This window comes from Thermodiscus maritimus (assembly GCF_055382595.1).
The window spans coordinates 1,261,009-1,372,579 of record NZ_AP042434.1 but is presented as its reverse complement, the minus strand read 5'-3'; the positions used below and the strand labels follow the sequence as shown (position 1 = coordinate 1,372,579).

Genomic DNA, 111,571 nt, shown 5'->3' with positions numbered 1-111,571 from the left:
ATGACGCTCGCAGGGAAGGTAGAGCCCATCGAGGGAGCCGTTGTTCTTGGAGGAGACTTCCGGGTCAGCTATAAGCCCCAGTACATAAGCCCCGAATTATTCCCCAAGGATGCCACAGTGGGAGACCTCCTAAGGGAGGCGAACCCAGAGGCTGTAGTCCCAGGCTCATGGCTCTACTTGGAGCTAGTGCAGTCTCTCAGGTTGAACAAGCTGTGGGACCGCGAGGCTAGAAAGCTTAGTGGGGGAGAGATGCAGAAGCTCGCCGTTGCGATAAGCCTAGCCAGAGAGGCTGACATCTACCTCCTGGACGAGCCAAGCGCATACCTTGACGTTGAGGAGAGGCTGGCAGTAGCAAGAGCTATAAGGAGGGTCACCGAGACAAGGGGGGCCGCTGCCTTCGTCGTGGAGCACGACATATTGATAATAGACTTCATAAGCGACAAGCTCATACCAATCCTGGGAGAGCCAGGTTATAGGGGCCACGTCCACGCCCCCACAAGCCTCTACCGGGGGATGAACATATTCCTCAAAGACCTCGGCGTAACATTCCGGAGAGACACGACTAGTGGGAGGCCACGGGCCAACAAGCCCGGGAGCTTCCTCGACAGAATGCAGAAGGCTAAAGGAGAATACTATTACGGTGGAGCATAGTATCATTACGGTAACCTTTAAACTCTCCCTAACACTTTATATTAATGGTGAACCAGAGTGCCCGGAGAGAAAGTTACGCTTAGCGTTATCAAGGCCGATATAGGCAGCCTCGCAGGACACCACAAGGTGCACCCCGATACCATGCTGGCGGCCTCAAGGGTTCTCGCAGAGGCGAAGAAGAAGGGCATAATAAAGAGCTTCTACGTAACCCATGTCGGGGACGATCTCCAGCTCATAATGACCCACTATAAGGGAGTAGATAATCCCGAGATACACGAGCTAGCCTGGAACGCCTTCAAGGAGGCGACAAAGGTTGCCAAGGAACTAGGCCTCTACGCAGCAGGCCAGGACCTGTTAAGCGACGCATTCAGCGGCAACGTCAGGGGTCTAGGCCCAGGAGTCGCTGAGATGGAGTTCGTCGAGAGGCCCTCGGAGCCAGTAATAGTTTTCATGGCAGACAAGACTGAGCCCGGCGCCTTCAACCTACCCCTATACAAGATCTTCGCCGACCCCTTCAACACTGCAGGGCTAGTGATCGACCCGAGGATGCACGACGGCTTCATATTCGAGATACTAGACGTGTTCGAGGGCAAGGTGGTGCAACTCAAAGCCCCCGAGGAACTCTACGATATACTAGCCCTCATAGGGACCCCCAGCAGGTATGTTATCAAGAGGGTCTACAGGAAGAATGACAACGAGATAGCAGCTGTAGTGAGCAGTGAGAGGCTCAACCTCATAGCCGGAAAGTATGTTGGAAAAGACGACCCAGTAGCCGTAGTGAGAGCCCAGAGCGGGTTCCCCGCGGTCGGCGAGGTTCTCGAGGCCTTCAGCTTCCCCCACCTCGTAGCGGGGTGGATGAGGGGCAGCCACCACGGCCCACTAATGCCGGTCGGGCTAAAGGATGCCAAGATGACCAGGTTCGACGGACCTCCCAGGGTAGTAGGCCTAGGATTCCAAATCCACAACGGCGAGCTAGTCGGACCAGCAGACCTATTCGACGACCCCGCATTCGACGAGACAAGAAGGCTCGCGCAGATCATAACCGACTACATGAGGAGGCACGGGCCCTTCATGCCCCACAGGCTGGGCCCGGAGGAGATGGAGTACACCACTCTACCACAGGTGTTGAAGAGGCTCCACGACAGATTCAAGCCCTACGAGATGGGCTACAAGCCCGTCATAAAGCACAGCGAGGAGCTCAGCGGGGAAGTACACGACTAGACAATCCTAGACCTCCACGAGGAACACACCCACCAGTATTTTATCCACACAACCACTCCCCATCTATTCTACTGGTGGATTGGTTTGGGAGAGAGGATCCTCATAGTGAACTACAAGGCATACGAGCAAGCGTTCACAGAAAACGCCACCAGAATAGCTGAGGCAGCCAAGAAGCTGGAGCCGGATCTCTCAAACACGAGGATCATTCTCGCGGTCCCCGCACCCCTCACATACAAGATCATAGAAATCTACGACGACATATACCTCCAACACGTCGACCCGGTACCCATGGGGGCCCACACAGGCTTCCTCCCCGCTAAAGCGATAAACCACCTACCAGTCAAGGGGACCCTGGTAAACCACAGCGAGCATAAACTACCGTACAGGAGCATAGCAACGGTGGTAGAAGACGTGAAGGCTGCAGGGAAAGAAGTAGTGGCATGCGCCGACACTCCTGGAGAGGCGGCTGGCCTAGCCTACCTCAAACCCACAATGATCGCTGTAGAGCCACCGGAGCTGATAGGCACCGGCATACCCGTGAGCAAGGCGAAGCCGGAAGTAATAACAGCGGGCGTCCACGCAGTCCACAGGATCGACCCCTCGATACCCGTGCTGGCGGGGGCTGGGATAACTAGTGGAGAGGACGCGTCCCGAGCCATAGAGCTGGGGGCGGGAGGCGTTCTGGTGGCGAGCGCCATAGTTAAGGCGGGGGATCCCGTCGAGAAGCTTAGGGAGATAGCTATAGCTCTAGACAATAGCTAGGAGCGGTTAAAGAAGAGTATCCGGGATACCTGATATGCTGGATAGGGTGGCGTTCGCAATACATTGGAGCGCGTTGGCGTCTACTGTAGATTTGTGAGTGGCTCCAGGTATTCGATGCACTCCTTAGCAAGCTTTGTTATGCCATCCTTAGAGACCCTGGCCAGCTTCCTAGCCCTACCCCTACCCTTTACCACCTTGACCCTGTCAGTCTCTACTACTCCCAGGGATTCTAGCTCGCTCACGATGCGTAGGGCCATCGCGTAGCTTACTCCGAGCTCGTCCTTTATGTCGCTGACTGTTAGTCCTTTCTCATTCTCCATCAGCAATAGTACTATCTTAGAGCTTACCTCTGGGTTCGCAGCCTTAAAGCAGTGGAGCAGGTGCCTTAGGGACCGCTCCAATTCTGCCTTATCTAATCCGACTTGTTTTGCCATTATTCCTAACACCTCCTAATCCTCTAACCCATTCACCAATCTGCTTCCATGTTCCATATTAAGAATTCAAAGATTTTATTTGTTGTTGAGTCCATACATGTACATACTGCAATAAATTATCTTCAATAACCTATATACACATAAGTATCCGATACCCATCGATCGAGTCATGGGTGGGATGAAGAGCCAACACCTAGCTGAAGATGCCCATGATGAGTTCTCTGCGGCTAGACCACCATAATAACCAGCACCCCACAACCACCTGCTCCAGGGGTAATAGAGGGATGAATGCCGCTCCAACTCCCCGCCTTAAGGAGAGAGAGTGTATTGGAGAAGATTACCCCCCGATATTCTATGCTAGGAGACCCGATGGAGTAGCCCTAGACCTCATCGGCAGCATAGTTGAATCGCCCCGTGGCAGATGCATAGTTGTTGAGGCCGAGGCGTACTTCGGCGACTGCGACCCCGGGAGTAGAGCGAGCAAGTATAAGGGAGGCCGTATACGCAGGAGGCTCTTCGGTCCACCCGGCAGGTACCTAGTGTATGGAATGCACGGGTGGCTCCTAACAAACATCGTCGCCCATGAGGAGGGCCGGGGAGGAGCTGTTCTGTTAAGGTCATGTGTTGCAGAGGATGGTATACTGGTTGAGGGGCCTGGTAGGGTATCCCGTTATCTCGGAGTGGTATTGGATCATGACGGGGTAATCGTAGGCGCCAATGAGAGTCCCCGCATCAAGTGCGGCTACCAGCCGGGCGGCATCACAGGACTTCATAGGGTGAATGTCCGGGTGGATTTCGACAAGCCGCTGAGGTATGCATGGGTAGATCTCTTTAAGCCTAAAAGGTATGTGCCGGAGAAGATTATCGGGTTTACCCCCTGTTGACTAGCCCGTACTTTACCAATATGAGTAGTGACACCTCGACGTACAGTAGTATCAGTGCCAGTTTGACCCTTCTAGGCCTACCCTCCCCAAAGACTGCTAGGGCTAACAGCGTGTATGGTAGGGCTACCACGAGTAAGGCGATGGAGTCGCAGATATAGGCTGTACCGTATATTGAGGAGAGGAGGGCTATGATTGGGATGTACCTTGTTATCGCCTGTGAGAGCCTCCTCGTATACCTACCCATAACTCTACCCCCTTACCACTACCAGCACTGACATCGCTAGGAGGAATATTGAGAAGAGGAAGGCTATCGTCCTCCCAGATAGCCTCGCACCCGTCTTGCTACCTATCAGTCCACCCGTTATTGAGCCTGCTAGTAGGGATAGGGCTAGGCACGAGTTAAGGTAGCCCCCGATAAAGTATCCTAGGGCTCCAGCAGCGCCCGTTATGCCAACCATAAGCTTGCTTGTCGCTACAGCCTCCTTCACATCCATACCCAAGAGCTTCGTGAGTATAGGAACCTTCAACACTCCCCCTCCTATACCGGCCAGCACCGATATCAGGCCCGCGAAGTACATCGATGTATAGCCGAGGAGGGGCCGTGCTTTCCTTGCCTGCTCAGCCTTACTCCCGCTTGAACTGTCTCCTAGATAAGTGCGCATCATCTCTATACTTATCAGGGCGAGTATTACTGCGAGCGTCAGCTTCATAACCTGCTTGAAGCCGGCCGAAGCTATCATCACGCCAGTTATGGTCCCAGGGATCGTGAATCCTTCAGCATATACTGCTAGGTCGTAGCGGATTAGGTTCTTCTCATCATAAACGTATAGGCCGCCCATGCTCGTCCCTACAATAGCCAGTAGGCTGGCTGGGACCGCGACTAGTATATCGTAGCCGGCGAGCAGGAGGAAGGGGGTCATCAGCACCCCTCCACCTATACCCAGGATCGAGCCGAGGATTCCACCAAGTATCCCTACCGATAAGAATACTGTCGCGTCTACTATTGCAGTCACTCCCTAGACACCCTTCAGTGGCTCTCCAACCATCGCCTATCTAGTGCCTTGTTGGAGGAGTGGATTTTTAACCTTGGGCTTCATCGGGTAGGAGGCCCGATGGCATTGTCAGGGAGTCCTCGTCAACTATCCTTGCACCGTTCTCCTCAACCCTGTAGCCTTTCAGCTTAAGATACCTTTGGATCACGCTCTCTTTACTCCTCCTACCACTCCTCCTCCAAGCCGTGGGTTCATCGAGTGCTAGTGCGGAGTAGATCCTCTCAACCGTGACGTCTGCGAGGGGGCAGTTGTCTAGGCAGAGCTTACAGTGTATACACTTCCCAGCATCCACCTTTGGCCTATAGGCTCCTCCTTCAACAACAACCCTGATCGCCCCGGTTGGACAGCTAGACTCGCAAGCCCGGCATCCTGCGCAATTAGCCCAGCGGAAGGCTAGCTTTACTGCGTCGATGGCGAGCTCCCTTGCAAGAACCCCTCTAGCCCCCTCAACCCTCACCGAGTCACCTGTGAATACAACCCTGGTATTGGAGGGTCCCTCTAGGAGGAGCCTTCCATCCTCTCCACGTGGCTGGAATACGCCGAGAACAGTATACTGGTCTATGAGGCTCTCTAGCGGGAAGGAGCCTTCAAACCTGGCCTCAGCCCCCTCACCGTAGTGGAACTCTTTGAGGGAGGGGTAGAGCCACCTCTCATAGATCTTCCTCCACTCCTTAACCGCGACCCTAACCCTGTTGGCGAGCCTCTTCTTCTGCACTGCTGGCGTGAGCCACCTCCACAGCCCCTTCTTAACCCAGGCCTCAGCCTCCTCGCCCTCGAGGCCCAGCCTTTTAGCCCACCTCCACAGCACGTTCTCCCACTTCCTCCACAGGTCGGGGTGGGTCTCCTCAACGTGCTTGTATTCTGCCATGAATGCAGCGGGGCACATGAAGCAGCCTATCCGGTCGAATCCCTTCTCGTATAGAGGGTTGTAGGGGAGCCCCCGGTCCCATATGTAGAGCCATACAAGGAGCTGGGTCCACTCCTGTATGGGGGATATGTCGAGTATCTGGGGGAGCCACCTGTTCCTCCACACCCTCGGGCTCCTAGCCCTGTCGAGGCTCTCATAGGCCCGCTGGCCCACAATGTTGAGAGCCCCATCCGGGAACCTCTCCTGGAGCAGCCTCGAGAGGGGGGCTAGCTTTGTTACCTTGCAGCACCACCTGTAATCCTTCCCGGGCGGCCCGACCCTCTCAACAGCCCTCCAGAAGGCGTCTCCTGCATCAGCTACCAGGAGCTCGAGCCCCTTCTCCTCAACTATCCTCCTGACCGACTCCCTCGTCTCGGGTAGCTCTATGCCCGTGTCGTTGAAGAGCACGTATGGCTTTATCCCAGCCTCTAGGGTTAGGTTTAGGGCGGCTAGGCTATCCTTCCCCCCGCTATAGGATACTATTACTGGCTTCCCAACCTTCTCCGCCATGACGTGGATGAATTTGACTGCCCGCGAGCTGTGGTAGTAGAGGTAGTACTCGTTCGCCTTAACAGTATCACTCCACGTACTCCTCCTTTTCGAGGCATAGGGCTCCAGGCTCTTCCAGAATATCGTGTGGACCTTTATCCTCTCACCATCCGGGTGGACATAGCCTACTCCTAGAGGCTCCCCCTCCTTATTCTTGAAGGCCACCTGGGTCCCTGGCGGGAGTCCTAGGGTGTTCGGGTGGGTCCACCTCTTCTTGAGAGCCTTGGGGCCGCCCTCAACTGTGATCGTGTGGAGTGGCTCCTTATCCCATACTCTAGCCAGTCCCGGCTGGGAGAACCTGAACCTCCAGTGGCTTACGAGGGGGTCCCAGTAGAGCCTGCCTATAACCCTACCGTCGACTATAACCTCGTACATGAGGTCCATGAATGGAACCTTGTTCAACAGGACCACACTGTAGCCGCGGAGATCCTCGAAGCCGGCGGTTGAGCCCACCTCATACCTATAACCTTCAAGGAGCCTCTTCTCATCATGATCGAAGCCAGGCCTTACATCACCGGGCTCTGTAACGTTAAGCATATACCCCCGGCTCCCGTCGGGGCACTCTCTCCCCACAATCGGCAAGTTCAGCGTTGGGCACCAGTACGTCTCCCCCCTAACAGGCCAGGCTTTCGGCCCCCTACCCCTCTGCACCCTCGGAGCACCGCTCATGGTGGAGGCCGTCAAGGGTTATTACCTCGATCAAACATACCCGCCTCTACCATGGATGCATCGAAAGGGTGCCTGCAGTGAAGGTAACAGTCATAAGAGCGGAGTACGGGAAGATCGTAGAGTCCGACGTGGTGGAAGGCGACCTCTACCAGATCGCTAAGGAGGAGGCAAGGAGAGCCCTCGACGAATGGAAGCCAGAGTCAAGCGACTTCGTAGTAGCGAGGGACTACAGGGAGATCGAGATCAAGCTCCCCATGCCACCGGAGCTATACGATATGCTTAGAGATATTGGAGCGGGGATCTCGAAGGTGGGAGACAAGGCTTTGACGAGCATACCAATAATACTGATAAGCTATGACAGCGAGATGATCAGCGAGGAGGAATACCAGGAGAACAAGATCATACTGATAGCCCCCTACCTTGGAGAGCAGGTTAAGCTCGACCTTGAAAACGAGGCGGCAAGCATTACAGCGCCGAGCGAGAAGCCACAAGGGATAGAGGAGGAGTAGGAGATCCCAGCTCCTAGGCTAGCGTGACCTCCTCATCCCACACGACTCCCCTCTCCAAGATCCTAGCTATGCTCTCTGGGACCCTCGGCTTGCCATCGGCTCCGCAGGGGTAGGAGAATGGCAGCCTGATCTCGGCCTCGAATAAGCCTCCTCCCATACGTATTACAGCGTTTTCACAGAGTGGGAGATCCTCGACCCGGGCACCGTGGATTACCTGGGCTACGGCCCAAGCCGCTGTGTGGATGCTCATCTGCCTCTCTCCCAGCCTCCTCCTACTAGACCAGTCGAACATTGACGTAAGGAGGACTCCCCTCATCCGCGGGGGGTAATCACCCATGATGCCTCCGATGACGAACGCCTCGGCAACCTCCGCCTCTAACGGGTCGAGGTCGCGGTCAGCCCAGAGGTCTAACACTATGGTCCCGGGCCTGTCATATACCTGCCAGCTGTGCTCCCAGCTCCAAGGGACCCCCATCCTGGATAGTAGTGATTGTAGGCGAGGGTCCCTCACACCAGTCACCATGAACTCCAGCCCCGCCCTCTCCGCCTCCCTCCAGGCTTCAACGTATTCTGCCACCAGCCACCTGGTTGGATACTCCTCCATATGCTCGACCAACACCACCTGCATAGGGAGACACCTATGACAAGGCAATGCATCGGCGGGGGATACATTTTTATATGAGGCACTCATCCACCTTCATAACAGCCCAAAAAGCATAGGCTAGGGCAAGCGCAGAGAGGTGAACAGATATGGCATGTGAGGGAGCACCCGAGGTCAGGATCGGTAGGAAGCCCGTAATGAACTACGTGCTCGCAATACTCACGACCCTCATGGAGCAGGGCGTGGACAGGGTAGTCGTCAAGGCCAGGGGCCGCAACATCAACAAGGCCGTTGACGCAGTCGAGATAGTGAGGAACAGGTTCGCCAAGAACGTGAAGATCGAGAGCGTCGAGATCGGCAGCCACGAGATCACCGTAACCGACCCCAACACCGGCCAGCAGAGGACCAGGAGGGTCAGCAGCATAGACATCTGCCTCGCCAAGGAGGCATAACCCAACCCATAACTTCCCAAAAAAGAGCAACGGGAGAAGGGCTTTTTCCAATAACGTGGAAACCCCTTATAGATAATCCTCAAATGAACAGAACCACAATCACAGATCAAAAGCCTATACTCGACTAGACTCCTCAAACCATACACTGCCTTCCATTAAGGGATAGGGATTCTCACCGTGGACCATAAAGGCCGGGAGAGGCCCGGTCACAGCAGCCCCCATACGCTGGGAGCCTCCCGGGCCCACCCAATCCACTAGACAAGTAATCCCTCTCAGAGGATATTAATCAAGCACCTCTATAGAGGCCGGAGAGGGGTATAAAGCGGTCGATTGGAAGGGTTAATCCTTCTATCGGGGATGTGCTAAAGGTGAGAGTCCTAATAGTAGATGGTTACAATGACGAGCCTGGAGGGCTAGGGGTCCCTCCCTACATAGATGTTTACCCCCGCCTTATAGCAGGAAGCTTCTGGCTAGCAGACAAGACTACGAGGGTGGACTACGTCACAGTTGACCAGTTCCGTGCGAGCGAATCATACTGGTTGAGGCGGGCGAGCCAGTACGATATCCTAGTGTTCATTGCGGGTGTGGTTGTTCCGGGAAAGTATATTGGAGGGGACCCTGCAAGGCCCGAGGAGCTTGTGAAGTGGGCTGGCCTCATAGAGGGTCCCCTCAAGATCCTCGCCGGCCCCGCTGCTAGGTGGGGGATGGGGCTTGAAGGTGGAAAGCCCGCCTACCCGCCCAGCGCATTCGAGAGGGCGGGGTTCGACGTGCTGATTAGGGGTGATGTGGAGGAGTACTTCACAGACCTGGCAAGGTATGGGGTGGAGAAGGCCTCACCGGTGAGGCTTCGAAGGGACTACAGGCTCTACGATAAGGTGGCTAGGCTCGGAGCCCGCATAGTTAGAAAACACCCCCGGCTCGGCCACGGGCTTATAGCGGAGATCGAGACGTATCGGGGCTGTGCGAGGTGGGTTAGCGGAGGCTGTAGCTTCTGCGTTGAGCCATTAAGGGGGAGGCCCCTGCAGAGGGACCCTCAAGGGATAATTGCCGAGGTTGAGGCACTCTACAATAACGGTGTGAGGGCATTCCGCCTCGGGAGGCAAGCAGACATACTAGTCTACGGATCAAGTGGCCTCTCCCGCGAGGAGTGGCCCAAGCCGAACCCCCAAGCCCTCGAGAGGCTACTCCACGGGATAAGATCGGTGGCTCCAGGCCTCGAAGTCCTCCATATTGATAACGTGAACCCGGGCACCATCGCTAGGCATCCATCAGAGAGCGAAGAGGCGCTCAAAACCATCATTAAATACCACACGGACGGAGACGTCGCGGCTATGGGGGTTGAGACAGCGGACCCGAGGGTGGCTAGGATCAATAATCTAAACACCACGCCCGAAGAGGCCCTCTACGCAATAACGCTGGTGAACAGGCTAGGCAGGGAAAGGGGGCCATCGGGGCTACCACACCTCCTCCCAGGCCTAAACTTCATACTAGGACTCCCCGGCGAGACGAGTGAAACATATAGGCTCAACAGGAGCTTCCTCGAGGAGATACTCTCAAGACGCCTCCTTGTGAGGAGAGTGAATGTGAGGAGGCTCCTCCCATTACCACCAACAAGAGCCTACAGGATGAAGCACGGCGTGAGGGGGAGGCTGGAGAAGCACGCCCGCTCCTTCACATGGTGGGTTAGGAGAGAGTTCGAGGCTAGAATGCTGTCAATGATAGCCCCAAAGGGCACGATACTATCAAGGCTGTATGTTGAAGAATGCACGCATGGAGTATGCTACGCAAGGCAAACCGGGAGCTACCCGTTAATAGTGGCGATACCCTGCAACACCCTACACCCTACCCTATACCTGGACAAAGTAATAGTCACAGGAATACACAGCCCTAGAAGCCTCCAGGGACTCCCAATACCAATAAGAAGAGACAGCAGAGTCCACCACAGGGAAGCCATGGAAAAACTAGGATACAGAAACATGGTAGTAGAGGATCCAGCAGCACCCAAATGCTAGCCCCCACTAATATGGGGGAGAACGCTCACAACATCCCCATCCTCCAACAAGTCATCGGGGGAAGCAGGCCTCCCATTCTTCAACACAACAACATCCTCAATACTCAGGTCAGGGGGGAGTACGATCACATCCCTAACCCTGGCACCCTTACCAACCTCAACACCCCTCTCACGACCACCCGCATAATCCGATAAGTACCCAAAATACCTTACAACCACCCGCAACCCTCAACCCCCAAAACACAAACCCGGAACCAATCAATATCTACATTAACATATACCCTCAGCAACAAACCATCACCGAGTAACATGCACTAAACGGCCTGCGCGACTTTAGGGCTGGAGTGGCTTGTCTAGGTTATATTTGCATGCTTTTAGCCGATCAGCCTCCATGGATAGTTTCGAAGTCCATGCCCATCCTACCACACAGGATACAAACTCAAAACTATTGGTAAAAGGTGCTTGAAAACAAGCAGTATCAAAGTTGACGGCATAACATGTTCATACCTATTCGATGAGCTTAAAATAATCATATAAAATTAAAATATAGTTATGGTAGTCGCTTTGAGCTTTCTGTAGTCAGAGTTAAAGCCTGCACCGTCCTTAGAGTGGTTTGAATGTCCGCCCTTGTTGTTTTTATGTTGATTATATTGGCTTATTTGCTTGAGGTGTGTTCGTTGATGGCTGCGCCTAGGGAGTATGTTGAGTTGTATTTCATGGAGAGGAGGAGGGTTGTTGAGGCTCTATTAATTGCTAGGAGTATGGATGAGATTAGAGATCTTATCTTTAAGAACGCTGTGCTCCTCGCCCCCACTGTCGCCACCTGTGGGCCTGCTGGAGTTAATGCTGCCCCGTTCATGGTCTCATTCCTTGTAAGGGAGGAGTATCTGGGAGAGGCTATTGAGAGAATGAAGGGGATTGTCGAGGGCCTGTATGGTGGTGGGTGGAGGGCTATGGTTGAGGCTGCCAGGTTCCTCCTCGACTACGTGTATAATCCGGAGAGAAGCGACCCCCTGACCCTCGTCTCCCACCTCATGTCCCGGGGGCACACATACCGTAACATTGTGGATAATGGGAGAGCGACTATCTCGATACTGATCCCCCCGGATCGGGGCGCATTCGAGCTCAGGACCCGGGTTGACATTGTCGAGGAGGGACCCTTGTACGAGTACGCTAACCTCCTCCACGACATAATACACGTGGCTCCGGAGGGGGAGAGGAGCCACCCGTGGTACCCTGCACTCGTATTCCACGTTGAGGAGATCTATGATAACAGTTATGAGAAGCTGGGAGTTAGGATCTATCCCTAGTATAGCCCTGGGATTATACCGTCATTATTATCCCCCTCCAACTACAAGTCTAGTATCGGACCGGCTACTGGGTTTTGTAGGAGGGGTTTATACAATGCCTAAGGGATGGTGGGGTAGGCTACTCTGGATCGACTTGTCTCGCAGGGAGGCTAAGCCAGTAGAGTATCCCGGAGAGTGGGCAATAGACTACCTCGGCGGGAGGGGTCTTGCCGCGAGGATACTCTGGGAGCACCTAGAGCCCGGCGTAGACCCCCTCAGCCCCCGCAACCTATTGATCATGGCTGTCGGCCCCCTAACAGGGCTGCCACTCCCTAGTAGTGGGAAGATGGTTGTCGCCGCTAAGAGCCCCCTAACCGGAGGGTATGGTGATGGGAATGTTGGGTCGTGGGCTAGCGTCCACATGAGGAGGGCTGGATGGGACGCCCTCGTATTCTCCGGGGCGGCTGAGAAGCCCACGGTCGTCGTGGTGGAGGATGATAAGGTCTCATTCGAGGACGCCGACGACCTATGGGGCCTCGACACCTGGGAGACCGAGAGAAAGCTTAGGGAGAAGTATGGCAGGAACGCTGGTATTGTTGAGATCGGTCCTGCCGGGGAGAACCTTGTGAAGTTCGCCACTGTGATAAGCCAGGAGGGCCGCAGCGGCGGCAGGCCTGGTATGGGTGCTGTTATGGGCTCTAAGAAGTTGAAGGCAGTCGTGATCAAGGGTTCGAAGGAGGTGCCCCTCCACGACCCGAAGAGGGTGAGGAGCGAGGGGGCTAAGGCCTACATTGACGTGAAGAAGGCTAAGGCCTACGACTTCTGGATGCGCCAGGGAACAATGATGACTATTGACTGGGCTCAGGAGGCGAGCGTGCTTCCAACCTACAACTTCACAGAGGGAGTCTTCGACGGCTTCAAGGGTATAGACGGGTACAGGATGGAGAAGATGAAGATAGATCAGAGGGGCTGCCCATTCTGCAACATGACATGTGGAAACGTGATAAGGGACGCTGAGGGGGCTCCCAGCGAGCTAGACTATGAGAACGTCGCCATGCTAGGCTCCAATCTAGGCATAGACGATCTTGGTAAGGTGGGAGTGCTGAATAGGCTCGCCGACAAGCTGGGACTCGACACTATAAGTGTTGGAAGCGTTATGGGTTGGGCGACCGAGGCAAGCCAGAAGGGCCTCTTAGACGGTGTCAAACTGGAGTGGGGAGACTACGAGGCATACAAGAATCTAATGACTGACATAGCTTACAGGAGGGGGGAGCTGGGAAGCCTACTAGCAGAGGGCGTCAAGGGAGCCTGCACTGCTAAGGGAGGATGCGACTTCGCCATACACGTGAAGGGGCTAGAGGTGAGCGCCTACGACTGCCACGCAGCCCCCGGCATGGCTCTAGCTTACGCTACAAGCCCCATAGGGGCGCACCACAAGGATGCATGGGTAATCAGCTGGGAGGTCGCCACCGACAGGTTCGCCTACACGAGGGAGAAGGCTGCGAAAGTCATAGAGCTGCAGAGGATTAGGGGCGGGCTATTCGAGAGCTTCGTCGCCTGCAGGCTCCCGTGGGTCGAGGTGGGCTTGAGCCTAGACTACTACCCGAAGATACTCACCGCTGCAACCGGCGTCTCCTATGACTGGGACAAGCTGTACGCTGTAGCCGACAGGATCTACGCCCTGATAAGAGCCTTCTGGATAAGAGAGCTTAACGGTTGGAGCAGGGATCTGGACATGCCGCCTGCGAAGTGGTTTAAGCAGCCACTGTCCAAGGGACCCCTCGCCGGTGCTAAGCTCGACTTGGACAAGTTCAACCAGCTACTAGACTACTACTACGAGCTGAGGGGATGGGATAAGAGGGGAGTTCCCAAAAAGGAGACATTGGAGAAACTGGGACTCGGCTTCGTAACCGGTACCCTAGAGAAGATAGTGGGGTTGAACTAGCCTAGGAGGTTATTCCTCCAAACATTTTATCTATCTCCTTGTAACGGTTCCTAACCGTTACCTCCGTAACTCCAGCTACCTGGGCTACCTCCTTCTGGGTCTTCCTTATACCATGCTTGAGGGCCGCCAGGTATACTGCGGCCGCCGCGAGGCCGGAGGGGTCTTTTCCAGCGGTTAGCCCCCTGCTCCTCGCCATCTTAACTATCCTAATAGCCTCCGCCACTACGGGGTCTGGTAGGCCTAGGGCTGACGCTATCCTGTAAACGAACCTCTCCGCGTCGATGACTGGGATCTTTATGTCGAGCTGCCTCACTAGTAGACGGTAGTTCCTCGCCACCTCCCTCTTCGCGTCAATCTCCCTCATGCTAAGGTTCTTGGCGATATCGTCTAGCGTGCACGGGTACCTGTGCTTCCTGCATGCAGCGTAGAGGGCGGCGGCAACCATGCTTTCAATGCTCCTCCCGCGCGCGAGGCCCTTGCTCGCCGCTTCACGGTATAGTCTCGCGGCCTCCTCCTTGATCTGCCTGGGCAGCTCTAGGCGGGCGGATATATCCTCGATGTAGCGGAGGGCCTGGTTTATGTTCTTCTCGAGGCTGGTTAGCGCAGCCTTCCCCCTGAGCCCCCTCATCCTAAGGTAGTCGAGGCGCTTCGAGAGACCCCTCACCCTAGAGCCTCTCGAAGCGGAGATGTAGACGTCCACACCCATATTGGGCTTGGAGAACTGGATAGGGCTTCCAACCCTGGTCCTCCGGGCCCTCTCCTCCGGGGTATAAGCTCTCCACTCGGCCTCGTCGCCGATCATATCCTCTTCTATTACCTCGCCCGTCTCCATGCAGATCTTGATCCCACGGGCAGGGTCGTAGGCTATCTTGTCCGGAGGACACTTGCTCTTCCTAGGAGTCTCCTCCCCTACACCAGGGCCACTCAAATCTAGCACCCCACATAGGTATACTATAACGCGTTAGCCCCGGTATTACCAGGGCGCAACGCTTTTATCCTCCTTTACTATGGTTTGTAGCCTTTATAAATTTTTCGCTACTCTTCTAGCCTAGCCCCCTCAACCCCAATATCAACGTCGTGTATGCTCTTCACGAGGCTGGAGAGATTCTCCCTAACCCTATCAACAAGCTCCTCCCCCACAAGGGCGATGACGCTACCACCCCAACCAGCCCCGGTGAGCTTAGCCCCAACAGCCCCGCTCCTCCTCAACGTGAACACGACCCTCTCAAGCTCCATGCTCGACGCTCCAACAGCGTTTAGGAGGCCGTGGTTAAGGTTCATGAGGGTCCCTAGGAGTAGAGCATTACCCTCCTCTAGGGCCTGGAGGGCCAAGTCAACTATTTTATCCGCCGCCTTATAGACGTGCTCCGCAGCCTCCCAGGTCATTCCGGCGACATTCAACACGTGCTCTACGACGCTCCTAGTATTCCTGGGTATCCCAGTGTCGAGTACGAGGAGCTTATAGCCCGGCGGCAGCCTTATATTGACTCTCTTGAAACCCTCCCCCCTCCTATAAACGAGGCCCCCGCCGTACACAGCTATAGTATTATCGACCCCGCTAGGGTTGCCGTGGGCCACCTTCTCAGCCTCAAAGCTGGCCTTCAACAACTCCTCCCTGGAGAGCGGGCTACCCTGGAAGGCAGTGTAGGCTAGAGCGTAGGAGGCGGCGAGGCTAGCGCTTGAGCCCAGGCCTGCTCCAACGGGTAGGCTGCTCTCAACCCTCACCCTGTGAGCCTCTATCCTATAACCCAAGACGTCCCGTAGATACTCGAGCAGGCGGGCTAGGGGGGCCAGGCGCTGATCACCGTACTTGAGGGTCGCCGGGTCTATCCAAGACTCTACACCGGCGAGCGGGCTGATGAAGCTGATCTTACCCCCAGACTCCTCCACTATAGTCCTAACCCTTAGAGATATTGATACTGCTAGGCTCCTAGACCCTTTAACTACAAAGTGCTCCCCGAAGAGTATCACCTTTCCAGGCGCGCTCGCTAGAGCCCTCCTCAATCCTCCCACACCATCCTCAACACTTCCTCATCCTGGATGTACGTTCTACCCGTACGCAGGGCTAGCTCCGCCTTGGCCAGCTCCTCTCCAAGGTAGGCTGCATGCTCCCGTGATATTTCTAGCTCCCTCGAGATCACCCTGGCTAGGCTCCTAGCCCTCCTCCCAGCATAGCGCCTCCTGATCCCACCCCTGCTATACTCTACTAGTATCAGGCCCCGCCTGTGATCCACCTCGATCCTAAAGTACCCCTCCTCCATCACCGGTTCAACCCACTCCTCCACCATCCTATAGTCTTCCGCCGGCATAGTGGGCTTAGGCGGGGGCTCCAGCTGCTTCACTACGAGGAGCCTCGAGCCGAGGCCGTGGGGCTGTATCCTCCTAGACCAGGCTCTATAGGCTAGGCGGAGGGCTTCTCTAGCCTCGGCTACAGAGTGGATCGTCTTATACGTATCCTCTACTACGAGGAAGAAGCTCGCCGACAGCTCCACCGCCATGCTGGCTAAGAGCGCGTAGACGCCGTGCGTGTCTGCGTCGAGGGCTGAGGCGGCGTTAGCGGCTGAGAATACCAGGGGGATCCCTAGATCCACCGCCCTCCTATACCGTTCTGGAGTGCTCGAGTAGTCTATTAGGGGGAGGCCTACAACGGGATCCGCAGCAATCTTCTCGTATCCAGCCTTCTGGAGGACCCTGACCGCCCTCTCCAGCAGTGAGAGGTCCCTCTCACCAACCACCACGAGGCGATCCTTGGGCAGGATCCCAATGTACTCCTCCACGCCCACTGCGGATACCGATACACCCACGGCTCCAGACTCTACTGCAACCCTAGCCATGGTGGGGCTAGGAGCCTCTGCCAACACGGGTATACTGGAGGAGTCAACTATACTGGAGACTCGTCTCCTATAGCCCTCCATATCCCAGGTAGCGCCAACTACTAGAAGGTGTGCCCCCTCCCTCTCCATCCTCTTAGCAGCGGCCTCAGTATCCGGGCCGCTAATACCAGGGGCTACCTCCGCCATTATCAGTAATGGTGGCCCCCTCACGGGGACCTTCAAACCTTCAACCTCGTAGGCTACCTCACCCGGCTCTAAGCCCGGCTCATCCAGGGAGAGGAGATCCTCAGCAGGCTTTACCGTATCAAGGGTCCCCCCGCCTGCTATGTAGTCTATGATGCGAGGGAGGAGGCCGGGATCCCTCGATGCCTTATAGACTCTCGAGCCTGTCAGGCTTGAGAGGCTGGAGACGTCGCCCTCCACAGTTCCCGGGACTAGTATGACGTCGTACCCCTGGAGCCTCTCGGATAGGCGGAGCGCGATCCTCGCTACGATATCTGCGTTCAGTATTCCAATAGCGGGGACTGGAAGGGGTACTACCTCTACCCTAACAGTACCCTCTGCTACAGCCTTACTCCTAGATACTACCTCCCTGATTACGGGCTCCGCGGTCCTGCTCGTTATTACAGCTATCCTCACTACCCTGTCAACCTCTCAAGGGTCTCAACCACTCGGGGCCCGCTGCTCGTCCCCAGCCTCGCCGCTCCGGCGGCGAGGGCCAGCAACGCGTCGAGCGCGGTCCTTATACCACCTGCAGCCTTCACCTTCAACCCATATCCCTCTGCATGCTGGAATGTTCTAAGCACTGTGACGGGATCGCCTCCCTTAGAGTATACCCCGGTGCTGGTCTTAACATAATCTGCCCCCGCCTTCGCCACCGCCTCCACAGCCCTTGCTAGGGCTTCGTCGTCGAGGAGCGGAGCCTCTACTATAATCTTCACGTGGCCAACTCCACCCTCCCTAGCATAGTCAACCAGCTCCCCGAGCTCCTCCGCCACGCCCGGGTCGCCGTCTACGAGCGCCTGGATGTTCGCCACTATATCAACGCCCGAGACAAGACTTGCCACATGCATGATCTCGGCTCTCTTCGCACTAACCGGCTGGAAGCCGCCCGGGAAGCCTATCACAGCGCATAGCTCGACGCCCTTGTCACGGGCATATCCAGCCACCTTCGTGACGTGATAGGGGGTGAGCACCGCGCAGGCGAAGCCGTAACTGCTAGATTCATCGACTATCCTCATCGCCTCCCTTACGCCCTTGTTGGGCGAGAGCATAGTGTGCTCTATTACTGATGCGAGCCTCTCCGCGCTACCGTATTCCCTGGCGACCCTGGCCAGCGCCTCGATAAGGCCAGGCTGATTGCCCAAGCACCTCACCATCAGCTTGCATTGTCTAGTGAAGGCTTTAACCCTTCTAAATTGCGAGTTAAACCGTGCGTCCATTATTTAAGCCGTGCTCTGCTCGAATAAATGGGGGATGACCGGCATGAGCCATGAGATAGAGTTGAGGAGGATAGACAAGTTTGTATGGATGATCCCCAAGGGGGCTAAGTCGTGCATGAGGGTCCCCTCCATAATATACGCTGACGACTTCCTGCTCGAAAAGATGAGGAGTGACAGGACACTCGTACAGGCATCCAACGTCGCATGCCTACACGGGATCCAGAAGTACTCCATCGTCATGCCCGATGGCCACCAGGGCTACGGGTTCCCCATAGGCGGAGTAGCCGCTATGGATCCCGAGGAGAACGGGGTTATCAGCCCCGGCGGTGTAGGCTATGATATCAACTGTGGTGTGAGGCTCCTCCGCACCAACCTCACGGAGGGAGATGTTAGGCCCAGGATCAGGGAGCTGGTGGACACACTATACCACAATGTACCCAGCGGTCTGGGGAGTACTGGTAAGGTAAAGCTGAGCTTCCAGGAGCTGGATAAGGTTCTAAACATGGGCGTTCAGTGGGCTATCGAGAAGGGCTATGGGTGGAGCGAGGACCCAGAGCATATTGAGGAGAGGGGTAGCTGGAGCCTTGCCGACGCGAGCAAGGTGAGTAATACTGCAAAGAAGAGGGGGGCTAACCAGCTTGGGACCCTCGGCAGCGGAAACCACTTCCTAGAGGTACAGGTTGTCGATAAGATATTCAATGAGAAGTTCGCCAAGGCACTCGGCCTCTTCGAGGGCCAGGTAACCGTAATGATACACACTGGTAGCAGGGGTCTAGGCCACCAGGTTGCAAGCGACTACCTCATTATAATGGAGAGGGCGATGAGGAAGTACGGCACAATACCCCCGGACAGGGAGCTGGCGAGCATACCCTTCAACTCCCCCGAGGCACAGGACTATGTGAGGGCTATGGCTGCCGCCGCGAACTTCGCATGGACCAATAGGCAGCTTATAACGCACTGGACGAGAGAGTCGTTCAGGCAGGTCTTCCACACGGACCCAGATAAGCTGGGGCTCGAGATCGTATACGACGTAGCCCACAATATCGCTAAGATCGAGGAGCACGATGTCGACGGTAAGAGGAGGAAGCTGGTTGTCCACAGGAAGGGAGCCACCAGAGCATTCCCGCCGGGACACCCCGATATACCCAAGGACTACCGAGACGTGGGGCAGCCCGTACTGATCCCCGGCAGCATGGGTACAGCGAGCTACGTCCTAATAGGTGCGCCTACAGGCGCGAAGTCCTGGTACACCGCTCCCCACGGAGCTGGGAGGTGGATGAGTAGGAGAGCTGCAAAGAGGAGCAAGGACTACCACGCGGTGATCGCGGAGCTACAGTCTAGAGGAATATATATCAGGGCGAGCAACAGGGCCACGGTTGTAGAGGAGATGCCGGAAGCCTACAAGGACGTGGACAGGGTTGCGAGGGTAGCCCACGAGGTCGGCATAGGCCTCCTAGTCGCAAGGCTGAGGCCTATAGGTGTAACTAAGGGTTAACCCTCCCAAGGGAATCCAATACCATTTCAGCATAAGTCTTCTCGACAGGCTCCCCCATAACACCCTCCGATTCAAGCCACCGGGCTAGACGGTCAGGCTCATCCCCCTCTATCTCAATAAAGCATCCAAGCCCCCTTACCCTGTCGAGGGTGAAGGTGTGCCCCCTATACTCTAGGTACTCGCGCTCCTTCTCAACGGTTACGGCCGGCTTGAATCCCAGCTCCTCCAGCAACTCTCCGGCAGGACCACCTGCAAGCTCCACTATGATCTCCTTCCTCTCCTTCACGCCGCCTCTGGAGCTTGCCCTCGGCCCCTTATAGGTGAGGGACTCCCCCCTCCCATCTACTACACGCAGCCTAAAAGCTTCATCCGTTGCAGCAAGGTCCCTGCAGGGGTGCTGGTAGTATATATCGATCTCTTTCCGGGAAGCCTTCACTACGGCTCCATGCCGCAGTAGGATCTCCTTGACCCGCTCGAGCCTGCTACAGTCTACTCTCATCTTTACCTCTCTCTCGTACGCCATTATTCTCCTCCTGGAGGGAAAAGATCGTGTATTGGAAGGGGTAAAATTGAGGAATCCCCTAGAGGGGAGGGGTTTAGCCGAGGCTTAGCTTCTTTAGCTCTCTCGCCATCCTCTCGTATCTCTTCACGTCCTCCGGTGATAGGCTCGGCGGGACCTTCTTTAGCGCCTCCATGAAGTGGCGCATCTCCACCTTGCCGGGCTCCAGCTTCTCCCTCAGCTTTACCATTACAGCCTCTCTCACAACAGCCTCAATGTCTGCTCCAGTGTAGCCCTCTGTCAGCTCGGCTAGCTTGTCTAGGTCGACATCGTCTGCTAGCGGCACCTTCCTAGTGTGGACCTTGAAGATCTCCTTCCTAGCCTCCTTGTCTGGTGGAGGCACGTAGATGAGGCGGTCGAACCTCCCAGGCCTCAAGAGTGCAGGGTCCAGTATGTCTGGCCTGTTAGTAGCAGCTATCACCACTACGTTCTGCAGCGGCACAATTCCGTCCAGCTCGGTTAGTAGCTGGTTCACTATCCTATCCGTTACACCGCTCGTGTCGGAGCGGAAGCCTCTCGCTGGGGCTATCGAGTCGATCTCGTCGAAGAATACTATTGTAGGCGCCACCTGCCTTGCCCTCTCGAAGATCTTCCTTATAGCCTTCTCGCTCTCTCCAACCCACTTGCTCAGCACCTCGGGTCCTCTCACGGCGATGAAGTTTGCCCCGCTCTCGTTCGCCGCCGCCTTAGCTAGCAGAGTCTTACCGGTGCCTGGCGGGCCGAAGAGGAGGATTCCCTTAGGCGGCTTGATACCCATCTCCTCGAATATCTTCGGGTACTTGAGGGGCCACTCGACAGCCTCTCTCAGCTCCTGCTTCACGTTCTCAAGCCCGCCTATGTCTTCCCACTTCACATCGGGGACTTCAACGAAGACCTCCCTGATCAGTGTGGGCCTTACGAGCTTCATTGCCTCCATGAAGTCCGCCATTGTAACCTTGAGCTCTTTTAGCACACTTGTGGGTATAGTGTCCTTGCTCAGGTCTATCTTCCCTGACTTCACAAACCTTCTAAGCGCGGCCATCGCCGCCTCCTTAGCCAGCGCTGCAAGGTCTGCCCCCGTGTAGCCGTGGGTCATCTCGGCGATCTTCTCCAGATCCACGTCCTCTGCTAGCGGCATGTGCCTAGTGTGTACTTTGAGTATCTCGATCCTAGCTCTCTTGTCCGGGGGCCTTATCTCGATCTCCCTGTCGAATCTCCCAGGCCTCCTAAGGGCCGGGTCTATGGCGTCGGGCCTGTTGGTTGCACCTATAACTATGACCCTGCCCCTCTCCTTCAGCCCATCCATTAATGTTAGGAGCTGTGCTACTACCCTCTTCTCTACCTCGCCGGTTACTTCCTCCCTCTTTGGCGCGATTGCGTCTATCTCGTCTATGAATATTATGCTTGGAGCGTTCTCCTCGGCCTCCTTGAAGATCTCCCTAAGCCTCTGCTCGCTCTCGCCATAAAACTTACTCATAATCTCCGGGCCATTGATGGTTATGAAGTATGCTCCTATCTCGTTAGCCAGCGCCTTAGCCAGCAGGGTCTTGCCAGTACCCGGTGGACCGTAGAGGAGTATGCCTTTCGGCGGCTCGATGCCGAGGTGCTTGAAGATCTCCGGGTACTTCATGGGGAGCTCTACTATCTCCCTGATCCTCTCCTTAGCCTCCTCGAGGTCTCCTATATCCTCCCAGGTGACCCGGGGTACTCCGCGACCGCGGCTGATCTCCTCCTCCTTTGCAGGCTTCTCCCTTATCCTTAGCTCGGTCTTCTCGGTCACGTATACTATCTGGGCCGGCTGCGTGGAGACTACAGCCATTGGAATGCCTTCCCATAGGGGTATTACTATTATTTCTCCACGCGCTATGGGCTTCCTCATTAGGAACTCTTTAACGTAGGCTTCGAAGTCCGGGCCGAACCTTAAGGGCTCGAGAGGCGCCAGCACTACTCTCTGGGCCGGCTGCACCTTCTCAGCCTTGTAGACCGTTACAGTGTCGCCTACGCCCACTCCCAGCGCCTGCCTCAGGTAGCCGTCGATCCTTATGATACCCTTGCCCTCATCCTCTGGGCGGAGGGGCCATACCGATGCTACTACGTTCTCGTCCCTTGCCGCTGATCCTCACATAGTCACCCGTTTCCACGCCGAGCTTCTTCATAGTCTCCCGGTCTATCCTCGCTATCTTCCTACCTACATCCCTGTGGTATGCTTCCCTCACTTGCAGGGTTATGCCATCTGACTCCATCGTGGACACCCCACCTCTAGCAGTATTCCGGCATACATAAATGTTTGGAGATGTAGACGGGCTCGGCCCCGCGCGGCTACCTCATCCAGGTTAATAATGCCCGCTCAGCCCTGCTATGCCACGTCACCGCCCGCCCACTAGTATCATTAAATTATATTCTAGTGCGCCGGGTTTTAGCGTTGGTGGAAGGGTATTGAGTGGCGAGAGGCTGGCCCTTGTAGTTTCGGAGTTCAACTATGACGTCACGCACCTCATGCTAGAGAAGGCTCTCAGCCACGCCAAGTTCCTTGGAGCCATGGTTACCGTGGTCTTCAAGGTGCCTGGAACCTATGACTTACCCTACGGGGTCAAGCAGGTTATTGGGCTCGACTACGTCGATGCAGTTGTAGCTCTAGGCGCTGTGATAGAAGGGGAGACGGAGCACGATGAGGTGGTAGCCCACCAGGCGGCGCGAAAGCTCCTAGACCTGGGTATCGAGTATGGGAAGCCCGTCACGCTTGGAGTAATAGGTCCCGGTGCCAGCAGGATGCAGGCTCTCGAGAGGGCTGAGGAGTACGCTAGGAGAGCCGTGGAGGCGGCTGTTAAGCTAGTAAGGAGGGCCCGCGTCCTCGAGAAGGCGGAGTATGAAGGAGGAGTATTAGAGATTGAGTAGCAGCCCTAAGGGTCTCCATGGTGGAAGAGATGCTGAAGACTAGAATGGCCCTATTAGAACTCGTAGGGTATAGGGAGTGGACTGAGTCCATAGGCAATGATAGAGAATGGAGGCTCCAGATCACCCAGTCCAACATATACAAGGAGATACAGGAGGCCGCTGCCCAGAGGAGGGGATTCGTCCTCCCCATGAGATACGACTACATGGTCATTGTAGCCTCCAACATGGGCGAAGAAGACCTACGCCACGTATATGATGTGGCGAGGCGAGTATCCCCAGTACCCGTGAGGATGGCGTCGACTTGCAGTGATACTCCTGTAGACGCGGTTGAGGAAGCATGGAGATATATGAGGGGCTCCGAGGAGGGCTTCATCTATCAGCCCTGCCCCATGGATAACGAGGCTGTGATCGCCGGCCACTTCGACATCAACGGGATAACAGCGATGACTAGAAGGCTCGGCGTACTAACAACCTACAACACCATGCTACATGTAGTATCAGAGGTGGAGACGAGGGCTCATTATAGGGGCGCCATAGCCCAGTACCTTGGGGGCGATAACGTGCTCGTAATACTCCCCTACAACAAGTACACTGAGATAATCGAGGAGCTAATTGCAGTCCACGACTTAAAGGTGGGGGTCGGCATAGCAGGAGATGCCAGAAGCGCGCTCTCCCTAGCCGCCGAAGCCCTCCACGAGATAAGGATTGGAGCCAGGCAGGATAGGGTGAATGTAAAGGCGAGTATTGCTACTAACTAATACATAAGCTCACCCTACTATTATTAGTAGATGGGGGACACTAGTGGAAAATGATGAGAAGACTGTCCTAAAACTAGAGCTGACAAGAGCCCAGTACCTCGCACTGGAGAAGGTGGCTAAAAAGCAGGGTTATCCTCTAGTAACTGACTTCCTAAGAGCCCTTGTGGCTGAGATTGCTTCCGGCACCTCTGAAAGAGAACTACCCAGAACAGATATTGGTGATCTCATTGAGACGCTCACAAAGAGGCTGGAGAGGAGGATCGAGGATATTCTAAACCCCTTTACCGCTAAGATCGATGAGGTTAACAGGAGGCTCAGCCAGATCCTGGAACTCCTCGAAGCCTTACAGGAGCAGCAAGCTGAGGCTTCCGCCCGCGAGAAGCTGGAGAAGCCCGCACCCCGCGCCGAGAGGGTTGAGAGAGCCTCCAGGCAGAGGAGGCCCTCGGCTATGGAGAAGTTGAAGGAGCAGAAAGTCGTTTTTTATAGCGACGTTGCATGGATGAAGGCTCCGGAGAAGTTGTTCGAGAAGCTCAGCAGGGAGGGCGCGCTGGTATTCGAGGCCTACGGGGAGCTGGTGGGGGTGGATCCAGAGTTTTGGAGCGAGTTCACCAGTCTCCTAGCAGAGCTTAGCATAAGCGACCCGGACAAGGTTGGCACCCTGCTCTCCGCGAAGCTCGGCGAACAGGCTAGGAGGCTCTTCGAGAAGCTCAAGAAGGCGGGGCTAGCATACTACGATCGCGATAGGGGGGTTTGGGTCGTATCGGTTGGGGCTGGGAGTCAGAGGGGGCCCACATCAGGGTAGCCCTGTCTCAGCCCCTTGCCAGCCTCCCTTACTAGAGCCTCTGGTCCACGTTGGAGTAGGAGCGCCAGGTTCCTCGCATGCTTTACTACTCTATCAACTGCTATGCTTTTGAGCTTCTCAGGGTCTCCGGGAGCCTCGTCCTCGTGAACAGTTACGTCGATAACTATCTTGCCGGTGAGGATCTCTACCAGTATCAACCCGACGCTCGCTGCGAGATATGATAGCTTATCGGCCTCCCTCCCACCTATCCATCCCAGCGTTATTACCCCCTCGCATCCAGTGTCGAGGAGGCGCTTCGCCGCACCAGGCAGGTCCTTGACGCCTGGGACCGTGTGGCGTATGATCTTGTAGCCTGGGAGGTGCTTCTCGAGGGTCTCAACAGCTATGCTACCCATATCTACCCTTGCGAAGGTCGTGTCAACGACTCCAACACACTTTCTCATTCCTGCACGCCTCTATTATGCGTGAGCCCTCTACTATAGGCCACCCTTTCTCCTCTGAGAGGCTCTTGGCTTTTTCTATGCTTAGGCTCACCCCGTAGTCCAGCATCTCAGCGAATACCACGCTTGGCTTTAGTCCTGCTAGGGTTGAGAGTGAGATGCTGAGCTCAGTGTGTCCTCTTCTCTCATGGAGGCTTCTTGCGGCGAGGACCGGCACGTGTCCTGGAGCCTGGAACTCTTCAAGGAACATCCTCCTCGCCTCTCCTGCACCCCGAGAATAGTATGTCTCAACCACCTCGTTGAGCGCTCTCACAGTCTTTGCCCTGTCAATATCCGAGATGCCTGTTTTGACTGACATGTGGTTCACCCATATGGTGAATGCCGGCCTATCACCGTACCCCAGCCTCTTCAGCGTAAGGGGCTTTAGTGGATCATACATTGAGATGAGGGTGTCCCCCCACGTTAGGCCTAGATCGGACGCGATCCTCCAATCGGTAGCGTAGCAGATCAGCCCTCCAGCCCTTGTCCTAAGCAGGTTTATCCTCGCCTCGTCAACCTTGGAAGCATGAAATACCATATCGACCTCGCTCTCCCTATCGCTACCATCGAATATGAGAACGGGCATTCCGCTTCTAAGAGCCTCAATTGCCTCTTCTAGCGGGTCCATACTCCTTCACCGCCACTATCACTGTTAGGGTTAGCAGGGCGATAGCCACCACAGCTTCGACTGGAATCGAGTCTCCACGAGGCATTTTATCAGTGTCTACATTACTCCCCCTTTCACCCTCAACTACAGGTATAAATACGCTGGTCCCACCGCCCCCAGTTTTTTCAGGAGGCGCTGGTGTAGTAGTGGTTTGATTCTCCATTGCAGCTATCCTCTCGACATCCACTCCTCCCCCGGGAAGGATGAGGGTTAGGGAATCATTGTAGCCTAGCCGGAGGGGGGATATTGATCTGGTAGATATCTCGAGGAGGCATCCCTCATCCGTCGACTTCTCAACGGAGGGGATTATGGTTATGGAAACCCCGTGCTTTACTACTTCTATTGTTGAGGGACACTTGCTTGTATTGAGCTTCACCCACAGATCCACGTAGCCCCCGCTACACGTCGCATTGACAAGCGTGACTTCATTGCCTGAAGCCATTACCCTATACGATGATGTCTCTCCAACACAGTAGAGAACCTGCCCCCCAGCCCACGCTACCACTACTAAAGCCAATAAGAGGGCTGAGAGGCCTGTAGCGGATGCTGCTAGCATGTGTCTTCGAGGCGTGACGCCATCGCCCCCACTACCCGCTTGATTCTAGCCCTGATCACGGGTGGCTTTAACTGGGTTGGCGAGCCGTCGAGTACTATGCTAGATGGGCCCGCCTCATCCCACCTCGCAATCTCTAGGATGGGGTACTGTTCCTCAACCACGTCTGTCGTTTTCAGCCTAACAGTAGGTATCGATTCTATCGTTGGCATCACGCCGGGGAAGCTGGAGAGGAGTAGGCCCACTAGGTGCATCTGGGTCTCTGCTTGCTTTTTACCCGCTACAAGCGAGAACTCTGTAGTGCCTAGAGAGGCTACGAACCCCATATGACTGGCGAACTCGAGCTGTGACACCACATGCTTTATCTCTCCCCGTTCGATGTGCTGATAAGCTGTTTGCCAGTAAACCGTTTTTGGCCTAAGCGCGTTGAATATTGGAGGCATCTCTCCACCCCCGATTGGCACGTATATTTCGCCTTCTAGTGGAGAGTCTCTTACTCCCAGGGCGCAGGCGTAGGCGAGGGTCCCTCGTGGGATGATAAGCGTGTTACCCTCTATCCCCCGGCAATAATCGTAGGTCTTGGTGATCGCATCTTCAATATACCCTGATACTATTGATATTATACAGGACCTGAGCTTATCCAAGCCCATCCCTATAAGATTGGGTATCCTAGTAACTCTATCGGCGACGATCTCTAGGAACGCAGACATGTTTCTAGCAAAGCCGGAATACCTCGCTAAAACAAGGATCCTTTCACCAGCCGCCCCTATAACCGTTGAGGGAAGTAATTCCTCCCCCTCCCTGACTCGCCCGGCGTCTAGGAGCTTGTATAGTCCAAGGAGTACCTCTGCGGGCGAGTCTGCGGCGCCCGCCCCATAGCTCACCGCCCGCTCCAAGACCTTCCTAGCATCCATAATGCAACACCCTCTAAGATAGCAGGAGGAGGAGCACGATCGCAATGAGTGGGGTGATAAAGGCCTCAATCAGGGCTGAAAAGACCAGCATTGTTATGCTTAGAATAATATTCCTCTTAATGATCCTTAGGAGTTCAACCCTTCTAGACCATAGGATATCCACCAGGTATAGGGCTATCGTAGCGGATACTGATATTGCTGGAAGCTCTATGGAGCCATGGGGGAGTAGCAGGGAGGCTATAACGCTCCCCGCTACCCCAGTGTTAAGAGCATTATATATTACGTATCCAATTATCATTGCATTCACAGCTATAATAGAAAACGGGACTATTACAGTGACTCCGAGCAGCCCTGAGATTATACTAACGAGACTATTCCGTATGAAGATATAGAATGGAATGACGAGGTACCTGACTCCTGTAAAGGACCTCGCGGACTCCTTTATCTCCTCCGAGCTTCCCTCGATGTAGCCTCCCAGCGGGGTCCTTGCAATATCTGGCCAGTAGTAGCTGGAGGCGATTATCAGGATAGAGAATATGACTAGAACTGTGAGTGTCTTTGCAACCATCTCATTATCCATTAAATAGTCGTCTATCACGTTCACAGCTCGGCGCTTCCCTCCAGGCAAACCACTTATCCATAACTATAATTATGGGGGTTGATAAATCCCATCACCCGGCCTAATATGTGGAATTGGCCGCCTCCTAACTGGAGGGGCGCGGGTAGATGCTAGAGAAGAGCTCTGACTAAGGCAGACGAGGTGGAAGCCAGTATGGTCGTGAGAAGCAAGGATGTTCAGAGAAGACTATCAGTCCTAATGGACCTTTGGAATAAGATTATTGATATGTGGGAGAGCGGTGAAAAGCTGGATAGGAGGAGGATTATAGAACTTCTCAAGAACGCTTATGGGGAGGAGAAGCTATCGCCCCTACGAGGCGCCAGCGAGCCGGAGGACATTTATGATAAGGAGCTTGCCAGCCTCTACGTAGTCGGCAAGTATGGTATGGGCTTGGACAAGCAGTACCCTAAACTCTTCGACGAGATATTCACTAATGAGATCCGCTACGATAAAGCAATAGACATACTCTTAACCGAGGATCCCGAGACTGCGAGGGATAAGATCCTGGCCCTTATGGGTGGGAGGCTCGACGATAACACGGTTGCAAGGATCTTTAGGATGAAGTTTACCGAGATATACTTCGGCTTCAGCGATGAGGAGGGGCTTGCGAGGCTACTGAAGGCCTTCATAAAAGCATTCCCAGAGAAGGAGAGAGTCGCCGTCAAGTACGCTAGATTCTATATAGCCTTCAAGGTCGCCGCGATGATCTATAGGGGGGAGGTGCGGGATAGGATTACTAAGGAGGCGTTGAAACAGGCGACAGCCTTATCATTCTCTGAGCTCCAGGGGGCTATACCAGACGATTCGTACATCGAGAAGATAGCGACAGGGGTGTTTAAGGTCAGGAGGAACTTCCTCCGGAATATTCTCGGCGGCGGGAGGAAGAAGACAGCTAAGTGATAAAAGATAGATATACCTCTTCAAAGCAGGATCCTCACAATTTTATATACCACAACACATGACAACTAACCACCACGGGAATAATAATGGTTGTATTAACTGAGACGCAGAAAAACATACTGAAAGTGCTAGTAGACCTCTATGAAAAGAAGGGAAGAAAACAGATGGTGAAGAGCAAGGAGGTTGCCAAGCTCCTCAACAAGGACGAGGGGACCGTTAGGAACGTTATAATGATGCTGAAGAACATGGGGCTTGTCGAGAGCAGGACTGGACCTGCTGGAGGGTATGTTCCAACCCTAAAGGCCTACGAGGTTCTAGGGGCCCCGTCTACGTATACTCACCTGGGCTATGGCTACCTTATCGTGTACAAGAAGGATGGCGTGAAGAGGCTGCCGGCTGTTAGGATGGAGATTATCAACCTGTTCAAGCCCGAGAAGTCAAAAGCTCTCACCCGGGTAGGTGGCGATATTAGTGGAGTGGAGGTAAACGATAGGGTTAGGGTGGAGAGCGGACCCTCTGGGAAGCTTATAGTTGAGGGTAGAGTGAGTAAGGTAAACCCTCAGGGGAGTGAGGTCCTCATAGATATTGACAAGCTCGTTATAATCCCGGATGAGCTGGTGGGTAGGGTTGCCACGAGAAACCTCTTCACAATAAAATCAGATATGAGTATCAGGGAGGCCGCGAGAGCGCTGTATGAGAGGAAGATAAGGGGTGCCCCGGTTGTGGATGAATCTAAAAAGGTTATAGGATTCATAACAACCACGGATATATCCATGATAGTTGGTACCGGTGGAGATCTGGACGCTCCCGTCTCCAAGTATATGAGAAGGAATGTCTTCACGATTAACGAGCACGAGACTATTATTGAGGCTATGAAGCTTATGGACGTCTACGGGGTTGGAAGGCTCCTTGTAATCGATAATGCGGGGAATCCTGTCGGGATTGTGACGAGGACCGACATACTCCGCTTCATACTCTCACTCCAAACTACTGGCTAGCCCTCTCCCCCAGATACTCTAGTATCTTCTTATTCAATAATGCGAGGAGCTTCTTCCTATCCTCCATTAACACCACGTCGGTCTCACCCCTCACAACCATCGAGTGGGCGAAGGGGGATGGGTACTCGAGCGGCCCCTTAAATACTACTCTGACCTCCCTCTTCTTGATCCACTCTAAGACCCTCTCGGCATTAGCTATATCCATGTAGTCCTCTAGGATCTCCCTGTAAGTCTCTCGCACCACTGGATGGTCGGGGTAGTTCCTAAGGAGTACCTTTAGGAGGTGCTGGGCGCTTAGCTGCATCCTCTCCGGAGACCTCTCCCTACCCCTGTATCTTCTCAGTATCATGAAGCTCCTCTGGGCGGCGTGACGGAACCTTCTCTTCATTAGCTCGGTGTGCTTTACTACATCCTCGAGTGTTTTCCTCGCGTCCGCCTCTAACACTTTTTCGAATAGCTCCTTCAAGATCTTCCTTGTCGGCCTAGCCTTCACGGTTAGCATGAACCCGTTGTCAGTCACCGTTATCCTTACCGGTAGGCTTATGATGTTGGAGAGGATGCTGGCGAATATTCTCGATAGGGCGTCGTTCACCCTCCTACCGTAGAGGGTGTGGAATACAATGCCCCAGTAATCGTTTTCGTCGGGGAAGTACTCTACAAGTATGAGCTTGTCGCTCGGCACTACCCCAGCATACCTTAGCTGTAATGTGAAGTATTCGACTATTATCTCCGCCGCATGCTTTTCCAGCCTATACTCTTCCACGAGGATTTTGACAGCCTCATCCCTCTTATCTGGTAGAAGGCTTGAAATCCTCCTCCTGAACTCTCCAACCTTTAGGGCGCTGTCGAAGCTTAGGGGGAGCATCTCGCTGAACCAGCTGGGGACGGTTGGCTTCGCTCCTTTCGCCGGCTCGACTATCAGCTTGTTCCCATCACTTTTTATGAACTTGAATGTTCTACCCGACAAGACGAATATGTCTCCAGGCACCAGTATCTCAGCGAACTCCTCTTCAACGTTGCCTACGTATTTTCCATCTCTGGTCACAACCTTAACGTCTGCCTCATCGGGTATGGTTCCAGAGTTGAGCTGGTAGATCATCCTAGCACTCCTCTTCCTCCCAAAGACGCCCTCCTCGGGATCATACCATAGCTTCGAGTATACCTTCTCATCCTCCATACCATACTTTCCAGCCAGGTATTCGAGGACTCCTATGAAGTCCTCCCAACGCAGCTTATGGTAGGGGTAGCTCCTCTTGACAAGCCTATAAGCCTCCTCCACACTCCACTTCTTCTCGATACTCATCCCCACTAGGTGCTGGGCTAGAACGTCGAGCGGGCAGCAAGGTATCCTCACCCTGTCTATGAACCGATCCATAGCCGCCTTCGCCAGGACCGTGCACTCGACCAGGTCGTCCCTGTCGACAACGATAATCCTCCCCTTGCTGACCGCACGTATATGGTGGCCCGCCCTCCCAATCCTTTGGAGGAGCCTGCTCACACTCTTAGGACTGCTGAGGAGGACCACCAGGTCTATGTAGCCTATATCAATCCCCAGCTCGAGGCTGGTGCTGGACACCACTACTTTCAGCTCGCCCCTCTTAAGCTTCTCCTCAACCTCAAGCCTAACCTTCCTTGAGAGGCTAGAGTGGTGCGCTTCAACCATATCGGCCTCTAGGAACTCGTCCTCTCCAAGCAGTGACCTCAGCTTATAGACAACCCTCTCAGTAGCACTCCTCGTATTCGTGAATACCAGAGTAGTCCTATGCCTCCTTATGAGGTCTAGGAGAAGCTCGTAGATGGCGTTGTTAACCTTCTCGGCGGGATCATTTATCAGGTCAACCTTGGGGGTCAGCACCCTAATATCGAGGGGCTTAGCGAACCTGGCGTCAACGATCCTAACCTCCCTGGGAGTACCATTATCATTGTAGCCCGCCAGGAACCTTGCAACCTCCTCTAATGGGGCTATTGTGGCGGACATCCCGATCCTCTGCAGGCTCCCTCCAGCCTCCTCTACGAGGTAGTTGAGCCTCTCAATTGATAGGGCGAGGTGAGTGCCCCTCTTGCTCGATGCCAACTCGTGGATCTCGTCGACGATAACCCACCTAGTGGTTCTAAGCCTCTCCCGGAACTTTGGAGCAACAAGAGCTATGGAGAGGCTCTCTGGGGTGGTTATGAGGATGTGAGGAGGCTTCCGGAGCATCTTCTGCTTAACACTCTGCGGTGTGTCGCTCGTCCGGACCATAACTCTTACATCGCCGAGCTCGTACCCCATCTCCCCCGCGAGGGCCCTGATCTCTTCCAGCGGGACTATCAGGTTCCGGTGCATGTCGTTGTTGAGGGCCCGGAGGGGGGAGACGTAGACAGCGTATATTTTGTCCTCAAGCATCCCCTTTTCAGACAGCCTGAGGAGCTCGTCTATTATAGCGGTGAATGCTGCCAGGGTCTTACCGGTCCCGGTTGGACTCGAGATCAAAACATTATAGCCTGCCTTGATGAGTGGTATCGCCTCCCTCTGGGGTACAGTGAGGCCCCCATACTTCCTCCTAAACCACTCTGCCACGTATGGTGCTAGGCTTGATAGCACATCCTCGTCTCGCGTTGACAGTAGCTGGCTCATACCCCATAGCCCTATAATGCATTCTACCTCATGGAGTTTATAGGCTGGAGTAATACTAGTATAGAATAGTATCTACACTAATCGACATATCTGGAATAATCCATCCTCAGTTCAAAACACATATATCACGGTTCCCGGGCCTGGGGTTAGCCGTGTTTGCGTTCCTGGCCAAGAGGGGATAGTATGACGGGTCCGGGCTTAAAGGAGGGATCTATTATACTGTTCCAGTACGTGGATCTGGCCGGCTTCCTCAGGAGCCTAGAATCCAGATACGATGGAGGTGGTTTCGAGGCCCGATTCGATGGTAGTAGCGTCATCGGCTTCCAGGGGATCGAGGACAGCGACCTCATGCTAAAAGGCGATCCCGAGACCCTCAGGAGGATCCCATGGGCAGAGAACCTCTACAGGATACTATCCATGATACACCTTCCCAGCGGTGAGCGCTATAACAGGGACCCTAGGTATATTGCGGAGAAGGTTTCAAAGTACAGCGTTGAGGAGTTCGGCCTAGAGCCTCTCGTCGGCGTTGAGGTCGAATTCTTCATCATTGATAGCCTAGACGTTGACACCAGCACTCCGGAGGCAGGGCTAGGATACAGCCTCACATCCCAAGAGCACCCGTGGGAGACCAACTCAGTGGGGGAGGTGAAGAAGGCCTACCACTCCGTTGAGCCGGTGGACAGGCTCCTCCACTATAGGCTCCTCCTACACAAGTACATGGAAGAGGTAGGGTACTCGGGGCTAGAGGTAACCCACCACGAGGTTGCACTGGCGCAGGTTGAGGCAGAGATACGGGCGGGATCCCCCCTGGTCATCGCCGACGACGTTATCACGCTGAAGTGGGTCGCGAGGGCGCTGGCCGAGGCTGAGGGTAAGCTCGCCCTCTTCATGCCCAAGCCCGTCTACCGCGACAACGGGAGCGGAATGCACATGCACATAAGCCTCTGGAAGGGCAAGGAGAACACCTTCGTAGACAGTGAAGGCGGCTTAACCCAGACTGCTAGATCATTCATGGCAGGCATACTAGAACACGCCTCGAGCCTCGCCGCACTAGTAGCCCCTACAACCAACAGCTATAGGAGGCTCGTTCCAGGCTACGAGGCCCCCGTCTACATTTGTTGGGGCTATAGGAACAGAAGTGCCATGATAAGGGTCCCCGCATACGACGATGCGAGTAAAGCGAGGATCGAGTTTAGGACCCCCGACCCCTCCTCGAACCCATACCTCGCAATAGCCGCGACGATAATGGCTGGACTAGACGGGGTGAGGAAGAGGCTTGATCCCGGAGACCCGCTCGACAAGAACGCCTACACCCTGACAGCGGAGGAGAGGAGGAGGCTTGGCATCAAGATGCTGCCCAAGAGCCTAGATGAAGCCCTTGACCACCTAGAGTCAGACCACGAGTACCTGAAGCCCGTCTTCGACGACGATGTGATAGAGGCCTATATCGATGTGAAGAGGAAGGAGGCTGAACTAGTTAGGACAGCCCCCCACCCCATGGAATTCCGCCTCTATGGAGGCCTCTAGGAGCCCCAAATGACCTGTTAGGTGACTTGTCACTCCATTCTTTAATCAACTTAATTAACTCGAACCCTCTCCATATTAGTTTAAGGAGGTGTTTGTTCATGGTAGAGAGGATTAAGACAGGAATACCTGGATTAGACGAGATACTGTATGGAGGGATCCCTAAGAGGAACGTTGTCCTACTAAGCGGTGGCCCCGGCACGGGGAAGTCAATATTCTCATACCAGTACCTGTGGAACGGCTTGAAGAACGGTGAGCCGGGCGTATTCGTCGCCCTAGAGGAGCACCCGGTGCAGGTTAGGATCAACATGTCCCAGTTCGGCTGGGACGTGAGGCCCTACGAGAAGGAGGGCACATTCGCAATCGTCGACGCCTTCACCAGCGGTATAGGAGAGGCGGCTAAAAAGGAGCGCTACGTTGTAAGTGATCCAGAGGACGTTGGACTCCTAGTCGACGTGCTGAAGCAGGCGATAAGGGATACCGGGGCGGTTAGGGTAGCCGTCGACTCTGTCTCAACACTCTACCTGGCTAAGCCCGTGCTGGCGAGGAGGACTGTTATGACTCTCAAGAGGGTCCTCTCGGGCCTTGGGACGACGAGTATACTGGTAAGCCAGGTCTCGGTGACTGAGAGGGGATTCGGGGGCCCCGGTGTCGAGCACGCGGCTGATGGGATCATAAGGCTGGACCTGGACGAGGTGGAGGGCGAGCTGGTAAGGAGCATGATCGTGTGGAAGATGAGGGGCACCCGCCACAGTATGAGGAGGCACCCATTCGAGATAACCGATAAGGGGATAATCGTCTACCCGGACAAGGTCGTCAGGATCGGTAGGAGCTTCAGCATAGAAACACTACGCTAGAGGCTGGCGTCGTGGGCAAACCCTATAACCCGTGGGGGAGACAACCCCCAGCCGGTGTAATAGTATGGGTAGCAAGATAATTGGAGAATATCTCACATTCGACGACGTAGTAATAGTTCCCGGACTAGCACCGGTAGACCCCGCAGAGGTCAACATTACCGGGTACGCCTCTAAGAGCATAATGCTCCCCATACCCGTCCTATCTAGCCCGATGGATACTGTTACAGAGCACAGGCTAGCAGTTCTCCTCGCCCGTATGGGTGGGCTGGGGGTCATACACAGGAACCTGGACGCCGACTCCCAGGCGAGAGAGGTGCAGTTGGTCAAGAAGTCTAACCCCAGCCTATGGGCTGAGGTTCCCCGTGTAGACTCGCCGGAGGCGTTGGAGGATCTCCTCTTAAGGCTTGAGGAGACTGGTGCGAGGGCCGCCATTATATATCATGGAGGGGTCCCCGCGGGGATCTATATTGAGCGGGGTGCGGACCACGAGTATTGGGCTGGTAAGGCTAGTGCCATGATAACCCTACTAGAGCTGGTAAACCCCGCCCCCCTAACCGATGAGATGGGCTACCTCATGGTTGGGGCGGCTGTGAGCCCCTTCGACGTCGAGAGGGCTAGGAAGCTGGAGAAGGCCGGCGCAGACCTCCTCGTCACAGACGTGGCCCACCTCCACAATGAGGGAGCTATCACTGCGCTGAAGGAGCTTGTTGACTCCGTCAGCATAGATGTAGTGGCCGGGAATATTGGGACAAGGGAGGCGGCGCTAGACATTCTCTCCAGAGTCGAGGGTGTAGCGGGGCTGAGGGTAGGGATTTCGAGCGGGAGCATATGCAGCACCGGGGAAGTTGCGGGGGCCGCTGTTCCTACCCTCCAAGCGGTCCTAAACGTAGTAGACGCTCTGGAGGAGCTTGGCCTCCACGGGAAGATCCCGGTTATTGCTGACGGTGGCATAAGGAACCCGGGCGACGCTGCGAAAGCCATCATTGCTGGAGCTAGCAGCGTGATGACTGGGAGGCTGTTCGCCGGCACCGAGGAGGCTCCCAGCAGGAAGGTGAGGGTTGGCGGTAGAGTCTACAAGACCTATCGTGGAATGGCGAGCAGGGGCGCTATGGAGAGGAGGCACGCCAGCGACAGGTACTCGAAGCCGAGCAAGGTGCTGGAGGAGGGAGTTGAGGGCCTCGTACCCTACAGGGGAAGCGCTATGGTGACTCTCATGGAGCTCGCGACTGGCCTCCAGGCCGCCCTCGGATACGCTGGAGCCGCGAGTATCCGGGAAGCGTGGGAGAAGGGCAGGCTGGCGAGGATAACCCCTATAGGCTCTAACGAGATAAAACCCCACGACATACTCACAAAGTAGGGTGTAAGTGAATGGTGCAGGGTAAGCTTCTAGCCTCTCAGGGCAGGATGATCTTCCTGAGACTAGAGGATGGAGCACGGCTCCCCCAGGCCATAGACGAGGTTCTAGAAGCCCAGGGGATAGGCTTCGCCATGATCCAGGGGATAGGAGGGATCCGGTGGGCCCGCCTCGGAGTATTCAGCCCCAGCGAGAAGAGGTATTACACGATAGACGTTGAAGCCGAGCCCGGGAGGACCCTTGAGCTAGTATCCCTCTCCGGCAACAGTGTTCTAGGCCCCGATGGAACATACTATACTCATATACACGCCGCTCTAGCCAAGAAGCAGAAAGAGGTATACGCTGGCCACGTTGTAGAGGCTGAGGTGTCACCGCTCGCAGAGATCTTCATAATCGAGGCTACGGCTCCAGTGGAGGAGGCGAGGAGGCTCCTCTCCAACAGGTGGGGAGAAGATTAGAAGGGGGCTGTGGGGATTGACGGGAGAATACAAGATCCGGATGCTCACACTCCACCTAGACTGCAGGCGCCTCGACGACCCCATTGAAGCGCTGGAAGAATATTCTAGCCTGCTGGCCGAGGCCTCGGATAAAGTCTACCTGGAGACAGGCAACAGTGTCTGGACCCGTAGGATCGTGCTGGACTACTGTGACAGGTCAACGAGCCTAGGGATCGTTGAGGGCTACCAGCCCGAAGACACCCTAGTCTCGCTTGGAGCCTATGATGCACGGGAGCTGGACGCTGGCCTGCTGGATAGGATAAGCGAAGAGGGGTTCTTCGCCTCCATACTCCTCCACGAGGGCTCCTGGGAGGAGGCCAGGCATGTGAGCAGGATCATCCACAGGCTAGCGGAGGTGGACCCTAGCCGCGCTACTAGGGTCGGGGTGAACGTGCTGGGTGAGAGGATCAACACGCCCTACTTCCCCCTAGCCTCGACAGTCAAGCACGGGACCCTAACGGCCGGGCTGCTCTACCCCAACTACCTCCTAGACTCGTATAGGAGGGATGGGTACAGGGGCCTAGTAGAGGCCGCTAGAGAGGCTGCAAGTACAGCGTGGGATGCGCTGGAAGCCGCCGCGGAGACGGTGGGTGCTCAACCCTTAGGCGTAGACTTAAGCGTTTCTCCATGGATGGAGGAGTCCTCCCTCGCCCTAGTAGAGTACGTGGCTGGCGTGAGGCTCCCAGAGGCCGGCTTCGCCCACGGCCTAGCAGTTGTGAACAGGGCTGTAGCCGAGGCCGCCTCCGGGCTGAAGGCAGTGGGCTTCAACGAGGTCCAGCTACCTGTAGCGGAGGATGCTAAGTTGAAGGCGAGGGTCTCCGAGCTGGAGGCGACGGCTAGGGACCTAGCCAGGCTCTCGGGCGTCTGCCTAGCAGGCCTCGACCTCGCCGTTGTCCCGGCTAGTATAGACTATGTTGCGGGGCTAATACTTGAAACTAGGGGATACGCGCTCTCTAAGGGGAAGACGCTCGGAGTGAGAATTGTTCCAGTCGAGGATGTAGAGCCAGGCGACAAGGTTTACCTGGACAAGTTCGGGGAGACCCCGGTTATGAGGCCCTAGCATCTCAGCTGGAGAAGGCATGACTCCAGCCTCTCCAACTTCTCCTTATACCTAGACAGTATCGTGCAGAGGCTCTCCAAGACATGCTGGGGGGCAGGGAGGAAGACGTGGACCTTGTCATACGCGGCTACTTCAACGTGGTAGCCGCAAGGCCTCATCCTCTTATACCCGGCTCTAGCGAAGCCAGCCTGCACCGCGCAGGAGACGATCCTCTCAGCAACTTCCTGGCTCCTGGCGGCTATGTGGAGTATTGGTGGCTGGAGGCTCACCCATGTAAGACCTCCACTCGCAGAGGGGTCCCTCGCCTCTCCTACGATCTCCCTGCACTCGATGGGGTCGTGGGATGAAGCGATTATACTAGAGCCCCTCTTATCGAACACGTCTCTCCCCGTGATCACCGCGACCCTTCCACTGCAGCTGCTGGTGGTGAATACGCAGTCCCCCCTCCTATTAAACTCGTGGAGGAATCCTTCTATATCATAGTCGACGAGGCCCCTACGAGAATGCTCCTCCAACCTATCCAAGGCCTCCCTGCGAGCCCTCTCCCACTCTCCGCACTCCATCCCGCCTAGACCATTAACGGCGGGCGGATAGTCGGCTATAATATAATGGGCGTCTCTAGAATACTCGGTTTGACGGCGGGGATAGTTCATGGCAGAGGAGAGAATCGACCCCTACACTAAGGTGCACAGAGCCCTAGCCGAAATAATAGCGGAGCTGGCTGGAGTAGACGTCCAGGAAGTCTCATGGCTCATAACAGTCCCGTCGAGGAGGGAATACGGAGACCTATCAGTCCCCCTCATGAGGTATGCCAGGAGAGCAGGGTCTAGCCTGGAGGAGCTCTACGCTAGAGTCGCCGAATCCCTGGAAACCAAGCACCTGCCCGTCTCGAAGACCAGCCTCGACGGGGGCTACATGAATATAGTCCTAGACGTTCCAAGAATGGTAAAGGAGCTTGCAAGCCTCCTAAAGACGGGGTGGACTGTAAGGCTCCCATCCGCAGAGCATCCTAGAAGGATCGTGGTCGAGCACACCAGCGCTAACCCGATACACCCGCTCCACATGGGGCATGCAAGGAACACTAGTATCGGGGACACTCTAGCCAGGCTCCTGCGGGCGAGGGGGCACATGGTCAACACTAGATTCTACATTGACGACGTCGGCAAGCAGGTAGCGATTGCAGCGTATGGGTTTAGAATACTCGGAGTCGACCCCCTAGAGGAGAGCAGGAGGCTCGGGCTAAAACCGGACCACTTCGTTGGATGGGTCTACGCCACCACCCACTCTTCGATGGAGGCGGTCGCCCTTAGGAGGAAGCTGGATGAGGCAGGGGAGGAGGAGAAGCCGAGGATCCGGGAGGAGCTAGATGACCTCATGGCCACCCTAGCGAATCTTAAAGAGAGGGACCCCGCATCATACTTCGACAAGATCTTCAACCATATAGCATCAGCAGGGGACAGCGAGGAGGAGCTTAGAGCGATAATGATACGGTATGAGAGGGGAGAGGAGCCGGAGAAATCCCTCATAAGACGCGTCACCTCCACAGTCCTCGAGGGCTTTAGGGAGAGCCTCTCGAGGATAGGCGTCTCCTTCGACGCATGGGACTGGGAGAGCGATCTGGTGTGGAGTGGAAGGGTTGCCAGGATTATAGAGGAGGCTAGGAGCAGCAAGTACTACATACGCTACAAGGATGCCGACGCAATAGATATCCCTCGGATAATAAGGGAGGTTCTAATGAGGGATGAGGAGGCTAGGAGGAAGATCCGGCTACCTAAGGGATGGGAGATCCCGCCCCTCATACTGGTGAGGAGTGATGGCACCACACTCTACACGACGAGGGACATGGCTTACACTCTATACAAGTATGAGGTCTTCAACGCGGATAGCGTTGTTAACGTTATAGGCGCTGACCAGAGGCTGGCGCAGCTCCAGCTAAGAATAGCGCTCCTCGGCCTGGGCTATAGGAGGGAGGCGCTGAACCTGATCCACTACGACTACGAGATGGTACGCCTCCCCGGAGTGAGGATGAGCGGGAGGAGAGGCAGGTTCGTCGACATGGACTCCATGCTGGACTCGCTAAAGTTTAGGGCTGAGGAGGAGGTGCGGAAGAGGAACCCCGACGCCCCAAGCGAGTGGGTGGAGAGGGTGGCAGAGCAGATAGCGGTGGGCGCCCTCCGATTCACCCTCGTAAGAACTAACGCTCCCAGACCCGTTGTCTTCGACCCCGTGAAGGTGTTGGATCTCGAGCAGAATACGGGTCCCTACCTCCAATACACTCACGCCAGGGCGTGTGGGATCATGATGAAGCACGGCAGAGTCAACTACGAGGCTATAGACTATGATGCCTGCAGGGAGGAGAAGAGGAGGAGCCTCCTCCTAATGACGATGAGGTACCCGCTTGTAGCGGCGAAGGCCGCGGATGACATGGCTCCAGAGGACCTCGCAGTATACCTACTGAGGCTGGCAGACGTTTTCAACAGCTGGTATCAATCCGACCCCGTACTCCGGGAGCCCGATGAAGGGGCTAGAGAGTGCAAGGCTCTCATAGTCGAATACTTTAGGCAGACCATGAGGCACGGCTTAAGCCTGCTAGGCGTCCCCGCTCCGGAGCGGATGTAGGCGGTGAGGGGCGAGCGAACTGAGGTGGAGGATAAGGGCGAGGAAGTGGATACTTGGAGAGGCCAGTCTTAGGGGGGCGCTCCAGGTAGCTCTGGGCCTCCACACAGCTAACGTGGGGGACCTCTTCAACATAATCCTCCTAGCGACCTTCACGGGATTCCTCGTCTCACACCCCGAGGCCCTAGCGCTCCTCCCAAGCCTAGCGGCTATGAGGGGGGCTGTCGTGACCAGCATGGCCTCCAGGGTTTCAACCGGGCTCCACCTCGGAGTAATTGAGGCTTCCACGGCGAGGGTTTTAAGGCGGGAGATGCCGACACTGATAGCATTAGCACTTACTACCAGCGTATACGCTGCACTCATCATATCCGCAACTTCAAGCTACCCGGCTGGAGTAGAGGTTAGCATTGCAACTATATCGGGGTTCCTCTCCATACTATTCCTAGCCCCCCTAAGCGCCTACATAGCCACTCTAGGATTCCGGTTAAACCTAGATCCAGACAGGTACATGGCGCCGGTACTCACAGTTATAGGAGACATCTCGACATCTCCAACTATAGTCGCGGTGGTCCTCCTGCTAAATCATGCTAGGCTAGACGAGACCCTGCTAGCCCTCATCCTAGTCTACCTCTCCCTAACCCTCCTCTTCATCCTTCTAAGAGGCTTTCCCGGCAGGAAGAAGCTCCTACTCGAGTCCCTCGCAGCGCTGGGAGTGGTGGGGCTCCTAGAAGCTTATGCTGGAAACCTCCTCGTAGGCTACGCACAGATACTCTTAGCGGTCGGAGTAATCCACGCAGTCCCCAGCATAATGGAGGATGTTGGTGCAGCTGTCAGCGTGATAGCCTCGAAGCTGTCTACGCTCACCCACCTATATGGTATCCAGGACACGGTTAAGATGACGCCAGCAATCCTACTGGAGGTCCTCCTAGGGAGCATCACGCCCCTCCTAGTATTATCCGGGATCACAATAGCTACATCCAGTATAGCCGGGATCACATCTAGCCCGTGGAGGGTGGTTTACGTGATACTCGGAGGCGGGGTCCTCGGGATACTAGTGTTCTCGACTATCGCCCTAGCACTAGTTTACCTGAGTGTACGGGGCAGTTTAGACCCTGACAACGTAGTGATCCCCCTGCTAACCTCCACAGTCGACGCCTTCACAATACCCCTCCTCGTAGCGGTCTCCACGCTTATCGTATAGGAGGGATCATCCCATGACGCGGGACGAGCTGGAATCATTCAAGAAGAGACAATTCGCCTATACAGCCTCTATAATAGCCTCCGGCCTCCTAGGAGCACTATACCTCGAATACTACAACACTGGAGGAGATGGTATTCTCGCCCTGATAGTAGTAGGGATAGCACTGGCCCTGGCTGGAGGCTACTGGTTCATGGCTGCTAAGCCGAAAATCGAGGAGGCAGAGGCGCTCCTACAATGGTGTGAGGGACCCTTAACCTACCATCCTAGAAGGCACAGCTTCACCTGTAAACGGGGAGAGACCCTACTCTGCTATAACTACGCATCCAGCGCGAAGTACTATGCGGTGAGATTTAAGGAGGTTATTGCATCAAGGAAGATCACTCCATTAACGCCTCTAGACTACTATTGTGTAAAGTATATTGGCGGAAGGATGAGTGAGGAGGACGGCTTGCGATTATATGAGGGGCTGTTCGAGTCGCTCTCCAACACGAGGAACATGATCTTAAAAGGCGAGGGGACGATAATAGCAGGCAGGGATCTTGAGCGGGTAATGGGTAAAGTGAACAGCCTTGGAGAAGCCTCTTAAAGCAACGGTAGCAGTATACACCCTGATAATGATTGCCTCCCTAACACTCCTACCGCTCACAGGGGGTTCGAGTAATTATACCCTCATAGAACTCGGTCCTCTTCCAAGAGACTTCCAGGAGCAGGCGAACACCCTATACTATGATGGCGAGGATACGCTGGTTGTTAAAGCAGTAAAGCAGGGGGGAGTCGACATACTCTACACTACTGGAGGAGAGACGGTATCATACACTCTAGCCGGAGTCTCAAACGTCTTCTCAGCCTGCAAGCTGGGGGACAGGTTGATAGTTGAGGGTAGGGACCCCAATTATAACGCAGTGCTAGCAGTGCTGGGAGATAATCCTAGGTCTCTGCATATCATCCACACTAAAGCCCCCCTCCCCGCGGATAATGGGGGAGTCTACTGCGGCAAGGATGGGCCCGTAATAATAGCCTCCTTCCCAGGTAAGGTCGCGATACTGAGTGTTAACCTATCCAGCGGGAAGGCGGTAGGAGTCCTCCTACCGGGAGAGTACATTACATCCGCGCACGGCGGAGAAGACCTCTACATAGGGTTAAGCTACAATGCATCCACCATGGTCATACAGTATGACCTGGGCGAGAGGCGGGTCTCCGCGAGCTACAGGGTAGAGTCGGGGGAGCTGTACAAGCTACTATACTCGGACAAGCCATACGCAGTCCTACTCTCAAAGACGAAGGCACTAGTAGCCCCAATCCACAAGGGAACCGTAGACGCCCTTACAATAACCTATAACGGTATCAGTGCTCCAAAGGTTGAAGCAGTAAAGGAGCGGGAGGGGAACCTCTACATTCTCTCAAGGCCGCCCGCCGGCTGGATGCAGGTTGTTGAGGTGAGAGATGGTGTGACCTCCAACGTGGAGGTAATGTATAATGGATTATACTCCTTCCAAGAAGCGGGGACCCTTGAGGAAGGGCTCTTCTGGACAGCAGGGGTCCTCTACAATGACTCCTCGAGGCTCATTACTATAGCGTTGATCCACAGGGATGGAGTCGCTATCGTAGGGAGAGATACCGGGAGTATTCTAGCTGGTAAGAAGACCACTAGCAGGCCCAGTATAGAATGGGAGCGGGTCGTCTTCCAACCGATAAACGTCACCGGTGAAAGGGTGGAGGCAACACTATCAGTCTATAACACTACGATCACGGGGCCCCGGAGCCTCTCTATACAGGCCAGCGTCTACGGGGACGGTCAGGATCCTGTGAGAGCCTTCCTCTCCAGCCTAGCGTTAACCCTAGCATTCACTCTACCAGTATACACTTCTTCGAAAATCTACCTTGAACCCAAACATTTATCTCCCAGGAGAGAGGAGGATTAACGCGACTGGCGGGGACCTCTCCCCGCAGACGCCCGCGGGACCGCGGGACGGCGTGAAGCGGGGTTCCGCAGTCCACAACTCATTATATGAGCATGTAGCTTAGAGCAGTTTCTTCCGGTCCACTTACGGCCGAGCTCCACCCGGGGGACCCTTAAGGGTTAAGGTGGAAGCATCTTTTCCGGAGGCTGTCGTTTAGAAATCAACCGTAATGGTCTCTTGCTTGGGGGGAGTATGTAGGAGGGTAGTGCCCGGTCCCAGCTTGGGGGCCCTGCGGGGCCTCTCGGACCCCACTGGGTCCCCCAACGCGGCCGGCTTAACTGCCGGGTTCGATATGAGTCCGGGTGTTTCCCGGCCGCTATGGCCGGGCCGGGCGGGTGATATTGTTTGGAGCAGGGGGTTTTTAAACCTTACTCTCACCACTCCAGGGCACAGAGGGTAGTCACCGGGTGATACCGGGCTCTATCTCTGATACCCTCACCAAGCCCATAGATCCTGTAGTGGAGCAGATTGTAAGGGGTGCTGTAATTGGTGTTAGGGATAATCAAGAGGCTACGGGGGAAGATGGTCTGGAGCGACGATGATGCAACCGACCCCATAGGCATGAATGCAGGGGAGGAGCTCGAGTTCAACTTCGACGATATACTGGCCAAGCTCATGGTGGCCAGGGATAGGGCTAAAGAAGTCTATTACCGGATAACTGATGAGATAGACACCCTACATAAGAGGCTCCACGAGGCGATCAAGAGGCACGACAGGGACACTGCTGAGATAGTTGCCGCGGAGATGGTTGTTAAGAAGAGGCACCTCAAGGTACTGATAGCTTACATAAAGCTGCTTGAAGCCGCGATATCAAGGATAAACACCACAAGGGACTTCACGGAGATCGCGAAGATCTTCGCCTCAGTCAACCTGGTGCTGAAGAACATGGAGTCATACATGTATGACTCCCCAGAGCTGACGGCGATATTCGCACAGTTCGCTACAGCCGCGCAGAGCATAGTCTCACAGAGCACCGTGCTCTCCGAGAGCGTGCCCTTGCCCAACAGCATTGCGGAGCTAGACCCCGATGTGAAGAGGCTACTAGCGAGCGCCTTCGAGGAGGCGGAGAAGGAGACGAGGAGCCTAGCGCCCGCGATACCCGAGACAGTAGCAGTAGACTACGACCTGTTGGAGAACAGGCTCCTAAACTACTTGAAGATGACCGGGGGAGTGCTGAACGTGAGGAGGGCCTCCCAGGAGCTGGGAGTCTCGCCTAAAGTGGTGAAGGAGGTCCTCTACAGGCTGGAGCAGAAGGGGATAATCAGGATAACCTCAAAGTCGAGGGCAGGCGAGGGCGTATACGCCTAACCCCCCATATTCCCTTGTAAGGGGTGAGAGACCATGATCAGCAGAGCAGTCCAAGTGCTAGAGGATGCTGTGAAGAAGCACGCCCTCGCAGCAATGAATGCCGAGAAGAGGGGGGACTACGAGATTGCCCTCTACAATATGAAGAAGGCAGTGGAGATACTCGAGAACATCATAAGAAACTACCCAGACCACCCAATGATAAGCATATACATCAAGAGCCTGAAACAGTACAAGCTGAAAGTAAAGCAGCTGGAGTCCAAGCTCCTACCAGCCGGGGGGCCTGGTGAAGAGGAGTACAGGGTTGAAATCAGGGATGAGAAGCGCGACGACCTACCCCCCGAGTTCGTTTTGAAGGAGAAGCCCAATGTAACCTTCGACGACATAGCTGGGCTGGAGGAGGCTAAGGAGGCGATCAAGGAGGCCATAATATACCCGATAAGGAGGCCAGACCTCTTCCCCCTAGGCTGGCCCAGGGGCATACTACTCTACGGGCCCCCCGGTACTGGTAAGACGATGCTTGGTGCCGCTGTAGCTAATGAGGTGGATGGAGAGTTCCTCTACGTTAGCGCAGCCAGCATCATGAGCAAATGGCTGGGTGAGGGAGAGAAGAATGTTAAGAAGCTGTTCGACTACGCTAGGAAGAGGGCTGAGCAGGGGACCCCTGTCATAATATTCATTGACGAGATAGACGATCTCCTCGGCGTCCACTCAAGCGAGGTGGGCGGGGAGGTTAGGGTAAGGAACCAGTTCCTAAAAGAGATGGACGGGCTGCAGGATAAGGGGAAGAACCTCCACGTCTACATAATAGGGGCGACTAACAAGCCCTGGAAGCTGGACGACCCCTTCATCAGGAGGTTCCAGAAGAGGATCTACGTTCCACTACCCGATAAGAAGGCTAGGAGGAAGCTGCTTGAAATGCTCACCAGCAAGATAAAGCTGAGCAGCGATGTTGACCTCGATAGGCTAGCGGATATGCTTGAAGGATATAATGGCAGCGATATAAAGGACATAGTCTTCGACGCCTACATGAGGACTGTGAAGGAGTACTTCAAGTACGGCGGTGGAGGAGACAGTCCCAGACCCGTGTCAATGAGAGACTTTGAGGAGGTCATAAAGAGGAGGAAGCCAAGCGTAAACCCAGAATCCCTCCGCATGCTAGAGGAGTGGAGGAAGAAGTTTAACGCTGCTTGAAAGCGACAACACCCAACGCTCTCTCATCAAATCCCACAACCTCAAACCCCGCCTTCTCAAGCCTTGATGCAACCCTCCCCGGCAGGTTTATCCTCCTCAACCTCCCAGGCCTGCCCGTGTAATGGAATAGTATCCCCCCAGGCCTTAGGATCCTGTAGAGCTCCCGGTAGAATCCTAGCCCGTATAGGTCTCCCGTGGAGGAGGTGAACCTCGGCGGGTCGTGGATTATCCTGTCGAATGACTCATCCTCAAGCTCCTCGACGACCTCGAGTACACTGCCATGCACCACGGTTATCCCTTCATCCCCGAGTGACCAGCTCCAAGGATTCCTCTCGGCCAGATACAGGACTGCATCGTCAACCTCCACAGTTAAAACGTGGGAGGCACCCCTCCTAGCGGAGTATATTGCAGTGTAGCCAAGGCCCATGCAGGTGTCTAGAACCCTTACGCCCCTCTTGATCCGGGCCGCCCTAATCTTAGCCCTGGTATCCCTATCCGGGTCAGTGCCGCTGGTCCTGTGCATGTGTATCCCGTTTATTTCCAGCGTCGGAGGCTTACCTGGGGCTACGGGGAGGAGCTTGTAGTAGCCTCCCCGCCTAACCTCTAGCGGGATTAGTCCAGTCTCCGTGAGCATGTACATTTTATCTGAGCCCGCTACCTCCTCCATATCATGCATGGAGGCCTCGTACACTCTGGAGTCGTCTCTGAATACCACTGTCCCTCCATGCTTCTCAACGGTAACCTTCAACCGCGGAAGGCGGATCGTGTATGGCTTTCCCTCCTCCCAGCGTATGATCTCCTCTGCGATCCATCTATCTAGCACCGGCCTGCGCACTGGCTTGAAGTCGTAGACCCTGGCCTCAACCACTCGACTATTCTCCCCCAGCGATTACCTTACGCTATTCTATAATGTTTAAACCTTTAATATCCCTCGCGGGCGGCAGTAATATATGGCTAGGAAGAGGGGCGCGAGGAAATGATAGTGAGACTCCTCGAAGAAGAAGAGGAAGAATACTGGGAAGAGGAAGAAGAGGAAGAATGGGACGAGCTGGACGAGGACTGGGAAGAGCTAGAGGAAGAAGAGGAGTGGGAGGAGGAAGAAGAGGAAGAATACTGGGAAGAGGAAGAGGAAGAAGAGTAGGTCTAGTCCTCCCCAACGATTTTTCCGCGTAGGTCAAAGAATGTTGCATCCTCAACATGCACGGTAACCCTCCTGCCAAGGAGTTCCTGCCCCCCACGGACTACTATCGGGAAATAGTTGTCCATCCTAGCCACCAGGCTTCCATCCCGGAAGCCCCTCTCTACAACCCTCGCCTCAACCCTCCTGCCAACGTATGCTCTGTGCACCTCGAGCGTGATCTCCTCAACGATCCTTGAGAGGATTTTCGACCTCCTCTTCTTAACTCCATCCGAGACCTGCTTCATCGACGCGGCCCTTGTATGGGGTCTTATACTGTATTGTGCTAGGTGTACTCTCTCGAAGCGGAGCTCTCGCACCAGCTTGACCGTGTTGTAGAACTCCTCCTCGCCCTCCCCAGGGTGGCCCACTATTATGTCGGTGGCGAAGAGGGAGTCGGGGTAGTGGGTTTTAACGAGCCTGTGGAGCCTCTTATACTCGTCCACCGTGTATTTTCTCCCCATGATCCTCAATACCCTGTCGTCGCCGGACTGGACAGGGATGTGGAAGAACTTGTAGACCCGGGGATCCCTATACGCCTCTATCAGCCCCCGGCCAAGCTCTATAGCCTGCTCTGGGGTCATCATGCCTATCCTCAGCCTATAGTCCCCCTCAACCTTATCGAGGATCATATGGACTAGGTCTACCAGAGTAGGCTTTCCGGGGAGGTCGACGCCGTAAGCCCCGACGTCGGTGCCAGTAAGCCTAACCTCGACCGCCCCCTGGCTGACAGCTCTGCGTACGGCTTCGACTACCGCCCGCGGCTTGAAGCTCTTGGGGCCCATCCTTGACAGCTTCGTTATACAGTAGCTGCAGTTGTTAAGGCATCCCTCCTGGATCATTATCGTGGCAACCAGGCCCTTGCCGCGGTCTACTAGGCTGTGGGGGTACCACTCCCTCCTCCTCTCAGCCTCAAGGACTATGAGGGGCTCCTGGGAGCGGGCGGCTTCAACAATCCTATCCACGGCCTGGGGGGCTAGGAGGGATGCCCCCGGGATGATCCTCCTTATAGCGCCGGGTCTCGCCTTCGACAAGCACCCCGCAACAATATACTTCCTATCCGGGTACTTCTTAGAAAGCTTCTCGAGCCTCTCAAGGATCCTCTGCTCAGTGTCAAGCCTCACCGCACAAGTGTTGACAACTATAACGCCCGCCTCCCCAGGGGTCTTAGCCCTGCTAAAGCCAGCCCTCTCCAACAGCTCAGTCATCACTATGCTCTCGAACTGGGCTAGCGCGCACCCGTAGGTCTCAATATAGTATTTTGCCTCCACTCCCTGAACCCTAAGACGCCTGTTCACGCCGGAGAGAATATATCGTGTAGTATTGTCTCTCGCATAGCATATTATCGCGGGGACAACCATTAGTTCGATGGGTGACGCTAGTGAGCGAGGAGCTGGAGAAGCTGAAGGACTATGAGTGGCTATTGAACAGGCTATACCAGAAGGTGCCGCCCAAGAGTGGCAGCGCGGAATACACGCTCCCAGAGCCCCAAGTACTGAGGATAGGCTCCCAGACGATCATACAGAACTTCAGGGAGATCTCGCAGAGGCTGAAGAGGGACCCCCAGCTGGTTGCGAGGTACCTTCAGAAGGAGCTGGCTGCGGCTGGAAGCTACGATCCCGGCAGCGGACAGCTTGTCCTAAACGTGAAGGTTTCGAGGAAGGTGCTCAAAAGGTTCCTGGAGCTCTTCCTCAAGAACTATGTCAGGTGCCCAACCTGTGGGAGCATAGACACGAGGCTGGAGCGGAGGGGGAAGGCCTGGATCCTAGTTTGCGAGGCCTGTGGAGCCGAGCAGCCGGTGAAACCCTTCTAGCCCTCCAGAGTCAATGGTGAATTCACCCTTGCCCCTCTTACTCGTTGATGAGGGGGCCGGAGCCTCCCAGGCCCGCCTCCACGACCTTTTACCCATAGTTAAAGCCCTTCTCTCATTGATCCCCGCTGGAAGGGTTACCACGTACTCCTCGATCTCCAGACTCCTAGGAGTCCACCCTAGGGTTGTGGGGAGGCTCATGGCATTGAACGATGAGCCAATAGTGTATCCCTGCCATCGCGTGGTTAGGAGCGACGGGTCCCTCGGAGGGTACAGTAGGGGAGGGGTTAGGGTGAAGAGGAGGCTCCTCGAGCTCGAGGGCGTGGGGTTCGATGAGAGGGGTAGGGTGCGGAGAGAGTTCATAGTGGATATGAAGGAGGTTCTGGATATACAGTCTCTGGAGGCGTGGGGTCAAGGCTTAGATTCTTAAAGGATACACCCTCGCAGTTGCCTTATGGTGTTGAAGCGATGCCCCAGCTGAACCCGGTGAAGTACCTTAGGAACCAGACGAACAAGGAGATATATGTTAGGCTGAAGGATGGCAGCGAGTACATTGGGAGACTAATAGCTACTGATCCCACCATGAACCTTGTCCTGGACGATGCCAAGAGGCTGCAGAGCGGCGGCAGGGAGGTAAAGGCTGTGCTAGGCAAGGTGTTCATACGCGGCAGCATGGTTCAGTATATCAGCTTCGAGCCGGAGAAGGCGGCCTTCGAGGCCCTCACAGGGGGAGGCCAGGGTTAAGGGTTAGAGGTAGTTTGTTAGCGTCTTGGGCCTTCTCTCCCCCCATCGCTCCTTGAGGATCTCGTAGATCCTGCGAAGGTCGATCTCCTTCAACTCCACCCCGGATCTGGCGGCGAGCATCCTCGCAGACCCCGTGAAGCCGGGAGCCACGAGTATCGGTCTAACATCCACTCCCCTCTTCCTGAAGGCCTCGACATACTTTAGGAGCTGGTGGACAGCATCCTCTCCAGCCTTAACCCTCTTCAACTCTATAACGACCAGCCTCCCCTCACGGTCCCTGCCATAGAGGTCTATGAAGCCCGGCTCCACGGGCTTCTCGACACTCACTATCCTTAGGCCCTCCTCCACTATGCCTGGATCCTCTGCTATCAAGTCCCTTATCTCGTGCTCGTTAATGTACATCCAGAAGTCGCCCTCAACAGGCTCCTCCCCAACCACGACATGGTATACTCTGGGGCAGCGGAGGATTAGGACCTCGCGGGGCCTCCTCCTCACAGCCCTAACCACCAGCAGCTCATCCTCGATGCTTACCGTGACCGCCTCGGTGTCTCGGCTGCCAGTTCTGGGGCTTGAAGCCCCGGGGGCTATGGACTAGCACGCTCCCATCCGGTTTCACCACAACCAGCTTGTCCCCAGGAGTTGTCCTGCTGGCTCCTCGCCCCTCATACTCTGCTAGGCACTCGGCGAAGAATACGATCCACGCCCTCCTCTGGATCGCCTCGCGGAGGAGCCTTCCAGCCTCCTCTAGGTCTCTTGGGGTAGCGTGCGTGACCCTCAACCCGGCAACCCACCATTCTAGAGCCTAGGTTCCCCGCTACCTCCTCGGTAGAAGTCTTCGAGGGCGTCTGCTACCGCCTTCAGCAGCCTTGAAACCCCTATAGGCTCAGAGCCCTCCCCTCCGACGCTGGGTGGGTAGGATGGCATAGCCACCCTGTACCTCTTAAGCTCCACCCGGCCCCTGCAGCTGCATCTACTCGTTAATCCGAGGAGGGTCCCTGCAAGCTCCTCCTCTATCTTGTCGCAGTGGCCTATCCTAAGCCCCGCAACCCTCCAATAGTCTATCACTCCAACCGTGACATTATACTTTCTCGCCGCGACCCTTGCAGCCGCCTCTAGGGTTCCACTGTTGCCGCCGTGCCCGTTCAGGATAGCTATCTTCCCCGCACCATGCGCTGCCAGCGAGCCCACCACATCCAGTATTATGGAGATGAGGGTCTCTGGCCGCAGGCTAACGGTTCCAGGGGAGTCGAGCCATTCGTGGGAGAAGCCATAGTAGAGTGTAGGTAGTATGATGCATGTTATCCCCCTCTCTTCTAGGAGGAGGCACGCCCTAGCAGCTATGGCCTCAGCTATCAGGGCGTCGAGCCCCAGGGGGGCGTTGCAGTGCTGCTCCACGCTGCCCGCGGGTAGGACTATTAGGGATCCCTGCAGCAGGCTTCTGGCCTCCTCGGTGCTGGTGTAGTGGAGGTAGACTGGCAATCTAGAGGCACCTTGGCCTCATATTCCTAACCGCCTCAGCCGCGGCCTCCCTTGGATCCTCCGCCTTGGTTATTGCTGAGCCTATGACTATAATGTCCGCTCCAGCCCTTGCCAGGGAGCCCGTCTCCCCGGGCTTCACGCCCCCGGCCACTGCTACGGGTCCCTGGAACACCTCCTTGATCCTGGATATGAGCTCCCCAAGCTGCCCAGCAGTTATCCCCAGCTTCCTCTGCACATCTATCCCTATATGCATTAGTGCAACGTGGACTCCAAGCTCTCTCAGCCGCTTCGCCCCCTCAACGGGGTTGGGGTGGCCTATCAGGTCCCCGTAGAGGGCTACCCCGTGCCTGTTCGCGGCCTCGACCGCTTCAGCTATGGTCTCATCGGGTGCTAGGGCTAGGACTGAGGTGGCGTCGAACCCGTTCCCCGCTGCCAGGGAGACCTCCAAGCCCCCCGTGTCGAAGGTTTTCAGGTCAGCCACCACCACAGGCTCCTGTGGGAGGGCTTTGAGGAGCGATGCCATCCTCAACCCTTCAGCCTTAACCAGGGGGGTCCCCGCCTCCAGGATCACTGCGGGGCTTACGAGTGCCTGATAGCCGATCTCTAATGCCTGCCTCAGGCTGGTTAGGTCGAGGGCTACCTGGAGTACAGAGCCGCACTCTTCGAGCCTCTTCCCCAGCCTTCCAGGTATACTGTTCCCAGGCAAAGCTTCTGCACCGTTCAATCCTACCCGGTAGGGTTGCGTGTAAAATAATCATTGAGGCCCCTGCTAGACACCCCCCATGAGGCGGAGCGACAGGTACTGTATCGGGGACGGTACGAGCCGCATCCACCTGAGGGAGCTGTAGCAGCTCCCCCACCTAGTCCTATACCTATTGCTCGCCTCGTCCAGGAGGCGCAGTTCATCCTCCGAGAGCCGGATCTTCATGCTCCCAGCGTACTCGCTCACCCTCTCCAACCTCCTCGTCCCAGGTATGGGTAATGCCCCCTTGTGGATCAGCCATGCGAGGGCTACCTGGGCCATTGTCGCGTCATGCTCCCCGGCTATCCTGCGGAGCGCCTCCTGGAGCCTAACGTCTCTGGACGTCTCCTTGAAGACTGGATCCGTCCTCTGAGCCCATGCTTTGGGAGCGGTGGCTCCTGCCAGGGACCCTTTAGCCAGTGGGCTCCAAGCTATCGGCGTTAGCCCCCTTCTCCCCGCAAGTGGTAGTAGGCGCAGCTCCGGCGTCCTGTAGGCGAGGCTGTACTGGACCTGTATGCTTATGGGCTCGTGCCTGTGTAGGCATTGGAGCGCCTTCTCGAGGAGGACAGCGTTAAAGTTCGATAAGCCAATATAGTGTGCAAGCCCCTCCTCAACGAGCCTCTCCAACCCCCTCATGACGGTGCAGAGGGGTGTGTGGATTGGAGGCGGCCAGTGATACTGTACGAGGTCTGGTGTCCGGCCGAGCCTCCTCCTAGACCCCTCAGCGGCCTTCCTAATAGTGTATGGGATCGTGCGGAAGCCTCCAACCTTAGTCGCCACCACTACCTCGTCTCCCACTCCAAGCTCTCTCAGGGCCTCTCCAAGTAGCCTCTCGCTCCTCCCCCAACCGTAGATCTCCGCGGTGTCGAAGAGGTTGATCCCCTCCTCTACCGCCCTCCCAACAACCTCGACCCCGCTACCTATACCACGGGTCCCCCAGCTGGGGGAGCCCAGCTGCCACAATCCCAGCCCGATAGCCGATACCCTGAGGGCTCCCAGCCTTGCAGTCTTCAACCTGTCCCCCCACACTCCCTCCACGGCTCCTGCCCGGAGAGGATCCTGCCTAGAGGGGCCCTCCAGAGTATGTTGAGGGTGTAGCCTACTCCACCATCCACGTTATCCACGAGGGCATATCCGCCTTCTAATAGGAGGCTGTAGGCCCACCTGGAGGCCTCCCTCCACTGAAGCGCAGCTTCCCTTGAAGCCTCCCTAACAGCAGTGATGTCCCTGGGTATCGGGACTAGTACAACCTCGCTGTTGAGGAGGTCCTCCTCCCTCCTCCTAGCCCCCGGGACTGGGACTCCATTCTTGTAATCGACCCCGTATGCCGCGGTGGGTGATAAATCCTTCATGGCTTTGAGGCAGGGCTTCGGCTTCCCCTCTAGGCGCTCCACGACCCTCCCGCTGGTCAGCCACCATTCTACTTTGACCCTGTCGGAGCCGAGGCCCCTGTTAATGTTGTCCCTTATCTCCCCATAGTAGTTTACACGGTACTCTCTAGCGATAACTCCGAGCCTTGCAAGGTTGAAGCGGGAGTTGAGGCTCTGGAGGGGGTCGAAGGTCCACTTCGCAAGGCTCACCCCGTACGCTGAGAGGACCTCGACACGCTGCCTAGACTTGAGCTTGAATCCTACGCCCCGGTACTTCTCCCCCTCAGCCACCCCGGTGGCGTGGCTGTAGAAGTAGTATCCCGCCGGCCACCCGTATGATACACCGATAAGCTTATCCCCAGCGAAGGCTCCCAGCACCAGTCCTCCATTGTCGGCCAGCGCCCTTAGAAGGTGTGCTGGAGCCGCCTCCCTATAGTCGTCCATCCTCCAAGCCTTCTTCTGGACCTCGACCGCCTCCATGAACTCCCGGGGCTCGGAGAGCCTCCTCACAACGACTCCTCCAGTCAACCCAGCTGGCCCCAAGACTACAATTGGGGCCCCTATATACTCTAATATCCCTGCAGGGCTACCATGCTTCAATGCGTGCAATCGGGGTGTGGATGCAATGGCGGCTCCAGTCGATAACGAGGCGAAGATAAGGATGGCGATGAGCATCCTCGCGAGCATAGTGAATGACACGGGTGTGCCGAGGAATATTAGGAGGGCTGCGGCGAACGCACTCCAATATCTCCGCGATGTGAAACTGTCGCCCGCTGTGAGGGCGGCCAACGCTGTAAGCGCGCTGAGACGAGGTCAGCCAGGACCCCAACATGCCATTCCATGCGAGGACGAGGATATGGCAGGCGATAAGCATACTGGAGACTGTAAGGGACTAGCCCACGGCGGGCCGGGGCGCGAGGCTTGCTCTACACGGTCCGTGTTAGAGGCATCTATGCAACAGCCCTAGCCAGCCTCCTCCACGGGAAGGGATTCCTCCTCTCAAACGTCAGCAGGGTCCTCCAGAACAGGCTCCCCATCATACCAAGCAGCAGAACCCCCGACGTGACAGTGAAGAGCATGGAGAGGAGCCCCGACCACCTGCTTGTAGTAGGGTACCCGTGGGATGCCGGCGAGAAAGTATACAACACCCTAGCAGGAGAAATACCCTACACGGTCACGAGGAGGGGGGTCCTCGGACTCTACACAGTCATAGACGCTGTAAGCATGGGCGACTGCACCCTCAGGGCTCCTGGAGGCGTAGCTGTGAGGCTGGACAGCCCAGAGTGCCCCGCTGCGGGCGAGGTGGTGAGGGCCACGGTAATCCGGGAGGCGCTGGAGGCTGGGAGGGACCCTGTAGCTAGGAGGGAGCTGAGGATTGTGGGCCACCACCTCATAGTCTCAAAGCCGGGCTCCGGGGTGAGCTATAGCGAGCACATACGGGGCGAGGAGGACAAGGCCCGCCTGCTCTCAACCATACAGGGCAAGATAGACCCGGGCAGCATGCACGTCCACTTCAGGAGCGCCGCTAAGCTAGCCGAGCCCCCAATAATAGAGAATGAGCTGAAAAGCCTCCTAGAAGAGCTCGCCAGGATAGAATCCACTCCGCCTGGGAAGGGAGAGAGGATAGTTAGGAGGGGGGAGTTCATAGGAGTAATAGGCCTCCCCCGCCCCGCGAAGGAATACCTCGAACGGGATAAGGGGGAAGATAACGCCCACGGTTGGAGGACACCACTCCCTCAAATCATTCGGAGACGAGGCCTCAACACTAGTAGACTGTGCAGAGGCCCAGCTCGCACTGGGTGCCGGTGTTAAAGGGTGGGGGATCGAGTACTACCTAGCCAAGAGGAGTGAGGGGAGAATCATCCTAGTAGAGCACCACAAGCCCGACGGCCAAATAGTGAACCTGGGAAGATACCGTGTCGAAGCCGTGAGGCTCGAGGGCGAGCAGGTGGTCCTAGAGCTGTCCAAGAGGATCAAGACTCCAGGGACCCTCGACGGCCTAGGAGTGGAGAAGAGGCCGGGGGACACCGCTAAGACGAGGGTGAAGACCGGGGAATGGTACATGATACACGAGTACTACACGCCATCCGGAAACCTGCTGGGCGTCTACGCAAACATAAACACGCCCATCGAGATCGGGCCGGGGAGGATCAAGTACTTCGACCTATACATAGACGTGGTGAAGAAGCCGGGGGAGAAGCCAGAGGTAATAGACCAAGACCAGCTCCAACAAGCCAGAGAAGCAGGCTTGATAAGAGAAGACCTCTACGAGAAAGCCCTAGAAACCACGGATTACCTCGTGAGGAGGCTCTCCTCAAACTATCCCTAGACACATAAATGTTGAGCTTAGTCTTCTCGGGGTTATCTAATAGTTAGTCGTCAAAATAATATATCGTCATCGTTCTTCCTTTTCCTTTTCTTTCGCCCACTACCAAACAATAGATCAAGCGGATCAAAGCCTTCGCTTTTCCTCCCGCGTTTTTTGCCTCTCCTTCCACTCTTTTTTCTTTCTTTGCCAAAGAGTAGTTCTTGTGGATCAAACCCCGGGGTATCGTTAGAAAAGCCAAAGCCAAAAATATCATCTCCAGAGTCTATGCCCAAAAGATCATTCTTTTTCTTCTTCTTAGCCCTTGCAATTTTCATCCTATCCTCTCGAGTCTTTTTAGCATGGCAGTCGGGGCACAGAGCCTGAAGGTTTCTTATAGAATTGGAGCCTCCCATCGCAAGGGGTACTTTATGATCGATGTGAAAGTGCAAACCTCTCAATGGCTTTCCGCACATGGCACACCTAAAGTTTTGTCTTTCTAATACTTTTTGAACAATAGCTCTTGGAATATATTCTCTTTTTCGTCTCCTCCCCGAAGGTAGAAAGTCAAAGACCATAAACCCTACCTCGGGAGTATTATCTAGGTCAGCAACTTGTATTTAAATAGTGATCAACATAGATTATAAATTATTAAAAAATATCAAAATAATTGTCGTAAGGATATTACTCTCTTAATTATTAATCTTGAAAGATGGCTGGGTGGGTGAATAATGAAGCTTGTATGCCCCCGCTGTGGTAGGGAGGTCGGCTTCCTAGTCGGGAGGGTGTGTAGCAGGTGCTTCGTTGAATTGTATGGTCTAGCCCGGTTGCAGGAGAGGGTGGAGGCGGAGATCTGCAGGTATTGTGGAGCTGTTAGGCTTGGCGGGCGGTGGGTCCAGGTCTACAGCTTCGGTGGGGCTGTGGAGGCTCTCGCCAGGTACCTCGTTTCGAAGGCTAGACCAGTGGAGCCCCTTGAGAGGGTTGAGCTCACCGGGGTGGAGTATGAGACCCTCCCCAACTGGAGGACCCGGGTCCAGCTCAAGCTCCGCGGCGTTTACCGGGGGCATGTTGTTGAGGGCTTCCAGGAGCTTACTGTTAGGCTGAAGCCGAGCGTTTGCCCCCTATGCAAGACCCGTGTGAGCGGGGAATACGATACTGTATTGCAGGTGAGGGGTGCAAACCCAAAGGTATTGGAGGAGAGGGTTGGAGAGGTTATTGAGAGGCTGGGGATACACAGGCAGACGGTTGACCTAATCCCAGGCAAGAACGGGGTTGACGTCTACTTCACCAATACTGGGGCGGCTAGGAAGGTTGCGAGGGAGCTCTCAAAGCTCCTCGGAGGAACTGTTACGGTTCCGAGGTACGAGGAGGTTGGGGTAGATGCTAGGGGGAGGAGGAGGGCTAGGAAGACCCTGGTGTTGCGGGTTGGGAGGGCTGGGGGCTAGAATATAAGTGGCGCCATACTACTGGTTATGGTTGGCCAGGGCTAGCCCCGCTGTAGGAGCCCCCGGGCGAACACCCCCGAAGACGCGGGGAGGGATGTGGCGGGGGCGTCAGGGGCGGGGCACAACCCTTCTACTCGCTCCTACCGTGGCTTGTGCAGAGGACTAGTAGCTTGGCGGCTAGCCTCAACACCCTGTAGTTGCCCCTTGGGAGCACGCCCTTCCTCCTCAACCCCGCGAGCCTCTTAGCGAGGTCATCAACCCCTACACCCAGCCTCTCCGCGGCCTCCTTTACCGTGTCAGAGCCGCTTAGGGCCTTGAGAGTCTCAAGCTCCTCCTCGTCGAGGGCTCCACAGTGTTCAGCCACGGAGAGGAGCTCGCCTACTGCATCGTAGACTGCCTCCCTCACAGCCATGTATAGGTTGTCTGTGCTCGCGTAGACTATGTCTGGGAGGAGGACCAGTTCAACCCCGAGCCTCCCGGCGAGCTCCCTAGCCTTATCATCAGAGCCCCTAGCCACGACGAGAGCCCTAGCCCCCAACAGCTCCGCGTTCACGTACGCCTGCCTCACCCCACTCACATCTACCAGTCCAGCCTTAACCTCCACCGCATACCTAATCCCATCCCTCTCAGCTAGGAAGTCGACCTCCCCAACCTCCACACCATTAACAATTATACGCTTATGCACCTCAAGGATACGATACCCCATATCCTCCAATAGGCTCCTAGCGAGGACCTCGCTACTCCTCCAAGCACTCCTACCCCTAACCATCACCCAGGGACCCTCCACCACAACACCATCCTATAATGAGGGCGGGGAGCATACATGATAATTTTCCTCATAACACAACTCTAACAGCATAACACAACTCTAACAGCGCCTCCTCCAGCCCGCACCGCCACTTGGAGCAAGAAGACTAAACATCCAGCACGCCACCATCAAGCGATACCCCAAGCCCCAATCCAACCATTACACCCATCATCACGCCCGGGGATCCCGCGGGCGGCACATTATAACCCTCTTCAACAAGGGCTGATAGAAGGAGGAGGGACCCTCCCCCCTTAGGCATGATAAATCATCCCTTCTGACCACCCTTAAACAAGTAGATCATATCCCCTCTCAACGGCAGATACATCTCAATATACTTTGCATTCGGCTCTACAGGATGCTGACTACCATACTCTAAATCCTCCTTTATGCCATATAGAGGTGAACCTATACAGCTAATACCATTCCCAGGGAAGATTAACACCTCATTGTACTTACCCTGTTTTAATGGCTGTAGCACATGGTCAGGCAAACCAAAAATTACATCTTCTGGGCCAGCTGCATATCTAGCAGGGGCATTTATGTAGTGTTCGTAGTAAACTCCGCGATTGTTATGTGGTATCCCAAAGGCTTTGAAAGCTATAGGTGTATATAGGTTGTCATATTTCATGTTATCGCCACCATAATTAGCGACACCATACCCGTAGACGAACTTTATCAGATCCCAGTAAGAGAAGTTTTTTGTTAGATAAGTATCAATGGTGTTGTACTTGAGCATTATACTCGGATCCTTTTTCAAATCGGTCCAATTACCATGTATATCCCCCGCAAATTGTTTAATCCCATTGTTCAAACCATGAACTTGTCTATCCCCAAGCCAAGAATAGTACCAGAAACGCACATCCTTACCATATAACTTTCCATTCGGATACTTACTCATAACATCCTCGTAAACCCTAGGCATCTGTTCAATTACATATTGCATAGCATCCAAACCCTTATGATAAACAATTGTTTTGTTTTGCAAGTAAGCATCTAGATCAGCAATACCATGGATCTCATCCCCTATTGGTATCTTCCAAAAGTACATCAACGCAATCTTCCTATCAGTATCGTTTGCTATCCATTGTTTTAGCAAGCTGGAATTGTACCAAGGGAAAACTGTTATTCTCTTACTTAAATTACCAGCTTGAGGAGTAGAATTCCAGTAATAGTTCCACTCTGGTATTATAACCGTCTCCCATATAACTTTATCAGTAGGCTCGTAATGCTCTCCCAGCTCATGAATTACAGGATTATCCAAAATATCCCAAGCGTTCTGTTTTACCTTTACATTAAATGCTTCATACATTTCTGGATACTTAACTACATAAGGAGTATACTTCAAATGCTCAACCAACATCCAAATATCCCTAGCTATATTCTCGCTCTGTATAACAAAACTGTTACCTTGAAAATCTTTCAGCATTATAGGTTTAAAATCAACTATCACAGGGTTGATTTCAGTAGCATTGCCAGCTAGCCATATAACACTTTTATTGTGCTTAGGCAAACCAAGCTGGTATAGAGCAATAGAATAATTACCACCAAACTCTATAAGCCGTTTACTCATACCCTTTTCCACATAGCTGTTGCTACCTGGTACCAAAACCTTTACCTTTCCAGTATACCCTAAATCTAAGAATAGTTGCGATTCTAAAGAAACTATCTTGTTCCTATCCATCGTTATTTGTTTGTCTTTCATATCCAGATTGTATAGCAACGAGAAAACACTACCATTGATTGAATAAAGCTTTAGAGGTGGAAGCAATAGCTTGTTGTCCTTTGGATATAAATCTTGCACCAATCCAGTGTAACTTTTGTAAAATTCTTCAGCCGCGTCTTTGCTTATGTTGTTGTTTAAAGCAAAACTAACAAATTTTTCTTCCAAGGTAGGAATGGCAACTACTTCTTCTATAGCATAGTTATTGTACTTATCGAAAGCAAAAACTTTTATCGGCAATCTATTTATTTTGCTTATATCCCCGACAGATACGTTGCTAGTAAACAAGCCTTTAACTAAAGATAGTGTATAATTCCTACCTTGAACCTCCGCAATAACCTTTGCTACTCCAGAGTCATCTGTAGCATATACACTTACAGAAACTTTGCTTGGTGGTAAAAACTCATAGCTAACAAAGTTGATTGCTGGTGGTGTTGTGTCGTGTGGTGTTGTAGTATGAGTGGTTGTAGTAGTGCTTGTGGTTGTAGGTGGTGCAGTAGTGGTTGTAGTGGTAGTGGTTGCTTGCCGGCTAGTAGTGGTATGAGTACTGGAGGCCCGAGTAGTAGTCGTGGAGGCTGGAGTAGTGGTTGGTGCATGCGTCTCAGTCCAGGCACCCCTCCCAGGCTTACCCATGCTGGGCGCGTAGTGGTAGGCAACCCCAGCCGCCACCAGGCCCGAGACCACAATAATGATGATTAAGAGAGCCTTCTCACCGCGCCACAACCCACACACTCCCATATACTCTTGGAAGCGGGGCTATCCCCAGGAAGAGGGTCCCCCAAAGAATATAATCCTAATAACCATTATTAAGCCTATCGCGCCAACCCCAATATAGGATGACCCTGCGCAACCCACTATAGATTAGGGAGGGACCCTCCACTGGGAAATCCCCCATGTCATAGAGGGACCCTCGCCAATACGTGGAGGTTGACTGGAAAAGACAGGGACCCTCACCCTCAAACAACCCCAACCCCCCTTAGAAGCTAAACCCTCCCCGACCCGACTTGATGGTGGAGCACACCCGTTAAATGCAGGGGTATCCTCGGCGAGGGCATTAACACAGCATCCCCTAGGGGGAAAGAGTAGGATCTGGCCATGGAGGGGTCCCTCCCCCAGGTGTAATCCCAAGTAACAGCTACCGAGCCCTCCACCACTCCAAGTTCAATCCAGCAACGGAGACTATGACATTGCGGGAAGCCCGCGAGCCATCCCGCCCCGGGATGGGCTAGTGTTGTGTAGCCTCCAATACATGGGCCACCTCTTGATGCAGTTCAACATTTAGAGCATAGTTTTACTTGTCCTCAAAGGTTAACCCTAATTAGTGCTTAACAGTATTATTAAAGGAAACTACTACGGGTCCGGGAACATGGGGTCAGGGAGCATTACCTCGCACATGAGCGTGTTAGAAGCGGGCATAGTGGGCTGTTTGGAGGAGGGGGTTTAGAGTTCTAGGCCCCGAGGCTTCCTCTGCTCCTCGGGCCTTATCTTGATTATTCCTAGGTGTATTGCGCAGGATATGCAGTAGCACTTTGTCACCGGGTACCTCATTATTATTGCGCCCTTCTTCTCCAGCTCCCTGGCGAGCTGGGGGTCTACGGGGCTGTACATTCTCGTGACGCATACAGCCTTGTCGGCGGGCACTACCCTGCCGCAGTTGTCGCATTGGACTGTGCCGGTCTTGCCTTTTGCACCTTTACGCCTGCCCCTGCTCTCCCTCTTCTTCGGCATCCCTATCTTCCACCCAAGCCCCATAATGGGGCGTGGGATTATTATTTGTAGGGGGTCCCTACCACTAAACACTAGTATGACTTGGAGTACCTCATCCACGTAATAGACTCGCGGCCGCACACGGGGCACTTCTCACCGCTAGCCCTCTCAAGGGGCCATGGGGAGCCTAGGGCTTTAGCGTCGAGCTCGTCCTCTAGGTGAACCGCGCACTCCTCTCTACCACACCATGGTACCTCTACAACCCCCCTCCTCTCAGCTATCCACCTCCTAGCCTCCTCTAAATTGCTCGTCCTCAGGACTCTGCTCCGCAGCTCCCTCCAAGCCCTGTCCCTGAGGCTATTGTAGATCTCGTTCATGAGGCTGGGGATCCTCTCCCTCAGCCCCTCTAAAGGAACCTGCTCCTTCTCGAGAGTATCTCTCCTTACCAGGGTTACCTTCTCCTCACGAGCCTCCCTTGCTCCAACCTCTATCCTCACAGGGACCCCGCGGGCCTCCCAGTAGTAGAATTTCGCCCCAGGCCTCAGCTCGTCACGGTCATCGATCCTGTAGCGGAGTCCTAGCTCCTCGAGCACCCCTCTAACCTTCTCCAGCGTCTCCTTTACCAGCTGCTCGTCCTCCTCGCTTTTTGCAGGTATTGGGACGACTACTACTTGTATGGGGGCTATTTCTGGGGGTAGGACTAGGCCGTTATCGTCTCCATGCACTGCTACTATAGTTGCGACTACCCTGTCGCTTACTCCGTAGCTTGTCTGCCATGGGTGGTCTAGGCTCTCGTCTGCGAGCTGGATCTTGAAGTCGAAGGCCTTGGTGAAGTTCTGCCCTAGGTTGTGGGCTGTCCCTATCTGCAGGGTTCTACCATCGGGCATGATCGTGTCGAATGCTATGGTGTAGAGTGCTCCGGCGAACTTGTCCCACTCCGGCCTCCTGGAGATAAGGTAGGGTATCCCTAGCCTGTCGAAGAACTCCTTGTAGGATTCGATCGCCTCCAGCACCTGCCTCTCCGCGTCCTCGAAGGTGTCGTGAACAGTATGGGCCTCCTTGAAGGTGGTGACCTCCCTCAGCCTTATCATGGGCCTGGTAGCCTTGGTCTCGTAGCGGAATATGCTCACTATCTGATAGTATTTCTTGGGGAGCTGCTTGTAGCTCTTGATCCAGAACGTCTCCATATAGGTTATGCTGGTCTCACTCGTGGGCCTGAGGGCGAGCTTCACATCTAATGGCTCTAGGCCTCCGTGGGTGACCCAGTATACCTCGTCCTCGAAGCCCTTAACGTGCTCCTTCTCCCTCCTGAGGAGTAGCTCGGGTATCAGCATTGGGAAGAGTACTTCCTCGTGGCCCCTCTTATCCAGTATCTCGCGTATGAGCTCGATCATCCTCCTCCTTATCTGGAACCCGTAGGGCCTCCAAACCCCCATACCCTTGACAGGATACCTCCCATAATCGTATAGCTCAGCCTCGTCGAGGATCCAGTCGAACCACCGGGGGAACTCTTCCGCCCACCTCTCCCTCTTAGGCTTCACCAACGACTTGCACCCTTCTCCACTAATCTACCCAGGGGGCGTTATTGCTTGGTTATAGTCCCGTTTCCAAGCCCGGGTTTAACGTGTTCATATTTAAAAAGAAACTCTTTGAGCTCGGTTATTATCTAGTTGATTATCCTAGGGCTATATCACGAATAGTACTAGCAGGGCTACCAGCAGCCCGTAGATTGCGATTCCCTCGCCGAGAGCCACGAATAGTAGGGCTGTACCCGAGATCTCCCTGTTCTCAGCAATCGCGCTTACAGCAGCGGCACCCGCGACACCTACAGCGTAGCCGCCGCCCACGCCTGCTAGACCGACTGCTAGCGCCGCGCCTATGCTCTTGGCGAAGGCCGTGTTGGAGGTTAGTGACTGGCCCTGGCCGCCCGCCTCCTGGGCGCTGGTGACGAACGCTATTGTCCCGAAAGCAGCGATGACTGCGAGCATAGCGGCTAGTACTGTTAGTGCCCTGAACCGCTTGTCCGCCAGCAAGATTTTGAGCGCCTTCACTACTACTCTCCCCCAGGTGTGCCGTGTATCCTAGGACCGTGTATTGGGTATTTGAGAGTTTTCCATCCAATCCTGCTGTCCCCGATAAAATCCCTCCGGGACCGAGTTCTATCCCTAGCAGGCTTGTAGTAGGGTGTGGCAGGGTTGATACTGGGAGACTATGACATCCACCTCTTGCTGAGGGCTGGGGACCTGGTTATCGAGCCGTTCAACGAGGAGATCGTGAGGGAGAATGGATTAGACCTTAGGCTGGGGAGAATGTACTGTAGATTCAAGAGGGTCGACAAGGTCCTGGACCCGAGGGATCCGGGGGACCCCAAGGAATACTATGACTGTGGCGAATCGGATGAGATCATAATACCTCCAAACCAGCACGTCCTCCTCCACACCCTAGAATACATCCGCCTCCCCCCATACATTGCAGGCTTAGTGAACCTGAGGAGCACCTGGGCTAGGACAGGAATCTATGCACCCCCCACTATCGTGGATGCAGGCTTCGAGGGAGAATTGACTATAGAGATAGTGGGCTCCAGCTTCCCCGTCAAACTCTACGCTGGAGACAGGTTCCTCCACCTTGTCCTCGTAAAGCTGAACACTCCAGCCCACAAGCCATACGATGGGACCTACAAGGGTCAGAAGGGTGTGAGGCTGCCCAAGTTCTTCCCAATATTAAGGGGTTAGACAACCATATCCCCCTTACATGGGGATGCTTGAGTTATGAGTGGCGATGCCGTCCTAATTGGTGCTTCTAGGTGCCCTTCTCTCGAGGAGATTGTCTCGATAGCGTTGGGGGCCAGGGTCGTCGTGGAGGCTAGCGTGCTGGAGAGGCTAGACCATGCTAGGAGATCCTACCTGGAAGCGATAAAGCGTGGCGAGGAGGTTTACGGCTACTGTACTGGGCTAGGAGAGCTTCTGGGCAAGCGCTCTGAGAAGTGTGATAGTGAGTGGGAGAAGCATATTCTAGTGGAGCATGCAATGACCGTTGGGGACCCCGCCCCGGAGAGGCTGGTTAGGGCCTTCCTAGCTGTCCGGCTAAGCCAGCTGGCTAGGGGGAGAGCCCCGGTTAGGGGCGTGGTTGCTAAGCGTATAGCGGATGCCTTGAATAAGGGGCTGACTCCAAGGATCCGCCTGCATGGGAGCGTTGGGGCCAGCGGGGACCTAGCCCCCTCTGCTGAGGCGTTCCTCTGCATCTTCTACGGGGAGGGTGAAGCCCTCGATGAGAGTGGATGGGTTCCCTGCCGGGAGAAGATGAGGGAGATTGGACTGGAGCCTCTCGCGCTCGAGCCGGGGGAGGCTCTCGCCCTAATCAATAATACTGCTTGGAGCACCGCAGTTGGGATCCTAGCGTATGAGTCCCTCCGCCGCCTATGGGATTGGTCTCTCAAGGCGGCGGCTTCAACTCTCCGTGTGACGGGATGCAATATGCAGCACTACTCCGGTGATGCTCTCGATGCATGTATGCATGGTGGTGTCCGGAGGGCTGGGGAGAGACTCCGTGATCTAGTGGGAGGATGCGATGGGAGGAGGCTCCAGGACCCGTATAGCCTTAGGTGCACACCCCAGGTGGCAGGCGCCGCCTGGGAGGCGCTGGAGTTCGCCGGGAGGCTGCTAGTGGAGGAGGCTTGCTCCTCAACCGAGAACCCGATCGTGGCAGGTAATGGGGTGCGGCACTGGTGCGGATTCCACAGTATACACGTTGCCCTCGCCATCGACTCTATGAAGCTCGCAGCCTCCTACCTCGCGAACCTGTCTGAGAGGAGGGTGAGCCAGCTCCTCCGGAAGGAGATAACTGGGCTCCCAGACTTCCTGGCGGGCGTGATGGATAGTGTGGGCGCTATGATCACACAGTATACCGCTGCAGCCCTCGCCGCTAGGGCCCGGTGGGCTGCTAATCCTCAGAGCGTCCACAGTATACCCACGAGCGGCCTCCAGGAGGACATTGTCCCTATGACTCCCGAGGCGGGGTACGAGCTGCTGGAGGCGGTGAGGCTCCTATCCCAGACTATAGCCTTGGAGCTCGCGGTGTCAAAGTATGCCGGCGACCGCCTAAGCGGGGGTGTCGAGAGGCTGAGGAGGCTGCTGGATGAATACGTTGGGCTCCTGGAGGCTGAACTCCTACCCTAGACGCCCCCCATCCTTCCTACCGCTTTCCGAATAAGCTGATTATCTTCCCCCTAACCTCGGAGGATAAGAGCCTCCTTGGCACCCTCTTGCCCACATACTCGCTGGGGATCGGGTCGGAGGAGTACATTGCCTCGCTCACAACACCCATGAACTCTGCCGGTGGCAGTATAGCCGCCGCCCTAACCTGTCCAACCCTGATATCCTGGAGGTTTGTGACTATAGTGAACACCGCCCTCCCCGCGCTCGCACGGGTCACCTTCAGCTTCTCACTCCCCTCTAGGGGCTCGACCCTCGTAACCTCTACCCCTACAATGTCGACCGCGTACTCGGGATGATTGTCTTCTCCCAGGCGTAGCCGTTGGGGTAGGCCTAGTAGTATGAGGAGGCTGTACTTCATCTCTGCTAGGGCGAGCGTCTTGCCCGGGTCTAGTTTTGGTATTGTCTCGGGGATTAGGAGGTCTTTGAGCCTACGCGCCTCTTCGACTACGGCTTTCAGCTCTTCGGATTCTAGGAGCAGTTCTGCTGGGAGGTAGGAGTACTTGATCTTTAACAGGTTCTTGCGTATATTCTCAAGGGCCTCGAGAGCCTTCCCCTTGTTGAAGGGCCATGGCATACCCCACTGCCTTATCCTCCTCGAGAGCCTCTCGACCGCATCCTCCGCGGCTAGTATCCTGTAGTCGTGGGCCGTATCCATTCTAAGACTCCACCCCTCCACCTCCAACCGTGCTCCACTTTATGGTGTGGATGGTTTATTGAGCACTTCTACTCGCCCGGGTATTTCGGGGAGTACTTGTTTACGGGGCATGGCTTTTCTAGGGGGATCCTGTCTTCCAGTATCTTGTGTATTAAGCCTCTAATGGAGTCTGTTAGGTCGAGGCTGAGAGCCTCCCTGATATCGTAGAAGCGGGCTTCTAGAGCATCGCTCCCCGCCCTGGGCTCGTCGCTTGCCGCCCTCATGAGGACTGTTATGAGCACGTACCTGTACTTGACCCGGCCCTCATCATCATATATTATTGCATCGTCAACGTTCACGACTCCAACGGGCTCCGCGTCTATCCCCGTCTCCTCCAAGAGCTCCCTCCTAGCAGCCTCCGTGACGGACTCTGAAACCTCTACGTGCCCGCCCGGTATACTCCACTTACCCCTTCCAGGCGGGTACTTCCTCCTAACCAGGAGGATCCTCCCATCCTTGATGACTAGGGCGCCCACTCCCACTAGAGGCGAGTCGGGGTAGGTGTGCTTCATTCCCACAGGCACCATTATAACGCGTCTGGTATGCAAGGCTATATTGTGAGACTCCGAATATTCATTATGGGGTCTAGTATGCTTGTCGAGATAAGGTTCCATGGCCGAGGAGGCCAGGGCGCAGTTACCGCGGCTAACCTCCTTGCAAACGCTGCAGTGGGGGAGGGCAAGTATGCTCAGGCCTTCCCCTACTTCGGGGCTGAGAGGAGAGGCGCCCCAGTCGTAGCCTTCGCGAGGATAAGCGATGAGCCGATTGAGACTCATAGCAGGATCGAGAACCCCGATATAGTTGTAGTCCTTGACCCCAGACTGTTCGAGCTAGCCGCTGTGACTGAGGGTCTCAAGGAGAACGGGTTGATTATAGCGAATGCCAAGGAGAAGCCCCCCATAGAGGGACCCTACGAGATATACTGTGTAGACGCTACTGCGATAGCACTTGACCTCGGCCTGGTCGTGAGCGGCTGGCCCGTTGTTAATACTGTAATGCTTGGCGCCTTCTCTAAGGCCACTGGCCTGGTAGGGCTCGAATCAGTTGTTGAAGCTGTTAAGGCGAGGTTCCCTGGCAAGCTTGGCGAGCGGAACGCTGAGGCTATAATGCAGGCTGCGGAGAAGGTGAAGCCGTGCTGAATACGGTTATCTAGGGTATCTATGCAGGGTTATACTCTGAAATAATAACCCCCGCGAAGGCTACATTATATCCATGAGCGGGCTGATTCCAGATGGCGATGAGTAATAGGCCTGTCTTAGAAGAGCCTAAAACCCTATTCTTCGCCCCAATCAGCCGTCCCGCCCCAGGGAGCGTCGGTAAGACTGGGGCCTGGAGAACTCAGAAGCCCGTAGTCAACGAGGATAAGTGCACAGGCTGCCTCATCTGCTGGCTTTACTGTCCAGAGGACACGATCATTAGGCTGGATAATGGTAAAGTCACCATCGACTACGAGTATTGTAAGGGCTGCGGGATATGCGCCCACATGTGCCCGTTCGACGCTATAGATATGGTTTCTGAAGGGTGATGAGTGTGGTTGTGAAGACCCTTACGGGGAATTATGCGGTTGCTGAGGCGGTTAGGCTTGCCCGAGTCCAGGTTATAAGCGCCTACCCCATAACGCCCCAGACCACCATCGTGGAGAAGCTCTCCGAGATGATCGAGAAGGGCGAGCTCGATGCCAGGATGATTAGGGTTGAGAGCGAGCACTCCGCTCTCGCCGCCGTCTTCGGGGCTGCGAGTGCTGGGGCCAGGGCCTTCACGGCCACGGCTAGTCATGGACTCCTCTATATGCACGAGGTTGTGTGGTGGGCTGCGGGGGCCAGGATACCCCTGGTTATGGCTGTGGTTACGAGGGCTATTGGGCCGCCCTGGAATATTCACGTGGATCACCAGGATATACTTGACCAGAGGGACTCCGGCTGGATCATAGCAATGGCGCAGGAGAACCAGGAGGTTCTAGACCTAACCCTCCAAGCATTCAAGATAAGCGAGGACCCTAGAGTATACCTTCCCGTAATGGTTGGCCTTGAGGGATTCATCCTATCCCATACGACGGCCCCGGTAGATGTGCCCGACCAGAAGCTGGTTGACGAGTGGCTCCCTCCGAGGAGGCAACCCTACGTGATCTCGCCGGAGACTGATATTGTGATGGGCAATATCGCCCCGGACGAGGACCACTTCATGATGAGGTACTCTATGGCTGCGGCGATGGAGGCTGCGAAGAAGGTGATTGAGGAGGTTGACAGGGAGTACGGCGAGGTCTTCGGCCGGAGTTATGGTGGCCTCGTCGATTGCTATAGGTGTGATGATGCAGAGTACTTCGCCGTCATAATGGGCAGCTGGGCTGGCGATGCGAAGAAGGCTGCAGACATGCTGAGGGAAGAGGGCCTCCCAGTGGGGGTGGCGAGGATAAGGTTTGTGAGGCCATGGCCCAGAGAGAAGCTCATAGAGCTACTCGGAGGCGCTAAGGGAGTAATAGTGTTCGACAGGGCAGTCTCGATGGGGAGCACGGGAATACTCTTCTCGGAGGTAGCGCAGACCCTCTACCCCATGAAGATCAACCTGAAGGGGGTAATCGCCGGCTTGACAGGCGTGGATGTAGGAGCCGCTAGGATGAAGGACGAGATCCACAAGTTCATAAAGCAGGTGGAGGAGGGAGCAGTATACACTCCCGTAGAGTGGCTCCTCCCCGAGAAGTATGCGGGGAAGTATCCCCCGCACCCCAAGGAGGTGGTTGCGAGATGGGCGTGAACCTGAAGAGGATCCCCAAGAAGAAGTATGTTATGCCTGGGAACGCCGCATGCCCTGGATGCCCCGAGACAATGGGCATGCGGTACCTCAAGATGGCTCTAGGAGACAACTTTGTAATGGTGATACCTGCTGGGTGCAGCAGTGTAATACAGGGGATCTCGCCTAAGTCTGGCATAAACGCTCCAGTCTTGAACATAGTATTCGCCGCGGGAGCATCCGCCGCAGCCGGGATGAAGGCGGCATTCGAAGCGCAGGGTAAAGACGTGCAGGTAGTCGTATGGGCTGGGGACGGTGGCACCGGTGACATCGGCTTCCAGGCCCTGAGTGGGGCCGCGGAGAGGAACGACGACATACTATACATCTGCGTCGACAACGAGGCCTACATGAACACTGGGATACAGAGGAGTAGCCTAACCCCATACGGGGCGTGGACAACCACTACATGGACTGGGAAGAAGGAGCACAAGAAGAACATACCCCTCATAATGATAGCCCATGGGGCGAGATACGTTGCAACCGCAACGGTAGGCTACCCGACAGACTTCATAGAGAAGGTCCAGAGGGCATCAAAGATCAAGGGGTTCAAATACATACACCTCCTAGCCCCATGCCCGGTGGGCTGGAGATTCGACCCAGCAATGACTGGTGAAATAGGGCAGCTGGCGGTTAAGACGGGTCTATTCCCACTCTACGAGTACGTCGATGGAGTATTCAAGCTCTCACCCATAGGGCGGAGGTTTAAGGATCCCTCCAAGAGGCTGCCTGTAACCGAGTACCTTAAGCACCAGGGCAGGTATAAGCACCTGCTCAACAAGCCCGAGGAGATCAAGAAGATAGAGGAGTATATCGAGAGCGTATGGTACATGATAGACGTGTTGGAGAAAGCCTTCAACCCCCAGGAGGAGGCTAGGAAGCTCCTCGGCTCCCTCTAGCAGGGGGAATGGTATAGGTCAACACAGTCACCATTTTATCATACCTCTCCTTGTCGAATGGGTGCTTTACTGGGAGCGTGTTGTCAGCCCACAGCACTATGATGGTGTAGCTATCATTAAACCTTGGGACGTGGAACGTCACGTTGAAGAATCCATCGTCGACAACATACGTCTCAGGCTCGATAACCCGAGCGCCCTCAACCCTATAGGGCAGCACGTAGGCGTAGAAGTCGCTTATAGATATCGAGTGGCAAGTGAATGTTAACCCGGCCGTCCTGGGCCAAGAGATCACGTGGGGCGCCTTCCACACGTAGACCCCTACATACTCGAGGCTGGAATTCACAAGCGTTATCCTTCCCGCCGCGTGGAATAGGCCGCTGGTATCATTGTATGCTGGAGGATCGATCCAGTCAACCCACACCTTCAACATGTATATGGCTAGATAGAACCTCTTCCCATTGTAAGCGCAGGCTACATCCACATAGTTATTAGTGGGGTCGAGCAGGGAGTCTCTATGACCCCAATTAGACTCGGAGTCATTATAGACCATGCCGTCAATGAGGCGGAGCGTGTAGTTTAACGGAGTCCCCCTAAGCTCGCCTTCCATAGAATAGAATACTCCAAGGTTCTCCTCGGCATCATAAACCCCACCATGAAGGGTATACCCTAGGAAGTAGGGGACCCCGTCAGGGTCACAATGGCCAAAGTAATCCCGCTCAACCATATCCCGCACCTTATACAAAGCCACCGTAGTATTCATGTAGTGCACGGGGGGAACCCCGAACTCCTCCCTCAACTCGTTAATCCGTTCAACAGCAGCCCATACCACACTACCATTACATACCCAAACACCGTCCCCGCGGAGAGGTGTGGTCGTTGCAGAGGAGGATTGACCTGGAACAGTACTCGACACGCTAGAAGACCCATTCTGGGGTGAGGGGGACACTAGGCTTGCAAAACCCCATAGGATCACAGCGAGCAACACCGCAGCCAGGAATAATCGGGCGAAACCCACACCCAGCCCCTCACCTTATAGGAATCCTAGAGAGGAAAGGTTGATAAACTCACCAAGGCAAAAACTAGTGAGCGGACGGGCCGGTAGCTCAGCCTGGAAGAGCGCTCGGCTTGCACCCGAGAGGCCCCGGGTTCAAATCCCGGCCGGTCCACCATCATAGGGGCACTGCCCCTATAACCCCTCTTCATCGTTTCAGTGTCTTTTGGATTCTTCAGCTGCTATTACCACCTTCCCGCCTGCCTTGCCGCCCTTCTTGGATGGGTTTCAGTGTCTTTTGGATTCTTCGCCCAGATTATGAGGCTAGCCGTGGAATCAGGACAGGATATAGCTATGAAGTTTCAGTGTCTTTTGGATTCTTCCAATCTTTGTGCTTCTCGGGAGCCTTATATAACCATAACGGGGCTTGATAGTCGCACCATGAAACACCCCATCAACCCCGACCAATATACAAAACATTACATCTTCTTTTTGTTTTCCATTTTACTGTTTTCCGATTTAGTTGAACTCTCTACTCTTCTAGGACTGATTGGACTATGTCGTATAGCTCTGGGTCCCTGTCCTTGAGTCTTTCTAGGGTCCATGGCAGCCATTTTCCTTGGGAGACGCTGCGGAGGACGTTTCTTATCCAGGAGTCGTATATTTTCGAGCAGTTGTTGTAGTTTTTGCAGCTGTTGTCTAGGAATTGTTTTATTGAGAGGAGTGCCTCCTCTAAGGGGGTGTTTTTGACGTTGACTAGGTACCTGCTTATGACGTAGAGTATTAGCCTGGATCTTCCGTCGGGGACCCCCTTTTCTAGGAGCTTGTCGATCCAAGCATACTTCTCTATTAGGCGCCTCCTGCCCCTGGGTGACTCGCACTCGCTCGGGTCGCTGCACATCTCTTTAAGGAACTCCTCTAGAGCCCTACGGCACTCTTCCTCGCTTGAACTGCAGGCCTCTACCAGCTTCCTTAGGCGGGGGTCCAATCCCATACTCCTATACACGGGTAGGGCCGGGGCTAACCCTTATTAAACTAGAAGGATCAATCCATCTTGATCCCGGCAGAGGGATAGCCGGGTCGTCTAGCGGCCAAGGATGCGGGGCTCTGGCCCGACAGGCCCCTCCCCACCGTGGAGGGGGTTGGCCTGCGGGGAGAACCCCCGTGACCGGGGTTCGAATCCCCGCCCGGCTACCACTCCCTCCCCCTTTAACTGCTCATTCCTTGTATGAATCCATTCAGCACTACGCTGCCTATACCCGAGAAGTAAGTTCCGGCAGCTTGTGGATCAACCGCAAAAGCTAAAACAGTACCACCCATGATCCCATTAGCACGTGAGAGGCTCGGGGAGGCCTTCAGGGCTGGGATCCCCCAGTGTGGGGGAGGGCCCGTAGCTCAGCCCGGTAGAGCGCCCGGCTGATAACCGGGCGGTCGGGGGTTCGAATCCCCCCGGGCCCACCATTATATGGAGGAATCCGAAGGACACTGAAACAAACATTATAATGATGTTGGGATACAACTTGATTGGGGAGGTAAAGAATGGCTTTAGCAATGATCCTTGCGGGAGGCTATGGTAAGAGGCTTAGACCCCTAACACTGGAGGTTCCGAAGCCCCTGGTTAAGGTTGGCGAGAAGTCTGTTATCGAGTACCAGATCGAGTGGCTGAAGTACTATGGATTCGACGAGATAGTGGTGCTTGCCGGCTACTTGAAGGAGAAGATCATTGAGCACCTAGGTAGCGGGGCTAAGTATGGTGTGAGCATAACATACGTGGTTGAGGATGAGCCCCTAGGCACCGGTGGGGCTTTGAAGAATGCTGGGAGCGTTTTAAAGAGGAATGAAACTGTGGTCGTTGTGAATGGCGACGTTATCACTAATATCGATCCGAGAAAGCTTGTAGAGGACGTGAAGGAGAGGGGCCTCGTAGCTACCATTGCCGCCGTACCGCTTCGGAGCCCCTACGGGATCCTATCCATAGACGAGGAGAGGAGGCTCATCGTTGACTTCAAGGAGAAGCCGATTCTCTACGAGTACTGGATTAATGGCGGGGTCTACGCCTTCACCCCCAAGATAATTGACTATCTCCCCGAGTACGGTGATATCGAGAAGACCGCGTTCCCCGAGCTGGCGAGTGCTGGGAAGCTTGGAGTGATCAAGTATTCGATCCCGCCCTACTACTGGAAGTCCATCGACACCCACAAGGATTTGGAGGAGGCGAGCAAAGAACTGCAAGCTATTGGAGGCCTACTAGGCTCCTTATCTGAAAAGTAATTAATTTTAATATATCAGCTAGTACCTGCTCTACTCCCCGTATTCTCCCAGCTGGTCTAGGACGAGCTCATAGTACTCCTCCTTCGCGGACTCCAGGTCTTCAGGGGAGGAGCTCTTCTTTTTAACCTGGCTAACGACCTTGGTTGTCACTACCTTGGACTTCTTATCTGCCTTATGGACTACCTTGTACTGTTCCAGGTCTTTCTCAGTAGCCTTTATCTCGTAGCCGCAGCGCCTGCATTTGAGGTATATCTCGTTCCCCTTCTTGACTGGGAACATTGGTCCACCGCACTTGGGGCAGTACTTCAAATTAGTGCACCTCCGAGTTTCGTCGTGACCGAAACGGGAATAGACTGCAGAGGGTTATATTCTTAATGTAGCGGTCTTTACGGGTGTAGAGGTTTAATGGGTTTCTCATATAATTGTAGGGAAGCCAAGCTTCCTCCGGTGATAGTATCCTTTGATGTTGAGTTTGTATCCGCAGCTGGGGCACGTGTTGTCCTCCTTGAGCCTCCAGGATACTATTGTGAATCCTACCCGCTCGATCACCTTGTATCCGCAGTTGGGGCAGTAGGTATGCTCGAGTGGGTGGGGAGTCACGTTTCCTATGTAGACGTGTTTGAGCCCCTCCTCCATCGCGGCCTTGGCAAGATTCTCTAGGGTCGACAGGGGGGTTGGGGGGTAATCGAGCATCTTGTAGTCGGGGTGGAAGCGTAGGAGGTGGAATGGGGTCTCATCGCCTAGGTTCTCCGCTATCCACCTAGCCAGCCTCCTGACGTCCTCCTCCTTATCACCTACCTTGGGGATTACGAGGTTTGTTACCTCTATGAACCACCCCTTATCCTTCATGGCTAAGAGTGCGTCGTAGATCGGGTCTGGATCCCATACTCCGATGAATTTACGGTAGAACTCCTTGTTTCCTCCCCCCTTGAAGTCTACGGTCGCCGCGTCCATGAGGCTTCCGAGCTCGTCTACAGCCTCCGGGGTCATGTAGCCGTTTGTTACCATCGTGTTGAATAGGCCGTGCCTCTTCGCTAGCCTAGCAGTGTCGTACATGAACTCGAAGAAGATAGTTGGCTCGTTGTACGTGTAGGCGATGCCGTCGGCCTCATACTCGAGAGCGGCTGAGACCACCTCCTCCGGGCTCTTATACACCCCGTAGAGTCCCCTTTCGAGCCTGCTCTGACTTATTACCCAGTTCTGGCAGAACCTGCAGAAGAAGTTGCAGCCAACCGTTGAGATGCTGAGAACCCTGCTCCCGGGGTGGAAGTGGTATAGGGGCTTCTTCTCTATCGGGTCGATGTTCATGGCGGTTAGGAGCCCATATACAAGCGTGTAGAGCTTTCCATCGATATTCCTCCTAACCCCGCAGGCGCCGTAGCGTCCTGGGGCTATAATACACCTTTTAGCGCAGAGGTTGCATCTAACCCAGCCCTCCTTGCCCTCAACAGGCTCCAAGAGGCGGGCGGGCCTTACATGAGGCCTAGCCAGTAGCCCGCGCCCCCTACTAGCTGGCTCGGATGATACCATTTCACTCCACCCTCTTCTAGTGTTAATAGTAGGTGTTCGGGGGTCTTCTTCCTTACAGGGACCCTCAGAGGGATCTTGTATCCGCACTTCCAGCACGATCCATCCCTTACCTCGAGGACCCTGAGGACTCCTTCACTCCTCGAGGCCACTGGGGCTCCGCAGTTGGGGCAGACCGTGTCGAGCTCGGGGTAGAGGTCGTTGTGTATATAGACGTACTTCAGCTTCTCCCTAAGCTTCTCGTAGAGGTCTCTCACAGGCCCTCCCCCACGGTGATCCTCTATGAAGACATGAAGGGGCACCTCAGTGCCTTCTAGTGCTACGACGAGAGGGTGGAGCCTTCCATAGTCCGGTGTCTTAAGGTATGCTGAGACCTCCACCCATAGTTTACTATCTAGGACCTTGTAGAGCAGCTTTACCGCATCGCCTGGTATTGACGGGTCCAGGGCATAGTCCCTCATATAGTCGATGACAAGGTAGTCGAGGGCCCAGAGCCTCTCCCCCTCCACTAAGCCAAGGCTCCTAGCCCCAACGCTCAACCCCCTCTTCCCAGCATTCTCTCTTAGCTCTTCAAGCGTCCCCTCCCCCATGCTGTTGAGGGGCTCAAGCCCGTCTAGGAATATAGACCAGGCCGACCAGGCCCTGGCCCTATCGAGGAGGAAGCCTGAATCCACCTCGACCGGTGAAAGCACCCTGCCCCCTTCGCCGAAGACGCAGATGGGGAAGGCTTCACATTTGTAGACGGGATATTCGATGCTAGAGTAGACTGCTCTAACTGCTAGGCCTCCTGGACTAAAGTGGTAGACGGGAATAGACTCCATAGTTCCTATTCCTATCATCGCCACAAGGTGGCGTTTCCCGCTATCAGCCCTTAACAACCAGCATAACCCCCTCCATCCACTGTGGTGTCAGAGTTAATTTTTCCTCGAGCCCAAATCCGGAGACCGGTGCAAGGGTAGTGGTTATACTGTTAGCTGGCCCCAGCGAGCCCAGCGGAGAGCTGGCTGAGAGCATATCCCGTGAGCTAGGGGCCCGCCTGGTTGCTGCACAGTGGAAGGTTTTCCCGGACGGGGAACACTATGTACGGGTACCCGTCGACCTCAACGGGGAAGAAGTCTACGTTGTCCAGACTATAGGTCCTCCTCAGAACGACTCGCTGATACAAGCCCTCCTCCTAGCAGACGCAGCCCTAGGTGCGGGGGCGAGGAGGGTTGGACTCATAGCGCCGTACATAGCCTATGCTAGACAGGATAGGAGGTTTCTCCCAGGGGAGCCTGTGAGCATAAAGATCATCCTACAAGCCTTGAAGAGCGCAGGATACGATGAGGTCGTTACTGTTGAAATACACAAGCCGGAGAGCCTCGAGTGGTTCGAAGGCAGGAGCATTAACCTATCCCCCTACGAGTACATGGCTGGGAAGCTCGATCTAAGCGGAGACCTACTCGTGCTAGCCCCCGATAAAGGAGCGCTGGGAAGGGCTAAGAGGCTCGCCGAAGCGCTGGGAGCAGACTACGACTACATCGTAAAACACAGGGACAGGGTGACTGGGGAGATAGTGATGGAGCCTAAAGAAATCCCCGCTGAAGGAAGGACTATCATACTGGTGGATGACATAATAAGTACAGGTGGAACGATAGCAAAGGCGGCGAGCCTCCTCTTCCAGCAAGGGGCTAGGAAGGTGTATGCCCTCGTAGCCCATGCCCTGCTAGCGGGCAACGCTCTCGAGAAGCTCGAGAAGTTTGGGATCGAGAAGATCTACGCCGCCAACACGCTTCCAAGGAAGGAGTCTCCTATATTGGAGTACATCGACATAGGCCCCCTCATAGCTGGATCCCTCTCGGTGTAGGTGTTGACTGGAGAGCGCAAGCTTTACTACGCTATACTCAGCGGAGAACACCCCGTAATGCCCCTAGCTGAGCTAGAAGCGATCCTCCAAGCAAGGGTCCCAGGTAGGATACTATACCATTTCGAGGGACTAGCCCTCTTCGAGTCCAGCCGCGACCCATCAGCTATAACAAGGCTGGCAGGGTGGGTCAAGGAGACTGGGAGAGTCCTATTCCATGGCACAGCGGATCAGGAGGTAATCGAGTCCTCGCTTAAATTGCTCGGCGAGGGGCTCAGGAAGTATAAGAGACTACTCGTGAAGAAGTACAAGGGCTACTCGTGCCATATAGACACGGGAAGGATTAAGAGGCTAGCCCTCTCTCTAGGCTTGGGGGCGGGAGGGTCCCTCCTCCGTCTATTCATAACCGAGGGAGTCTATGTTCTAGGAGAGATCATTGGAGTACAGGATACTCGGGAGTATAACGTCCGGAGGCCGGGCAAGAGGCCCTTCTTCAAACCAGGCCCCCTAAGCCCACAGCTTTCAAGGGTCTTTGTGAACCTTTCAAGGCTCCCCGAGGAAGGCGTCTTCCTTGACCCCTTCTGCGGGACCGGTGGCTTCGTGTTAGAAGCGTGCCTCACCGGTGCAAGCCTCTGCATCTGCGGGGACATAGCCGTGGAGATGGTCCGTGGGGCTAGGGTTAACCTATCGCATTACAACGTCTATGATAGGAGCATAGTTATCCGGCAGGATTCCGCCCGTCTACCCCTCTCAAGCGAGAGCGTTGATGCTATAGCAACTGATCCCCCCTATGGCAGGTCAACCACTACTGCTAAGAGATCTTATCGGGAGCTCGTCGAGGGCTTCCTAACCGAGGCTGAGAGGGTGCTGAGGCCTGGAGGCTACATAGTGTATGCTGGCCCGGAGAGGGAGGAGCCCTGGAAGCTCGCCGTAGGGGCTGGGCTTCGGGTTGAGAGGAGGTTCCACATGCACGTCCACTCCACCCTAGCTAGGGAGGTTGTTGTAGCACGGAAGGTGGGTTAGGCATATGCCATACGTTGAAGTAACTGTGCTGGGGAGCGGGGGTGTGATGCCTACCAGCGAGAGGCTGACCTCCTCCTTCCTAGTCTATGACTGGAGAGGGTACACTGTCCTCCTTGACGCGGGGGAGGGGGCCCAGATACATCTCCACCAGTCCCCCCGGAGCGTCCACGATATAGACTTGATCCTCGTAACCCACGAGCACGGCGACCACGTTAACGGGCTAGCGGGCCTCCTCCAGTCAATGAGCGTTACCCGGAGGGAGAAGCCCCTCACAATAGCAGGCCCCAAGAGCGTCGTTGACTTTGCCCGGGAGACGCTCGAGGCGACGAGCGGGAGGCTCGGCTTCCAGGTGAACTACCTCACCCTAGAAGGGGAGGGGTCCCTACTCCTATACGAGGTAGGGGGAGACAAGCTCCTCGCCAAATGGGCTCCCGCCTGCCACACCACCGAAAGCCTAGCCTACAGGCTGGAGTGGAGGCCGAGGCCAAGGATAAGAGCGGAGGCCCTCAAGAGCATTGGTATACGGCCGGGACCCTGGATCTCGGAGCTACTACGGGATGGTGAGGCTAAGATTGGAGGTGCTGTGGTTAGACTGGAGGATGTGGTGGAGCCCGCGAAGGGGGCTAGCATAACATATACTGGGGACACAGCTCCCTGCGAGTCCATAATAGAATTAGCCCGGGAGTCCACGCTCCTCATACATGACTCCACATACTCGTCTGAGTTGGAGGATGAAGCCTTCAGCAGGGGCCACTCTACCGCCGAGCACGCCGCCCTAGTAGCTGGAGAGGCTGGCGTCGAGAGCCTCCTCCTATTCCATGTAAGCCCGAGGTATAGGGGGTATGAGGCGTGGAGGCTGTATAGGGAAGCCTTAGCCCTCTTCCCTAAAACTATGCTCTCCTGGGACCTTCAAAGGATCCAGGTTAGATTCTAGGGTGGCTGGTCCAGCTCGAAAACTGGTCTGCCACGGCTTGTTGGCGGGGCTAGCCAGTCTAGAACCCTCCTGGGCTCCGGGTGTTCTATTACGACTCGGACCGCTCCAAGCGGCGATTCGTAGTCGCCGGAGACGAAGCTCAACCTCCCAGCGTAGAGGGCTTGCTTGTGGAGGTAGAATACGAGCCTTCCCTCAGAGATGCCCTTCTTCATAGCACCCCTAGCGGCGTCGAGGATCCTCTCGACTCTCAGGAGCCTGCGGAGCCTCTCGAGGCTCTGGAGGCTGCTTGATACAGCGATTACCCTCTTGTACTCGCCTCCCTCAACCTCTATATCCTCTGGGTCTATGATGTTTAGTATCGCGGACTTGACCTTCTCAATGCTCTCCGTAGGGCGTACTTCCGCCTCCACTACAATCCTTGCCCTCGCCACGCCTGATCCTCTCCGCTATCCTTCTAGCCTCCCTCTCCACCTCCTCCATTGTTCCCTCATTGACAATCATATAGTCTGCCATCGCGATCACCCCTCCTATCCCATACTCCAGGTTCTTTGTATCCCTCAAAACGAGGTCCCTCCAACCCTTGATCTCATCCCTTCTCCCCCTCGCCATCATCCTCTTGAACCTGGTCAGGGGGCTCGCATGCACCGCTACAATACAAAGCCTCCCCCTCCCAGAGAGTACTCTCGCCTCGTCTAGGCTCCGGAGTCCATCTACAACTATTGGACCCTCCACCCCCCGTATCTCATCGAGGAGCAGGAATGCGACGGCGGCCTTCCCAAGCTCCTCCCTCAGCTGGGTGGCGACTCGTTCGACATTCTCAACGGTTAGCTCGAGCCCCCTCCTCACAACCTCCCTTCTAACCACATCCCCCATACTATAGAGGGGTGCCTCCAGCACCTCTGCAATGATCCTGGCAACGAGTGATTTACCGCTTCCAGGCATACCTGTAACCGCGACTGTTAACCTCATCCCAGCAGCCCGTGTTGCTCCATCCCCAATTGAAACAATTAAGGGTTCGCGGGCTCGAAGTCCAACGTGGTGCGTGTGGTTGTATAATGAGCGGGTTAGGGTATTCATCGCAGTAGACATCGAGGAGCCCCTAGTCCTGTCCGTGCTTGAAAGGATAAAGGATTCCCTCGCCTCAACAGGTACGCCTATGAAGCCCGTGGAGACCCAGAATATACACCTCACCCTCCGCTTCATAGGAGAGATACCTAGGCACAGGGTCGACGAGATAATAGAGGAGGTATTGAAGCCCATAAGGATGGAGAGGTTCAAGATAAGACTTCACGGGCTCGGAGCCTTCCCCTCACCCACCCGGCCGAGGGTGGTTCTGGGTTGGAGTGAGTGAGGGCGCCGATAAGCTCACGGGTATCCGCGACTTCATCGAGGACCGCCTCCGCAGGCTTGGATTCCCGCCGGAAAAGGATAGGTTCGTCCCCCACATAACCCTTGCCAGAATAAAGGGGTCTAGGAACATCCACGCCCTTTCAAGGATAATACTAGAGTACTCAGATATCGATGTGGGCGAGGTCCAGGTCGACTCAATAAGGCTGAAGAAGAGCACCCTGACGAGGGCAGGCCCCATCTACGAGACTCTATGGGAGGTTAAGCTAGATTGAAATGTCCTCCCCGCTCCAGGGTGGAGGAGGAGGTCCTAGCCAGGATTAGGCCCTCGCGTGCACAGTCGAGGCTCCTCCACGCCCTCTACCAGTGGCTTCGCAAGGTGCTAGAATCCTGCCTCTCCAGGAGAGGGCTTGATTTTGAAATTATCCCGGTGGGTAGCTATGCTAAGGGAACCATTACTAGCGATAAGTGGGAGCTAAACGTCTTCGTACTCTTCCGGGGAGTAGATGACTCGTGGATAAACAGTAGAGCAGAGCCCCTTCTAAGATCCTGCTTAGCCAGAGACTTCCCTGTAATGGTGAAGTACGCCCAGCACCCCTACGTTACAGTCACCATTCTAGGAATGGAGGCCGACGTTGTCCCTGCGGTGAAGGTGGATGCACCCAGGAGGAAGGGTCTCGGAGTCGAGAGGACGCCCTTCCACACCATGTACGTCCTCTCCAAACTAGACGACTGCATGAGGGACGAGGTCCGCCTCCTAAAGGCTTTCCTCAAAGGCATAGGCGTATATGGGGCGGAGACACGTGTGAGGGGGTTCAGCGGGTACCTCACGGAACTCCTCATAATACACTATGGCTCCTTCAGGAGGCTGATCTCGGAGGCTAGGAGGTGGAGGCCCCCAGTATACATAGATCCAGAGGGCGTGGGGGATAAGAGGCTCCTCCTGGAAAAGTACAGGGAATCCCCACTGATAGTAGTTGACCCAGTAGACCCTGCGAGGAACGCGGCGGCCGCGGTCTCACTAAAGTCTCTCTCAACATTCATACTGGCATCGAAGCTGTATTCTAGGAATCCCTCCAAGGAGTTCTTCCACCCATACTCTAAGCCGGTGGTGAGGCGGCCATACGGGCACCTCGTTAGAGTGGAGTGCACGGGGGACTATGCGGGTAGATCCCCTGAGGCGGTATGGGGTAAGGCTGTGAGGGGGGCCAGGGAGCTCTACACGATCCTAGAACGGAGCGGGTTCGAGCCCACAATATACAGGGCCGAGACCGATGAGGCTAGATGGATTACTGTTGAAGTGGTGGTTTTGAAGCGCACTCTTCCACCGGTTGAGGTGGCTAAGGGTCCCCCGGCGTGGGCGGGGGATGAGGGGATTATGAGGTTCATTGAGAGAAGGCTTGAAGAAGGCTACCCGGTGTGGGTAGGAGATGACGGGCGCATCTACGGTGTAAGGGAGAGAAGTGCTAGGAGAGTGGATGACATCGCATACTCCTGGGCAATTGAGAGGGCTCCCGGCCTGCTCGGATCCAGCAACTGTGCTGCTAGCATATTCGAGTGCAGAGAGGGTATTGAGCCCTGCAGCTCCATCCCCGGGTGGATGACTCTATGATCACCGCACGTGGAGCCTGCTATCGTGTCGACGGGACGGGTAGCTATAGGCTACTCTCATGGCTATGCTATCCCCGAACGTGTGGCTGCGACCGCATTGTTGCTAGGCTGGAGTCTCTAGGGTTCGAGTCCCTCTGCTATGAGCCGGCAGGCATCCACCCCGAAGGGGTGGCTGGGAAGGGGCACTCCTCGATAGTATTATCAGGGTTGATGGGTGGAGTTAAGAGGGCTATTAAGGTGAGAAGGAGAGACTCTAAGAGAGCAAGCCTCTACCGTGAAGGCTTAATCCTAGAAAAGGCTTACCGGGTGGGCGCGTCTCCCAAACCCTACTACTACGACGATGACTTGATAGTGATGGATTACGTTGATGGCCCCCACCTAAAGGAGGCCTTAACATATAATCCCCTCAGAGCTGTCGAGGAGGCCTTGGAGGCGGCGAGGGCTCTCAACGCGGCAGGTATACTCCATCTTGAGATCTCGAGGCCCTGGAAGCATGTGAAGTTCACAGGCTGGCCCGGTAAGGCTCTCATAATAGACTATGAATCCTCCAGCGGTGGATGCGGTAACGTCGTCAAGCTAGCCTCTGGTGTTCTTTCAAGGTTTCCCGGAGGCGTAGATCTCCTCCGGAGAAAGAGCAGGCTCTTCCAGAGCTATTATAAAGACTGTAGCTGGGACTCCTACCTTGAGGTTAGAGGTGTGGTTCTAGATTTCCTCTCCTCCGGCAAGTAGTTCTTTGGGTTAGCTCATGCCGACCGCGGTGTCGCCGGTTATTGACTTGCTCAGGTCGTGGGCGCCCCTCATATGCTCCTCCACGATTGTCCTTGAAGGCCTCAGCCTAGGTAGGGGTTTCTCGAGTATATCATATAGCTCGACGAACTTCTTCCAATTCATGACTTGAATTCTATTAGGCCGGAGAGATACCCTCCTACTACAGTGTGGGCACACGAGTCCATCATAGCCGCTGAGAGCCTTTGAGGGGGTCGGGACACCGCTAAACTTAGCCTTATTATGCTTGTCACCAATAGAGTATGTGTGGAAGACGAAGCCGCAATGAGAACACACTACTAGTATTACCCCAATCCCCTTGCCTACGCTTTCCACCCCTAACACCCTAAGTTTAAGCATCGAATCTGGTATTACCAGTGATAACTGGTTTCTCTATACGCTTTTGCCCCGGTAAACCTGGGCTAACCCACTATATTCCCTCTTGGAAACGTATACCTTTACAAGATCACAGTATACCATACCTTTAAGCAGAATCCGTCACGGGTGGGGGGCCGGATAACTTTAAAGGATCCAATACTGCAATTCCCTAGAGTGGGAGAGGGGCCGTCGTCTAGCCTGGCTAGGATGCCAGCCTGGGGAGCAAGTCCCCAGCCCCGAGACGGGGCGAGCCCAGATCGCTGGTGGTCCCGGGTTCAAATCCCGGCGGCCCCACCAGAACTTTAATATCCTCGATACTCCTCGGTGGGGAGATGGGTGCTGTAGAGGATGAGTGAGCCCGTGTTCAAGGTAAAAGCGGGTAGCAAGGAAATATCAATAGATGAGGAGGTACTAAGCGTCCTTCAGAGGTACGTGAAGACGAACATGACCCTGGAAGAGCTGGCTCAGAGGCTCGGCCTCGACGGGTGGGAGGAAGCGTACGAGTTCCTCAAGAACGTCCCAGCGTGGATACTGTGGATTCAGCCCACCCTATGGAAGACCCTCAAGACAATGAAGTCAGTGAAAGAAGAGATGGGCTAGGAGGGGCGAAAATAAACCCTAACACCCCCTAATAGAGACGGCGATGACCTAGCGTTCCAGCGCTGACCCTGTACTCCCGGGGGGTATGAAGTTAACCTTCCGCCCCTGGGGAGCCGCAATCGGTAATCCCTTAATCCCTCCTCTACGACAACCTCATCCCATATTGAATCATGCTCACAGCTCGAAAAGGGACCCTTCGATTTAAATCCTCCAGGAAAGGGATCTTAGGGTAGAGTGAACCCCGGTCCCGTGCGAACCCTGCCCCGGCGTCACGGGGGAACATGTGCACGGGGCGGGTCACTCCCGGCCTACTCCTGCTCATACCATTAATAATAGGGCTCCGGCAAGCGGTCATCCCTTGGAGGTCAAAGGGTATTGACTAGGTATATCGTCCTGGTGGGGCCTGCAGGTAGCGGTAAATCTACCCTGGCAAAAACCCTCGCAGAGCTAGCCTCAAGGAGAGGGCCTAAAACTATAATTGTAAACTTCGATCCAGCCGCCGAAGTGCTACCCTACGACCCCCACATTGACGTGAGGGACTACGTCTCAGTCCAAGACTTCATGAAGAAAGGGCTCGGACCCAATGGAGCCCTGATAGCCTCTGTTGCTTCAATTGTAAACTACGTAGACGAAATTATTGACGAGATCAACAAGTACTCCGCAGACCTAACCATAATCGACACTCCAGGCCAGCTGGAGCTCTTCGCCTACCGGTCGAGCGGCCCAGTGATAATCAACACCATCATAGGGGAGGATCCCGCGGTAACACTATTCCTAATAGACGCTCCATTCTTCGAAGACCCCTTATCCATAGTCTCAGCTCTATCACTAGCCTCAAGCGTTGCAGTGAGGATGAGGCTCCCCCAACTAAACATAGCGACCAAGTCGGACCTCCTCCTACCAGAGGTAATCGAGGAGATCATACCCAGGCTGAGTGAGGAGGGCTATCTCGAATCTCTCATAGAAGACGTTCCAGGAATCGACTACAACATAAAGCTCCTAGCCCTCCACCTAGCAGCCGCCGTCCGGGACTCTGGCTTCATAGGAGAGATCCTTCCAGCCTCGATATACGATGAGGAACTGATCAAAACGGTATACGCTAGAATACTCCAGATCATAAGCCAAGGAGAAGAGCCGAGCGTTGAGACAATCACTGAGGAAGAGGATAAGGAGTCCGAGGGCGGATCCGTAGATTAAGCATTATAACCCCGATTGCACAGTCCCCCCTTATGGCGCCTAAAGGGCGCTGCTCACCCGCACTAGGCTCGGCGTCGAAAGGTGATGGATAGGGTTGGTCGAGGAGCGTCTTGAAGCACAGCTAGACGAGAAAGCGCTACTCAAGAAGGCTGAGGAGCTAAGAGATAAGATAGTAGAGGTCAAGACCCAGAGGAGGCAGCTTATAGATGAGATAAGGAACCTCCGAAACCAGCGGAGGAAGCTAATCGATGAGAAGAGAGTCCTCCTAGACGAGCTGAAGAAGCTTAGGGCCGAGAGAAAGAAGCTCATCGAGGAACTAGAGGAGCTGAAGAAGGAGAGGGACTCAGTAGCCAACACTCTCAGGGAGAAGAGGGAGCAGTTGAAGATAGCAAAACAGATAGCTGAGAAGGAAGGTGACGTGGCTAAGATTAGTCTGAGGAAGCTCCAGCGTAGGCTAGAGGAGCTGGAATGGAGGCAGATGACAAGCGTGCTTCCTCCCGAGGAGGAGAGGAGGCTCATCGAGAGGATCGAGCGGCTCGAGGAGATGATAGAGAGGGTTAGAAAGGCTAGAGAGCAAGTCCTCTCCGTAATGGAATTAGAGGCGGAGGTCAAGGCGCTACGCATGCGTTTGAGAGAGCTAAACCAGAAGATCAACGAGATACGCGAGAATATCGGAAAGATAAAGAACCAGATCCAGACCCTGTCACCTAAGTACGATGAGATGAACAGCAAGGTCGATGCCCTCTCCAGGGAGATAAAGGAGAGGAGTCAGCTGATCGACGATCTCTCGAAACAGCTTGACGCACTATACAATGAGTACCGTGAGACTATGATCAAGCTGAGAGAGTTGAAGGTTGCAAAGGAGCAGGGTATAAAGCTTGAACTCATCGAAAAGAAGAGGCGCGAGATAAAGGAGAAGCTGGAGAGGGGAGAGCCTCTAACTCTCGAAGAGCTAAAGGTGCTTTACGGGGAGTTCTAACGGAATACTATCGAGTCAACAGATATATACTATTACAATGTTTCCCGCACGGTGGCATGATTATTTATCCTCTGCAGACGTAATTACACCCAATGGAGACCCAGCTGGCGAATACAGCTTAGAATACCGGTGAACCGTGAGTTGGCCTTAAACGAGAAAAGGAGACCCCTAATACTCGTTGTAGACATAGATAATGATATAGCTGACGCTCTAGGGACGAGCATGGTGGTAGGCTACGATAATGTCAAGAAGGCCGCGTTAGAATTCGGGACTAAGAGGCCAGAGGACGCCGACGTTAACGCTATCTTGGCCGGGCTCAAACTCTATAAGGAGCTCTCAGAGAAAGGCCTCGACCCTGAAATAGCCGTTGTTGGAGGCCATAAGGTCGACTCTCTAGCCGCGCAGAGGAATATAAAGCAGGCGGTAGCCAGGATCGTTGAGAAAATGAATTCCCCGGTTGAATTCTATATCGTCAGTGATGGCGAGGATGAATTTGTTATCTCCCAACTACTACATGAATACGGGAGTATCGCTGGATTCTATAGGGTCATCGTAGAGCAACACCTTGGTATAGAGGGTGGTTACCTCCTCGTGTTGAAGTACCTCAAGAAAGCAGCAGAGGATCCACGCTACTCGAAGTATCTCGTGGGGATTCCAGGAATAGCTCTCCTAACGATAAGCATAACTGCTCTCTTCAACATGGCATACCTCGCACTAGAACTTCTACTACTCCTCATAGGCTCAGCTATGATCATTGTTGGCTTCAACCTCGAGAGGCCTCTAGAGGAGTGGCTCCATGGCGTAGCTCAGGCTATTTGGGAGAGACCCCACTTCCATATAGTAGGCCTAATAGTGTTCATCCTGCTCTTCGGCACAGCCCTCTACTCGGGCTACCAGTCCTATGAGAGATACGGCCTCAACACGAGCCTAATATCAGAAGTCTCAAGGGTATCAATACCATTATTAAGCGCCTCGATAATATCATACCTCCTCATAAACAGAGTATTCACTAAAGCCAGCAGGGGAGACCTAAACCTATACCACGAGGCTGCAGGCATCATAGTAACCCTCTCAGTAGCACTAGCATTCTATAATATGGGCGTATACCTCCGCCAAATAGGCCCCAACCAGGAGATAACGCTGCAAGCGTTCCTAGACAGCGGGTTCATACAGTATATAATCATAGGGACCGGTATAGCCGCACTAATAGAGCTAACGAGGCGGGTCGCCGTCCGTGAGAAGGGTACGGGTGAGGAGTCTATCTCCCATAGTTCTTAGGGAGGTTATGATACCATTCAATGGCCTCATCAACTTCCTTAAATGTTAGGTCTGGCCAGAGGGTCTGGGTGGAGTATAACTCCGCATAATCTGCCAGTAGGGGGAGAAAGCCGCTGAGCCTCGGGTACCCTCCAGTCCTTATGACGAGGTCCAGGTTGGGGAGGAATAGAGTGCTAGCGGGCATGTAGCCCATCCTCACCCTGTTCAGCTCTATAGCGTTAGAGTAGCAGTAGAGTATGGTTATGGTAAACGGGCTCCCCCACCTAGAGATCTCCATTATCTCCCGCGATTCCTCGGCGACCTCCTCCCCTATAATGCAGGGATTACCCATTACTATTATCCTCGCTTCTCCATTCCTCACTTTCTTATGCTCTCTTACCTTCTTGAACGCAACATTAGTGACTCTTCGCAATATACTGATCTCTGCTCTAGAGCGTCGAAGGCAGTTGTCTAGGCTCATAGCGAAGACTGTTATATAGCGTATCCCCTTATCGGACAAGTAGTCTATGACGTCCATTAAGACATCTAGGCCTCTCAGGTAGGCTTCATATAGCCCCACACGGTTCCTATTAGCCCAACGCCTGTTACCGTCCGGTATCAGTCCCACGTGCACTAGTTCCGCCATAGCCGAGCACCAGTGACGGTAAGTCCCCGCCTACGATCTCCCGGGGAAATGCGGGGTTCCTAGAGGATATTATCTGATTGGTTGTTTTTAGAATAGGGTGTCGCTATGAATTACAAGCGGGACTGGTGTAGTAGGAAGGTAAGAGTCTCGATTGCAACAATGAACGAGGTCAAGGTTAGGGCTGTCGAGGAAGCCTTCAGGAGATTCTGTAACATCGGAGAGGTAATCCCTGTAAAGCCCCCCAGCCTCCCCAGCCAGCCGGCAGGGTCCCTAATGGTCTACAGGGGTGCTCTTAAGCGCGCATTGGAGGCGAGAAGGAACGCTGATTTCGGCGTCGGGGTTGAGGCGGGCCCTATAGAATTCTACACGAGCACAGGGTTTATTGAGACCCAGATAGCAGTGATCGTGGGGCCCAATAGTAGAGTTAGCGTTGGAGTGAGTTCTTCATTCGAGCTGCCACAAGGGATAGTTGAACGGGTCCTTCATGGGGTGGAGCTGGCCACCGCTGTTAGGGTCCCTAGGAGCGGTGATATTGGCGAGGGGATCGGGTACATAGGCTACCTGACCGGCGGCTTCATTACGAGGCAGGACCTCACACTGCAGGCCGTTACCATGGCTCTAGTGCCATGGATTGGGGGCTTCGACTCCGACCTGATGACTGTAGAGGAGGCCCTCGAGATCGCAGGGTATCATGGAGGGGGCAGGGATTAACTCTTTAAAGCGCTCCAGCAACGGGGGATCTGTGCGGATGAGACACTGAGGTGGCAGTGAATGGGAGTATACCAGTGGAGGGACCATAAGAAGCCGACTGGAGGCAAGAAGAACTGGTACTATAAGGTTAAGAGGAAGTATGCTACTGGGAGGTTCTTCGTACCCGCAGTCGCCGGGAGCGAGGAGAGCAGGAAGATCGTTAGGGTTAGGGGCGGCAACGTCAAGGTTAGGGTTAGGAAGACTGCCTACGCCATAGTCTCCGATCCGGAGAAGGGCAGGGCTGTGAAGGCCCGTATACTCAGGGTGCTTGAGACTCCCGCTAACAGGGAGTATGCTAGGAGGCAGATTATAGTCAAGGGGGCCATTATAGAGACCACTGAGGGTAAGGCAGTAGTCACCTCGAGGCCCGGGCAGGATGGTGTCGTGAACGCTGTCCTCATCAAAGAATAGCCTCCTCGGTGGCATCTCCTTTGAGCAGAGAGTACAAGGGGGAGAGAATAGTAGTATACCCCTCCTATATTGATAAGAGGCTTACCCGGAGGCTTGGAAGGAGGGTCCCCCGAGAGGAGGCGGTGGAAAATCCTCGCCTTGAAGAAATCTACGAGGCCGCCTCCGACCTCGGCCTCGATCCACTTATAGAGGAGGATAAGGCATACCCCCGGACCTGGTATTCTAGGCGGGGCCGGGTTATCGTTAGGAAGACTGATAGTAAGAGCAGGGTCCTGAGAAGCATTGCTAAGAGGATTAAGGAGAGGAGGAGGTCTAAACACTAGCCGCGATCCCTTATAAAGAGTGGACAGGTAAACCACGGTTATACCACCAAATATCGGCCCGTCAACTCGAATAATAGGGCGAGCTCCCCACCGCCTCCATACGGTGTGGTAGTTGGCAGAGAAGCTGCTGCTAGGCAGGGTAGTGGCGAGGACAAAGTCCGGGTACATCGTGGTGGCGATCCACGACCCGGCTATGAGGGTGAAAATAGGGGGTAAGGTGGTAGACGGCACCGGCAGCTTGGTAGGAGTGGTCGCCGACATAATAGGCAACGTGGAGAAGCCGTATGCAGTAGTGAAGCTTAAGGGGAGTGAAACCCCAGAGGAGGGAGCCCAGCTATTCATGCTTGTAGAGAGGAGGCGGCGGGGGGCTGCCAGGAAAGGGGGAAGGAAGCGTGGAGTCCGTAGGGGGAGGCAGAGCAGGGGTAGAGTGCCCCCCAGAAGCGATCGTGGTCACCCCAGAGGGGCTAAGGGTCTGCACGGTAGACGGAAGAGTACTGGGGAGCGTGGCTCTAGACGATAGCCCAGAGTGGAGAAAGTTCCCGAGAAAGGGGGAGTCTAAAGGATTAGAGCGGGGCTCGAGGCCCCTAACGCACTCCTACCATAACAGCGGTGTCGAGGTCGAGCTTAGGAGGTCTAGGAGGAGGACAAGGAGCTCTGCCCGCCTTAGTAAAGTTAGGAGGAGATTGTATAGATCTGGTGTCACAAGGAGGGAGAGGACTGTCGTCAATACCCTAACCCTAATGCACAGGATACTGAACCATCTCGAACTAGCCAGGTCTAACGCGGTCAAGGAGGTGGCGGGGAAGATTATAATGAGCTACCTGGAGAAGAGGCGCTCAGAGGGGGAACAGGCGAATAAGACTACGATAATAAACTCCAAGGAGAAGCTTGCGATCGTGATAGCCGCGCTCCGGAAGGCTATAGCAATCCACAACCTGCCTATAGGTGAGAGCGAACTCTACGACGCCGTAGCATCTGAGTTCGAAATAGCGGGGAGCCCAGAGTTCAGGAACTATGTCTGGAAGATCATGAAGAGGATGAACGATTACGGTGTGACACCATCGTATAGCACATACGGTACCCCATCCCAGAGGAGCAGGCTATTGAGGATTGAAAGGTATATCGAGCGTCTCCTTTATGATCTAGGACTTCCAGTATCTCTAAAGTTCCCTGCCTTGAAGTTCCTAGAGACAGCGATGAAATCTGGCAAGAGCCTGTGGGGGAGAAAGCCGGAGGCAGTGGCGGCTGCCGCAGTGTATCTTGTTGCAAGACTGTACGGCTACGATGATATCACGCAGAAGAAGGTAGCGAGCATATACAGGCTTAGCGAGGCGAATGTTAGGAAGACATTCCGGTACCTCCTCGAGGATATGGTTGTTGTAGTGGGCCTCTAGCATCTAAGAGTAAGAGTTATTTAGAAATAGTCATAGGAGGCTCTGACAGGTCAAGGACAGGATAGATATATAGGTTCCGACGCGACTATAATATCAATACGGCGTACAAGTCGCTTCGATTGGACTAAGGAAGGCATGAGCAGGTGTAGGAGAGAGTGGCAGGGATCGGGGAACTCGAAAAGAAAGCATTGGAGATAATCGAGACTCAAGAGGGAGGAGTTCTTCAAAGCGACCTATGGAAGATGCTTGGACTGGATAGTCGAGAAGGATCGAGGCTAGTCCTACGCCTTGTTAAGAAGGGCCTGATAAAGCGCGAACAAGTATCAGTGAACGGCCGTAGAACCTATAAGCTCACTCCAGCTAAGATGGCTGCGGAGCCCGTAACCGTCAAGATCAATATCGCAAGTATCCTAGACATCCCGTGCACCACGTGCCCGCATCTATCGGAATGCGGCCCCAAGAACTTCTACGACCCCGCAACATGCCCTCTCCTCGAGGCATGGCTAGCTAGGAAGCTGGGCGGTAAGAAGGTTATTAGGAGGCCCGCAAGACTCTGACGACGTCATTATAGCTGGCGTCGGTCCTTATACTCGTAGGCGAGTAGTGACTCCTGCAAGCCCTGAACCCTGCTCCTTGTAGAAGTGATATTGCTTGCTCGACGCGGGGCATACTCATCCTAGCGTATGAAGCTACCTGCTCGAGCTTCAAGTGGAGCCTCCTATCTTCGAGGCTAGCCTCGCACCTAAGCCTCTCGAGCAGCCCTAGAATCCTATCCCTTGTGGACATGTAAATCCTACTCTCAGCCTCAGAGAGCATCTCGCTTATGAAGCCGGGATCGTTGAGGGGACCCGTCCAGAGGGGGCCAACCGGTACAGGCTGTTCGTAATTGCTGCACGATGGGGGGTCCCTCACTATATACGTCCTCTTCTCCCCGGGGCAATAGTAGGCGTAGCCTATATTGCTCTCTAGCATCCTGTCGGCCCTCCTCGCCCCCCTCCTAACGAGGAGGTATGCCCTGAAGTAGTGGTCAGCGTAATAGGCTAGTATAGGCTCCACAGCTTTATCATGAGCCGCCGCCACCCTTGCAGCGTAACCGACGAGAACCCGGAGCCCTATCTCCTTCGACTCCGGAGTCTTCCTCACAGCAACCCCATACTTCCTGAGAGCCGCTCTCTGCTTTGAACCCTCGAGTACTGCGAGGTCTGTAGCTGTCACAGCTATCAAGCCCTTGTTGCCTATGACGGATAGGGCTGCGTTTAGGTAGGGGGCTGGGGAGCCGAAGGGGTCTATATCGACTACCAGCGGGGGCCTGTCAAGTAGGTGCCGGGTTGCGTGTAGTAGCTCCCTTGCATCCCTATGGTAAACTTTAACCTTCCCCTCAACCCCGTTTAATACAGTATTGCGCACCGCGATCGAGACTGCGCATTCGCTTATATCCCCCGCTATGATCCCCCCGACACCCTCCGCTTCTAGAGCGTAGCGTACAGCCCTAACACCAGTAGCCGTGAGAGGCTCAGCTATGTAGTAGTCTTTCACGGGCGCGAGTAGCTTCGTGTAAGCGTTCAGCGCTACAACGCTCACATCCCTGTTATACTCCATCCTTGGATTGTAGAAGACCTCCAGCCAGGCAGGCTCTATCCCGTGGGGGGCAACAGCCTTGCTGGGGTCTGGGATGTATAGTAGAGCTTTCCCCTCCCTAACGAGTGCTCCCGGAACACAGTCTCCTGGCAACGCTTTCAGCCTCACCCAGCAGCTGGTCCCTGTTTTCAAGCGTGACCTCTATGATAGTCGAGGATTCCCTGATAATACGGTATATGTCTGGGTCTCTCGACTTCAGCCTCCTATGTACTACTCCAACTATCGGCTTATCGCTGGCCAGCACCTCTATGATCTCACTCCTGAGTTCAGGGACCGCTAGTTCCATAGGACCTATTTCGTCCAACACTATAACGTCGGCCTCCCTTAAGGCCCGCCTTAGAGCGCCAACGCCAATCCTAACGGCATCCTCTACGACTACACCATACCTTCCTATCCTGGGGCCGGGATACCCTATTCTAGCCAGCCAGCCTCTCTCCCCCGTCGCGACATCTACTATGTAGAACCCAACCCTGCCCCCGCTAGGCCCTCTAGACTCGGGGGCTAGAAAGCCGCCCACCCTGCATCCGAGCCTCTCGACAATATCCTTTACCCGGGAAACTATTGTGCTCTTCCCCACACCAGGCCTGCCAGTGTAGAAGATCCTGTAAGGGGGCAACTCCCCTCACTCTTCTCGACCGGGTCTCTTCTCCTCTCTCATCAATGATCTTATAAGGTCGTTGAAGTTGTCAGCCAGGATTACGTTTATGCCCTCCTTCTCCAGGTCCCTTGCAACCCTCTTATCCTCCACTATTACCCCTTTATCCTCGATCTCGAGGGTCTTAGCCATCCTCTCCATATAGACTGACTTCTCATAGATCGTCTTATTGCTCTCCCTAGGGTGCTGGACTGTAAAAACAATCCTCTTCTCCTCAATCGAGCCGCCTATATCTATCACAGTCTTCTTCGCGTGAACCACTCTAAACCCTGCCGCCTCAAGGCTCCGGGCAGCCCTCTCCTCGAGCTTGGAGTCGAAGGGCTTAACCTTCCTAGGCTCCGGGAGACTACTAGTGTCGAATATATCGCATGGCACCACTATGTCCTCGCCTAGGAGTCTGATCAGCCTCTCGGCCCTCTCGATCGTAGGGTCAATCCTCCCCCTCTCATACTCGTACACAGCCTTACGGCTAGTCTTAAGGGCCATCGCAAGGTCTCCTAGGCTCAACCCCTTTTCGATCCGCCTCTCCCTAACCTTGGCAGGGTCCAGTCTAACCTTGTAGCCATCCCTTGACTCGAAAATATACACTGGCTCCCTACCGCTGAGTATCCCTTCAAGGGTCTCGGGGGAAACAACCCTCAATCCCATCTTCTCATAGGCGACCCCCTCGAACAGCTCTTCACTCCCCCTTCTCTCAGAGACTATTATCGGAGATATGTTCATGGATGAGGCGAGCGCCAACAGCTCTTGGAGCTCGCTCTTAGGGATCTCGTTTAGATCCCTCGCTACCTTGACAAGCACTATTCGACCATCACGCATACGGACGGCTAGATCTACGCTTCTCCTCTCTATCCTCCTCGGATACTCCAGCACTGTGATCTCGTCGGCATACCTGTAGAGTATGGCGAGAGTCTTGTAGAGGGTCTCCCTTGCACCTATCTCCATTACCGTCATAACCCCGTTAATTATGGTTAGTCTACGAGCAGAGTTATTAGAGTTAAGGGGTCTCGGGCTTACTAGGAGGAGCCAGATGGGGTGGAGACCCTACTTTGTCTAGTGGCATCCTGCCATCTGAGCGTATACGTTTACCTTTGAGCAGATCTTGCAAATTGATTCCCTATACCTTGCATAATCCTCCAGGGTATGTATACCATTATTCCTAGCGATCACGTCAGCGATCTCCTTAACTATCCTTAAAAGCTCCCTGTCCCGCTCGATCTCATCGACGAGCTTCTTACCCCTATCTCCACTGAGATAGTAGGTTACCGCTGCTGGTGTGAGCCCCATTATCTTTGCCGCTTTATACTTTGTTATCTTATACTCTTGTACGAGCGTCTTCACAACTAGAGCCCTAATGCTAGGTATAACTACCTTGCCAGCGTATTCACACGGAAGCTCTAGCCTTAACAGGTTCGTAGACTTCGCATTCCCGGACTCCTTTCTGTTATTACTGTTTACCACTTGCTTCCCCCATTAAGGATGAATGGTACGGCGATTAATAGTAGAGCTATATATCTCTCCATTTAATATAATATTCATTATTTTTATTTGAATCCATATAATATGTAGATAGCGTATTAAACTTCCAAGTAAACAGTGTTGACGCTGGTGCATGGAAGTGAGCGCGAGGAGATACTACACCCTAGACCTATCGCCAGAGTTCCGGGAGGAGCTCCGTGAGACCCTAGAGGACCTAGTAAACCCGGTCGAGATAGACGTCTTCATTGGACCAGACTGCGAGACCTGCGAAGACACCGTCGCCCTCATGAAGGCTATAGAAGAGGAGGCCCCGGTGAGGGAGGGAAGGAAGCTAATAAAAGTCAACATCTACGATAAGTCAAACCCCGACCACCTAGAGGAGTTCAAGAGGCAGGGTATCGAGAGGGTCCCTAGCGTAACCTTAATCGAAGGCTACATAAGATACACCGGGATACCCGCAGAGGAGGAGATCAGGGGCTTCATAGAGACTATCATAAGGATAAGTGAGGAGGACTCCGGGCTAGAGGAGTCAACTAAGGCGTTGCTAGCCAACCTTAAGGGTAAGGTCTACATAGAGACAATAGTCACCCCCAGCTGCCCCTACTGCCCCTACGCTGTCCTCCTGGCAAACATGTTCGCCTACGAAGCCTACAGGCAGGGATCTAAGAGCGTGATCTCCGATACAGTAGAGGCGTACGAGAACCCTGATATAGCAGACAAGTACGGGGTCCACAGCGTCCCAGCGATAGCCCTTAACGGCGTACTAGCCTTCGTGGGCGTACCCTACGAGGAGGACTTTGTCAGGTACGTGAAGGCAGCTGCAGAGGGGAGGATCGAAGAGCTAGTACTGAAAGAGTACGGGGACGCTACCGGCTTCTAAGCCTCCCCATCCTAATTCTATCTAGAAGCCTAGACTTCCTCAGCCTTATGTAGGCTAGCCCTATAAATCCCGCTGGGACGGGGACCCTTACAAAGTCGCCATCCACAGGGATCCTATCGCTCCCTAAAGGCCCTTCTATGAGGCACTCTGATCCATTCATGGGGAGCCTAACATCTACAACTCCAGGTTCCGGCGAGGGGTTATAGGCTGAGAAGACCATGCTGTCCTCCACCCATCCTGTGAATGTGAAGGCCGATCCACTGCTCCTAGTATTGCCATAGCCGTCCTCTGGGGCTTTGATAGGCCTCCAATCCAGCAGGTCCTCTAAGAGAAGCCTATAGGTGGCTTTGGGGCCGGAGGCAGCAATCCTCAAGCTCCCCCTTACATCAACCCCTACCCTCCCCTTACCTATGGTTATTGTTAAGCCATGCCTGGAGGCAAGGGAAATGCCCCTCCACAAGCCAACTGATACTGCTGGGACCGGGCCGATCGTGTGGGGGGAGCCTATTATCCTCGTAGTGTAGAGTGATCCGGGATATAGTATTGTTACTTTATGGTCGTAGTAAGGGGACCTGAGTTCGAGGGCACACTCCCCTTCAAGGTATAGGGCTCCTTGATAGAAGTAGCCGTGGCAATCGCCATGCTCCAAACCATATATTCCGCCCGCCATCCTGTGGGCTCTCACATCAATGTGGAACCCGTTAACATCAATACTAGTAGTCTCTCCACGCCTCGAGCGGCTACACTTCACAATACGCGAAGCCCTCATAGGTGGGGGCAGCTTGAATGCTAGCGATACGTCCCAGTCAGCATAGTATATACAGCCCGGAGGCCCCATATCTAAACCCCTTAGAATAGCCGGGGTCAGCGGGTTCCAGGAGAATGGATTAACTATTCTCTCAGCCAGCTCTCCTCCAAGCCACTCGGCCAGCTCCTCCAAGCCACTCCAGGGATCGAATCCCTGGACCGGCTCCCTATAGTAGCCCGTGTCGGGCTCGGCGGCGAGCTCAGCCTCTAGCCCTCCCCCATTGACTCTAACCCTGTAAATGCCGCAACAGGACCAGTCGAGACCTGGGAGGCCTCTCGCCTGAAGCTCCCTCCGCCCGGCTAGGAGTAGGAGCTGCTGGGCCCCGGGGATCCTGGCGAGATCCATGGCTTCCAAGCTAGTGTATCCTGTCCAGTCAGGAGCGAGCAAACCCGAGTATTTCATCTATTATCTCCTCTACCCGCTCCTGGCTTTTAACCTCCCTGACAGCGTAGAGCCTCTCGCCGTCCTCGAGATCCACCTTCCAGCCCGACTCTCGAGCCTCTCCTCTTTGTCCCTAGTCGCCCCGGAACCCCTGATTAGGATTGATAGCCTCCTCCTTCCATCGCTGAACTCCGAATAGGTTATCTTAACCCCCTTCTCCCGCGAGTATGCGACTAGCCTCTTCTCGAGCGTTCTTGTCCCAGACAGGGTGGCGTGGTATACTTCCTTGCTTGAAGTCTCAAACCCCCTCCTCTCGAGCCTCTCCCTCAGCAACCCTACCACCATCACCAATAGACTAGTCTTATGCTGGAGAGCTTATATGAGGGGAGCGTCTAATCGCGGTAATCTCTTCACTGGTCTGGTGGGGGCAAGTGTCTTCATCCGCTCCCAGAGTTTAGACTAAGCTCCCTGTTGGGGGAGATAATCCTTATGGGCTATATTAGAATAATTTTTTAATGTTTCCGGAAAATAACGGGTGATCGTATGGGCGCCAAAGTATAAACCACTTCTACAGGCATATCTCCAGGGTTAGAGGGAGAGGTATTGGGTGGTAAGCCCGAGTACGCCGTAATAGGAGGCGGGCCTGCAGGAGCTGTTGCTGCACACCTCCTAGCGAAGGCAGGTTACACTGTGACAGTCTATGACTCGGCGCCCCGGCTCGGCATGAAGCCCTGCGGCCGGGGTATACCCAATGTTGGCAAGCTGCCTGTCTCTCTGCCCAGGGACTCCGTGGTGAGGCAGATAAGAGGGGCAACACTCTATGTCGATGGGGAGAAGGTGTTCGATTTAGAAGAGGGGCTCTCCGGCGTTATAGTGGATAAGAGCATTCTACTCGAGTCGCTTGTCACAGAGGCTGGAGCGGGGCTCGTTACCAAGGCCCACTATAAGGTGGGGAAGCGCCTGATTAGAGCTGGAGCCTTCCATATAGAGGTGAGTAGAGGCCTATTCGCTGCTGGACACGGATACTATGAGGGGGAGAAGATAAACGCCTTCCAGTATAGGATGAAGGGTAAAGTCTTTGAGGGCATGGATAAACTCCTCATCTACTTCGACACGAAGCTGATAGGCTACTACTACATATTCCCGAATGAAGGGGACGAGGCCGACGTAGGAGTTGGAGGATACGCGGGATTCCAGGATCTGCGGGCTAGGCTTGACAAGTTCATCCGGGAGAACGAGATCCTAGATGGAGCCAGAGTAGTCAGGCATGAAGGGGCGCGGATCGCTGTTGGGGGAGTAAGGCTGGGCCGAATAGATGATCTCCCAGTGATCGGTGAGGCGGCCGGCTATGTTCTACCGTTGACCGGGGAAGGGATTAGGCCGAGCATGATCTCCGGAAGCCTCGCTGCAGAGGCGATCGTGAAAGGGGTCCCCGTTGAGGAGGCCCTCAAGAAGGCAAGTATAACGGGGGCGGTGAACTTCCAGAGGAGGATACTGGAGCGAGTGAAGAAGATGAGGCCCGAGAAGAGGCGTGAGCTCCTGAAGAGCATACCTCCAAGCGCTCACGCAATGATAGCTCTAGGCGAGGTCGACAAGGCTAGGCTGGCAAGAGCCTTGATAAGGAAGCCCAGCCTCCTAGGAAAAATACTCGGGCTCATCTAGTATTGAGTGGAGGGCTGTACACGTTATGACAAGTGTTGATGAAAGGGACCTAGCCCTCCTCAAGCTACTAGAGGACGACTCTAGACTGGCATGGCGGAGGATCGCTAGGGAGCTGGGCGTGAGCGAAGCTACAGTATATCTCCGAGTCAAGAAGCTCACCCAGGATGGGGTGATCGAGGGCTACACGGTTAAGGTGAACCCAGAGAGGCTGGGGCTCTCAACCACCATATTCGCCCTGGTTAGGATTGAGGCGAGAATGGTGAGGGATATAAGGAGGAGGCTTAGCATGCTCAAGTACGTGTCGGAGGCTTACGAGATAACGGGTCACTACCACTTCCTGGTCAAGATAACCGCGCCCTCATTCTCCGAGGCCGCCAGGATAATAGATGAGTTAATGAACACCGACGGCGTCGTAGAGGTCAGCACCTTCACCGCTCTAAGAAAGATACGCGACGGCTCTAGGGTGGTTAGGGATTATATAGAGTGGAGTAGAGGCGGTCCAGCGAGAGCCTAAGGCCATCGCCCACAAAGTGGGCTGGCCACGGTTTGCTAGAGGTCATCCCGCCACCCAATACCTGTATCGCGATGGGAGTATATTGGCGTGGAGGTCGGATCCCCTGTGATTAGGCCACCGTCGCACGTGATTGTTGGAGGACTAGGGTTCATAGGATACCATCTAGCCGTCAGGCTACGGGAGCAGGGCTTCCAAGTGGTAGTAGTGGCTAGAAGGGGAAGTATAGAGAAGAGGGCTGCGCTCGCCCAGGAGCTGGTAGAGCAGGGGGTTGAGGTTAGGGATGCTGGAGTAAATGTTACATCTAAGGCGGTAATCGAGGCCAACCCGGATGTAATATACCATCTAGCCGGGAAGCCCGGGGGACCCTACAAGATCCAATACGAATCCCACGTGGACCTCCTAGAGGAGGAGATCAAGGCCGCCCTCGAAACATCAGCTAGACTAGTATACGTGAGCAGCATAGCCGTCTCAGCAGACATAGCCGAGGCGCCTCCGGGCAGCAGGGTTTCAGAGTCGCATGCCCCACCACGCCTCGACGCAGAATTCTCCACTATACACTCTCAGACAAAGGCGTTAGGTGAGAAGACGCTAGTAGACTCTGGGGTAGAGAGATGGGCTATTATTAGGCCTGGACTAGTCTTCGGCCCCAGAGCCCCGCACCGGGAGTGGAGGCTCCTCGGCCTCTCCGTGAGGATGCGGATTGCACCCGTAATCCACGGTGTCCCTGTCGTAAACGTTCTCGACGTGGCTGAAATACTCTATATGGCGGGGCTTGGAGGCTTCGATGGGAGATGGATCCATGCGGTAGCAGAGGGGATCAGCTATAGGGATGTGGTTGAAGCCCTCTGCCGGCTGAAGGGGAAGTCGTGGTGCCTCGAGGTGCCCGTGGGGCCGCTACTGGGGCTCGGAAGGGTAACTGGTAAGGCCAGCGCCTCGAGGCTTGCTTGGAGTATAGTTAGGAAGAGGTACAAGTATTACAGCGAGTACCTCCAGGCTTATCCCTGGAGGCTCGAACCTGTTGGAGAAGGCTAGAAGCGCCCCTCGAGCACCAGAGAGGCGATCTCAGCGAACCCCCGGCCCCCTGGTTTCGACGCCACATAGTCGACGACGCGCTTTACTTCAGGATCCGCGTCCACAGGGCATGCGCTATGCCCTGCCACCTCTAGCATCGGGAGATCATTCAAGCCGTCTCCCACGGCTAGGGTCTCTTCAAGGCTGACGTTTAGGAGCTTAGCAGCGACCTCTACGCCGGCATCCTTTCCACCGCCAGGGGGCTGTATGTGGACTGCATAGCCGGAGTCGTAGAGTATCATACCGTACTTTTCAATTATCCTCGATAGCATGCCCGTATCATACCCCGGGGGCGGGTAGAATGCTAGATCGTGGTGCCTGTAAGCGTTCTGCCAGCTCTCCCGGAAGCCAGCCTCTAACAGCTCCCTTCTAAGCTCATCCGGGGGCCTCCCCTTGCAGAGGTGCACAGTCTTACCCTCATAGAACACTACGCACCCGTTCTCCGCGACCGAGGGTCCTGTTGCCCCAAAGTATCTTGCAAGCCCAGCTGTTATCGGGAGGCTGTTCCCTGATACGAGTGATACCCTTACACCGTTCGCCTCGAGCTCCCTGATAGCCTCGATAGCCTCGAGGCTAACCAGCAGCACTCCCCTCCGGAGCGTGAGGGTCCCGTCAACGTCGGTTGCAACCAGCTTCACAGCCATCGGGATCGCACCATCCCACAGGGTTGCGGAATTCGACTGGCTTATAACGTGGAATGCCATCCTTTAACCCTTATACTGGTGTACTGCGATGGGAGAGGAGGCGTTCAACTGGCACTGGTTTATAGAGTGGGGGACCCCTACCAGCGCCCACATGTATGGGGTCGACGAGGTCCTCTACCATGGAAGGTCCAAGTTCCAGGACATAATGGTAGCTGTACTGAGGGACCTGGGTAAAGCCCTGATACTCGATGGGAAAACCCAGTCAGCTATATTAGACGAGTTCGTATACCATGAAGCCCTAGTCCATCCTGCAATGATACTCCATGGGAGCCCGAGGAAGGTGCTTATCCTCGGAGGAGGCGAGGGCGCCACTGCTAGGGAGGTCCTCCGGTTTAAGACTGTGGAAAGAGTGGTGATGGTCGATATCGACGAGGAGGTGATCAGGGTTGCTAGAGAGTATCTGCCTGAATGGCATAGGGGGGCGTTCGATGACCCTAGGCTCGAGCTTCTCATAATGGATGGATTAAAATATGTTGAGGAGGCAAGCGAGAAGTTCAACGTGATTATAGCTGACCTAGCAGATCCCCTCGAGGCTGGACCCGCCTATAAGCTTTACACGAAGGAGTATTATGAGCGGCTCAAGAGCCTCCTGAACCCTGGAGGGGTGTTCGTGACCCAGGCTACAAGCCCCACGATAACAACGTATACCCACGCCGTCATCTACAACACGATAAAGTCAGTGTTCAAACACGCCACGCCATACCATGCCTATGTGAGGAGCTTTGACGGCGTATGGGGGTTCGTGCTCGCCTCAGACTCAAAGGATCCCGCAAGCCTAACTCCAGAGGCGGTAGACGCATACCTGGCCGCGAACGTTGTTGGCGAGAACAGGTTCTATGAGGGAGCAGTACACCAGGCTATGTTCACTATGCCAAAACACATTCGGAAGGAGATCGAGAAAGTTAAAGAGGTGGCTACGCTCGATAACCCCGTCTTCATGCCAGCCTAGAGGCCTATTCCCTCTTCTCCCCCTTTATTATATGGTAGATCCTCGTATAGTCTGCTTCCCCCAGTCCATACCTAACCCCCAGCCTGTACAGGTTTAGGGCGCCTGCCGTGAGGTGCTGGGGGAGCCCCTTGTAGAAGCCTGTTCTCAGGGCGTAGTCTAGGTCCTTCATTGCGAGTGCCAGGGTGAATGATGCCTCCTCTCCAGGGTCCCTCTGCATCCTGTCAATGTACTTCTCCGCTACTGGACCGAAGACTGTCTTGGAAAGCACCTTCTTCACAGTTTCAGAATCTATTCCGTAGGCCTGGGATAGTAGGAGTGACTCTGCGAGGAGGCCCACGCTCCCTATTAGCAGGGAGTTGAAGGAGAGCTTAAGGGCCGCCGCTTTCTCCGGCTCCTCCCCCAAGTCTATGATCTCGCCGGCGAGGGTCCCTACCACGCTCTTTGCGGCGTCCTTGCACCTATTCTTGCCTGCAACTACTATTAGGGCTGTACCCTTCCTTAGGGTGGAGGGGCCTCCGAGTACTGGGGCTTCAACATAGCATCCTCCCAGGGATTCTACGAATGCCTGGAAGCGCGAGGAGCCGTGGGGGGTTATGGTGGAGTGGTTTACTATTATGGCTCCATCCATCCTGTGGAAGGTGCTCATGACAGAGTATATTGCGTCCTCGTCGGAGAGGAATATGAGCGTATACTCCGCCTCCTGCACCGCGTCGAATGGGGCGGGGACAGCCTTAGCCCCCAGCTTCTCAGCGAGGGTGGAGGCCTTCTCTCGAGTCCTGTTCCAAAGGATGAGCTCATACCCCTGGGATGCCAGCCTCTCAGCTGCAGCTGAACCCATTCTGCCTGTTCCAAGGATAGCTACGCGAGCCGCCATACTAGGACACCCTTATAGCATGTTAGCCTTCGATTCGAATAAATCTTCTATTTGACGACTGCAGTGTAAGGGTGGAGTAGAGGAGTATGGCTGGGAGTAGTAGGATATGCCCTAGATGCGGTCGTAGCGAGGAGGAGGTCGAATTCATCGGCCCCCTCTGCAAAGACTGCTACGTAGAGGTTTATGGTGTAGCTAGGCTTCCCGAGAAGGCGGGCTTCGTCTACTGCCAATACTGTGGCAGGTATAAGTATCAGGGAGGATGGAATGAGCCCTCTGGCACTATAGAAGAGACCCTCCTAGACTACCTCTCCATAGTCTTAACCAGGAGGCTGAGGCCTATAGAGAATATTGTGGAGGCGTGGATAGGAGACATACGCCTCGACAGGGAGTTTACTGGCCCCGGGATCTACAATGCCTACGTGAGAGTCCAGGGTAGGCACGGGAGAGTCGAGGTTGTAGAGGAGAAGGTTGTAAACGTGAAGGCTGACGCCGCAGTATGCCCGTCATGTACGAGGAGGATTACTAAGAGGGGCTATAACGCTGTCCTGCAGGTTAGGAGCAGCCGTGGCAGGCTGAGCGATAGTCTAAGGGAGAGGGTGAACGTGTTCCTATCCGAGAACCTATCGGGGCGCCTAGCCGAGTCCATAATTGGTTTAGAGGAGCACAGGGAGGGGTTCGATATACTCGTAGATGACCCATCAATAGCCCGTATGATAGCGGCGAAGCTGAGGTCTAACTTCATGGCTAAGACCATAGAGACCTTCAAGCTCGTGGGAAGGAACCCGGATGGCTCGAGGAAGGGGAGGCTAACGATATCGGTAAGGATCCCGGAGATCGAGCCAGGCGACATCATATTAGTGGATGGCAGACCATACCTTTTCCTCGCGACATCCCGTGGAGGCAACCTGCTCCTAGTAGACCTTGAGAGGGGTAGGGAGGAGTATATGTCCTCAGACCTTCTCTGGCAGAAGGGGTTCAAACCCTACCCTGGAGGCGTGGAGCTGAAGAGGTACATGCTGATTAGCAGGGATAAGAATACCACCATTTTCCTAGACGCGGAGTCTGGGTACCAGGATGTAGTCGAGGTACCAAGTAATAGTGTTAAAATATATGTTGATAAATTTACTGAAGGGCGAGAGTATAAAGTCTTCCAAGCAGGCACCAAGATCTACGTGGTAAAAGATCTAGGAGATGGGTGAAGACAATATGGCAAGGAAGGATAGGGGGAGGGACAGGAAAGGAGAGATGCCCCTTCCAAACGAAGAAGAGGGAACAATGCTCTGCGTCGTCAGGAGAAACCTGGGCGGGGGCTTCCTGGAAGTCTTCTGTAAGGATGGTGAGATCTACAAGGCATGGATCCCGGGGAAGATGAGGAGAAGAGCCTGGATGCGCGAGGGCGACGTGATACTATTCCTCCCATGGGGCTCAAAGGATATGAAGGGAGAGGTAGTCTACAGGTACCTCCGCGACGAGGTTAAGAAGCTCATCGATATGGGCCTCATCACTGAGGACTTCATTGAGGAGGGCATGGAGTAGGAGTGCCTGGTAAGGGGAGATGGCTTAAGAGGAGGAGGGACGAGGAACACCGGGTTAAGGATCGAGACTTTATAAAGACGGTTGAAGAGGTCTTCGACTCATTCACACTCACCCACGTATACAGGCTCATGACCAAGGGGATCCTAAAAGACCTGAAGGGTGTAGTGAACGCTGGGAAGGAGGCACGTATATACAGGGGGATCCTCCGCGACGGTAGGGATGCAGCCGTCAAGATCTACCTGTCCTTCACGGCAGAGTTCCGGAAAAGCATAAGGATATACATAGAGGGGGACCCTCGCTTCGAGAATATCCCTCGCTCCAACTTCAGGAAGCTTATCTATGAATGGACTAAGAAGGAGTTCAGAAATCTTAAGAGGTTAAGGGAGCATGGAGTGAGGGTCCCCGCTCCAATAGCCTACTCTGGCAACGTTCTAGTCATGGAGTTCATCGGCGAGAACGGGGTGAGAGCCCCGCTCCTCGCCGAGGTGGCTGAAGAACTGTCGGCTGAGGAGTTAGAGGCGATATATAATGATGTGCTGCGCCAGCTCGAGATTATCGTTTGCAAGGCTGGACTGGTCCATGCCGATCTAAGCGAGTTCAACATAATGATCTACGAGGGGGTGCCGTGGATAATAGATGTGGCGCAGGCCGTCCACTATAGCCATCCCCACGCCTTCGAATTCCTCGAGCGGGATGTAAATAATATCTTCAATTTCTTCTCAGAGTACCTAGACGTGGAAAACGATAAGGCCACAGTCTCTAAGAGGCTTAGGAGGTGCCTTGAGGAATGGCTATGGGGGAGTCGCGGCCGAGGATCTATGTGAAGGTCCCTATCAATAGGCTGGGCGCTGTTATCGGCAAGAAGGGTGAGGTCAAGCTAAGGCTCATAGAGGAGCTGGGGGTGAGGATAACCATTGACAGTGAGAACTCGATGGTTATAATTGAACCGGAAGCTCCCGGTACGCCTCCAATAAACATGATGAAGGCGGGAGAGATCATTAAAGCTATAGCTTACGGGTTCCCCCCGGAGAAGGCCTACAGGCTGCTTGAGGACGACCAGATCCTCGTAATAGTGGATTTGAAACAGTTTGTCGGGGACTCTCCGAATCACCTGAAGAGGATCAAGGGGAGGATTATTGGAGAGGCGGGTAGGGCTCGTAAGACTATCGAGGAGATGACTGGCACCGACATCTACGTTGGAGACCACTATGTGGCGATAATAGGGGATTATGAGAGGGCTATGGCGGCGAAGAAGGCTGTAGAAATGCTTGCAGAGGGGAGGATGCACAGCACCGTCTATAGGTATCTGGATAAGGTGCTGCGGGAGATTAAGCGGCGCGAGGCTCTAAAGATGTGGGCTAAAGACGAGTTCGAAGAACTATAGTATTCTCCGCAATACTTTTCCCCTCCCAGTGCGAACCGGCACAGTTGGGGTTGGACGGGGGCGATGACGTTAGCCTGCGACGAGCAGAGCCCAGCCCGGGGCGGTGAGAAGGAAGAGCCGAATGAGCCTCCGTCCGACTGCAGGATTATAGTCTATGGTGGCAGAAGGGCTTTGGACTTATTAGCCGACCTTGTGAAGGAGCCGTTTTACGAGTATAATTCGAAGATCTCCAGGACGGGCTATTACTTGAAGCCAGTCCACAAGGTGTACAAGCGCCTCCCCGACGGCAGGACTAGGATCTACGAGTATTATGGAAGGTACTGGTGGAGGAAGGAGGGGAAGAAACTGGTTTACGCGGGCAGGGTGAAGCCTAGAGTGATAAGAGAGGATCCCCCAGAGCACCCACTTGAAGGGTTATCCATCATAGTTGAAGGTGACGATATTATAATGGATTGTAGGGATTATGAGAGGTTCCAAGAGCACTTTAGGGGGTTGAGGGTTGAGAGATACATTTGACTCTGCAGAGATTACTCTATCGGGGTTATCACTACCGGGTCTCCAACGTCTACCCTTAGCCTCCTAGCTGCGTTACCCTGATTCACAGCTATCTCTAGATATCCGAAGCTGTTCACGTAGAGGACCAGCTCGCCGGTCTGGGCGTCCTCGAACTTCCTGCCAACAACTGCTGGAATGGAGCCTGCCTCCGTGCTGACCATAACCCTCTGCCAGGAGTTGATCGCGAGCACCCCCTGCCTGGCGCTGAGGGCGACGTTACCGAACTTATCCACATAGACCACTTTCAGCCTGTAACCCTCCTCGACCTCCTCCACCCGCTCTAGTATGAGCCTCTTCAGTTTTGCCTCCTCGATAGGGGTTCCTAGGAGCTCCATATCCACACCTGAAGCGTAGAGCGCGGCTGCGGGCGCGAAGACGTCTCTTGCGTGGAATGTGTTTGATAAAGGCCACTTGCCTCCTGGTAGTTTGCCTTTAAACCTGCTGGCCGCTGCCTCTACGACGCGGGCGGGTATCAGTGAGACCCCTCTCTTGAACTTTTCCCTCTGCACGGCTGGGTAGAGGATCCCGTTGTTGGGTCCAACGAAGACGTAGTCTCCCGCCTCAACCAGCACTGCTTCCCTGGATGTGCCCACGCCTGGATCCACTACGGCGACTATTATTGAACCCTTAGGGGTCCAGTAGTAGGTATTGGCTAGAATATATGCTCCGGCTGTTATCTTGAAGCTCGGTACAGTGTTATCGATATCGTATACCTCTAGCCCGCTATTTATAGACTTTATCAGAGCCTTCAATATCCCCGTGTAGGGTCCCTCGCCGAAATCCGTAATCAAGTATATCTGCCCATGATTCTCTCCAGACACTCTCAACCACCAGTCCAGGGCGCTCTTGGTAACCGGTCACTATATCTAGCCTCCAATGGCTCATTTAACTAGTGGGGGAGCGACGCCCTGGGGAGGCGTGGCCGAATGGCTCCTCCAATGACCCCAGGGTCTCTGTCCCCCGCACACCTCTATATCATTGTTTCAGCCCACTATACGGGGGACGCTTTAATCTTGTAATCGTTTATATAGTTATATACGGAATATATAACTTGAGTGCGTGAGGTGCGCACAATATGACTATGGTTCATGATCCCTATGAGGAGGCGAAGAAGCAGCTTCGCCAGACTATCGAGCTTCTAGGCCTCGGAGAAGAAGTATACGAGGTCCTCTCTGTACCCGAGAGGCTCCTCCAGGTTAGGCTCCCAGTAAAGATGGATGACGGAACCGTTAAGGTATTCATTGCATGGAGGAGCCAGCACAACAGCGCCCTAGGTCCCTACAAGGGCGGTGTCAGGTACCACCCCGAGACTAACGCTCACGAGGTAATCGCTCTTAGCATGTGGATGACCTGGAAGAACAGCCTTGCAGGCCTTCCCTACGGTGGAGGAAAGGGTGGCATAAGGGTTGATCCCCACAAGCTGAGCCCCGGAGAGCTGGAGAGGCTCTCCAAGGCCTACTTCGAGGCTATAAGCGACATTGTAGGCCCAGACCAGGACATCCCCGCCCCCGACGTCTACACTAACCCACAGGTTATGGCCTGGTTCCTAGACGCTTACAGCAGGGTTAAGAGGGGCCAGTACCTCGCCGTGGTGACCGGTAAGCCTCTAGAGCTAGGAGGAATGCAGACTAGGATAATCGCCACCGGCTACGGAACCGCTGTATCAGCTAGGGAGGTCGCCAAGAAGCTGTGGGGCGGAATCGAGGGTAAGACTGTCGCCGTACAGGGCTACGGCAATGCTGGATACTATGCCGCCAAGACCCTCCATGAGATGGGCGCTAAGGTCGTTGCTATCAGCGACAGTAAGGGCGGAATTTACAACCCCGACGGTCTAGACCCGGACGAGGTCAAGAAGGTTAAGAACGAGACCGGCTCGGTGATAAACTATCCGAAGGCCGTGAAGAAGCTCACTAATGAGGAGCTACTAGAGCTGGAGGTAGACGTACTGGTCCCCGCGGCTATAGAGAACGTGATAACCGAGGCGAACGCCGACAAGATAAAGGCAAAGCTGATTGTGGAGGCGGCAAATGGCCCCACCACGCCCGAGGCGGAAGCCATACTCACTAAGAAGGGGATAATTGTGGTACCCGACATCCTCGCCAACGCAGGAGGAGTAATAATGAGCCACATCGAGTGGGTTAACAACAGGATGGGCGGCTGGATAACTGAGGAGGAAGCCAAGTCCAGGCTCGAGCAGAAGATGATCAACAACACAATCAAGGTATGGGACTACTGGCAGAAGAAGCTCGACACGAGCAAGTACAACATGAGGGCCGCCGCCTACGCTATCGCAGTAGACAGAGTAGTAAGGGCTATGAAGCTGAGGGGCTGGATATAAGCCCCTCTAAATCAATCATCCCTCCAACACCCCGAATTTTCTACATATATTTCTAGACTACTGTTCCCCTCTAACGTAATGAAGATAAGACTCGGGCACCATAATTATTAGAAACCAGGGGTTATCCATGAAGCTAGACCTCGAGGTCGTAGATATACCTGTGGCTGAAGGAACCAACGTGATTATAGGTAGGAGTCACTTCATCAAGACTGTTGAAGACCTATACGAGGCTCTCGTGACCTCTTGCCCAAGCCTACGCTTCGGTATAGCTTTCTGTGAGGCCAGCGGTAAAAGACTGATAAGGAAAGACGGTAATGATGACGAGCTTGTAGAGTACGCTGTCGACGCTTGTAGGAAGATAGCGGCTGGACATGTTTTCGTAATATACATTAGAGGCGGGTGGCCTATCAACGTTCTCAACGCGATCAAAAACGTACAAGAGGTAGTATCAGTCGATGTCGCCACCGCGAACCCGTTAAAAGTTATAATCGCAGACCTTGGCGAGCAGAGGGCTCTCTTAGGCGTCGCGGACGGGTTCAAGCCATTAGGGGTAGAGGATGAAGAGGACGTGAGAGAAAGAAGGGAGTTTCTTAGAAAAATAGGGTATAAGCGTTAAGTCTCCATCATATTCTTTGCCGCTTCAACTATCCTCTTTGCACCCTTCTCGATATCCTCGATCGACGTGGCGAAGCTGAACCTCACGTAGTCCTTGCCTAGCTCTCCCGGGAAGCTTGTGCCTGGAAGCACTAGAACATAGTACTCGTAGAGGAGCTTGTCTACAAGCTGGTGAACGTCCATGCCGGTCTTGTCTAGAAGCTTCTTTACTCTAGGGAACATGTAGAATGCCCCCTTCGGCAGGTAGGCCTCGATGCCAGGAGCCTCTGAGAGGATCTCGTATAACCGCTTAGCACGCCTCTCGAACTCTCTTATCATCTCTCTAACAGGTCCCCAGTCTCCCCGCAGCGCTTCTATTGCAGCCTTCTGGGCGAAGCTCGGCGCACAGCTGTAGACCGAGACTGCTAGGTCGAGGAGTCTTGGTATTACATCTTCTCTCGCTACTAGGTAGCCTAGCCTCCATCCGGTCATGCTGAATGTCTTCGAGAACCCGTTCACGTATACAACGTGGTCTCTCCAGTCGTCGTACTCTAGGAAGCTCTTGAACCTTGCCCCGTGGAAGACGAAGTTGTCGTATATCTCGTCAACGAATACTACTAGGTTATGCTTCCTCGCAAGCTCCATTATGGCGTCAGTCTCCTCGGGGGTGAGAACCGTGCCGGTTGGATTGTGGGGGTTATTTACTACGATTCCCCGGGTCTTATCGGTTATCGCTTTCTCAAACTTTTCGATATCAATAGAGAATCCCTCTCCCTCATGGAAGTCCATGGGGACGAAAACAGGCTTCGCCCCAACGAACTTAGCTACTTGACTGTAGGCGTAGTAGCTGGGATCCGGTATGAGCAGCTCGTCTCCTGGGCGTAGGAATGCCGCTAGAGCTATAAAGACTGCTGTCTTGGCTCCGGTGGTAACTATTATCTCGTCGGGCGACACCTTTCCATAGCGCGAGAGATACTCGGATATAGCCTCCCTCAGCTCTGGTATACCGGCTGTTTCAGTATACCCGGTGAATCCCTCGTCGAGAGCCTTCTTAGCCGCCTCCCTTATGTGGGCTGGCGTGGGGAAGTCGGGTTGCCCGATTCCGAAGCTTACAACATCCCTGCCCTCCCTGATGAGTTTCTTGACTATTGCAAGGTAGGTGAACCCCGTCTCGCCCATGATCTCATGCATTACAGGATTCAATACCTGTGTCGGCTTCATCCGATATCACCTATGAGACAGCGTTTTCATTCTATGATTGATACTAGGTTAATTAGCATGAGTTGATTAACAGATACTGACGGTGAAGCGTTTGCAAAAAAGGGCGCGGCAAGTCAGGGTTAGGGTGCGCTGGTATAGTTATGAGAAGAGGACTTATGGAGACGTTGAGATAGGGGTTTTAAAAATAACCGATGAGGAGGAGAGGGTTGAGCACGGGAGCCCTATAGAGGTCCTCCTATCCGTTATAGAGGAGCTGAGTAAGACCCGGAAAGGCGACTACTTCGAAGTCCAGGTTGATGCGCCAGGCATAGTTGAGGTGATGGGTGAAAACCCCAAGTATAGGGGTCAGAGGCTCCTCTTCCCTCGCCCCTCAAGGCTCTACAGGGTTGGGATCCTCTCTCGTGACAAGTTATCCTCGCTAATCAAGGATACTGGTGGCGACTATGCCTCCTTCAAGCTCGACGACCTGGAATGGTATGTGGAGAAGGATGAGATCTACGTGTATGAGGGGGTTTTGAATGCAGGAGAGAATGTGGTCGCGGTCTACTTGGATACCAGTATGGGGCCTAGAATGATCATCCCGTCTGGCCGAGATAGGATCCTTCAAGACGTCTTATCTCATCCTCAATCATCTGGCGAATAAGGCTTCCATGAACCCTTACCAGGTGGAGGTAGTACCCCCTCTTAGTGAAGGGGCCTCTCCTGCATATTACGCAGTAGATCGAGTCTTCAGGAGGCCTGAGCTGTATCCCCACATTCTTCGCTGCGGCAACGGCTAGGCGGGGAGCTACTGGTATATCTAGATCTTCTGGCTCGCTCAGCCTGCTCGCTATCTTCGCTACACCCTCAACTAGCTTTACAGGGACCCTGCCAGACCTCATACTGTTACATCTCCGGCCCTCATGGTTTAATGGGCTTGAGATCCCTTCCATCACCGTTTATGAGCTTAGGCCTGATCTCGGTATACTTGGCTAGCAGCGAGTATTCCAGCTTGGGGAGGAGTACCTTCTCTACCTGGAACATGCCCGCCATGTCCTTCATATATACTTCTATGATGAGAGGCCTCTCCCTACCCTTCTTTAACTCAACCCTCACTATGCTCAGTGCTGAGAGAGCGTGGATATCCTCCTTGCCCTTAGAGTAGGGTAGTCTAGCCCTTCCCTCAGCCATGTCTGTTGCGTCAGCCACTTTTACGATGGACGCTTCCATGGTGAGGGCATCGACATTCATTGCAGTGGAGTATATAGCTCCCATGACCTCGCTTCTAATCCTATAGGCTAGACTCCTCTCATCCCTCCCTATAATATCGGGGAGTATCCTGTCAAGTATCCTACCCGCTAGGAGGGCTCCCATGAGCTCGTGGTTGTCCCTGTGAATGGAGTTCCCTATATCGTGTAGGTATGATGCTAGGAGGACTATGAGCTTAGCGTAGTCTTCGCTGGGGACAACCCTCTGCTCGACGCTTGAAGGCTTTATGCCGGCTTCCCTCACTATCTCATATATCTCGAGGCCGGATCCAGATACTATGGTAGCGTGGACGGGGCCGTGGTCATTGTAGAGGAGCCTGCCGACAGCGTTAACGTTGGACATCCTAAGAAGTTCTTGAATCTCCTCGTCACTTGTGAGGATTTCCCAGGCCCTTGACAGGAGCCTGTTGGACTCTACGTGCCTCTTGACGAGGCTCGGCGATACTATGACCATCTTATCCGTTCACCTCTCTTTCAATCCACTCCAAGTAGTCTCTATTACCAGCGGTTATTGGAATAGCTATTATCTCGGGCACCTTGTAGGGGTGCACCTTCTTAACCTCCTCTATAAGCTTGTCTAGAATGTTTCCCCTAGTCTTCACAATTAGCAGCTCCTCTTCATCCTTCTCAACCTTCCCCTCCCACCAGTAGATGCTCTCAATACCTCTAACAATATTGACGCAAGCCGCCAGTCTCTTCTCGACTATGTGACCTGCTATCTTCTCCCCCTCACCACGGGGGGCTGTTATGAATACCACTAGATGCTCGTTAGTCATCCCTTATCACCCTGCCCGGAAGGGCTCGGCTCCCGCATACTGAGATGAGCCCTGGAGCTGGGCTTCGATCTCGAGGAGCCTGTTATACTTTGCAGTCCTCTCTCCCCTGGCTGGAGCCCCCGTCTTAATCAGGCCTGTCGACAT

128 protein-coding genes, 4 tRNA genes, 1 rRNA gene and 2 pseudogenes (2 of these 135 running past the window's edge) are annotated in these 111,571 nt (G+C 54.6%); 75 read left to right on the top strand and 60 right to left on the bottom strand.

Translation table 11 applies throughout. The features are described 5' to 3' along the window. From ACZ47H_RS07695 to tpiA, 3 genes are all read left to right on the top strand, one after another. Positions 1-651 carry the final stretch of a ribosome biogenesis/translation initiation ATPase RLI gene (locus tag ACZ47H_RS07695; protein ID WP_464933099.1) on the top strand. The gene continues 1,182 nt to the left of window position 1, outside the view, so only the last 651 of its 1,833 coding nucleotides appear in the window; its start codon lies beyond the left edge, outside the window; it ends in the stop codon at positions 649-651. Positions 652-708: 57 nt separating this feature from the next. Next, positions 709-1,872 (top strand): fructose-1,6-bisphosphate aldolase/phosphatase, encoded by a 1,164-nt coding sequence (gene fbp / locus ACZ47H_RS07690; protein ID WP_464933098.1) that lies wholly within the window; start codon positions 709-711, stop codon positions 1,870-1,872. Positions 1,873-1,956: 84 nt separating this feature from the next. Beyond that, positions 1,957-2,634 (top strand): triose-phosphate isomerase, encoded by a 678-nt coding sequence (gene tpiA / locus ACZ47H_RS07685; protein WP_464933097.1) that lies wholly within the window; start codon positions 1,957-1,959, stop codon positions 2,632-2,634. An 80-nt stretch (positions 2,635-2,714) separates the two neighbouring features. Here the strand turns inward: tpiA and ACZ47H_RS07680 are convergent, their stop codons facing one another. Beyond that, complete coding sequence (locus tag ACZ47H_RS07680) at positions 2,715-3,068, bottom strand: winged helix-turn-helix domain-containing protein (RefSeq protein ID WP_464933096.1); 354 nt, start codon at positions 3,066-3,068, stop codon at positions 2,715-2,717. Positions 3,069-3,352: 284 nt separating this feature from the next. Between ACZ47H_RS07680 and ACZ47H_RS07675 the strand changes: the two genes are divergently transcribed. Then, the gene (locus ACZ47H_RS07675; RefSeq protein ID WP_464933095.1) at positions 3,353-3,952 is read left to right on the top strand and encodes a DNA-3-methyladenine glycosylase; all 600 of its coding nucleotides are present in this window, start codon (positions 3,353-3,355) and stop codon (positions 3,950-3,952) included. Here the strand turns inward: ACZ47H_RS07675 and ACZ47H_RS07670 are convergent. The 3 genes from ACZ47H_RS07670 to ACZ47H_RS07660 form a co-directional block, all read right to left on the bottom strand. Then, positions 3,939-4,196, bottom strand: a complete 258-nt coding sequence (locus tag ACZ47H_RS07670; RefSeq protein ID WP_464933094.1) for a hypothetical protein — start codon at positions 4,194-4,196, stop codon at positions 3,939-3,941. The genes ACZ47H_RS07675 and ACZ47H_RS07670 overlap by 14 nt on opposite strands. Positions 4,197-4,200: 4 nt before the next feature. Then, a complete protein-coding gene (locus ACZ47H_RS07665; protein ID WP_464933093.1) occupies positions 4,201-4,965 on the bottom strand; it encodes a sulfite exporter TauE/SafE family protein in 765 nt (254 codons plus the stop codon). Between the two features lie 67 nt (positions 4,966-5,032). Continuing rightward, entirely contained in the window at positions 5,033-7,111 is a 2,079-nt protein-coding gene (locus ACZ47H_RS07660) for a phosphoadenosine phosphosulfate reductase domain-containing protein (RefSeq protein WP_464933092.1), read from the bottom strand. A 95-nt stretch (positions 7,112-7,206) separates the two neighbouring features. On the opposite strand from ACZ47H_RS07660, the gene ACZ47H_RS07655 reads away from it, so the two are divergent. Continuing rightward, positions 7,207-7,638 carry a DUF2286 domain-containing protein gene (locus tag ACZ47H_RS07655; RefSeq protein WP_464933091.1) on the top strand — a complete coding sequence of 144 codons (432 nt, stop codon included), beginning with the start codon at positions 7,207-7,209 and terminating at the stop codon, positions 7,636-7,638. 13 nt (positions 7,639-7,651) lie between these two features. Here ACZ47H_RS07655 and ACZ47H_RS07650 read toward each other — a convergent pair whose 3' ends face one another. Continuing rightward, the gene (locus ACZ47H_RS07650) at positions 7,652-8,266 is read right to left on the bottom strand and encodes a hypothetical protein (protein WP_464933090.1); all 615 of its coding nucleotides are present in this window, start codon (positions 8,264-8,266) and stop codon (positions 7,652-7,654) included. A gap of 122 nt (positions 8,267-8,388) precedes the next feature. Here ACZ47H_RS07650 and albA point away from each other — a divergent pair, with 122 nt between their 5' ends. Both albA and ACZ47H_RS07640 read left to right on the top strand, forming a co-directional pair. Beyond that, positions 8,389-8,691, top strand: a complete 303-nt coding sequence (albA, locus tag ACZ47H_RS07645) for a DNA-binding protein Alba (RefSeq protein WP_464933089.1) — start codon at positions 8,389-8,391, stop codon at positions 8,689-8,691. A 368-nt stretch (positions 8,692-9,059) separates the two neighbouring features. Next, the gene (locus ACZ47H_RS07640) at positions 9,060-10,703 is read left to right on the top strand and encodes a radical SAM protein (protein ID WP_464933088.1); all 1,644 of its coding nucleotides are present in this window, start codon (positions 9,060-9,062) and stop codon (positions 10,701-10,703) included. Here the strand turns inward: ACZ47H_RS07640 and ACZ47H_RS07635 are convergent. After that, complete coding sequence (locus tag ACZ47H_RS07635; protein WP_464933977.1) at positions 10,700-10,921, bottom strand: MoaD/ThiS family protein; 222 nt, start codon at positions 10,919-10,921, stop codon at positions 10,700-10,702. The two genes, ACZ47H_RS07640 and ACZ47H_RS07635, sit on opposite strands and share 4 nt — an antisense overlap. Before the next feature lie 461 nt (positions 10,922-11,382). On the opposite strand from ACZ47H_RS07635, the gene ACZ47H_RS07630 reads away from it, so the two are divergent. Both ACZ47H_RS07630 and ACZ47H_RS07625 read left to right on the top strand, forming a co-directional pair. Beyond that, a complete protein-coding gene (locus tag ACZ47H_RS07630; RefSeq protein ID WP_464933087.1) occupies positions 11,383-12,012 on the top strand; it encodes a hypothetical protein in 630 nt (209 codons plus the stop codon). Between the two features lie 94 nt (positions 12,013-12,106). Next, positions 12,107-13,936, top strand: coding sequence for an aldehyde ferredoxin oxidoreductase family protein (locus ACZ47H_RS07625; RefSeq protein WP_464933086.1), 1,830 nt, complete (start codon positions 12,107-12,109; stop codon positions 13,934-13,936). A gap of 1 nt (position 13,937) precedes the next feature. Here the strand turns inward: ACZ47H_RS07625 and ACZ47H_RS07620 are convergent, their stop codons facing one another. The 4 genes from ACZ47H_RS07620 to deoC form a co-directional block, all read right to left on the bottom strand. After that, positions 13,938-14,864, bottom strand: a complete 927-nt coding sequence (locus ACZ47H_RS07620; protein ID WP_464933085.1) for a transcription initiation factor IIB — start codon at positions 14,862-14,864, stop codon at positions 13,938-13,940. Between the two features lie 107 nt (positions 14,865-14,971). Continuing rightward, the gene (mvk, locus tag ACZ47H_RS07615) at positions 14,972-15,940 is read right to left on the bottom strand and encodes a mevalonate kinase (protein WP_464933084.1); all 969 of its coding nucleotides are present in this window, start codon (positions 15,938-15,940) and stop codon (positions 14,972-14,974) included. Then, complete coding sequence (locus ACZ47H_RS07610) at positions 15,937-17,409, bottom strand: dihydropteroate synthase-like protein (RefSeq protein ID WP_464933083.1); 1,473 nt, start codon at positions 17,407-17,409, stop codon at positions 15,937-15,939. The genes mvk and ACZ47H_RS07610 overlap by 4 nt, the downstream gene beginning before the upstream one ends. Next, on the bottom strand, positions 17,409-18,137 hold the full coding sequence (gene deoC / locus ACZ47H_RS07605; RefSeq protein WP_464933082.1) for a deoxyribose-phosphate aldolase: 729 nt from the start codon (positions 18,135-18,137) through the stop codon (positions 17,409-17,411). The genes ACZ47H_RS07610 and deoC overlap by 1 nt, the downstream gene beginning before the upstream one ends. Before the next feature lie 118 nt (positions 18,138-18,255). Between deoC and ACZ47H_RS07600 the strand changes: the two genes are divergently transcribed. After that, positions 18,256-19,707: an RtcB family protein gene (locus ACZ47H_RS07600; RefSeq protein ID WP_464933081.1), complete on the top strand. Its 1,452-nt coding sequence runs from the start codon at positions 18,256-18,258 to the stop codon at positions 19,705-19,707. Here the strand turns inward: ACZ47H_RS07600 and cyaB are convergent. Together cyaB and ACZ47H_RS07590 are read right to left on the bottom strand one after the other, a co-directional pair. Beyond that, positions 19,697-20,230 carry a class IV adenylate cyclase gene (gene cyaB, locus ACZ47H_RS07595; RefSeq protein ID WP_464933080.1) on the bottom strand — a complete coding sequence of 178 codons (534 nt, stop codon included), beginning with the start codon at positions 20,228-20,230 and terminating at the stop codon, positions 19,697-19,699. The genes ACZ47H_RS07600 and cyaB overlap by 11 nt on opposite strands. Before the next feature lie 73 nt (positions 20,231-20,303). After that, positions 20,304-22,488: pseudogene (locus tag ACZ47H_RS07590) on the bottom strand (CDC48 family AAA ATPase). Positions 22,489-22,681: 193 nt separating this feature from the next. Here ACZ47H_RS07590 and ribH point away from each other — a divergent pair. The 3 genes from ribH to ACZ47H_RS07575 are packed head-to-tail and all read left to right on the top strand — an operon-like array spanning position 22,682 to position 24,700. Then, positions 22,682-23,140, top strand: coding sequence for a 6,7-dimethyl-8-ribityllumazine synthase (ribH, locus tag ACZ47H_RS07585; protein ID WP_464933079.1), 459 nt, complete (start codon positions 22,682-22,684; stop codon positions 23,138-23,140). Between the two features lie 29 nt (positions 23,141-23,169). Continuing rightward, the gene (locus ACZ47H_RS07580) at positions 23,170-23,898 is read left to right on the top strand and encodes a GTP cyclohydrolase IIa (RefSeq protein ID WP_464933078.1); all 729 of its coding nucleotides are present in this window, start codon (positions 23,170-23,172) and stop codon (positions 23,896-23,898) included. Between the two features lie 43 nt (positions 23,899-23,941). Further along, complete coding sequence (locus ACZ47H_RS07575; RefSeq protein WP_464933077.1) at positions 23,942-24,700, top strand: hypothetical protein; 759 nt, start codon at positions 23,942-23,944, stop codon at positions 24,698-24,700. Here ACZ47H_RS07575 and ribC read toward each other — a convergent pair. The 5 genes from ribC to ACZ47H_RS07550 all read right to left on the bottom strand — a co-directional run bounded on the left by ribC (position 24,676) and on the right by ACZ47H_RS07550 (position 27,941). Then, complete coding sequence (gene ribC, locus ACZ47H_RS07570; RefSeq protein ID WP_464933076.1) at positions 24,676-25,143, bottom strand: riboflavin synthase; 468 nt, start codon at positions 25,141-25,143, stop codon at positions 24,676-24,678. The two genes, ACZ47H_RS07575 and ribC, sit on opposite strands and share 25 nt — an antisense overlap. Then, entirely contained in the window at positions 25,118-25,807 is a 690-nt protein-coding gene (locus ACZ47H_RS07565) for a 3,4-dihydroxy-2-butanone-4-phosphate synthase (protein WP_464933075.1), read from the bottom strand. The genes ribC and ACZ47H_RS07565 overlap by 26 nt, the downstream gene beginning before the upstream one ends. Further along, positions 25,782-26,288 carry a hypothetical protein gene (locus ACZ47H_RS07560; RefSeq protein ID WP_464933074.1) on the bottom strand — a complete coding sequence of 169 codons (507 nt, stop codon included), beginning with the start codon at positions 26,286-26,288 and terminating at the stop codon, positions 25,782-25,784. Before ACZ47H_RS07560 ends, ACZ47H_RS07565 begins: the two co-directional genes overlap by 26 nt. Positions 26,289-26,395: 107 nt before the next feature. Further along, positions 26,396-27,313, bottom strand: a complete 918-nt coding sequence (locus tag ACZ47H_RS07555) for a hypothetical protein (protein WP_464933073.1) — start codon at positions 27,311-27,313, stop codon at positions 26,396-26,398. Between the two features lie 13 nt (positions 27,314-27,326). After that, the gene (locus ACZ47H_RS07550) at positions 27,327-27,941 is read right to left on the bottom strand and encodes a stage II sporulation protein M (RefSeq protein WP_464933072.1); all 615 of its coding nucleotides are present in this window, start codon (positions 27,939-27,941) and stop codon (positions 27,327-27,329) included. 144 nt (positions 27,942-28,085) lie between these two features. Here ACZ47H_RS07550 and ACZ47H_RS07545 point away from each other — a divergent pair, with 144 nt between their 5' ends. Both ACZ47H_RS07545 and ACZ47H_RS07540 read left to right on the top strand, forming a co-directional pair. Further along, on the top strand, positions 28,086-28,832 hold the full coding sequence (locus tag ACZ47H_RS07545; RefSeq protein WP_464933071.1) for a DUF2192 domain-containing protein: 747 nt from the start codon (positions 28,086-28,088) through the stop codon (positions 28,830-28,832). A gap of 86 nt (positions 28,833-28,918) precedes the next feature. After that, positions 28,919-29,830: a CBS domain-containing protein gene (locus ACZ47H_RS07540; RefSeq protein ID WP_464933070.1), complete on the top strand. Its 912-nt coding sequence runs from the start codon at positions 28,919-28,921 to the stop codon at positions 29,828-29,830. On the opposite strand, the gene ACZ47H_RS07535 is transcribed toward ACZ47H_RS07540, so the two are convergent. Then, positions 29,820-32,447, bottom strand: a complete 2,628-nt coding sequence (locus tag ACZ47H_RS07535; RefSeq protein ID WP_464933069.1) for an ATP-dependent helicase — start codon at positions 32,445-32,447, stop codon at positions 29,820-29,822. The genes ACZ47H_RS07540 and ACZ47H_RS07535 overlap by 11 nt on opposite strands. A 183-nt stretch (positions 32,448-32,630) precedes the next feature. Here ACZ47H_RS07535 and glnA point away from each other — a divergent pair, with 183 nt between their 5' ends. The 5 genes from glnA to ACZ47H_RS07510 all read left to right on the top strand — a co-directional run bounded on the left by glnA (position 32,631) and on the right by ACZ47H_RS07510 (position 37,739). Then, the gene (gene glnA, locus ACZ47H_RS07530) at positions 32,631-33,974 is read left to right on the top strand and encodes a type I glutamate--ammonia ligase (RefSeq protein WP_464933068.1); all 1,344 of its coding nucleotides are present in this window, start codon (positions 32,631-32,633) and stop codon (positions 33,972-33,974) included. A 98-nt stretch (positions 33,975-34,072) separates the two neighbouring features. Beyond that, entirely contained in the window at positions 34,073-34,828 is a 756-nt protein-coding gene (locus tag ACZ47H_RS07525) for a KaiC domain-containing protein (protein ID WP_464933067.1), read from the top strand. Positions 34,829-34,892: 64 nt separating this feature from the next. Then, positions 34,893-36,185, top strand: coding sequence for an IMP dehydrogenase (locus tag ACZ47H_RS07520; protein ID WP_464933066.1), 1,293 nt, complete (start codon positions 34,893-34,895; stop codon positions 36,183-36,185). An 11-nt stretch (positions 36,186-36,196) separates the two neighbouring features. Then, positions 36,197-36,640, top strand: a complete 444-nt coding sequence (locus tag ACZ47H_RS07515; RefSeq protein ID WP_464933065.1) for a PPC domain-containing DNA-binding protein — start codon at positions 36,197-36,199, stop codon at positions 36,638-36,640. Positions 36,641-36,656: 16 nt separating this feature from the next. Further along, positions 36,657-37,739 (top strand): DUF711 family protein, encoded by a 1,083-nt coding sequence (locus ACZ47H_RS07510; RefSeq protein ID WP_464933064.1) that lies wholly within the window; start codon positions 36,657-36,659, stop codon positions 37,737-37,739. Here the strand turns inward: ACZ47H_RS07510 and ACZ47H_RS07505 are convergent. Continuing rightward, positions 37,736-38,302, bottom strand: coding sequence for a tRNA-wybutosine modification methyltransferase TYW3 (locus ACZ47H_RS07505; protein WP_464933063.1), 567 nt, complete (start codon positions 38,300-38,302; stop codon positions 37,736-37,738). The genes ACZ47H_RS07510 and ACZ47H_RS07505 overlap by 4 nt on opposite strands. Before the next feature lie 88 nt (positions 38,303-38,390). Between ACZ47H_RS07505 and ACZ47H_RS07500 the strand changes: the two genes are divergently transcribed. The 4 genes from ACZ47H_RS07500 to ACZ47H_RS07485 all read left to right on the top strand — a co-directional run bounded on the left by ACZ47H_RS07500 (position 38,391) and on the right by ACZ47H_RS07485 (position 43,478). After that, positions 38,391-40,358 (top strand): arginine--tRNA ligase, encoded by a 1,968-nt coding sequence (locus ACZ47H_RS07500; protein WP_464933062.1) that lies wholly within the window; start codon positions 38,391-38,393, stop codon positions 40,356-40,358. Between the two features lie 112 nt (positions 40,359-40,470). Next, on the top strand, positions 40,471-41,556 hold the full coding sequence (locus tag ACZ47H_RS07495) for a magnesium transporter (protein ID WP_464933061.1): 1,086 nt from the start codon (positions 40,471-40,473) through the stop codon (positions 41,554-41,556). A gap of 13 nt (positions 41,557-41,569) precedes the next feature. Continuing rightward, positions 41,570-42,142 (top strand): hypothetical protein, encoded by a 573-nt coding sequence (locus tag ACZ47H_RS07490; RefSeq protein ID WP_464933060.1) that lies wholly within the window; start codon positions 41,570-41,572, stop codon positions 42,140-42,142. Next, a complete protein-coding gene (locus ACZ47H_RS07485; protein WP_464933059.1) occupies positions 42,126-43,478 on the top strand; it encodes a hypothetical protein in 1,353 nt (450 codons plus the stop codon). The genes ACZ47H_RS07490 and ACZ47H_RS07485 overlap by 17 nt, the downstream gene beginning before the upstream one ends. A 249-nt stretch (positions 43,479-43,727) precedes the next feature. Here the strand turns inward: ACZ47H_RS07485 and rrf are convergent. Next, positions 43,728-43,847, bottom strand: a 5S ribosomal RNA gene (gene rrf, locus ACZ47H_RS07480). A gap of 156 nt (positions 43,848-44,003) precedes the next feature. Here rrf and ACZ47H_RS07475 point away from each other — a divergent pair. Both ACZ47H_RS07475 and ACZ47H_RS07470 read left to right on the top strand, forming a co-directional pair. Further along, a complete protein-coding gene (locus ACZ47H_RS07475; RefSeq protein WP_464933058.1) occupies positions 44,004-44,825 on the top strand; it encodes a hypothetical protein in 822 nt (273 codons plus the stop codon). A gap of 33 nt (positions 44,826-44,858) precedes the next feature. Then, positions 44,859-46,016: an AAA family ATPase gene (locus ACZ47H_RS07470; RefSeq protein WP_464933057.1), complete on the top strand. Its 1,158-nt coding sequence runs from the start codon at positions 44,859-44,861 to the stop codon at positions 46,014-46,016. Here ACZ47H_RS07470 and ACZ47H_RS07465 read toward each other — a convergent pair. Then, positions 46,003-46,884: a class I SAM-dependent methyltransferase gene (locus ACZ47H_RS07465; RefSeq protein ID WP_464933056.1), complete on the bottom strand. Its 882-nt coding sequence runs from the start codon at positions 46,882-46,884 to the stop codon at positions 46,003-46,005. The genes ACZ47H_RS07470 and ACZ47H_RS07465 overlap by 14 nt on opposite strands. Before the next feature lie 108 nt (positions 46,885-46,992). On the opposite strand from ACZ47H_RS07465, the gene ACZ47H_RS07460 reads away from it, so the two are divergent. After that, positions 46,993-47,157, top strand: a complete 165-nt coding sequence (locus ACZ47H_RS07460; RefSeq protein ID WP_464933055.1) for a hypothetical protein — start codon at positions 46,993-46,995, stop codon at positions 47,155-47,157. A 2-nt stretch (positions 47,158-47,159) separates the two neighbouring features. Here the strand turns inward: ACZ47H_RS07460 and ACZ47H_RS07455 are convergent, their stop codons facing one another. Further along, positions 47,160-48,554 carry a tRNA (N(6)-L-threonylcarbamoyladenosine(37)-C(2))-methylthiotransferase gene (locus tag ACZ47H_RS07455; protein ID WP_464933054.1) on the bottom strand — a complete coding sequence of 465 codons (1,395 nt, stop codon included), beginning with the start codon at positions 48,552-48,554 and terminating at the stop codon, positions 47,160-47,162. A 20-nt stretch (positions 48,555-48,574) separates the two neighbouring features. Between ACZ47H_RS07455 and ACZ47H_RS07450 the strand changes: the two genes are divergently transcribed. From ACZ47H_RS07450 to ACZ47H_RS07440, 3 genes are read left to right on the top strand one after another with little or no spacing between them, the layout of a single operon-like run. After that, positions 48,575-49,006, top strand: coding sequence for a translation initiation factor IF-2 subunit beta (locus ACZ47H_RS07450; RefSeq protein WP_464933053.1), 432 nt, complete (start codon positions 48,575-48,577; stop codon positions 49,004-49,006). A gap of 28 nt (positions 49,007-49,034) precedes the next feature. Next, on the top strand, positions 49,035-49,433 hold the full coding sequence (locus ACZ47H_RS07445) for an MGMT family protein (protein WP_464933052.1): 399 nt from the start codon (positions 49,035-49,037) through the stop codon (positions 49,431-49,433). A gap of 38 nt (positions 49,434-49,471) precedes the next feature. Further along, positions 49,472-49,747 (top strand): U6 snRNA-associated Sm-like protein LSm6, encoded by a 276-nt coding sequence (locus ACZ47H_RS07440; RefSeq protein WP_464933051.1) that lies wholly within the window; start codon positions 49,472-49,474, stop codon positions 49,745-49,747. Between the two features lie 3 nt (positions 49,748-49,750). Here the strand turns inward: ACZ47H_RS07440 and ACZ47H_RS07435 are convergent, their stop codons facing one another. The 6 genes from ACZ47H_RS07435 to ACZ47H_RS07410 form a co-directional block, all read right to left on the bottom strand. Next, positions 49,751-50,254 carry an endonuclease NucS domain-containing protein gene (locus tag ACZ47H_RS07435; RefSeq protein WP_464933050.1) on the bottom strand — a complete coding sequence of 168 codons (504 nt, stop codon included), beginning with the start codon at positions 50,252-50,254 and terminating at the stop codon, positions 49,751-49,753. Positions 50,255-50,261: 7 nt separating this feature from the next. Further along, complete coding sequence (locus ACZ47H_RS07430; protein WP_464933049.1) at positions 50,262-50,525, bottom strand: hypothetical protein; 264 nt, start codon at positions 50,523-50,525, stop codon at positions 50,262-50,264. A 17-nt stretch (positions 50,526-50,542) separates the two neighbouring features. Next, positions 50,543-51,226 (bottom strand): creatininase family protein, encoded by a 684-nt coding sequence (locus ACZ47H_RS07425; protein ID WP_464933048.1) that lies wholly within the window; start codon positions 51,224-51,226, stop codon positions 50,543-50,545. 1 nt (position 51,227) lies between these two features. After that, positions 51,228-51,932 (bottom strand): orotidine 5'-phosphate decarboxylase / HUMPS family protein, encoded by a 705-nt coding sequence (locus ACZ47H_RS07420; RefSeq protein ID WP_464933047.1) that lies wholly within the window; start codon positions 51,930-51,932, stop codon positions 51,228-51,230. Positions 51,933-51,995: 63 nt separating this feature from the next. Continuing rightward, positions 51,996-53,006 (bottom strand): aldo/keto reductase, encoded by a 1,011-nt coding sequence (locus ACZ47H_RS07415; protein ID WP_464933046.1) that lies wholly within the window; start codon positions 53,004-53,006, stop codon positions 51,996-51,998. Then, a complete protein-coding gene (locus ACZ47H_RS07410; RefSeq protein WP_464933045.1) occupies positions 52,979-53,866 on the bottom strand; it encodes a hypothetical protein in 888 nt (295 codons plus the stop codon). Before ACZ47H_RS07410 ends, ACZ47H_RS07415 begins: the two co-directional genes overlap by 28 nt. 97 nt (positions 53,867-53,963) lie before the next feature. Between ACZ47H_RS07410 and ACZ47H_RS07405 the strand changes: the two are divergent. From ACZ47H_RS07405 to ACZ47H_RS07395, 3 genes and pseudogenes are all read left to right on the top strand, one after another. Continuing rightward, positions 53,964-54,234, top strand: a pseudogene (locus ACZ47H_RS07405) (UPF0147 family protein). 25 nt (positions 54,235-54,259) lie between these two features. After that, on the top strand, positions 54,260-55,150 hold the full coding sequence (locus tag ACZ47H_RS07400) for a hypothetical protein (protein WP_464933044.1): 891 nt from the start codon (positions 54,260-54,262) through the stop codon (positions 55,148-55,150). Between the two features lie 85 nt (positions 55,151-55,235). Beyond that, on the top strand, positions 55,236-55,667 hold the full coding sequence (locus ACZ47H_RS07395) for a ribonuclease FAU-1 family protein (protein ID WP_464933043.1): 432 nt from the start codon (positions 55,236-55,238) through the stop codon (positions 55,665-55,667). Positions 55,668-55,717: 50 nt separating this feature from the next. Here ACZ47H_RS07395 and ACZ47H_RS07390 read toward each other — a convergent pair whose 3' ends face one another. After that, positions 55,718-56,221, bottom strand: a complete 504-nt coding sequence (locus ACZ47H_RS07390) for an HNH endonuclease (RefSeq protein ID WP_464933042.1) — start codon at positions 56,219-56,221, stop codon at positions 55,718-55,720. A gap of 153 nt (positions 56,222-56,374) precedes the next feature. On the opposite strand from ACZ47H_RS07390, the gene ACZ47H_RS07385 reads away from it, so the two are divergent. Further along, positions 56,375-57,088 (top strand): NMD3-related protein, encoded by a 714-nt coding sequence (locus ACZ47H_RS07385; RefSeq protein ID WP_464933041.1) that lies wholly within the window; start codon positions 56,375-56,377, stop codon positions 57,086-57,088. Between the two features lie 130 nt (positions 57,089-57,218). Here the strand turns inward: ACZ47H_RS07385 and ACZ47H_RS07380 are convergent, their stop codons facing one another. From ACZ47H_RS07380 to ACZ47H_RS07355, 6 genes are all read right to left on the bottom strand, one after another. Then, positions 57,219-57,875: a restriction endonuclease gene (locus ACZ47H_RS07380; protein ID WP_464933040.1), complete on the bottom strand. Its 657-nt coding sequence runs from the start codon at positions 57,873-57,875 to the stop codon at positions 57,219-57,221. Between the two features lie 127 nt (positions 57,876-58,002). Then, a complete protein-coding gene (locus ACZ47H_RS07375; RefSeq protein WP_464933039.1) occupies positions 58,003-58,155 on the bottom strand; it encodes a hypothetical protein in 153 nt (50 codons plus the stop codon). Positions 58,156-58,161: 6 nt separating this feature from the next. After that, positions 58,162-60,285, bottom strand: coding sequence for a hypothetical protein (locus ACZ47H_RS07370; RefSeq protein ID WP_464933038.1), 2,124 nt, complete (start codon positions 60,283-60,285; stop codon positions 58,162-58,164). Positions 60,286-61,056: 771 nt separating this feature from the next. Further along, positions 61,057-61,344 carry a 30S ribosomal protein S26e gene (locus ACZ47H_RS07365; protein ID WP_464933976.1) on the bottom strand — a complete coding sequence of 96 codons (288 nt, stop codon included), beginning with the start codon at positions 61,342-61,344 and terminating at the stop codon, positions 61,057-61,059. 71 nt (positions 61,345-61,415) lie between these two features. Further along, positions 61,416-62,864, bottom strand: a complete 1,449-nt coding sequence (proS, locus tag ACZ47H_RS07360; protein WP_464933975.1) for a proline--tRNA ligase — start codon at positions 62,862-62,864, stop codon at positions 61,416-61,418. 144 nt (positions 62,865-63,008) lie between these two features. After that, positions 63,009-63,374, bottom strand: a complete 366-nt coding sequence (locus ACZ47H_RS07355) for a hypothetical protein (RefSeq protein WP_464933037.1) — start codon at positions 63,372-63,374, stop codon at positions 63,009-63,011. Positions 63,375-63,518: 144 nt separating this feature from the next. Between ACZ47H_RS07355 and dcd the strand changes: the two genes are divergently transcribed. Then, the gene (gene dcd, locus ACZ47H_RS07350; protein WP_464933036.1) at positions 63,519-64,055 is read left to right on the top strand and encodes a dCTP deaminase; all 537 of its coding nucleotides are present in this window, start codon (positions 63,519-63,521) and stop codon (positions 64,053-64,055) included. Between the two features lie 36 nt (positions 64,056-64,091). After that, positions 64,092-65,498: an aromatic amino acid ammonia-lyase gene (locus tag ACZ47H_RS07345; RefSeq protein WP_464933035.1), complete on the top strand. Its 1,407-nt coding sequence runs from the start codon at positions 64,092-64,094 to the stop codon at positions 65,496-65,498. Positions 65,499-65,514: 16 nt separating this feature from the next. On the opposite strand, the gene ACZ47H_RS07340 is transcribed toward ACZ47H_RS07345, so the two are convergent. Together ACZ47H_RS07340 and ACZ47H_RS07335 are read right to left on the bottom strand one after the other, a co-directional pair. Then, positions 65,515-66,213: a tRNA-binding protein gene (locus tag ACZ47H_RS07340; protein ID WP_464933974.1), complete on the bottom strand. Its 699-nt coding sequence runs from the start codon at positions 66,211-66,213 to the stop codon at positions 65,515-65,517. A 47-nt stretch (positions 66,214-66,260) separates the two neighbouring features. Next, the gene (locus ACZ47H_RS07335) at positions 66,261-66,743 is read right to left on the bottom strand and encodes an NUDIX hydrolase (protein ID WP_464933034.1); all 483 of its coding nucleotides are present in this window, start codon (positions 66,741-66,743) and stop codon (positions 66,261-66,263) included. A gap of 78 nt (positions 66,744-66,821) precedes the next feature. Between ACZ47H_RS07335 and ACZ47H_RS07330 the strand changes: the two genes are divergently transcribed. From ACZ47H_RS07330 to ACZ47H_RS07315, 4 genes are all read left to right on the top strand, one after another. Beyond that, on the top strand, positions 66,822-67,370 hold the full coding sequence (locus ACZ47H_RS07330) for a pyruvate ferredoxin oxidoreductase subunit gamma (RefSeq protein WP_464933033.1): 549 nt from the start codon (positions 66,822-66,824) through the stop codon (positions 67,368-67,370). Between the two features lie 98 nt (positions 67,371-67,468). Continuing rightward, positions 67,469-67,756 (top strand): 4Fe-4S binding protein, encoded by a 288-nt coding sequence (locus ACZ47H_RS07325; protein ID WP_464933973.1) that lies wholly within the window; start codon positions 67,469-67,471, stop codon positions 67,754-67,756. A gap of 5 nt (positions 67,757-67,761) precedes the next feature. Further along, positions 67,762-68,982, top strand: coding sequence for a transketolase C-terminal domain-containing protein (locus ACZ47H_RS07320; protein WP_464933032.1), 1,221 nt, complete (start codon positions 67,762-67,764; stop codon positions 68,980-68,982). Further along, the gene (locus ACZ47H_RS07315; RefSeq protein ID WP_464933031.1) at positions 68,973-69,914 is read left to right on the top strand and encodes a 3-methyl-2-oxobutanoate dehydrogenase subunit beta; all 942 of its coding nucleotides are present in this window, start codon (positions 68,973-68,975) and stop codon (positions 69,912-69,914) included. Before ACZ47H_RS07320 ends, ACZ47H_RS07315 begins: the two co-directional genes overlap by 10 nt. On the opposite strand, the gene ACZ47H_RS07310 is transcribed toward ACZ47H_RS07315, so the two are convergent. Then, complete coding sequence (locus tag ACZ47H_RS07310; protein ID WP_464933972.1) at positions 69,889-70,743, bottom strand: CAP domain-containing protein; 855 nt, start codon at positions 70,741-70,743, stop codon at positions 69,889-69,891. The genes ACZ47H_RS07315 and ACZ47H_RS07310 overlap by 26 nt on opposite strands. Positions 70,744-71,006: 263 nt before the next feature. Between ACZ47H_RS07310 and ACZ47H_RS07305 the strand changes: the two genes are divergently transcribed. Beyond that, positions 71,007-71,083: transfer RNA gene (locus ACZ47H_RS07305), tRNA-Ala, on the top strand. Positions 71,084-71,437: 354 nt separating this feature from the next. Here ACZ47H_RS07305 and priX read toward each other — a convergent pair. Continuing rightward, entirely contained in the window at positions 71,438-71,893 is a 456-nt protein-coding gene (gene priX, locus ACZ47H_RS07300) for a DNA primase noncatalytic subunit PriX (protein ID WP_464933030.1), read from the bottom strand. An 85-nt stretch (positions 71,894-71,978) separates the two neighbouring features. Between priX and ACZ47H_RS07295 the strand changes: the two genes are divergently transcribed. The 3 genes from ACZ47H_RS07295 (at position 71,979) to ACZ47H_RS07285 (ending at position 73,176) form a co-directional block, all read left to right on the top strand. Further along, positions 71,979-72,102: transfer RNA gene (locus ACZ47H_RS07295), tRNA-Gln, on the top strand. A 187-nt stretch (positions 72,103-72,289) separates the two neighbouring features. Next, positions 72,290-72,366 (top strand) — tRNA-Ile (locus tag ACZ47H_RS07290). Between the two features lie 78 nt (positions 72,367-72,444). Then, positions 72,445-73,176, top strand: coding sequence for a nucleotidyltransferase family protein (locus ACZ47H_RS07285; RefSeq protein WP_464933029.1), 732 nt, complete (start codon positions 72,445-72,447; stop codon positions 73,174-73,176). A gap of 30 nt (positions 73,177-73,206) precedes the next feature. On the opposite strand, the gene ACZ47H_RS07280 is transcribed toward ACZ47H_RS07285, so the two are convergent. From ACZ47H_RS07280 to ACZ47H_RS07270, 3 genes are all read right to left on the bottom strand, one after another. Then, on the bottom strand, positions 73,207-73,485 hold the full coding sequence (locus ACZ47H_RS07280) for a transcription elongation factor (RefSeq protein ID WP_464933028.1): 279 nt from the start codon (positions 73,483-73,485) through the stop codon (positions 73,207-73,209). Between the two features lie 105 nt (positions 73,486-73,590). Continuing rightward, positions 73,591-74,706: an AmmeMemoRadiSam system radical SAM enzyme gene (gene amrS / locus ACZ47H_RS07275; protein WP_464933027.1), complete on the bottom strand. Its 1,116-nt coding sequence runs from the start codon at positions 74,704-74,706 to the stop codon at positions 73,591-73,593. Continuing rightward, positions 74,649-75,581 carry a hypothetical protein gene (locus ACZ47H_RS07270; protein ID WP_464933026.1) on the bottom strand — a complete coding sequence of 311 codons (933 nt, stop codon included), beginning with the start codon at positions 75,579-75,581 and terminating at the stop codon, positions 74,649-74,651. The genes amrS and ACZ47H_RS07270 overlap by 58 nt, the downstream gene beginning before the upstream one ends. Positions 75,582-75,661: 80 nt before the next feature. On the opposite strand from ACZ47H_RS07270, the gene prs reads away from it, so the two are divergent. The 3 genes from prs to ACZ47H_RS07255 are packed head-to-tail and all read left to right on the top strand — an operon-like array spanning position 75,662 to position 78,503. Continuing rightward, positions 75,662-76,549 carry a ribose-phosphate diphosphokinase gene (gene prs / locus ACZ47H_RS07265; RefSeq protein WP_464933025.1) on the top strand — a complete coding sequence of 296 codons (888 nt, stop codon included), beginning with the start codon at positions 75,662-75,664 and terminating at the stop codon, positions 76,547-76,549. A gap of 3 nt (positions 76,550-76,552) precedes the next feature. Then, positions 76,553-77,569, top strand: a complete 1,017-nt coding sequence (locus ACZ47H_RS07260) for an RsmD family RNA methyltransferase (protein ID WP_464933024.1) — start codon at positions 76,553-76,555, stop codon at positions 77,567-77,569. 4 nt (positions 77,570-77,573) lie between these two features. Then, positions 77,574-78,503 carry an MBL fold metallo-hydrolase gene (locus ACZ47H_RS07255; protein ID WP_464933023.1) on the top strand — a complete coding sequence of 310 codons (930 nt, stop codon included), beginning with the start codon at positions 77,574-77,576 and terminating at the stop codon, positions 78,501-78,503. Here the strand turns inward: ACZ47H_RS07255 and ACZ47H_RS07250 are convergent. Both ACZ47H_RS07250 and ACZ47H_RS07245 read right to left on the bottom strand, forming a co-directional pair. Then, on the bottom strand, positions 78,500-78,934 hold the full coding sequence (locus tag ACZ47H_RS07250; protein ID WP_464933022.1) for an RNA-binding domain-containing protein: 435 nt from the start codon (positions 78,932-78,934) through the stop codon (positions 78,500-78,502). The two genes, ACZ47H_RS07255 and ACZ47H_RS07250, sit on opposite strands and share 4 nt — an antisense overlap. Then, positions 78,879-79,472 (bottom strand): AAA family ATPase, encoded by a 594-nt coding sequence (locus ACZ47H_RS07245; RefSeq protein ID WP_464933021.1) that lies wholly within the window; start codon positions 79,470-79,472, stop codon positions 78,879-78,881. Before ACZ47H_RS07245 ends, ACZ47H_RS07250 begins: the two co-directional genes overlap by 56 nt. 79 nt (positions 79,473-79,551) lie before the next feature. Here ACZ47H_RS07245 and thpR point away from each other — a divergent pair, with 79 nt between their 5' ends. The 4 genes from thpR to ACZ47H_RS07225 are packed head-to-tail and all read left to right on the top strand — an operon-like array spanning position 79,552 to position 82,190. Next, on the top strand, positions 79,552-79,854 hold the full coding sequence (thpR, locus tag ACZ47H_RS07240) for an RNA 2',3'-cyclic phosphodiesterase (protein ID WP_464933020.1): 303 nt from the start codon (positions 79,552-79,554) through the stop codon (positions 79,852-79,854). Continuing rightward, positions 79,847-80,125, top strand: a complete 279-nt coding sequence (locus tag ACZ47H_RS07235; protein WP_464933019.1) for a 2'-5' RNA ligase family protein — start codon at positions 79,847-79,849, stop codon at positions 80,123-80,125. The genes thpR and ACZ47H_RS07235 overlap by 8 nt, the downstream gene beginning before the upstream one ends. Beyond that, positions 80,122-81,462: a CCA tRNA nucleotidyltransferase gene (gene cca / locus ACZ47H_RS07230; protein WP_464933018.1), complete on the top strand. Its 1,341-nt coding sequence runs from the start codon at positions 80,122-80,124 to the stop codon at positions 81,460-81,462. The genes ACZ47H_RS07235 and cca overlap by 4 nt, the downstream gene beginning before the upstream one ends. Further along, entirely contained in the window at positions 81,459-82,190 is a 732-nt protein-coding gene (locus tag ACZ47H_RS07225) for a hypothetical protein (protein ID WP_464933017.1), read from the top strand. Before cca ends, ACZ47H_RS07225 begins: the two co-directional genes overlap by 4 nt. A 9-nt stretch (positions 82,191-82,199) precedes the next feature. On the opposite strand, the gene ACZ47H_RS07220 is transcribed toward ACZ47H_RS07225, so the two are convergent. Then, positions 82,200-82,562, bottom strand: a complete 363-nt coding sequence (locus ACZ47H_RS07220) for a hypothetical protein (protein ID WP_464933016.1) — start codon at positions 82,560-82,562, stop codon at positions 82,200-82,202. A gap of 224 nt (positions 82,563-82,786) precedes the next feature. On the opposite strand from ACZ47H_RS07220, the gene ACZ47H_RS07215 reads away from it, so the two are divergent. The 5 genes from ACZ47H_RS07215 (at position 82,787) to ACZ47H_RS07195 (ending at position 86,658) form a co-directional block, all read left to right on the top strand. Beyond that, positions 82,787-82,901: transfer RNA gene (locus tag ACZ47H_RS07215), tRNA-Pro, on the top strand. 51 nt (positions 82,902-82,952) lie between these two features. After that, positions 82,953-83,204 carry a hypothetical protein gene (locus ACZ47H_RS07210; RefSeq protein WP_464933015.1) on the top strand — a complete coding sequence of 84 codons (252 nt, stop codon included), beginning with the start codon at positions 82,953-82,955 and terminating at the stop codon, positions 83,202-83,204. 375 nt (positions 83,205-83,579) lie between these two features. Continuing rightward, positions 83,580-84,401: an ATP/GTP-binding protein gene (locus ACZ47H_RS07205; protein ID WP_464933014.1), complete on the top strand. Its 822-nt coding sequence runs from the start codon at positions 83,580-83,582 to the stop codon at positions 84,399-84,401. A gap of 94 nt (positions 84,402-84,495) precedes the next feature. Then, on the top strand, positions 84,496-85,380 hold the full coding sequence (locus ACZ47H_RS07200) for a coiled-coil protein (protein WP_464933013.1): 885 nt from the start codon (positions 84,496-84,498) through the stop codon (positions 85,378-85,380). A gap of 141 nt (positions 85,381-85,521) precedes the next feature. Next, positions 85,522-86,658 (top strand): DUF373 family protein, encoded by a 1,137-nt coding sequence (locus ACZ47H_RS07195; RefSeq protein ID WP_464933012.1) that lies wholly within the window; start codon positions 85,522-85,524, stop codon positions 86,656-86,658. Here ACZ47H_RS07195 and ACZ47H_RS07190 read toward each other — a convergent pair. Beyond that, positions 86,639-87,283: an undecaprenyl diphosphate synthase family protein gene (locus ACZ47H_RS07190; RefSeq protein ID WP_464933011.1), complete on the bottom strand. Its 645-nt coding sequence runs from the start codon at positions 87,281-87,283 to the stop codon at positions 86,639-86,641. The genes ACZ47H_RS07195 and ACZ47H_RS07190 overlap by 20 nt on opposite strands. Before the next feature lie 105 nt (positions 87,284-87,388). Between ACZ47H_RS07190 and ACZ47H_RS07185 the strand changes: the two genes are divergently transcribed. From ACZ47H_RS07185 to ACZ47H_RS07160, 6 genes are all read left to right on the top strand, one after another. After that, positions 87,389-87,994 carry an inosine/xanthosine triphosphatase gene (locus ACZ47H_RS07185; RefSeq protein ID WP_464933010.1) on the top strand — a complete coding sequence of 202 codons (606 nt, stop codon included), beginning with the start codon at positions 87,389-87,391 and terminating at the stop codon, positions 87,992-87,994. Positions 87,995-88,054: 60 nt separating this feature from the next. Beyond that, on the top strand, positions 88,055-88,444 hold the full coding sequence (locus ACZ47H_RS07180) for a 30S ribosomal protein S8e (RefSeq protein WP_464933009.1): 390 nt from the start codon (positions 88,055-88,057) through the stop codon (positions 88,442-88,444). 20 nt (positions 88,445-88,464) lie between these two features. Beyond that, entirely contained in the window at positions 88,465-88,767 is a 303-nt protein-coding gene (locus ACZ47H_RS07175; protein ID WP_464933008.1) for a signal recognition particle protein Srp19, read from the top strand. A gap of 112 nt (positions 88,768-88,879) precedes the next feature. Continuing rightward, on the top strand, positions 88,880-89,287 hold the full coding sequence (locus tag ACZ47H_RS07170; protein WP_464933007.1) for an H/ACA ribonucleoprotein complex subunit GAR1: 408 nt from the start codon (positions 88,880-88,882) through the stop codon (positions 89,285-89,287). 220 nt (positions 89,288-89,507) lie between these two features. Beyond that, complete coding sequence (locus tag ACZ47H_RS07165) at positions 89,508-90,161, top strand: hypothetical protein (protein WP_464933971.1); 654 nt, start codon at positions 89,508-89,510, stop codon at positions 90,159-90,161. Between the two features lie 155 nt (positions 90,162-90,316). After that, complete coding sequence (locus ACZ47H_RS07160; protein ID WP_464933006.1) at positions 90,317-90,718, top strand: helix-turn-helix transcriptional regulator; 402 nt, start codon at positions 90,317-90,319, stop codon at positions 90,716-90,718. Here the strand turns inward: ACZ47H_RS07160 and ACZ47H_RS07155 are convergent. The 4 genes from ACZ47H_RS07155 to ACZ47H_RS07140 form a co-directional block, all read right to left on the bottom strand. After that, positions 90,696-91,892 (bottom strand): tRNA (guanine(10)-N(2))-dimethyltransferase, encoded by a 1,197-nt coding sequence (locus ACZ47H_RS07155; RefSeq protein ID WP_464933005.1) that lies wholly within the window; start codon positions 91,890-91,892, stop codon positions 90,696-90,698. The two genes, ACZ47H_RS07160 and ACZ47H_RS07155, sit on opposite strands and share 23 nt — an antisense overlap. Then, positions 91,858-92,415, bottom strand: a complete 558-nt coding sequence (locus tag ACZ47H_RS07150) for an NTPase (RefSeq protein ID WP_464933004.1) — start codon at positions 92,413-92,415, stop codon at positions 91,858-91,860. Before ACZ47H_RS07150 ends, ACZ47H_RS07155 begins: the two co-directional genes overlap by 35 nt. A gap of 6 nt (positions 92,416-92,421) precedes the next feature. Further along, on the bottom strand, positions 92,422-93,399 hold the full coding sequence (locus ACZ47H_RS07145; protein WP_464933003.1) for a helix-turn-helix domain-containing protein: 978 nt from the start codon (positions 93,397-93,399) through the stop codon (positions 92,422-92,424). A gap of 108 nt (positions 93,400-93,507) precedes the next feature. Continuing rightward, complete coding sequence (locus ACZ47H_RS07140; protein ID WP_464933002.1) at positions 93,508-93,915, bottom strand: transcriptional regulator; 408 nt, start codon at positions 93,913-93,915, stop codon at positions 93,508-93,510. 157 nt (positions 93,916-94,072) lie between these two features. Between ACZ47H_RS07140 and pdo the strand changes: the two genes are divergently transcribed. Beyond that, positions 94,073-94,813, top strand: a complete 741-nt coding sequence (pdo, locus tag ACZ47H_RS07135) for a protein disulfide oxidoreductase (RefSeq protein ID WP_464933001.1) — start codon at positions 94,073-94,075, stop codon at positions 94,811-94,813. On the opposite strand, the gene ACZ47H_RS07130 is transcribed toward pdo, so the two are convergent. Beyond that, positions 94,800-96,023, bottom strand: coding sequence for a hypothetical protein (locus ACZ47H_RS07130; protein ID WP_464933000.1), 1,224 nt, complete (start codon positions 96,021-96,023; stop codon positions 94,800-94,802). The genes pdo and ACZ47H_RS07130 overlap by 14 nt on opposite strands. A 12-nt stretch (positions 96,024-96,035) precedes the next feature. Continuing rightward, positions 96,036-96,335: a hypothetical protein gene (locus tag ACZ47H_RS07125; RefSeq protein WP_464932999.1), complete on the bottom strand. Its 300-nt coding sequence runs from the start codon at positions 96,333-96,335 to the stop codon at positions 96,036-96,038. A gap of 270 nt (positions 96,336-96,605) precedes the next feature. On the opposite strand from ACZ47H_RS07125, the gene ACZ47H_RS07120 reads away from it, so the two are divergent. From ACZ47H_RS07120 to ACZ47H_RS07110, 3 genes are all read left to right on the top strand, one after another. After that, a complete protein-coding gene (locus ACZ47H_RS07120) occupies positions 96,606-97,664 on the top strand; it encodes an NAD(P)-binding protein (protein ID WP_464932998.1) in 1,059 nt (352 codons plus the stop codon). A gap of 25 nt (positions 97,665-97,689) precedes the next feature. Beyond that, positions 97,690-98,178: an Lrp/AsnC family transcriptional regulator gene (locus ACZ47H_RS07115; protein WP_464932997.1), complete on the top strand. Its 489-nt coding sequence runs from the start codon at positions 97,690-97,692 to the stop codon at positions 98,176-98,178. A gap of 87 nt (positions 98,179-98,265) precedes the next feature. Beyond that, positions 98,266-99,210, top strand: coding sequence for an NAD-dependent epimerase/dehydratase family protein (locus ACZ47H_RS07110; RefSeq protein ID WP_464932996.1), 945 nt, complete (start codon positions 98,266-98,268; stop codon positions 99,208-99,210). Here the strand turns inward: ACZ47H_RS07110 and ACZ47H_RS07105 are convergent. Beyond that, complete coding sequence (locus ACZ47H_RS07105; RefSeq protein WP_464932995.1) at positions 99,207-99,893, bottom strand: phosphoglycolate phosphatase; 687 nt, start codon at positions 99,891-99,893, stop codon at positions 99,207-99,209. The genes ACZ47H_RS07110 and ACZ47H_RS07105 overlap by 4 nt on opposite strands. An 88-nt stretch (positions 99,894-99,981) precedes the next feature. On the opposite strand from ACZ47H_RS07105, the gene speE reads away from it, so the two are divergent. Further along, positions 99,982-100,902 (top strand): polyamine aminopropyltransferase, encoded by a 921-nt coding sequence (speE, locus tag ACZ47H_RS07100; protein ID WP_464932994.1) that lies wholly within the window; start codon positions 99,982-99,984, stop codon positions 100,900-100,902. A 4-nt stretch (positions 100,903-100,906) separates the two neighbouring features. Here the strand turns inward: speE and ACZ47H_RS07095 are convergent, their stop codons facing one another. After that, positions 100,907-101,776 (bottom strand): NAD(P)-dependent oxidoreductase, encoded by an 870-nt coding sequence (locus tag ACZ47H_RS07095; RefSeq protein WP_464932993.1) that lies wholly within the window; start codon positions 101,774-101,776, stop codon positions 100,907-100,909. An 86-nt stretch (positions 101,777-101,862) separates the two neighbouring features. Between ACZ47H_RS07095 and ACZ47H_RS07090 the strand changes: the two genes are divergently transcribed. The 5 genes from ACZ47H_RS07090 (at position 101,863) to ubp (ending at position 105,212) form a co-directional block, all read left to right on the top strand. Further along, positions 101,863-102,975 (top strand): NMD3-related protein, encoded by a 1,113-nt coding sequence (locus tag ACZ47H_RS07090; RefSeq protein ID WP_464932992.1) that lies wholly within the window; start codon positions 101,863-101,865, stop codon positions 102,973-102,975. Between the two features lie 7 nt (positions 102,976-102,982). Further along, positions 102,983-103,312 carry a translation initiation factor aIF-1A gene (locus tag ACZ47H_RS07085; RefSeq protein ID WP_464932991.1) on the top strand — a complete coding sequence of 110 codons (330 nt, stop codon included), beginning with the start codon at positions 102,983-102,985 and terminating at the stop codon, positions 103,310-103,312. A gap of 2 nt (positions 103,313-103,314) precedes the next feature. Next, the gene (locus tag ACZ47H_RS07080) at positions 103,315-104,136 is read left to right on the top strand and encodes a serine protein kinase RIO (RefSeq protein WP_464932990.1); all 822 of its coding nucleotides are present in this window, start codon (positions 103,315-103,317) and stop codon (positions 104,134-104,136) included. Next, entirely contained in the window at positions 104,100-104,696 is a 597-nt protein-coding gene (locus ACZ47H_RS07075) for a KH domain-containing protein (RefSeq protein WP_464932989.1), read from the top strand. The genes ACZ47H_RS07080 and ACZ47H_RS07075 overlap by 37 nt, the downstream gene beginning before the upstream one ends. A gap of 63 nt (positions 104,697-104,759) precedes the next feature. Next, the gene (gene ubp / locus ACZ47H_RS07070; RefSeq protein ID WP_464932988.1) at positions 104,760-105,212 is read left to right on the top strand and encodes a UBP family nucleoid-associated protein; all 453 of its coding nucleotides are present in this window, start codon (positions 104,760-104,762) and stop codon (positions 105,210-105,212) included. Between the two features lie 11 nt (positions 105,213-105,223). Here the strand turns inward: ubp and ACZ47H_RS07065 are convergent, their stop codons facing one another. Then, the gene (locus ACZ47H_RS07065; protein ID WP_464932987.1) at positions 105,224-106,072 is read right to left on the bottom strand and encodes an SAM hydrolase/SAM-dependent halogenase family protein; all 849 of its coding nucleotides are present in this window, start codon (positions 106,070-106,072) and stop codon (positions 105,224-105,226) included. 254 nt (positions 106,073-106,326) lie between these two features. Between ACZ47H_RS07065 and ACZ47H_RS07060 the strand changes: the two genes are divergently transcribed. After that, complete coding sequence (locus ACZ47H_RS07060) at positions 106,327-107,589, top strand: Glu/Leu/Phe/Val family dehydrogenase (RefSeq protein ID WP_464932986.1); 1,263 nt, start codon at positions 106,327-106,329, stop codon at positions 107,587-107,589. A 127-nt stretch (positions 107,590-107,716) separates the two neighbouring features. Continuing rightward, positions 107,717-108,205 carry an adenosine-specific kinase gene (locus tag ACZ47H_RS07055; RefSeq protein WP_464932985.1) on the top strand — a complete coding sequence of 163 codons (489 nt, stop codon included), beginning with the start codon at positions 107,717-107,719 and terminating at the stop codon, positions 108,203-108,205. On the opposite strand, the gene ACZ47H_RS07050 is transcribed toward ACZ47H_RS07055, so the two are convergent. Beyond that, the gene (locus ACZ47H_RS07050; protein WP_464932984.1) at positions 108,202-109,404 is read right to left on the bottom strand and encodes a pyridoxal phosphate-dependent aminotransferase; all 1,203 of its coding nucleotides are present in this window, start codon (positions 109,402-109,404) and stop codon (positions 108,202-108,204) included. The two genes, ACZ47H_RS07055 and ACZ47H_RS07050, sit on opposite strands and share 4 nt — an antisense overlap. 91 nt (positions 109,405-109,495) lie before the next feature. On the opposite strand from ACZ47H_RS07050, the gene ACZ47H_RS07045 reads away from it, so the two are divergent. Next, positions 109,496-110,047, top strand: a complete 552-nt coding sequence (locus tag ACZ47H_RS07045) for a hypothetical protein (RefSeq protein ID WP_464932983.1) — start codon at positions 109,496-109,498, stop codon at positions 110,045-110,047. Here ACZ47H_RS07045 and ACZ47H_RS07040 read toward each other — a convergent pair. The 4 genes in view from ACZ47H_RS07040 to eno are tightly spaced (at most 19 nt apart) and all read right to left on the bottom strand, a layout consistent with a single transcriptional unit that may run on beyond the window. Further along, the gene (locus ACZ47H_RS07040) at positions 109,980-110,285 is read right to left on the bottom strand and encodes a hypothetical protein (RefSeq protein WP_464932982.1); all 306 of its coding nucleotides are present in this window, start codon (positions 110,283-110,285) and stop codon (positions 109,980-109,982) included. The two genes, ACZ47H_RS07045 and ACZ47H_RS07040, sit on opposite strands and share 68 nt — an antisense overlap. A 19-nt stretch (positions 110,286-110,304) precedes the next feature. Beyond that, positions 110,305-111,105, bottom strand: a complete 801-nt coding sequence (locus ACZ47H_RS07035) for an HD domain-containing protein (protein ID WP_464932981.1) — start codon at positions 111,103-111,105, stop codon at positions 110,305-110,307. A 1-nt stretch (position 111,106) separates the two neighbouring features. Beyond that, positions 111,107-111,427: a divalent-cation tolerance protein CutA gene (gene cutA / locus ACZ47H_RS07030; protein WP_464932980.1), complete on the bottom strand. Its 321-nt coding sequence runs from the start codon at positions 111,425-111,427 to the stop codon at positions 111,107-111,109. 6 nt (positions 111,428-111,433) lie between these two features. Further along, on the bottom strand, positions 111,434-111,571 hold the 3' portion of the coding sequence (eno, locus tag ACZ47H_RS07025; protein ID WP_464932979.1) for a phosphopyruvate hydratase. It continues 1,155 nt past the right edge of the window; the window shows 138 of its 1,293 coding nt (coding positions 1,156-1,293); its start codon lies beyond the right edge, outside the window — the gene reads right to left on this strand; it ends in the stop codon at positions 111,434-111,436.

Excerpts from the sequence above, each read along its gene's own strand:
- ACZ47H_RS07680 (WP_464933096.1), bottom strand. The coding sequence starts at position 3,068 with ATGGCAAAACAAGTCGGATTAGATAAGGCAGAATTGGAGCGGTCCCTA.
- ACZ47H_RS07675 (WP_464933095.1), top strand. The coding sequence starts at position 3,353 with ATGAATGCCGCTCCAACTCCCCGCCTTAAGGAGAGAGAGTGTATTGGA.
- ACZ47H_RS07670 (WP_464933094.1), bottom strand. The coding sequence starts at position 4,196 with ATGGGTAGGTATACGAGGAGGCTCTCACAGGCGATAACAAGGTACATC.
- ACZ47H_RS07650 (WP_464933090.1), bottom strand. The coding sequence starts at position 8,266 with ATGCAGGTGGTGTTGGTCGAGCATATGGAGGAGTATCCAACCAGGTGG.
- albA (WP_464933089.1), top strand. The coding sequence starts at position 8,389 with ATGGCATGTGAGGGAGCACCCGAGGTCAGGATCGGTAGGAAGCCCGTA.
- ACZ47H_RS07630 (WP_464933087.1), top strand. The coding sequence starts at position 11,383 with ATGGCTGCGCCTAGGGAGTATGTTGAGTTGTATTTCATGGAGAGGAGG.
- ACZ47H_RS07625 (WP_464933086.1), top strand. The coding sequence starts at position 12,107 with ATGCCTAAGGGATGGTGGGGTAGGCTACTCTGGATCGACTTGTCTCGC.
- ACZ47H_RS07600 (WP_464933081.1), top strand. The coding sequence starts at position 18,256 with ATGAGCCATGAGATAGAGTTGAGGAGGATAGACAAGTTTGTATGGATG.
- cyaB (WP_464933080.1), bottom strand. The coding sequence starts at position 20,230 with ATGGCGTACGAGAGAGAGGTAAAGATGAGAGTAGACTGTAGCAGGCTC.
- ACZ47H_RS07580 (WP_464933078.1), top strand. The coding sequence starts at position 23,170 with ATGCTGAAGACTAGAATGGCCCTATTAGAACTCGTAGGGTATAGGGAG.
- ribC (WP_464933076.1), bottom strand. The coding sequence starts at position 25,143 with ATGAGAAAGTGTGTTGGAGTCGTTGACACGACCTTCGCAAGGGTAGAT.
- ACZ47H_RS07565 (WP_464933075.1), bottom strand. The coding sequence starts at position 25,807 with ATGGACCCGCTAGAAGAGGCAATTGAGGCTCTTAGAAGCGGAATGCCC.
- ACZ47H_RS07560 (WP_464933074.1), bottom strand. The coding sequence starts at position 26,288 with ATGGCTTCAGGCAATGAAGTCACGCTTGTCAATGCGACGTGTAGCGGG.
- ACZ47H_RS07555 (WP_464933073.1), bottom strand. The coding sequence starts at position 27,313 with ATGGATGCTAGGAAGGTCTTGGAGCGGGCGGTGAGCTATGGGGCGGGC.
- ACZ47H_RS07545 (WP_464933071.1), top strand. The coding sequence starts at position 28,086 with ATGGTCGTGAGAAGCAAGGATGTTCAGAGAAGACTATCAGTCCTAATG.
- ACZ47H_RS07540 (WP_464933070.1), top strand. The coding sequence starts at position 28,919 with ATGGTTGTATTAACTGAGACGCAGAAAAACATACTGAAAGTGCTAGTA.
- ACZ47H_RS07535 (WP_464933069.1), bottom strand. The coding sequence starts at position 32,447 with ATGAGCCAGCTACTGTCAACGCGAGACGAGGATGTGCTATCAAGCCTA.
- glnA (WP_464933068.1), top strand. The coding sequence starts at position 32,631 with ATGACGGGTCCGGGCTTAAAGGAGGGATCTATTATACTGTTCCAGTAC.
- ACZ47H_RS07525 (WP_464933067.1), top strand. The coding sequence starts at position 34,073 with ATGGTAGAGAGGATTAAGACAGGAATACCTGGATTAGACGAGATACTG.
- ACZ47H_RS07520 (WP_464933066.1), top strand. The coding sequence starts at position 34,893 with ATGGGTAGCAAGATAATTGGAGAATATCTCACATTCGACGACGTAGTA.
- ACZ47H_RS07515 (WP_464933065.1), top strand. The coding sequence starts at position 36,197 with ATGGTGCAGGGTAAGCTTCTAGCCTCTCAGGGCAGGATGATCTTCCTG.
- ACZ47H_RS07505 (WP_464933063.1), bottom strand. The coding sequence starts at position 38,302 with ATGGAGTGCGGAGAGTGGGAGAGGGCTCGCAGGGAGGCCTTGGATAGG.
- ACZ47H_RS07500 (WP_464933062.1), top strand. The coding sequence starts at position 38,391 with ATGGCAGAGGAGAGAATCGACCCCTACACTAAGGTGCACAGAGCCCTA.
- ACZ47H_RS07490 (WP_464933060.1), top strand. The coding sequence starts at position 41,570 with ATGACGCGGGACGAGCTGGAATCATTCAAGAAGAGACAATTCGCCTAT.
- ACZ47H_RS07470 (WP_464933057.1), top strand. The coding sequence starts at position 44,859 with ATGATCAGCAGAGCAGTCCAAGTGCTAGAGGATGCTGTGAAGAAGCAC.
- ACZ47H_RS07460 (WP_464933055.1), top strand. The coding sequence starts at position 46,993 with ATGATAGTGAGACTCCTCGAAGAAGAAGAGGAAGAATACTGGGAAGAG.
- ACZ47H_RS07455 (WP_464933054.1), bottom strand. The coding sequence starts at position 48,554 with ATGGTTGTCCCCGCGATAATATGCTATGCGAGAGACAATACTACACGA.
- ACZ47H_RS07440 (WP_464933051.1), top strand. The coding sequence starts at position 49,472 with ATGCCCCAGCTGAACCCGGTGAAGTACCTTAGGAACCAGACGAACAAG.
- ACZ47H_RS07390 (WP_464933042.1), bottom strand. The coding sequence starts at position 56,221 with ATGGTCTTTGACTTTCTACCTTCGGGGAGGAGACGAAAAAGAGAATAT.
- ACZ47H_RS07385 (WP_464933041.1), top strand. The coding sequence starts at position 56,375 with ATGAAGCTTGTATGCCCCCGCTGTGGTAGGGAGGTCGGCTTCCTAGTC.
- ACZ47H_RS07375 (WP_464933039.1), bottom strand. The coding sequence starts at position 58,155 with ATGCCTAAGGGGGGAGGGTCCCTCCTCCTTCTATCAGCCCTTGTTGAA.
- ACZ47H_RS07365 (WP_464933976.1), bottom strand. The coding sequence starts at position 61,344 with ATGCCGAAGAAGAGGGAGAGCAGGGGCAGGCGTAAAGGTGCAAAAGGC.
- ACZ47H_RS07345 (WP_464933035.1), top strand. The coding sequence starts at position 64,092 with ATGAGTGGCGATGCCGTCCTAATTGGTGCTTCTAGGTGCCCTTCTCTC.
- ACZ47H_RS07335 (WP_464933034.1), bottom strand. The coding sequence starts at position 66,743 with ATGAAGCACACCTACCCCGACTCGCCTCTAGTGGGAGTGGGCGCCCTA.
- ACZ47H_RS07330 (WP_464933033.1), top strand. The coding sequence starts at position 66,822 with ATGCTTGTCGAGATAAGGTTCCATGGCCGAGGAGGCCAGGGCGCAGTT.
- ACZ47H_RS07325 (WP_464933973.1), top strand. The coding sequence starts at position 67,469 with ATGAGTAATAGGCCTGTCTTAGAAGAGCCTAAAACCCTATTCTTCGCC.
- ACZ47H_RS07315 (WP_464933031.1), top strand. The coding sequence starts at position 68,973 with ATGGGCGTGAACCTGAAGAGGATCCCCAAGAAGAAGTATGTTATGCCT.
- ACZ47H_RS07285 (WP_464933029.1), top strand. The coding sequence starts at position 72,445 with ATGGCTTTAGCAATGATCCTTGCGGGAGGCTATGGTAAGAGGCTTAGA.
- amrS (WP_464933027.1), bottom strand. The coding sequence starts at position 74,706 with ATGGTATCATCCGAGCCAGCTAGTAGGGGGCGCGGGCTACTGGCTAGG.
- ACZ47H_RS07255 (WP_464933023.1), top strand. The coding sequence starts at position 77,574 with ATGCCATACGTTGAAGTAACTGTGCTGGGGAGCGGGGGTGTGATGCCT.
- ACZ47H_RS07245 (WP_464933021.1), bottom strand. The coding sequence starts at position 79,472 with ATGAGGTTAACAGTCGCGGTTACAGGTATGCCTGGAAGCGGTAAATCA.
- ACZ47H_RS07225 (WP_464933017.1), top strand. The coding sequence starts at position 81,459 with ATGATCACCGCACGTGGAGCCTGCTATCGTGTCGACGGGACGGGTAGC.
- ACZ47H_RS07210 (WP_464933015.1), top strand. The coding sequence starts at position 82,953 with ATGAGTGAGCCCGTGTTCAAGGTAAAAGCGGGTAGCAAGGAAATATCA.
- ACZ47H_RS07190 (WP_464933011.1), bottom strand. The coding sequence starts at position 87,283 with ATGGCGGAACTAGTGCACGTGGGACTGATACCGGACGGTAACAGGCGT.
- ACZ47H_RS07185 (WP_464933010.1), top strand. The coding sequence starts at position 87,389 with ATGAATTACAAGCGGGACTGGTGTAGTAGGAAGGTAAGAGTCTCGATT.
- ACZ47H_RS07180 (WP_464933009.1), top strand. The coding sequence starts at position 88,055 with ATGGGAGTATACCAGTGGAGGGACCATAAGAAGCCGACTGGAGGCAAG.
- ACZ47H_RS07165 (WP_464933971.1), top strand. The coding sequence starts at position 89,508 with ATGCACAGGATACTGAACCATCTCGAACTAGCCAGGTCTAACGCGGTC.
- ACZ47H_RS07145 (WP_464933003.1), bottom strand. The coding sequence starts at position 93,399 with ATGGAGATAGGTGCAAGGGAGACCCTCTACAAGACTCTCGCCATACTC.
- ACZ47H_RS07130 (WP_464933000.1), bottom strand. The coding sequence starts at position 96,023 with ATGAAATACTCGGGTTTGCTCGCTCCTGACTGGACAGGATACACTAGC.
- ACZ47H_RS07115 (WP_464932997.1), top strand. The coding sequence starts at position 97,690 with ATGACAAGTGTTGATGAAAGGGACCTAGCCCTCCTCAAGCTACTAGAG.
- ACZ47H_RS07105 (WP_464932995.1), bottom strand. The coding sequence starts at position 99,893 with ATGGCTGTGAAGCTGGTTGCAACCGACGTTGACGGGACCCTCACGCTC.
- speE (WP_464932994.1), top strand. The coding sequence starts at position 99,982 with ATGGGAGAGGAGGCGTTCAACTGGCACTGGTTTATAGAGTGGGGGACC.
- ACZ47H_RS07095 (WP_464932993.1), bottom strand. The coding sequence starts at position 101,776 with ATGGCGGCTCGCGTAGCTATCCTTGGAACAGGCAGAATGGGTTCAGCT.
- ACZ47H_RS07090 (WP_464932992.1), top strand. The coding sequence starts at position 101,863 with ATGGCTGGGAGTAGTAGGATATGCCCTAGATGCGGTCGTAGCGAGGAG.
- ACZ47H_RS07085 (WP_464932991.1), top strand. The coding sequence starts at position 102,983 with ATGGCAAGGAAGGATAGGGGGAGGGACAGGAAAGGAGAGATGCCCCTT.
- ACZ47H_RS07075 (WP_464932989.1), top strand. The coding sequence starts at position 104,100 with ATGGCTATGGGGGAGTCGCGGCCGAGGATCTATGTGAAGGTCCCTATC.
- ubp (WP_464932988.1), top strand. The coding sequence starts at position 104,760 with ATGACGTTAGCCTGCGACGAGCAGAGCCCAGCCCGGGGCGGTGAGAAG.
- ACZ47H_RS07060 (WP_464932986.1), top strand. The coding sequence starts at position 106,327 with ATGACTATGGTTCATGATCCCTATGAGGAGGCGAAGAAGCAGCTTCGC.
- ACZ47H_RS07055 (WP_464932985.1), top strand. The coding sequence starts at position 107,717 with ATGAAGCTAGACCTCGAGGTCGTAGATATACCTGTGGCTGAAGGAACC.
- ACZ47H_RS07050 (WP_464932984.1), bottom strand. The coding sequence starts at position 109,404 with ATGAAGCCGACACAGGTATTGAATCCTGTAATGCATGAGATCATGGGC.
- ACZ47H_RS07040 (WP_464932982.1), bottom strand. The coding sequence starts at position 110,285 with ATGAGGTCTGGCAGGGTCCCTGTAAAGCTAGTTGAGGGTGTAGCGAAG.
- ACZ47H_RS07035 (WP_464932981.1), bottom strand. The coding sequence starts at position 111,105 with ATGGTCATAGTATCGCCGAGCCTCGTCAAGAGGCACGTAGAGTCCAAC.
- cutA (WP_464932980.1), bottom strand. The coding sequence starts at position 111,427 with ATGACTAACGAGCATCTAGTGGTATTCATAACAGCCCCCCGTGGTGAG.